Raw genomic sequence first — 115,343 nt, 5'->3', positions numbered from 1 at the left:
CGACCAGCCGAAGATCGCATGCAGGCCGCTGGCCATCAGCACCACGTCCACCACGTTGAACGCGATGAACGTGAACGCCGTGGCCAGCAACACCACCACCACGCCGCGATAGCCGAACTGCGCGCGCGACTGGACCATCTGCGGCAGGCCGAGATGCGCGCCCTGCGACGCGTGAAACGCCATGAACAGCGTGCCGAACAGAATGCCGAGCGTGCCCGACAGGATCGTCCAGCCCAGCGACAAGCCCATGCCCGGCCCGACGAAACCGATCGCGATCGTGAAGAACTGGAAGTTGCCGAGGAACCAGAACGGCCCCTGGTCGAGCACCCTGCCGTGCCGCTCGCTGTCGGGCACATAGTCGATCGAGCGCGTCTCGATCGTGGAGAAACGCGGTGCCTCGTGCGCTGCCGCGCTGCCGAGGTCCGCCGTGCCGGGATGTTCCATGGGGAATCCTTGTTCAGTTGTCCTGATGCCGGGTGGCGTTGAATGACGCTTTGACGGAACGGGTTCAGGCACTGCCGCCGGGCTGCGGCGCCGGCGACAGATGTTCATGCACGGCGAGCCAGCGCTGGCCGGCGCGCGCGAACACGATGGTTTCGCGTTCGTCGAGCGTGTCCTGCCCGGCATGGGTGCGCAGCGTGGTGCGCACCGCGTGCGTGAAGATCGCCACGCCGTCGCCGGCCAGTTGCACGGCGCGATCGCGCGATTCGCAGCCGAGCACCGCGAAGCCGTCGTCGCGCTCCCATTCGCGCCAGCGCGCCGCGTAGGCCTCGCGCGAACGCAGCGGCGCATCGACGTGATGGAACACGAAGCTGGCCTCGGGCGCGAACGCCGCGAAATAGGCCTCGCGATCGTGCCGGCCGAACGCGTCGATCAACGCATCGGCGGCGGCCATCACCTGTTGTTCGGTCGGATTCATCGGGGTGTTCCTGGTGGTATCGATGGATTGGCTGCGATCGTATTGAGTCAAAAAAACGTGACCTATATCAACGTTTCAATGTAGACATCGAGATCCATCGATGTATGCCGTCCGGCCATGCGCGATGCGGGCCGGCGCTGCCGTCCATCGGGGAATGCCCGCCCCCGACGCACCCGGCGAGGGCCTTGGCGAGGGCGGTTTGCATGGGTCGGCGTCGATGCATGGTGGGCCCGGGCCGGAACTGGCATGATGGCGGCACCCGACCGAGCCAGAAGACCGCCATGCCGATTGCATCGTTGTGTGTCGCCGCCGCCGAAACCGCCTGCAAATGTTGCGGCGGCACGAGCCGCCTGTGCGGCGTGCTCGATTTCTCGGTGGGCGGCGCGGACCGCTTCGCCGGCCGCAAGGTCGATCCCTATGCGGGCGTGCCCGTCTACTACCACCAGTGCGAACGCTGCCGCTTCGTGTTCACGCGCGCGTTCGACGCATGGACGCCCGACGATTTCGCCGCCCACATCTACAACGCCGATTACGTGCGGCAGGACCCCGATTGCACCGGCGCGCGGGCGCGCGGCAACGCCGCGATGATCGCGCAGCATTTCCCGGCGATGGCCGGCCAGCCCACGCTGGATTTCGGCTCGGGCTTCGGCCAGCTCGAACACGAACTGGCCGCGCGCGGCTTCGGCACGGTCGCGTCGTGGGACCCGTATCACGGCACGCCGCAGGCGCAGCCGGCCGACGGCGCCTATCGCAACATCCTCGCGTTCGAGGTGTTCGAGCATCATCCCGATCCGCATGCGCTCGTCGCCACGCTGCTGCGCTACCTCGACGACGACGGCGCGATTCTCGTCTCCACGCTGCTCGTGACCGACGCGCAAGTCGAAGCCGGCATCGCCGACTGGTGGTATTGCCTGCCGCGCAACGGGCATATCTCGCTGTTTTCGGCGCTGGCGCTGGGCACGCTGGCCGCTGCGCACGGGCTGAAAGTGGCGTCGTTCGACGACGGGCTGCATCTGTTGTATCGCCACGCGGTGCCGGGCTGGGCCGCGCATTGCTTCACGCCGGGGCAGACGGCCTGAAGGGGGTGAAGCCGACGGATGCGTGCGAACGGCACGGGCAACGTGAAGGCCACGCGAGCGCCGCCTACGGGCCAAACCAGGCCGCCTCCCACGTCTCGCTTGAGCCAGCACGCCGTGCCGCCCCACGCCTGCCCGTAGAATGTCGGGTTTCCCGCCCGCCGCGCCGTTGCCGCCCCACCCGCCATGACCTACACCCTCGCGGCCATCTGTACGAAGGAGATCGAGATCCGCAAGAGCCGCTTCATCGGCTATGCGATCCCGGTGGCCGATCGCGACGCCGCGATGGCCGAGCTGCAAGCGCTGCGCGACGCCCATGCCGGGGCCACGCATGTCTGCTGGGCCTTGCTCGCGGGCGGCCAGTCGGGCATGTCCGACGACGGCGAGCCGTCGGGCACGGCGGGCCGGCCGATCCTCGAAGTGCTGCGCCATCACGATCTCGACGGCGTGCTGGCCGCCGTGGTGCGCTACTACGGCGGCGTCAAGCTCGGCGCGGGCGGGCTGGTGCGCGCCTACACCGATGCGATCGCCGGCGCGCTGCTCGATGCGCAGCGCGTCGAGCGCATCGCCATGACGCGGCTCGCGATCGAGATCGGCTATCCGGATGAAGCGCGCGTGCGCCGCTGGATCGAGCAGGCCGGCTTCGAGCTGGTGGACAGCGCCTATGCGATGACGGTGCGGCTGGCGATCAAGCTGCCCGTGACCGAGGTGGCCGCGGCGCGCGACACGCTGTTCGACGCCACCCAGGGGCGCGCCGGGTTTCCCGCGTTCGAGTGAACCGAACGCCCGGCGCGGCGGCCGAAGCCTGCGGCTTCAGGCCAGGAACAGCCGATACGCCGGGTTCGCGGTTTCCTCGTGATACGGATAGCCGAGCGTGGCCAGGAAACGGTCGAACGCGTCATGATCGGCGGCCGGCACCTGCAATCCGACCAGGATCGAACTGGTGTCGGCGCCCTGATTGCGGTAATGGAACAGGCTGATGTTCCAGTTCGGCGCCATCGCCGACAGGAACTTCATCAACGCGCCCGGCCGCTCCGGGAATTCGAAGCGGAACAGCCGCTCGTCGTGCGCGAGCGGCGAGCGCCCGCCGACCATGTAGCGAATATGTTCCTTCGACAGATCGTCGCCGGTCAGGTCCGCCGTGCCGAAGCCGTGCGCCTCGAAGTTGGCGGCGATCTCGGCCGATTCGCCGCGGCGGCGCGTCTGCACCCCCACGAAGATATGCGCCGAGTGCGCGTCGGCGATCCGGTAGTTGAACTCGGTCACGCTGCGCTCGCCCACCAGCTCGCAAAAGCGCCGGAAGCTGCCGCGCTCCTCGGGAATCGCCACCGCAAACACCGCCTCGCGCGCCTCGCCCACTTCGGCGCGTTCGGCCACGAAGCGCATGCGATCGAAATTGACGTTGGCGCCCGAGGTGATCGCCACCAGCGTTTCGCCTTCGATGCCGGCTTGCTCGGCATAGCGCTTCGCGCCGGCCACCGACAGCGCGCCCGACGGCTCCAGCACGCTGCGGGTGTCCTGGAACACATCCTTGATCGCAGCGCACAGCGCGTCGGTATCCACGGTGATCACGTCGTCGAGCAAGGCCTGGCAGAGCCGGAAGGTTTCCTCGCCCACCAGCTTGACGGCCGTGCCGTCGGCGAACAGCCCGACCTCGGGCAGCGTCACGCGCTCGCCGGCGCGGATCGACTGCGCCATCGCGCACGAATCGGCGGCCTGCACGCCGATCACGCGGATCTCCGGGCGCACCGCCTTCACGTAGGCGGCCACGCCGGCCGCCAGGCCGCCGCCGCCGATCGGCACGAAGATCGCGTGGATCGGCCCCTGATGCTGGCGCAGCACTTCCATCGCGACGGTGCCCTGCCCGGCGATCACGTAAGGGTCGTCGAACGGATGGACGAACGTCAGGCCGCGCTCGGCCTGCACCTGCACGGCGTGCGCGTAGGCGTCGCTATACGATTCGCCGGCCTGGATCACCTCGACGGTCGCGCCGCCATGCGCGCGCACCGCGTCGACCTTGACCTGCGGCGTGGTGACCGGCACCACGATCACCGCCTTCACGCCGAGCCGGGCCGCCGAAAACGCCACGCCCTGCGCGTGATTGCCGGCCGAAGCCGTGATCACGCCGCGCTCGCGCGCCTCGGTCGACAGATGGGCCATGCGGTTGTAGGCGCCGCGCAGCTTGAACGAGAACACCGGCTGGTTGTCCTCGCGCTTGAGGAACACGCGGTTGCGCACGCGGGCGGACAACTGGCGGGCCGGTTCGAGCGCCGTTTCGATCGCCACGTCGTAAACGCGTGCGGTCAGGATCTTCTTCAGATAGGCATCGAGGCTCGACGTGATGTCGGCGGACGGGGGGGTGACGGTTTCCTGACGGCGACTGGACAGCGACAGCATCGAACGCTCCTGGCTTGGGGATGATCGTGCCCGGAGACGGAAACAAAAAACCCGCCTCGGGGGCGGGTTTCGTGACGGCTTCCTTGCGCGCGCTAACCCACCATTCGATGAATGGTGCGAATAATGTGCGCGATCGGGAAGGCGAGACGGGTCATGGAGCGAGAGCATCCGTGATGCCCGTGTGTTTGTCAACCCCGACACTCGACCCCAAGGCGAGCCGGTCTGGCCGCCCCGGGCGTGTCGGCCGGGATCAGTAGCGTTCCGGCACGATCATCGAATCCGGCACCGGGCGGCGCAGGTAATCCTCGTGGTGAACGCGCTCCGGCAGCAGCACCGGCGCGTGTTCGACCTCGTGATACGGCACCAGGCTCAACAGGTGGTCGATGCAGTTCAGGCGCGCGCGCTTCTTGTCGACGGCCTGCACCACCCACCACGGCGCCTCGGGAATATGCGTGCGCGACAGCATCTCTTCCTTGGCGGCCGTATAGGCTTCCCAGCGGCGACGGCTTTCGAGATCCATCGGGCTCAGTTTCCACTGCTTGAGCGGATCCTGGATGCGGGCCTCGAAGCGCGTTTCCTGCTCTTCGTCGGTGATCGAGAACCAATATTTGACGATCTGGATGCCACTGCGCACCAGCATCTTCTCGAACTCGGGCACCGAGCGGAAGAATTCCTCGTACTCGTCATCGGTGCAGAAGTTCATCACCCGCTCGACGCCGGCGCGGTTGTACCAGCTGCGGTCGAACAGCACGATCTCGCCGCCGGCCGGCAGATGCGCGGTGTAGCGCTGGAAATACCACTGGGTGCGCTCGCGGTTGTTCGGCGCCGGCAGCGCGGCCACGCGGCACACGCGCGGGTTCAGGCGCTGCGTGATCCGCTTGATCGCGCCGCCCTTGCCGGCCGCGTCGCGGCCTTCGAAGATCACCACCAGGCGGTGGCCCGTGGCGACCACCCAGTCCTGCAGCTTGACGAGCTCGCCCTGCAGGCGGAACAGCTCGCGGAAGTACTGCTTGCGCGATTCGCGGCGTTCTGCCGAGAACATCGTGGCTTCATCGTCGAAACGGCGGTCGTCCAGCTCCATTTCGAGTTCTTCGTCGTAGGCGTCGACGAGGTCTTCTTCCAGGCGGCGCTGACGCGCTTCGGCGTCCAGTTCTTCGGTACGGGTGTCGGTCATCGTGCTGCCTCCTTGGTAAACCGTCAGATTCGGGCGTTCCCGATTATCTCAGCGCCGCATGTCAACTGCATTAACCGCGCGAACATCGGCTGGATGTCCGGCCCCTTTACCCGGCCCGCCGACATCGATTTTCCGTCGCCGCCCCTCCCCGGACGCGAACCGATTCTCTACACTGACGATTGCAGCGACGATGTGCGACCGGCTCGCCGGCCCGCGCCAGAAACAGAACCGGACCCGAGACACCTGCACACCGACGCCCGATGCGTACCCCCACCCCCCATTCGTCTTATTCGGCCGATGAGCCGTTCCGCGTGCCGCTCGCCCGGCCGGCGCGGGCCGCCGACATTCCCGCGTTCCTGCGTGACATCTGCCGGGGCCTGATCGACCGGCAGCGCGAAGACGAACTGCTGCCATGGGCCGATCAGGCGCTGGCGATCGACCCGTTCGCGGCCGAATTCGTCGAAATGCGCGTGCAGGCGCTGTCGCTGGCCGGACGCCATCGCGAGGCCGCCGAGATGCTGCGCCGCCATGCCGGCCTGCCCTGGCCGCGCGCCGGCTTCGACACGCGGCTCGGCCACGAACTGGCGATGGCGGGCGACCTGGAGGCCGGCATCCGTCATCTCGATCTGGGCATGCGCCACGCCACGACGGCCGGCAACACCGCCGCCGCCGCGCTCGCCGCGCACCGGCTCGGCGAGGCCTGGCTCAAGCTCGGCGAGCCGCGCGGCTTCGCCGGCTGGCTGCGCCGCAACGACGACCCCGTGTCGAGCGGCAGCTATCGCACCGATCTGCCGATGTGGAACGGCGGGGACGTGTCGGGACGGCGCGTGCTGATCACGCACCAGCTCGGCTTCGGCGATCAACTGCTGATGCTGGCCGCCGCGCGCGACTGGCTGCATGCCGGCGCGCGGCTGATGATCACCTGCGATACGCCGCTACTGCCGCTGCTGCGTGCCTCGCTGCCCGATTGCCGGGTGGTGGATGCGCCGCGCCCGGTGGGGGCGGGCGAACCGCTACCGGAAGCGCTGCGGCGCGAGATCGCGGTGTTCGCGCCGGACCTGCACGCGAGCCTGCTGCATCTGCCGCTGCTCGACGCCACGCGCGCCCGGCCGCGCGGCCGTTTCGAGCCGTACCTGCGGGTGCCGACCGACCGCGCGCGCGCCGCCACGCTGTGGGCGCGCCGGATACGCGCCGCCGCGCCGGGCCGCAAGCTGGTGGGCCTGTGCTACGACTGCTCGCACCGGCACCGCCCCGAACTCGGCAGCGCGGCGCGGTGCTGGGCCGCGCGCCGCAGCCTGCCGCGCGAGGCCGTCGAGCGGCTGATCGCGCATCCGGCGCTGGCCTCGCACGTGCTGTTCGTGAGCCTGCATCATCCGAGCGGCGAGGCCCTGGCCGGCGGCCTGCCGCGCGGAATGCGCCACTACGCGCCCGATATCGAGGGCTTCGACGACACCGCCGCCTGCATCCGCGAACTCGATGCGGTGATCGCCGTCGATTCGTCGGTCGCGAACCTGGCCGCGCTGCTCGGCGCGACCACCTGCGTGCCGGTCAATCGGTCGGGCGATTGGCGCTGGGGGAACGCGGGCACTGTGTCGCCGTGGCTGCCGGGCGTTACGGTGCTGCGTCAGAGGGATAGTGGGGATTGGCAGCCGGTGCTGGAGGGGCTGGTCGGGTGGCTGGAGAGCGTGGTGCTCGGCGGGGAAGCCGGGGCGTCGGTGGTTTGAACGGCGGCGTGAACGCGCACGGCGGACGCCGCGCCGGGTGCTGCGCGGCTTCAGGTTCAGTTGACGCGTGGATTTCTGCTTGGGCAATGCGTGGCTTGACGCTCGGATGATGCCCGGCTTCCTGCTCACGCAATTCGCGGCATCTCGTTCAAGCAGTGCGCCGCTTCCCGCTCATTCGATGCGCGGCTTCCCGTCATGCGGCCCGAGCGGCCGTTCGGGCCAATCGATCCAGCGGTCGTCGCGCGCTGCTTCGTGCGCGGCGTTCAACGGATAGCGAATCCGGTTCTCGTCCTTCGGCGTCTCCCCGACCACGATCAAGCGCACCTCGTCCTGCGTGTTGTTCAGGAACGTGTGGCAAATGCCGGTGCCGGCCGGAAACGCCACCGCGTCGCCGGGCGCGAGCCGGTGCAGATGGCCGTCGATCCAGACGTCGGGCGTGCCCTCGATCACGTACGCAAACTCCTCCTCGGCGCTCTCGGCGTGCGGATAGGACGTGCGCCGGCCCGGCAGCAGCCGCACATGATGAATGCCGAGGCGCGTCAGCCCGAGCTTGCGCGCGAGCGGCGCGCCGAGGCCCATCGATTCGGGGTCGCCGGGGTAATGCCCGGCCTCCTGCCCTTCGAGTTCGGTCCAGTGCTTGATGAAATCGGGGCGCGACATCGCGAGGCTCCTGTCAGGGTCGTGGGGAACGGGCATGACAGCATGCATGCGCCGCGCTGTCCACCCGCCCCTCGATCTACCCCACCCCTCAGCAGCGGGCGACCAGCACGGCCTTCGCGCCGTCGGCCGGCTCGAACGCCATCGCTTCATCGATCCGGTCGAACGTGAACGTCGCCCCGAGCCGCGTGCGCAGCGCCGGATCGTCGATCAGCCCTTCGAGCGCCGTCAGCGCGCGCACCAGCCGGGCGGGATCGCGCACCGTCGCGCTCTCGAAGTTGCTGAAGCGGCGGATCGTCAGGTCCTTCATCATCAGCAGCGCGGTGGCGATCGAGAACGGCTCGGTGCGATCGAGAAAGCCATACGCGTAGATCGTCGAGCGTGGCGCCAGCGCCGGCGCGAGCGCACCGAGCAGCGCGCCGCCCACGCCGTCGAACACGGCCGTCGCGTTCAGCGAGGCCGCCAGCGGGCCGAGCGTGTCCGCCAGCGCCGGGCCGGCCGTCACCACGTGCGGCTCGCCCGCGCGACGCAGCGCCTCGGCCGACGCCGCGTTGCGCGCCACCAGGATCACGGGCAGCTTGCGGGCACGGGCCAGCACGCCGAGCGCGCGGCCCGTCGCCGAATTGCCGGCCGTCGCGATCACACCGGCGTGGCCGGCCTCGGCCATCTCCTCCAGAAAGGCGTAGGCCGTCATCACGTTGACCAGCGAGCCGCAGTAATCGCGCGCGTCGACGGTGTCGGGCAGGATCAGGCAGTTCGTGTACGGCACCTGGGCGCGCTCGCACCACAGGCCGACCGTCTCGGAGCTGCGGCCGAGCGAGCGGTAGATCGCCACCTGCCGGCCGAGATAGGCGGCCGGCACGTCCGCGCCGATCGCTGCGACCACACCCGCGCCCGACGCGCCCCACACGTCGTGCCGCACCGCGCTCAGCGCATTGCCGGCAGCCTGCGGCATGCGCAGGAACGTCCTGTCGCCGTGGTTGATCGCCGAGCCGGCCATCTCCACCAGCACATGGCCCGGCGCGGGCTGCGCCGGGGTGGGGATCTCGCGCACTGTCAGCGCCCGCTCGGGAGTCACGCAAATCGCTTGCATCGTTCAAGACCTCGCTTCGGTTGAGGGTGCGCGGCGCGGCCACGACACCCGGTGAGGCCGTACGTTAAGGCGTTTCATCGATTGCCGAAACGCGCGACTCGCACATATCATCGATTCCACTCTGGAATGAATCGACATCACGCTCATGGATCGTCTCGACGCAATACGGCTGTTCGTCCGGCTGGTCGAACGCGGCAGTTTTTCGGCGGTGGGCCGCGAGGAAGGCATCGGGCAGCCCGCCGTCAGCAAGCAGATCGCCGCGCTGGAGCGCCATCTCGGCGCGCAACTGCTGCAACGCACCTCGCGCCGCGTGGCGATCACCGAGGCCGGGCAGGCGTTCTACGACGCGGCGCGGCCGCTGGTGGACGATTTCGAGGCGGTCGAATCGTCGGTCGGCGTGCGCCAGCAATCGCCGCGCGGGCTGGTGCGCATCAACACCGCGCCCGCGCATGGCCGGCTCTGGATCACGCCGCGGCTGCCCGAGCTGTTCCGGCGCTATCCGGATGTGTCGGTGGAGTTGTCCGCGTCCGAGCGCAACGTCGATCTGGTTGGCCTGGGCATCGATCTGGCGATCCGCCACGGGCCGCTCGCCGATTCCTCGCTCAGCGCGCGCCGACTCGGCGAGACGCGCATGGTGCTGGCCGCCAGCGCCGATTACGTCGCCGCGCACGGCGCGCCGGCGCGGCTCGCGGAGCTCGACGCGCATCCGTGCATCGTGTTCGCGCGCGACCGCGAGCGCCGCCCGTGGCGGCTCAAGCAGGGCCGCGAATCGATCGCCTACCTGCCGCGCGGCTCGCTGCTGACGGGCGACGCCGAACACGTCCGCGCGGCCGTACTGCACGGCCTCGGCATCTCGCAGGCGCCGTACTGGCTGCTGGCCGACGAGATCTGCGCGGGGCGCGTGCGCGAATTGCTGCCGGCGCTCCAGCCCGATCCGCTGCCGATGCACGTGGTGCATGCGGCCGGACGGCGGGTGCCGATGCGGGTGCGTGTCGTGATCGATTTTCTGGTGGAGATTTTCTCGGAATCGGCGCCGTGATGAGGTGCCGCCAGGGCGATGGCCTAGCGATCGATCGAAGCCCGCTTCCTGGCGGAGATCGTCGCGAAACCGTCGCCGTAATCACGCATCGTGGCAATGGCCCGCCGATCGATTGAAGCCCGCGTTTCCAGGCAGTTTCCACATGCACACCGGCCCGCGCGCCCCACCTCGCCGCACTTGTTATCATCGCGGCTGATCACGCTGTGCGGAGCCTTCGCGATGGAACTCAAACACCTCGGCGCGTTCGTCGCGCTGGCCGACGAACTGCATTTCGGCCGCGCCGCCGAGCGGCTCTGCATCGTGCAGCCGGCGCTGAGCATGCAGATCAAGACGCTCGAAACCGGCCTCGGCGTGCGCCTGTTCGACCGCGACCGCCACAAGGTCGCGCTGACCGACGCGGGCCGCCTGTTCCTGCCGGAGGCGCGCGCCACGCTCGATCAGGCCGCGCGCGCGGCGCAGGTGGCGCGGCTGTCGGCGCACGGCGAGATCGGCACGCTGCGGCTCGGCTTCGTGTCGTCGGTGCTGCCGAAGCTGCTGCCCACCGTGATCCGCACCCTGCACGCGCGTTACCCGCGCATCGCGCTGGAACTCAAGGACATGCCCACGCCCGACCAGATCGCCGCGCTGCAAGGCGGCACGCTCGACTTCGGGCTCGGGCGGCTGCCGATCGCGGCCGGCGGCCTGCGCACGCGCGTGGTCATGGAGGAACCGTTCGTGGTGGCGGTGCCGGCCTCGCATCCGCTCGCGCGCCGCCGCGAGATCCAGCCGGCGCAGTTGCGCGGCCAGCCCGCGTTCGTGCTGGCGCGCCGCTACGCGCCGGGCCTGTTCGACGCGCTGCTGGTGGCGCTCGGCGCGCAGCAGGTCACGCTCGAGATCGCGCGCGAGCTCGGCGAATACACCACCATGCTCGCGCTGGTGGCAGCCGGGCTAGGCATCGGGCTGATCCCGGCCGAAGCGGCCTCGGCCGTGCCACCGAACGTGGTGGCTCGACCGCTGGCGCTGCCCGGACACCGCGCGCCGCTCGGGCTGATCTGGCGCGACGACGACAGCGCGCTCAAGCGCGTGTTCGTCGAGGTGGTGGAGGCCTGCGTGAACGGCGAGGCGGACGAGGCGAACTGAGCGCCGGCTCCGGTGCTCCGCGTGTTTACGCGCCGCCCCGATCTTTTTACGCGGTATTGATACGCGGCTCGCTACGCTGGGAGGGTCTTCCTACCCGATCGGGTTCCCATCCATCGCATGCGCCAAGCCAAGGCTGTCACACCGCTCCGTATCCTGTTTCCCACTCCGCGCGTCACGCGCGCCAGCGTCCGCATCTCGCTGACGCACGGCCACCGCGACGCGCAACTCGCGACGCTGCTGGCCTCCACGCTCGCGAGCCATATCGTCACCGTGCAACCGGCGCGGCGCGCGATCCACGTCACGCTCGGCACCGCCAGCCCCGACATGCCGGCCCTGCTCGACCTGCTGATGTCGTGCGTCGACGCGGCCACCATCGGCCCGATCGTGCACACCGCCACCGTGGAGGCCTGACATGTTCAAGGGCATCTGGGTGCCGCTCGTCACGCCGTTTCGCGACGGCCGCGTCGATACCGCGGCGCTGCGCACGCTGGCCGCGTCGTACCTCGACACCGGCATCGCCGGCTTTGTCGCGCTCGGCACCACGGCCGAGGCCGCGCTGCTCGACAGCGCCGAACGCGCCGCCGCGCTGGAAGCCATCGTCGAGGTCGCCGCTGGCCGGCTGCCGGTGTTCGTCGGCGTGGGCGGCCTCGACACGCGCGCGTTCCTCGCCGAGATCGACCAGCTCGAACGACATGCGATCGCCGGCTATCTGGTATCGCCGCCGGCGTATCTGTGCCCGAACCAGGCCGGCGTGCTCTGGCATTTCGAGCAGATCGCGCAGCACACGCGGCGGCCGGTGATGCTGTACGACGTGCCGCATCGCACCGGCGTGACGATCGAGCCTTCCACCGTGCGCCAATTGCTTCGTCATCCGAACCTGGCCGGCATCAAGGAATGCGTGCCCGCGCATTTCGGCGCGCTCGACGCGTTGCCGATCGAGCTGCTGTGCGGCACCGACAGCGCGTTCCTCGATTGCCTCGCCACCGGCGGTTCGGGCGGCGTGCTGGCCAGCGCGCATGTGTGCGCCGATCTGTTCGTCGAAGTGCAGCGGCTGCACGAGGCGGGACGCGTGACGGAAGCGCACAGCCTGTTCGACGCGATGCAGCCCGTCGTGCGGTTGCTGTTCGCCGCGCCGAACCCGTCCGCGATCAAGGCGATGCTGTCGCTCACGCACGGCATCTCGCCGGAGGTGCGCATGCCGATCACGCCGGCCTCGCCCCAACTGGTGGCGGAGTTGCGGCGCGTGCTGCCGATGCTGGAGCGCCTGCGGGCGGAATGGCTGGCCGCGCCGTGCCCGGCCGGCAGCCCGACGTAACGCGGGGACAAGAAAAACCGGCGCAGGCCGGATGCGGGATCGTCACCGCATCGGCCTGCGCCGGTCATGTCGGGCGCATTCAACGCTCGCAAGGCACTTGAGCACTGAACGCCTGTCACGCCCTCAGCGCCCTCAGCGCACGATACGCGTCACGCCACGCCCACGCGGATCGGCCGCCGCCTCCGGCGTCTTGCCGTCGACGCGGATCACCTGGATATCGCCGCTGAAATCCTGCCCCTTCAGCGTGTAGCCCTTCGCCTCGATCTGCTGCGCCAGTTCGCCCGTGATCGGGTGGTACGGCTCCCAGAAGATCGTGTTCGGCGGCAGCAACTGGTGATGGAAGCGGAACGCGCCCACCGCCTGCTTCAGCGGCATGCCGAAATCGTAGACGTTGGTGATCACCTGGAAGATCGAGGTGAAGATGCGCGAGCCGCCCGGCGTGCCGATCACCAGCGCCACCTTGCCGTCCCGGGTCAGGATCGTCGGCGACATCGACGACAGCGGCCGCTTCTTCGGCTCGATCGCGTTCGCGTCGCTGCCCACCACGCCGAACATGTTGGCCACGCCCGGCTTCGCGGAGAAGTCGTCCATCTCGTCGTTGAGCACGATGCCGGTGCCTTCCGCCACCACGCCCGAGCCGAAATAGCCGTTGATGGTGTACGTGTTCGACACCGCGTTGCCCCACTTGTCCACCACCGAGAAGTGCGTCGTTTCGGCCTTCTCCGGCATCGTGGTGCCGAGGCCCGGCTTCACGCTCTGCGTGTCCGACGGCGAAACCGGATTGACCTCGGCCGCGCGCTTGGCGATATAGGCGTCGTCGGTCAACTGCGCCACCGGCACCTTATAGAAATCGGGGTCGCCGAGGTATTGCGCGCGATCGGCGAACACGCGCTTCTCGATCTCGGCCACCAGGTGCACGTACTGCGCCGAATTGAGCGGCACGCCCTTGAAGTCGGCCGCGCGATCCTCCTTCATCTTCAGCAACTGCACCAGCCCCACCCCGCCCGAACTCGGCGGCGGCGCGGTGATCACGTGATAGCCGTTCCAGTTCGCCTCGACCGGCTGACGCCAGACCGCCTTGTACTGCGCGAGATCCTCGGCGGTGATGAGGCCGTCGCCGGGCTGCATCGCGGCGGCGATCTTCGCGGCCGTCGGCCCCTCGTAGAAGCCCTTCGCGCCCTGCGACGAGATGCGCTGCAACACGTTGGCCAGGTCGGGCTGCTTGAAGTTCGTGCCGGCCTTCATCGCGCCGAAGAACTTGTCGAAGTTGGTCTTGCCGTCGAATTCCTTGGAGGCGTCCGCGCCGCGCTGCGCGAGTTGCTCGTCCACCATGAAACCGTCCTTCGCGTAATGGATGGCGGGCGCGAGCACCTGCTGCCACTTGAGCTTGCCGAAGCGCTTCTGTGCTTCCCACATGCCCGACACGGTGCCCGGCACGCCCACCGCGCGCGGCCCGTACAGGCTCATGCCCTTGATGACGTTGCCGTCCTTATCGAGATACATGTCCTTGGTGGCGGCGAGCGGCGCGCTTTCGCGATAGTCGAGAAAGTACGGCTTGCCGTCGACGTAGAGCGTCATGAAACCGCCGCCGCCGATGTTGCCGGCCTCGGGATACGTGACCGCCAGCGTGAACGCGATCGCGACAGCGGCGTCCACCGCGTTGCCGCCTTCCTTGAAGATTTTCTCGGCGGCGTCGGCACTGTATTTGTCGGCGACCGCCACCGCCGATCCAGTTAGTTGCGCATGCAACGGTGTCTTGGCGAGCGCGGGGGCGGCGGGCATGAAGCCCGAAACGGCGACGCCGGCGCAAGCCGCGACGACGGAAATCCTGAAACGTTGGAACGTAACGTTCATTGCGCATCCCTCATGAGTGAATACAGGCGTGCTGGAAAAAGGCCGTCTCGCCGCTTATAGCATGTTCCAGAACTTGAAAAAAATGCTTGAGACACGATGGTGCAATGCAACTTTCCGTGCTGAATGCAGGGCTTTTGCGCGTTAGCGACCGTTAGATGCAATTCATGCGCGCAGAGAAATATTCCGCCGCAGATGATCCGCACGCGGTGCCGATCTGAGAAGATGGCGCCCCGGATTTTTTGCAGCGCACCTTCGCACGTTTCCCCGCATGGCTTCACATAACGCTCATCGTGCGACCGGCTGGGCAGCCGGTTTGATCGCCGCCGCGCTCGTCTGGCAGGCCGGCGCCGCCGGCGCATGGCACGCCGGCAGCTTCGCCGCCTTCCTCGGCGGCGTGGCCGGCGGCACCGCGCCCGACTGGCTCGAAGTGGCCTGGTGGACGCGCAAGCGGCGGCTCTGGATCAAACATCGGACGGCGACACATTGGGGCATCGGCTGGATCGCGCTGCTGTGGTTCGCCGATCGCGCCGTGGCCGCGCAGCATGCGTGGGCGCCGCCGCTGTTCGGCTTCGCGTGCGGCGGGCTCATGCATCTGCTCGCGGATTGGCCGAACCCGCTCGGCGTGCCGTGGATCCTGCAACGTCACTCGCTGAACTGGTGGAAAAGCGGCCGTTGCGACCTGATCGTGGTGACGGTCGCGTGGATCGGCGCGCTATGGCTTGCGCAGGCGGCGTGGCAGCGCGATGCGCTGCTCGAGCATTGGCTGCGGTGGTTGAGGATGGCTTGAGCGGCGGGTTGAAGCGCGAGGCGAGGCGTGAGAGCGGAATACGAACGCGGTTCGCGCCCGGCACGATCAAAACCTTTCGATGTTAGTGAACGCGCGGCGCGCGTTGAATCGGAAAGCGCCGATAGTCACCTACGAGAAATCGCAATCAGCGCGTCTGCGCCGCGACCTTCACGCCGAGCCCGATCAGCATCGAGCCGATCAGCTTGCCCTGCAGGCGGCGCAGCAGCGGCAGCCTGCCGAGCATGTGACGCAGCGGCCGCAGCGCGAACACCAGCATCGAGGTGTAGAGCGTGCCGAACACCGCGAACAGCACCCCCAACTCGACGAACTGGAAGAACGCATGCCCGTTCTCGGGATGCACGAACTGAGGCAGGAACGCGATGAAGAACAGCGCCGTCTTCGGGTTGAGCAATTCGGTCAGGATCGCCTGGCCGCACACGCGCACCGGCGACACATCCTGCTGCACCGGCGGCGCGCCATCGGCGGCCGGGGCCTGGGCCTGGGCCTGGGCGGCCAGCTTCGGCGCCGGCTCGCGCCACGAGCGCCAGCCCAGATAGAACAGATAAGCCGCGCCCACGTATTTCACGGCATTGAACGCGATCGAGGACGTCATCAGCAGCGCCGACAGCCCGGCCCCGGCCGCGAACGTATGGACGATGTCGCCGATCGCGCAGCCCACGCTCGCCATCACGCCGGCGCGCCAGCCGCCTTGCGCGGTGCGCGAGAGCACCATCAGCACGGCCGGCCCCGGCACCAGGAACAGTCCGAACATGATCACGATGAATGTGCCGAGCGTCGACAGGTCAATCACTTGCGCTTCCTTTCCATAAAGGGCCGTGCCCCAAACGGAACGGCCCCGCGCATTGCGCGCGAGGCCGAGATTGTACTGGGGCCGGGCCCAACGCGCAGGGCGTCACGTCCGGCAAGCCCTTGCCCCGTTCCCTGCTCGTTCGCTGCCCGGCCTTCGCGGCCGGTCAGACCGCCATTTCCGGCGGCGCCTGACGGAAGCCGCGCGTGAGCCAGCCCAAGTAAGCCAGGCCCAGCACGAACCAGATCGCCCCCAGCACCAGCGCCGATTTCTCGAGGCTCACGAGCAGCCAGATATCGGCGATCGCGCCGAGCGCCGGGAACAGCAGCCCGCCGATCGCGCCGAAGCGGCGCTGCTCGGGCGACAGCACGAAATACTGGCGCATCACGCACAGGTTGACCGAGGTGAACGCGAGGAACGCGCCGAAGTTGATGAACGAGGTGGAGGTGGCCACGTCGAGCTTCAACGCGATCAACCCGATCACGCCGGCGAACGCGATATTGAGCGCGGGCGTCTGGAAGCGCGGGTGGATGTAGCCGAAGATGCGGCGCGGCAGCACCTCGTCGCGGCCCATCGCGTAGAGCAGCCGGCCGACGCTGGCCTGCGCCGAGATGCCCGAGGCGAACTGCGCGAGGATCAGCCCGGCCAGGAACACCGACACGAAAATGTCGCCGCCCACCTTCTTGGCGATCTCGAACGCGGCCGAATCCGGGTCCTTGAACACCGCGCCCGGATGCGCCAGTTGCAGCGTGTAGGCCGCGATCACGAAGATCGCGCCGCCGATCAGCGCGATCAGCACGATGGCTCGCGGAATCGTCTTCTCGGGATTGACGGTTTCCTCGGTCAGCGTCGATACCGCGTCGAAGCCCAGATACGAATACGCGGCGATCGCGGCGCCGGCCATGGTGGCCGACAGCGGCACGTGCGCATTGAAGAACGGCTGCGCGGCGAGAATGCCGCCGGGGCCGGCGGCCGCCATCGCGTAGTGGCAGCACAGCGCCACGAACAGCGCGACGATTATCAGTTGCACCACCATCAGCACGATGTTGAAGCGGTTCGCCAGCTCGATGCCGAGGATGTTCAGGCCGCTCGTCAGCACGATGAACGCGACGATCCACACCCACGCCGGAATCGACGGAAACGCCGCGCCCAGATAGGCCGCGCCGATCAGCCAGATCACCATCGGCAGGAAGAAGTAATCGAGCAGCGTGGCCCAGCCGATCATGAAGCCGAGATGCGCGTTGAAGGTCTTGCGCGTGTACGTGTAGGCAGAGCCTGCCACCGGGAACAGGCGCGCGAGCTTGCCGTAGCTCAGGGCCGTGAACACGATCGCGATCAGCGCCAGCAGATAGGCCAGCGCGGCCGTGTCCTGGCTCGCGCCGGCCAGCACGCCGTAGGTGCCGTAGACGATCAGCGGCGCCATGTAGGCCAGGCCGAACAACAGCACGGACGGCAGGCCGAGCGTGCGCTTCAGGCGCGGCTCGTGGCCGTCGGGGCGCGACGGGGAGGATTGAGTCATGGTCGGTCTCCAGTGAGCGCGGCAACGCGCGCTCCTACGCAAAACACCAGGTTGCACGGGGCCGCACCGCGTGACGGCGCGCTGCGCAAGGCAGGCGACGTCGCCGCGGCGGCGGCATGGATCTACGGTCAGGCCAAGGTCAAGAAAGCGAACAACGGCCCGCCGGGCGGACGCCCGGCGGTGGACGGCTACGGCTCGCGCCGGCCCGCTCGCGCACGGCGGCGGGCCCGAGCGAACGGTCAGGCGGCAAGACGATCAGGCGGTGCGGCTGTCGAGCGGCAACGCAACAACAGCGAGGCAGCAACCCGGCACGAAGCAGCAGCGGAACGGCAACTTAAGCGGTAACTAAGCGGTAACCAAGCAGCAACCGAGCAGCGACGCAGCAGCAACACCAGCCACCACGAAGCGGCAGGCCGGTCATGAGCCGGCGCGCCACCTCCCCGCCCGGGTTCAGCGCGCGCGAATCACGCGGCCGCGCCCCGCGAACGGCTCGGCGTCCGGCGCGGGATCGTCGCGCAGGTCGAGCCGCACGCGCGCGTCGTGCAGATAGCTGTAGTGCTCCCGGCTCGCCGCGAGCAGCGCCGGGTCGAGCGTGGTGCACAGCACGGCATCCTCGCCGTGCAACTCGCTCAGGACATCGCCCGATGGCGCGATCAGCGCCGACTCGCCGGGGAAGCTCAGGTTGTCGTCGCCGCCGCCGATGCGGTTGACGAGCGCCGCGAACATCTGGTTTTCCATCGCGCGCGCCACGATCGCGCGGCGATGCACGGGGCCGAACGGATCCATGTTGCCGTTGGTCACGATCAGCAGATCGGCGCCGAGCGAGGCGATCGCGCGGGCCGTCTCGGGAAATTCGATGTCGTAGCAGATCAGCAGGCCAACCGTCAGGCCCTTGAATTCGCACACGGCAAAGCGCTCGCCCGGCTCGAACACGCCGACGTCGGACGCCCACAGGTGGGTCTTGCGGTAACGCAGCGCGATCTCGCCGGCGGCGTCGATCAGCACCGTGGTGTTGTAGAAGCGCTCGCCGTCGCGCTCGGCGAACCCCACCGCCACGCCCGTGCCGGCCGCGCGCGCGGCGTCGCGCACCGCACGCAGCGACGGGCCGTCGAGCGGCTCGGCCACGTCACGCACGTTCTCGCGCGTCGGAAAGCCGGTCAGCGTGGTTTCGGGAAACACGATCAGGTCGGTGCCGTCGCGCCGCGCGCCGATCACCTCGGTCACACGCGCCAGATTCGGTTCGACGTTGCCGTCGACCACCGGGATCTGCGCCAATTCGATTTGCATCTGCTTGCCTCCAGTATTGCGGGCCGATAGACTCGCGCTCGCATTGCGCCGCGGCCCGAGCCTGCGGCGTGGCGCTATTATCGGGACGTTATTTTTGTCCAGGAATTCCCCACCTGGGTTACCACGATCGGAGGACACATGGAGCTCGACTGGCGCGATCTCGCGTTCCATCACCACGTCGCGACGCTGATCGAAGCGATCGACAGCGCCGACTTCTGGACCCGCCTGAGCCGCGTGCTGCAACGCTTCGTGCCGTTCGACAGTTGGGTGGGGCTGCTGTTCGCGCGCGAGCGCGCCCCGCTGGTGTGCGCCGAATCGCCCACCCCCGACGGCACCGTGGATGTGATGTTCCAGAGCTACCTGGGCGCGCTGTACCAGCTCGATCCGTTCTATATCGCGGCCTGCGAGCGCCCCGCCTCGGGCCTCGTCACGCTCGAATCGGTCGCGCCGGACAACTTCCGGATGACCGATTATTACCAGCGCTACTTCAAGAGCAACATCATCGGCGACGAGGTGCAGTTCAACCATGCCGTCGACGAGAGCCACACGCTGATCTTCTCGCTCGGCGCGACGCGGCGTTACAGCGAGCGCGATCTCGCCGTGTTCGCGGTGGTGGCGCCGTGGGTGATCGCGCTGATGCGGCAGCGCCTGCCTTACGAAACCTTTACCGGCGGCAGCACGCGAGGCACGGCGCTCGAAGCCGATGCGGCGCTGCCGGCCGCGCCCGACGAGGCCAGCTATGCCGAGCATTTCGAGCGCGTGGTGCAGCAGCGCGGGCACACGCCGCTGACGGCGCGCGAGGTCGAGGTGGTGCGACTGAGCCTGAGCGGCTTCTCGACACGCGCGATTTCCGAGCGGCTGACGATCTCGTTCGAGACGGTGCGGGCGCACAAGAAGCACATCTACGCGAAGCTCGGCGTCAATTCGCAGTCGGAACTGTTCGCGCTGTTCTACGAGCCGGGGCGCTGACCTCGGCCGCCGGCCGCGCACGGGCATTGCGTTAGGCGGGAGCATCCCCATCTGGGCCGGTGTGGTCGGTGTGGTCGCGATGACGCCGCTCGTGCCAAGCACCCCGCGCCAGCCGATCCGGCCCCGTCGGGGCTCTGGCACACTGATCCTTTCCCTTCGGCCATCACTGCACCCTTAATGGGGCGCGTGCGCACCGCGCCCGCCCGAGCCATCGAGATGGACACCCGTACCCGCCGCCCCCGCCCCGGCAGCAACCCGCTCGACGCCTTTCATCCGGCCGTCGCCGCGTGGTTCGCGCGCCGCTTCGACGCGCCCACCGAGGCGCAGGCGCTTGCCTGGCCGCCGATCCAGGCCGGCCGCTCGACGCTGGTGGCCGCGCCGACCGGCTCGGGCAAGACGCTGACCGCGTTCCTCTGCGCGATCGACGAGCTGGTGCGCGACGCGCTCGCGCACGACGGCACGCTGCCCGACGCCACGCTGGTGGTGTACGTCTCGCCGCTGAAGGCGCTGTCGAACGACATCCGCACCAACCTCGACGCGCCGCTGGCCGGCATCGGCGAGGAACTCGCGCGGCTCGGCCTGCCGGTGCCCGAGATCCGCACCGCCGTGCGAACCGGCGACACCACGCAGGCCGAGCGCAACGCGCTGCGCAAGCGTGCCGCGCACATCCTCGTGACCACGCCGGAATCGCTGTACGTGCTGCTGTCGTCGGAATCGGGGCGGCGCATGCTGTCGACGGTGCGCACCACCATCGTCGACGAGATCCACGCGCTGGCCGGCAACAAGCGCGGCAGCCATCTGGCGCTGTCGCTCGCGCGGCTCGATGCGCTGGCCGGGCGGGCGCTGCCGCGCATCGGGCTGTCGGCCACGCAGAAGCCGATCGACCGGGTGGCGCGATTCCTGGTGGGCACGACGCATGCGGCGAATACGGGCGATACGCAGGATGACGAAGCAAACGGCGCGGCCGCGCCGGCCTGCACGATCGTCGATGTCGGCCACGTGCGCGAGCGCGATCTCGCGCTCGAACTGCCGCCCGTGCCGCTCGACGCAGTGATGTCGAACGACGTGTGGGAGCGCGTGTACGACCGCATCGCCGAACTCGCCGCCACGCACCGCACCACGCTCGTGTTCGTCAACACGCGCCGGCTGGCCGAGCGGCTCGCGCGCCATCTCGGCGACCGGCTCGGCAACGACGCGATCGCCGCACATCACGGCAGCCTCGCCAAGGAAGCCCGTTTCGACGCCGAACAGCGCCTCAAGCACGGCAAGCTCAAGCTGCTGGTGGCCACCGCCTCGCTCGAACTCGGCATCGATATCGGCGACATCGACCTGGTCTGCCAGATCGGTTCGCCGCGCGGCATCGCGCCGTTCCTGCAACGCGTCGGCCGCTCCGGGCACCAGGTCGGCGGCACGCCGAAGGGCCGGCTGTTCCCGCTCTCGCGCGACGAGCTGGTGGAATGCGCGGCGCTGCTCGATTGCGTGGCGCGCGGCGAACTCGATCAACTGCGCGTGCCGCAGGCGCCGCTCGACGTGCTCGCGCAGCAGATCGTCGCCGAGGTGGCCTGCGCGGAATGGGACGAAACCGCGCTGTACCGCTGCTTCACGCAGGCCGCGCCCTACGCGGCGCTGCCGCGCGAACGCTTCGACGAGGTGCTGGCGATGCTGGCCGAAGGGTTTTCGAGCCGGCGCGGGCCGCGTCGCGCCTATGTGCATCGCGACCTGAGCACCGGCACGATACGCGCCCGGCGCGGCGCGCGGCTCACGGCCGTGACCTCGGGCGGCACGATCCCGGATACCGCCGATTACGCCGTGCTGCTCGAACCGCAGGCCACGCAGATCGGCACCGTCAACGAGGACTTCGCGATCGAGAGCCTGGCCGGCGACGTGTTCCAGCTCGGCAACCAGTCGTACCGGATCCTGCGCGTCGAGAACGGGCGCGTGCGGGTGGAGGACGCGCGCGGGCAGGCGCCGAACATCCCGTTCTGGCTCGGCGAGGCGCCGGGGCGCAGCGACGAACTGTCGGCCGGCGTCGCGCGGCTGCGCGCCACGATCGACGCGCTGCTCGAACAGGGCGAACTCGATCGCGCCGCGCCGGCCGCCTCGCGCGCGATCGGCGCGGCGCGAACGTCGGCGGCGGTGGCCGTGACGGCGCGGGTGGCGTCGGCGGCAGCCGTGTCGTCCAAGGGGGCCGCCTCGGCGCGGGTTACGCCGACGACTGCCGCGCAGGCCAAGGCGGCTGCCTCGGGACGGGCCATGCCCACGACTGCCGCGCCAGCCGAGGAGCCTGCCACGGAACCGGCCACGCCGATGGCCGCCACGCCAACCAAGGCGCCTGCCCCGGCGCGAACCATGCCCACGACTGCCACGCGGACCAAGGCGGCCCGCAAGCCGCCCGCGCAAGCACCGGAGCTGACCGCAGCCGTGTCGCCCGATGCTTCCACTCCGCCCGCATCCCCCCCCGCGTCCACCGAAGCCAGCCGCCTCGCCCCCGCCCTGACCTGGCTGACCGCCTCGCTCGGCCTCGCCCCCGAAGCAGCGCGGCAGATCGTCGACTATCTGGCGCGCGCCCGCGCGGCGCTCGGCGCGCTGCCGACCCAGCAGACGCTCGTGATGGAGCGCTTCTTCGACGAATCGGGCGGCACCCAGCTCGTGATCCACGCGCCGTTCGGCAACCGCATCAACCGCGCGTGGGGCCTCGCGCTGCGCAAGCGCTTCTGCCGCGCGTTCAACTTCGAGCTGCAGGCCGCCGCCACCGACGACGCGATCATCCTCTCGCTGTCGCTCGCGCACAGCTTCGTGCTCGACGAAGTCTGGCGCTACCTGCGCGCGGCCACCGCCGAGCACGTGCTGGTGCAGGCGCTGCTCGACGCGCCGCTGTTCGCGGTGCGCTGGCGCTGGAACGCCACCACCTCGCTCGGCCTGCCGCGCTACACGGGCGGCCGCCGCACCGCGCCGCAACTGCAGCGCATGAAGAGCGAGGACCTGCTCGCCACCGTGTTCCCCGATCAGGTGGCCTGCATCGAGAACATCGTCGGCGAGCGCGAAATCCCGAAGCACCCGCTGGTCGATCAGACGCTCGACGACTGCCTGCACGACGCGCTCGACACCGAAGGCTGGCTCGCGCTGCTGCGCCGCATCGAAGCCGGCGAGGTGACGCTGGTGGCGCGCGACCTGCCCGCGCCGTCGCCGCTGGCCGCCGAGATCCTCAACGCGAAGCCGTATGCGTTCCTCGACGACGCCCCGCTCGAAGAACGCCGCACGCAGGCCGTGCTGGCGCGCCGCTGGAGCGACCCCGAATCGGCCGACGATCTGGGCGCGCTCGACGCCGACGCGATCGCCGCCGTGCGCGAGGAAGCGTGGCCGCTGGTGCGCGACACCGACGAAGTGCACGACGCGCTGGTCAGCCTGGCCTGCGTCAGCGACGACGAAGCGCACGCGCACGACGGCTGGTTCGCGGCGCTCACCGAGCTGGCAGCGGCCAAGCGCGTGAGCGCATTGCAGCTGACCGATGCGCTAACGCTGTGGGTGCCGGCCGAACGGATCGCCTGCCTGCGCGCGTTGCATCCGCGCGCGCGCCTCGCCCCGCCGCTCGCCGCGCCGAAAGGCCGCGCCGCCGTGGACTGGACGCCCGAAGCCGCGCGCCTCGACGTGATCCGCGCGCGGCTGACCGGCTCCGGCCCGCTGCCGCTGACCGCCATCGCCGCGCCGCTCGGCCTGCCCGACGCCGAGGTGCAGGCCGCGCTGCTCGCGCTCGAAGCCGAGGGCTACGTCATGCGTGGCCGCTTCACGCCCGGCGCGAGCGTCGAGGAATGGTGCGAGCGGCATCTGCTCGCGCGCATTCATCGCTACACGGTCAAGCGTCTGCGCCGCGAGATCGAGCCGGTCGAGCGCGCCGATTTCATGCGCTTCCTGCTGCACTGGCAGCACGCGAGCGCCGACACGCGCGGCCAGGGCCGCGACGCACTGACCGCCGTGGTCGAGCAACTCGAAGGCTTCGAGGCGGCGGCCGGCGCGTGGGAAGACGAACTGCTGCCGGCGCGCGTGAGCGATTACACGACGGGCGGCATCGACGAACTGTGCCGTTCGGGCCGCATCGTCTGGACCCGCATCGCGCCGCCCGCGCGGCCGGCCGGCGCGGCCGCCAAGAGCGGCGGCGGCCCGGTGAAGACCACGCCGATCGTGCTGCTGCCGCGCCGCCATGTCGGCGTCTGGCAATCGCTGCACGAGGGTGCCGCCCCGGCGCTGTCGGCGCGCGCCACGCGCGTGCACGACGCGCTGGCTGCGCATGGCGCGATGTTCTTCGAGGAATTGGTGGACGACACGCGCCTGCTGCCCGTCGAACTCGAACAGGCGCTCGGCGAGCTGGTGGCGGCCGGCCGCGTCAACGCCGACAGCTTCGCCGGCCTGCGCGCGCTGCTGCGCCCGGCCGTCAAGCGCAGCGCGTTCTACAGCCCGCGCACACGGCGCGGCGGCGCGTTGATCGGCGGCATGGACGACGCCGGGCGCTGGTCGCTGGTGCGGCGGCCGGTGCGCGTCGAGATGGCGGGAGAAAGTGAAAGCGACAGCAACGGCTCGGACGGCAAACGCGACACGCTCGAACATCTGGCCTGGACACTGCTGCGCCGCTACGGCGTGGTGTTCTGGCGGCTGCTCGAACGCGAGGCCGCATGGCTGCCGCCGTGGCGCGAACTGTTGCGCGTTTATCAGCGGCTGGAGGCGCGCGGCGAGATTCGCGGCGGCCGTTTCGTGGCGGGGCTGGCCGGCGAGCAATTCGCGTTGCCGGAAGCGATTCCGGTGCTGCGCGAGATTCGCCGCCAGCCGGCCGACGGCCAGTGGATCGCCGTCAGCGGCGCCGATCCGCTGAACCTGGCCGGCACGCTGCTGCCGGGCCGCAAGGTGCCGGCGCTGGCCGGCAACCGCGTGCTGCTGCGCGACGGCGTGGCCGTGGCCGCGCTGATCGGCGGCGAGTTCGTGTATGAGGATGCACTGCCGCCCGACGAACGCGAGACGGCGCGCGTGAAGCTGGCGCGGCGGCGCTGACACGCGCCGCCGAAGCTCACGACAGCTTCGGCTTCAGGCCAGCGCAGGCGCACCAAGGCGCGTCGCGACGCCATACGACGGCGCCAGCGCCTGCCCGCCATTGCCGCCGGTCAGGCGAAACACCGACACCGCCTCCGACAGCACCGCCGACTGCTCGTCCAGCGACTGTGCCGCCGCGGCGGCCTGCTCGACGAGCGCGGCGTTCTGCTGCGTGACCTCGTCCATCTGCGTGACGGCCTGATTGATCTGCTCGATGCCGCGCGACTGCTCGTCGGAGGCCGCCGAGATTTCCGCGACGATGTCCGACACGCGGCGGATCGCCTCGCGCACGCGGCCCATTTTGTCGCTGACCTCGTTGGCCTGCCCCGCGCCGCCCTCGATCAGCGTGACCGACGAGGCGATCAGCTCCTTGATCTCCTTGGCAGCCGCCGCCGAACGCTGCGCCAGCGTGCGCACTTCCGACGCCACCACGGCGAAGCCGCGCCCCTGCTCGCCGGCACGCGCCGCTTCCACCGCGGCGTTCAGCGCCAGGATGTTGGTCTGGAACGCGATGCCCTCGATGGTGCCGGTGATCTCCGAAATCTTGCCCGAGCTGCCGCTGATCTTGAGGATCGTGTCGACCATCTCGCGCATCGCCTGGTTGTTGTCGTCGGCCAGGTTCGTCGCGTTGGTGGCGAGGCCGTTGGCCTGACGCGCGTTCTCGGCGTTCTGCTTCACCGTCTCGGTCAGTTGCGTCATGCTCGACGCCGTTTCTTCCAGCGAGGCGGCCTGCTCCTCGGTGCGCGCCGACAGGTCGAGGTTGCCGGTGGCGATTTCCTTGGCCGCGAGCGAGACCGAGCCGGTGCTCGCCTGAATGCGGCGCACGGTTTGCGACAGTTGCCCGTCCATTGCCTTCAGCGCATGCATGAGGTCGCCGAATTCACCGCGATAGTGGCTGTCGATACGCGCTTCGAGGCGACCGTCGGCGATCGTGTTGGCCACCGCGATCGCGCTCTCGAGCGGGCGCATGATGGCGCGCAGCAGGTAGACCGATGCGCCGGCCGCCACCAGCATGCCCACGATCACGAGCGCGATCGCGATGGTCAGCGCGGTGCGCGCGCTGTCGCCGCTGTCGGTCGTCATTTGCCGCGCCTGCCGGTCGTTCAGCACGATATCGGCCTTGATCTGGTCGAGCATCGCGTCGGCGGAGGCGTTTTCCGCGTCGATGATCTGCCCCGCCGCGTCGTAGTTGCCGGCGGCGAGCGCCGACAGGATCTGCTGCGTGGACTGATGCAACTGCGGCATGGCCGCGTTGATCTTGTCGGCGATCTCGTGCTCCTCCGGCGACGTGATCGCGCCCGGGTAGTAGCCCGGCCACTGCTTGTCGAGCTGTTCGAGCGAGCGGCGGATCGAGTCGATCCCCGCGCGGGTGCGCTCGTCGGAGTGCACCACCTGCAAGGTCCGCATCAGGCGGCGGATGTCGAGCACCTCGCCGCGCACCGCGCCGAGAATCCGAACCGGTTGCACCACGGTGGTGTATTCGTCGCTGACCGTCTGCCTGAGGTGCGAAATGGTTAGCGATCCGAAGATCCCGACCAGCGCGATGATCAACACGCAGGCCGTCATGGCCATCACGATTTTGAAACGAACGGTGTGATGCATGCGGCTCAAGATGCGGTTCTCCAGTTCTGTCGCCCCGCAATGCGACCGGTGTCGATGCGGCGTCGGTATCCGTCGACACAGTGTCGGACACCAGCCCGCGATTACGGCCCGCCGCGATCCAACTTTAGCTTTTTCGGTATTTTTCTTTCTTAAACAGGAATGAATACCGGAATACAGGTAAGCATTCAGAAATCTTCTGACGAATGACGCAAATGGCCCGCCCGGCGTGCAATCTGCCCAGGCGGGCCGGTTCGCCGCGCGGCATGCGATTACACCGTGCATGCCGATTTCTTTCAGCGTTTCCGCAAAACGCGCGCAGGCGCTTTACGCTCAACCGCGCCAGGCGGAACAGCGAATCACCGAACAGAAGTTGCCGGCGTGGAAATGCGGCTCCTTGTCGGCGATCACGTCGGCCTTGACGTTGCCGAAGGTCGTGTCCGGCTTGTGGCGGATGCCGTCGTAAAACGCCTGGATGATGTCTTCCTTGAAATGCGGCGTGCGCGGGTGCGCATGCGTGACCGCGTCGCGTTCGTGATCGCTGTATTGCTTGTAGGTCAGGCCGAGCACATCCATCTCCACGCCGGCCGTGACCAGCGCGACCACCGGGTGCATGTGCTGCGGAATGCCGGGCGTGGTGTGCAGCGCGATGGCGGTCCAGACCAGATCGATGTCGTGCTGCGCGATGCCGCGCTGGCGCAGGAAATCGCGCGCGGCGTTCGCGCCGTCCACCTCGAAGCGCTCGTGCGCGCTGCTGTGCGACGGCACCAGGCCGACATCGTGGAACATCGCGCCCGCGTAGAGCAGTTCCGGGTCGAACTTCAGGCCGCGGTCGCGCCCGGCCAGCGCGCCGAAGTAATAGACGCGGCTCGAATGATGAAACAGCAAGGGACTTTCGGTGTCCCGAACAAATTCCGTTATGTCGCGGGCCAATTGGCTGTCGGGCACGCTGATGCCGCCGATGTCGATCATGATGTTCTCCGTGTGTGGGCTTCGGAGACCATTCTCCCGCGTGCTAGTATTGTCTTCAATCGGCGTGACACGCCACTTTCTGCCAAATCGCGCGGGAAGCGGCCACCGCCTTCAGCGGGAGTTTCCATGAGCAAGACCATCGCCATCCTGGCCGTGCCGGGCGTGCAGTTGCTGGACGTCAGCGGGCCGCTCGACGTGTTCGCGCAGGCCAACCTGGAAGCGGGCCGCGCGGCTTACCAGTTGCAGGTGCTGGCCTGCGAGCCGGGGCATCTGGTCAGCTCGTCGGGCGCGCGGCTGGTGCCCGACGCGGTGGTCGGCGACGCCCTGCCCGATCCGCACACGCTTCTGGTGGCCGGCGCGCCCGGCATCGCCACGCACGACGCGCCGGCCGTGTCCGGCGCCGTGCTGGCCTGGTTGCGCGGCGCGGCGAAGCGCTGCCGCCGGTTCGGCTCGGTGTGCACCGGCGCGCTGGTGCTGGCCGATGCCGGCCTGCTCGACGGCCGCCGCGTCACCACGCACTGGGCCGCCGTCGAGGCGCTGGCCGCGCGCTGCCCGGCCGCCGAGATCGAACCCGATGCGCTTTACGTGCGCGACGGCAAGCTGCGCACGGCGGCCGGCGTGACGGCCGGGCTGGACCTGGCGCTCGCGCTGGTCGAGGAGGATCTGGGCCGCGAGATCGCGATGCGCGTGGCCAATCAGTTGGTGATGTATTTCAAGCGCCCGGGCGGGCAATTGCAGTTCAGCCGCCACGGCGAGACGGCGCCGGCGGGCCGTTCGGTGCTGCAGGACGTGCAGCGCTGGGTGGCCGCGCAGCCGGGGCTCGATCACAGCGTGGGGAGCCTCGCGGAGCACGCGGGCCTGAGCCCGCGGCATTTCGCGCGGCTGTTTCATGCGGAGGTGGGGGTCACGCCGGCGGCGTGGGTGGAGATGGCGCGCGTGACGGCGGCGCGCGCGCTGATCGAGACGGCCGGCGACGCGCCCAAGCAGGTGGCCGCGAAATGCGGCTTCGCCAATGCCGATGTGCTGCGTCGTGCGTTCGTCAGGCACGTGGGCGTGACGCCGGCCGAGTATCGCAAGCGTTACCGGCGCGAGGCGGACTGAGAGGTCAGCCTCGCGGCGTCGGCGTTGGAATCAAGTCGCGCTGGTCCCGCGGCAGCGCCAGCGGCGTTGCCGCACCGGTTCGGCCGCCACCACTTCCGTCACGTTGCGCCACCAGCGTTCGCCGCGATGCGGCGCGGCCAGGTCGAGCCGCTCGCCCATGCGTGGCGTGGCGAGCGGAATGCCGCGCGCGGCCGCCAGGCCGAACACGCGCTCGAACGGGTCCTGCCAGCGGTGCATCGCCAGATCGAACGTGCCGTTGTGCACCGGCATCAGCCAGCGTCCGCCCAGATCCTGGTGCGCCTGCACCGTCTGCTCGGGCTGCATGTGCACGTACGGCCATTGCGCGTCGTAGGCGCCGGTTTCGAGCAGCGTCACGTCGAACGGGCCGTAACGTTCGCCGATCTCGCGGAAGCCGTCGAAATAGCCGGTGTCGCCGCTGAAGAACACCCGCAGGTCGCCGTCGATGATCGTCCACGAGGCCCACAGCGTGCTGTCGCTGTCGAACAGGCTACGGCCCGAAAAGTGCTGCGCCGGGGTAGCCGTGAACGCGATGCCGTGCAGCTCCGTGCCCTGCCACCAATCGAACTGGCGCACCTTGGCCGCGTCGACGCCCCACTCGATCAGGCGATCGCCCACGCCGAGCGGCGTCAGGAACACCTCGGTAGTGGCGGCCAGCGTCAGCACGGTGTCGCGGTCGAGGTGATCGTAGTGGTCGTGCGAGAGGATCACGCCGGCCAAGGGCGGCAGCTCGGCCAGCGCGATCGGCGGCGCGTGGAAGCGCTTCGGCCCCATGTTGCGGAACGGCGAGGCGCGTTCGGCGAACACCGGATCGGTCAGCCAGAACTGGCCGCGCAGCTTCAGCAGCATCGTGGAATGGCCGAGGCGGTAGAGGCTGCGGTCGGGCGCGGCGTCGAGCGCCTCGCGCGTGAGCGGATCCACCGGCAGCGTGCCGGCCGGCGCGGTGCCGCCCGGCTTGTTGACGAGCATGTTCCAGGCGATCGACACCATCTTGCCCATGCCCTCGGCCGGGCGCGGCCGCACGTTGCGGAAGCGCTCGCCGTCATGCTGCGGCGAGCCGGCCGACATTGCGCGGCCTCGGCGCGCGGCGGCGAAGCCCAGCGTGCGGCTGAACCATTGGGAGAGCGAAGTCATCGGGATCCGTCCGGAATCGAAAAGTAGACTCGCTAGTGTAGTTTGTTTCCGGGAAAAGTAAACCGGGCAGTGTAAAATTCGCCCATGGACTCCAATGCTTCCCCGACCCGCCTGACCGACCGCAAGCGCGCCGCCATCGTCGGCGCGGCGATCGACGAATTCCTGTCGGCCGGCTACGACGCCACCAGCATGGATCGCATCGCCGCCAGCGCGCAGGTGTCGAAGCGCACCGTCTACAACCACTTCCCGAGCAAGGAGGCGCTGTTCGCGGCGATCCTGCACCGGCTGTGGGATTCGACGCGCGCCGGCGACGCGCCCGTCTATCGCACCGACGCGCCGCTGCGCGGCCAGTTGATCGAACTGCTGATGCGCAAGCTGCGCCTGCTCAGCGACGACACGTTCCTGTCGCTGGTGCGCGTGGCGATCGCCGCCGCGATCCATTCGCCCGAACGGGCACGCGAGATGGTGTCGCGGCTCGGCGAGCGCGAGGAGGATCTCGGCGCGTGGATTCGCGCGGCCGCGGCCGACGGGCGCTTGAGCGTGGATGACCCGCGTTTCGCATCGGAGCAGTTGCAGGGGCTCGTGAAATCGTTCGCGTTCTGGCCGCAGGTGGCGATGGGCCAGCCGGCCGTCGCCGGCCCGCCGCAGCGCGTGCTGGCCGAATCGGCCGCCGACATGTTCCTGGCGCGCTACGCGCGGGGGGATGCCGGGCGGGATTGATGCGCGGCGTCGCGGTTCAGTGGGCCACGGCTTGTGGTGCGAGATGCGTGGCTTGTGGCTCGCGCTTTTCGGCTTTTCGGCTTTTCGGCTCGCGGCTCGCGGCTCGCGGCTCGCGGCTTGTAGTTCACGCCGCCCGCCCGCACAATCGCCGTCACGGCTCACCCGCTCACGGCCTTGCTCATGGTTGATCTGCATTCCTCGCGATTTGTCGGCGTGCTGCTGGCCGCCGGCCTAGGCACCCGTTTCGACCCTTCCGGACAGGACAGCAAGCTGCTCGCCGCCCTGCCCGACGGCACGCCCGTAGCGCTGGCCGCCGCGCGCCGGCTGCGCGCCGTGATTCCCGATGTGATCGCCGTGGTGCGCCCCGGCGCGGACGTGCTGGCCGAGCGGCTCGCGATCGTCGGTTGCCGCGTGCTGGTGGCCGGCGAGGCCGTGCAGGGCATGGGCGCGAGCCTGGCTGCCGCTGTACGCACCGAGCGTGACGCCGCCGGCTGGATCGTCGCGCTCGGTGACATGCCGTGGATCGCGCCCGCCTCGATCCGCGCCGTGGCCAGCGAGCTGGCCAGCGGCCGCGCCACCATTGCCGCGCCGTGGTTCGACGGCCAGCGCGGCCATCCGGTCGGCTTCGCGGCCGTGCATCGCGACGCGCTGGCCGCGCTCGACGGCGATGCCGGGGCACGCGCACTGCTGGTCGCGCACGAGGTGGCGCGGGTCGAGGTGGACGATCCCGGCGTGTTGCGCGACGTCGATACGCGCGACGACCTGGCCGCGCCGCCGGGCGCCTGACGCGTTCAGCAGACGCCGCTCAACCGAAACCGCGCCGGGCCGAGTCGACCAACCAGGCGTCGTGAACGCCCGCCCCCACCGCGTTCAGCGCTTGCCGCCCAGCGGAAACCGCGCCTCCGGCAAGCCGCGATACCCGGTCGCCGCGACAAACACCCCGCCCGCGTGCGGATCGTCGCGCAACGCCGCCGCATCGAGCCCTTCGCGCGCGCTCGTCACGTACAAGGTGTTCCAGCCCTCCCCCTCGTCGGGCCCCTCGCTCGCCCGCTCGGGCGCCGGCCCCAGCGACGGGCAGCTCGGCTGCGCGGTCGGCACCACGATGCGATCCGTCTCCACGCCGTTCTCGTCGTAGCGCACCACGCGCGCGCCGCCCCATTGCGCGTTCCACAGGCCGCCGGCCGCGTCGACGGTGGAGCCGTCCGGGCCGCCGGTCGGATCGGCCAGCGCCACGAACGGCCGCACGTTCGCCACCGGGCCGTCGGCGCGGTAGTCGCACACCATGATCTGGCGCGTGGGCGTGTCGCAGAAATACATGCGCGTGCCGTCCGGCGAGAACGCGATGCTGTTGGCGATCGCCGCCGGCGGCAGCGCGAGCCGTTCGAGCGAGCGGTCGGCGTTCAGGCGATAGAAGCCGGTGGACGCCTCCAGCGGCTCGTGCTCGTCCTTCATGCCGAACACGAGGTTGCCGGCGCGGTCGCAGCGGCCGTCGTTGATGCGCGAACGCTCGCCCGGCTCGACCTCGACCAGCCGCTCGAAACGGCCGCTGCGCAGGTCGAACAGCGCCAGATGCGTGGCCAGCCCCACCACCAGCACGTCCGGGTCGTCGCTCAGCGCGAAGCAGCCGAGCCGCTCGGGCATCGCCCAGCTTTCGGTGTCCTGCGCCGCGCCGGGGCGGTGACGCCACAGGCGCGCGCCTTCGATATCGGTCCAGTAGAACGCGTGCGTCAGCCCGCACCAGGTGGCGCATTCGCCGAGCACGTGGCGGCTGTCCGCCAGCAGCGTCGCGGCCGGCGCGCCGGCGGATCGGATCGGGTCGTTCGAGGCATTGAGGGCGTTCGGATCGGTCATCGGATGAGGTGAAATCTCGGATCGGAAATCGGAAAAAGGAAAACGCCGCGCGGCGGCGCGGCCGTTCCGCTCTGATACACGGTCCGGCCCGGAAACGCAAAACGGCGCGCGCGCGGCCCAGATAGTGAGCGGCCGCGGGCCATCCACCCACGCACCCACCCGTGCCGCGGCCGGCAACGCCGGACGATTCGCGCTAACCTGTCGGGCCTCACGCATTGACCGCAGGATTTCCGCCATGTCCCAACAAGCCCTGACCATCGATTTCGTCTCCGACGTCGCCTGCCCGTGGTGCGCGGTCGGCCTGTCCTCGCTGCTGCTCGCGCTGGAGCGCATCGGCGACGACGCCCGGGTGCAGATCCGCATGCATCCGTTCGAGCTGAACCCGGACATGAAGCCGGAAGGCGAATCGATCGTCGGCTATCTCGGCAAGAAATACGGCCGCACGCCCGAGCAGATCGCCGAATCGCAGGAGATGCTGCGCGAGCGCGGCGCGGCGGTGGGCTTCACGTTCGGCAAGCGCGAATATGTCTACAACACGTTCGACGCGCACCGCCTGCTGCACTGGGCCGGGCTCGAAGGCCGCCAACTGGAGCTGAAGCTCGCGCTGCTGCGCGCGTATCACGGCGAAGGCCAAGCCACCAACGATCCCGACGTGCTGGTGGCCGCCGCGCAATCGGCCGGGCTGGACGCCGAGCGCGCCCGCGCCGTGCTGGCCGGCGGCGACTACGCCGACGAGGTGCGCGCGGCCGAGCGCGAATCGCAATCGATCGGCATCACGTCGGTGCCGTCGATCATCTTCAACGAACGCTATCTGGTGACGGGCGGCCAGCCGGTCGAGGCGTTCGAAGGCGCGATCCGCCAGATCCTCGAGGAAAGCGCCAAGCCGGCCTGAACGCCGCCGGCCGTGCCGCACGCGCCGCACTGCGAGGCGTGCGTGGCACCATCGTTTCCGGTGCGGCTGGACCTTTTCAAAGAGCCAGGGCCTCTCTACAGTGAGCGGATTCTGCCACTCACTGCCCGGAGAAACGATGTCCGACCGCACCAACGAATACGGCCAACCGATCGGCGCTGCCGTCGAAGGCTGGACGCCCCGCCCGCTGCCCGCCGCCGTCACGCTCGAAGGCCGCTACTGCCGCCTGGAGCCGCTCGACGCGGCGCGCCACGCCGACGATCTCGCCGCCGCCTACCTGTCCGCCGACGACGGCCGCGACTGGACCTACCTGTTCGTCGGCCCGTTCGCCTCGGCCGCCGAATTCCGCCGCTACGCGGAAACCGCCGAACGCAGCACCGACCCGCGCCACTACGCCGTGATCGACCGCGCCAGCGGCCGCGCGGTCGGCACGCTGGCGCTGATGCGCCAGGACCCGGTGCACGGCGCGATCGAGGTGGGCAGCGTGACGTTCTCGCCGAAGCTCAAGCAAACACCGCTGTCCACCGAGGCGCAGTACCTGCTGATGGCCTACGTGTTCGACCAGCTCAACTACCGCCGCTACGAATGGAAGTGCGACAGCCTGAACGCGCCGTCGCGGCGCGCGGCCGAGCGGCTCGGCTTCGAATTCGAGGGGATTTTCCGGCAGGCGGTGGTCTACAAGGGACGTGCGCGCGATACGGCGTGGTACTCGATCGTCGATACGGAATGGCCGCGCTTGAAGCAGGCGTTCGCGGCGTGGCTCGCGCCGGAGAATTTCGATGAGCAGGGGCGGCAGAAGGTGGGGCTGGCGGGGTTGCGGGGGTGAGGCGGCAAACGACACGGGAATTGCGGGGAAAACGCATCCATATTTCTCAAATATGGAAACTTAGAGAGCCAACTTAAGATTCGATCTATAATTTCCATATTCGAGAAATATTTTGATCTCAAGCAACCGAGATCTCTTTGTTTTCATATATGGTTAATTATGGCCCGCCATCTTCCCAAACCTGTCGTCACCAGCCCGCTCGCGGCCGATCTGGTCGCGCTCGGCAACGTCGTGCGCAATCGACGCCGTGAGCAATCGATGCGCATCGACGATGCTGCCGCCTTGCTGGGTGTCTCCACGGCAATGCTGTCGCGAATGGAAAACGGCATTCCGGTCGGTTCCGACCGAATGTTCCGCGTACTCGACGGCCTCGGCCTGAATCTGTTCGCCATTCCGAAATCGGAAACGCCGAAAGTCTTCCACGCTCTGCAGCAGCACGACATCCCAGGCTCGTCAGCGGAAGGCGGGCACGCATGAGTCGCCAGCTCATCGTCGCGACGGATACCGGCATAGTCGGCCAACTCGAGTTCGAGTCGCACGACGAGCGCTTCCTGTTCCGGTACGACGACGCATGGCTGGCACGCGCCGACGCATTCCCGCTTTCCCCCACATTCCGCTCGGCCCCCACGCTCCGGCATCGGGCGTCATGCAACGCTTCCTGTCTAATCTTCTGCCGGAAGGGCGTGCGCTCGATGTCGCCTCGGTCGTCAATCAGATTTCGAAAGACAACGTATTCGGGCTGGTGCATGTGTTGGGCAGAGAGCCAGTCGGTGGCCTCGGTTTCCTGCCCGTTGCCGATGATGGCGCCGCACCGGTACAGAGTCGGGAAGCCGTGCGGCGCGCGATCCCTCATGCCGAACTGAGCGAGCGCATCCGCGATCGCGACACGATCCCGTTCCCGGTTTGGGACCGCAAGGTCCGGCTCTCGGTCGCGGGCTATCAGGACAAGCTGCAAGTGCTGATCGAGGGCGAACACATTGCGCTCGCCGATGGCGCACTGAGTTCCACCCATCTCCTCAAGCCGGAATCACGCAATATGTCGACGCCGCACATGGTGGCGAACGAGCATTTCTGCATGACGCTCGCCGCGCGGATGGGCCTGCCCGTGGCGCCCGTCTCGCTGTGGCGGATTCCGGAGCCGCTGCTGCTCGTCGAACGCTTCGATCGCAGCGTGATGCGCGATCCGACCACGGGCCTCGTGCATACCGTACGCCGTTTGCATGTGATCGATGCGTGCCAGGCACTCGACGCCCCCGTGTCCTATAAATACGAGCGCAATTTCGGCAACAACGAGAGTGTCGCCAATATCCGCGAAGGCGTGAGCTTTGCAACGTTGTTCCCGTTGGCGCGGCAATGCGAAGATCCGGCGCACGCGCGTGCCCTGCTCGTCCGGTGGGCGATGTTCCATCTGCTGATCGGCAACAGCGACGCGCATGGCAAGAATCTGTCGTTCTTCATGCGCCGCTCGGGGCTGGCGCCCGCGCCGTTCTACGACCTCGTATCGGTGAATGTCTATGGCGCCGGCGTCGAACAGGACATGGCCATGGGTTACGGCGACGCATTTCGCATCGATGACGTGACGGCGTTTGCACTCGCCGATTTCGCGCAGCGCACCGGCATCCCCGCGAGCTATCTGTCGCGCGACCTGCGGCGCATGGCCGACAGCGCGATGAACGCCGCCGCGGAACTGGCCGGCTCCGATATGTATATCGGCGAAGAGCGCATGCTCGTGCGGGAAATCGCCGGCTTCGTCACACGCCAGGCTCAACACCTGCAACACGTGGCGCCGATGATTCCCGCCGCGTTCAAGTCTCTGCTCTAACGCCCCCTCACCGCCCCGCCGCCCGCAACGCGAACTCGAACACCGCCCCGCCGCGCGGCTCGTCCACCAGCCGCGCCTCGCTGCCGTGCAGTTGCAGCATCCGCTGCACCAGCAGCAGCCCCAGCCCGCCGCGATGCGAATCGCCCGAGGCCACTTCCCACGACCCCACCGGCCGCCGGAACAGCGATTCGCGCAGCCCCGGCGGCACGCCCGGGCCGGTATCGCGCACCGTGACCACCACCGCGCCGTCGTGCGCCGCCAGCTCGACGGCCACATGCCCGCCCTCCGGCGTGTGCCGCAGCGCGTTGTCGAGCAGATTGGTCAGCACCCGCTCGATCATCCCGAAATCGGCATGCACGTTCGGCAGGCGCGGCTCGATCCGCGCGTCGAGCGTCACGTCGCGCGCCTTCGCGCCCAGCTCGAACTTGGCGAACACGTCCTGCACCAGATCGGCCAGCGAGCCGTCCTCCAGCGCCGGCTGCACGAGCCCCGATTCGAGCCGCGCCAATTCGAACAATGCGCGCGCCAGGCGCCCCACCTTGCCGCTCTGCGCCAGCGCGATCGCGAGGTAACGCTCGCGATCGGCCGCATCGAGCGTCGCGCCCTTCATGGCCAGCGCTTCCAGATAGCCGTGCAGCGAGGTCAGCGGCGTGCGCAGGTCGTGCGACAGGTTCGCGATCAGCTCGCGGCGCTGCTGGTCCTGCTGCTTCAGCTCGCGCCATTGCTCGCCGATCCGGTCGGACATCTGCGCGAACGCGGTTTCGAGCACGGCGATCTCGTCGCGCGCGCCGGCCACCGACACATGCGGCAGCGACGGCTGCGCGTCGGGCTCGCCGTTGGCGTCGAAGCGGCGGATCGCGTCGGTGAAACGGCGCAGCGGCCGCGTGATCAGCCCGAACGCGGTCAGCCCCGCCAGCAGCCCGAGCAGCGCCACCAGCGCGATCGACCACAGCGTGGTGCGCAGCACCGAGCTGGCCGCGACGCGCGCCGCCAGCTCGTCGTGCGCCTCGCCGAGCAGCACCACGTAGATATAGCCGGACGGCGGATGCCCCGGCATCTGCAGCGGCGCGGCGCTGAACACCTTGCGCGCGTCGAGGCTGCGCGGATCGTCGCCGAGGATCGGCAGCGGCTGGCCGTCGAGGAAGCGCTTGACCGGCGCGAGATCGACGCGCTCGCGCTTGACGCGGCCCGGCGGCGCGTCGTCGCCGCGAATCCGGCCGGCGTTGTCGAGCAGATACACCTCGACGCTCGGGTTCACGCCCATCAGTTGCCCGAACAGCTTGCGCACGGCGTCGGGCCGCAGCCCGTTGTCGTCCATCAGCGAGGCGCTCAGCGCGATATGCCCGGCCAGATCGTGCGAGAGCCGCTGCACGACTTCCTTCTCGTGCATGTCGCTGGCGCGGATCTGGATCCACGCGGACGCGCCGCAGCAGGCCAGCAGCAGCACCGAGAACACCACCGCGAGGCGTTGCGTGAGGGTCAGGCGGCGCATCAGGCGTCCTTGCCGTCGGCGCTGGGCGCCACGCCCGGCGCGACCAGCTTGTAGCCGCGCCCCCAGACGGTGAGGATTCGCGCCGGCTGGGCCGGGTCGGCTTCGATCTTGGCGCGCAGCCGGTTGATATGGGTGTTGACGGTGTGCTCGTAGCCCTCGTGCTGATACCCCCACACGGCGTTGAGCAGGTCGGTGCGCGAGAACGCCTTGCCGGGATGGCGCGCGAAGTGATACAGCAGGTCGAATTCGCGCGGGGTCAGGTCGATCGCGGTGCCGTCCACGGCGGCCTCGCGCGTGAGCGGATCGAGCGCCAGGCCGCCCACGTCCACCCGCCCGGCGTCGGGCCGCGCATCGCGCGACAGCGCCTCGACGCGCCGCAGCAGCGCCTTCACGCGCGCCACCAGTTCGAGCATCGAGAACGGCTTGGCGAGGTAATCGTCCGCGCCGAGTTCGAGGCCGAGGATGCGGTGCACCTCGCTCGAACGCGCGCTGATGATGATGATCGGCGTGTAGCGCTCCATCGCGCGGGCACGGCGGCAGATTTCGAGGCCGTCGACGCCCGGCAGCATCAGGTCGAGCACCAGCGCGTCCCAATGGCCCTGTTCGAGACGGCGCAGGCCGTCGTCGCCGTTGGCGCAGTGCACCACCTCGTAGCGCTCGTCGCGCAGGTGCAGCGCGAGCACGTTGGCGATGTCGGCATCGTCTTCGACGATCAGGATGCGTTTTTGTGGATCCATGGGCAGGGAAGTCGGGCAAGCCGCGCCGGGCGGGCACGGCGGATGCAGCATGAAAAGGCGGCGAACCGGCGCAGCGCGGATAAAACCGACGCAACCACGGCATCGGCCGCCGCCGCCGCGCCGCCGGCAGGACGATTCTCGCGCATCGGCGCGGCCGAGTCGTCACGGTTTCGTGAACATTCCGTCCACGGCCGCCGTCGCCGTCGCCGTCGCCGAATTATCACGAAAACTTTAACTTTCCGTGAGGACTTCGCGACCGTCCCGTCATTACGATGAGCGGCATGTCATCCCCCGTCCGACAGGAGTCCAACATGACCAGCCGCCGACGTTTCCTGCTGACCGGCGCCGCATTCGCCGGCGCCGTGGCCGCCCTCACGCGCAACGGCGTGTTCGCGCAACAACCGCCGAAGCTCGCCGCACCGGCCGAACTGACGCTTTCCGACGCCGAATGGCGCAAGCGCCTGACGCCCGCCCAGTATTCCGTGTTGCGCGAGGCGGGCACCGAACGCCCGTACAGCAACCCGCTCAACGACGAGCACCGCTCGGGCACGTTCTCGTGCGCCGGTTGCGCGCTGCCGGTGTTCTCGTCGGCCACCAAGTTCGACAGCCACACCGGCTGGCCGAGCTTCTGGTCGCCGCTCGACCACGCCGTGGTGACCGACACCGACACCTCGTTCGGCATGGTCCGCACCGAAGTGCACTGCCGCCGCTGCGCGGGCCACCTCGGCCACGTGTTCGACGACGGCCCGAAGCCCACCGGCCTGCGCTACTGCATGAACGGCACGGCGATGACGTTCCGCCCCTCGTCGGCCTGAGCGCCGCCCCTCCCCGAAGGACATTCCATCATGTTGCTCGTCATCCTCGCCTATCTCGGCGGCGTGCTCACGATCCTGAGCCCCTGCATCCTGCCGGTGCTGCCGTTCGTGTTCGCCCGCGCCGACAAGCCGTTCATGCGCAACGCGCTGCCGCTGCTGGCCGGCATGGCCGTGACATTCGCGGGCGTCGCGACGCTGGCCGCCGTGGGCGGCGGCTGGATCGCCCAGGCCAACGAGGCCGGTCGCTGGCTCGCCATCGCGCTGGTCGGCGTGTTCGGCCTGACGCTGCTGTTCCCGCGCCTGGCCGACCATCTGACCCGGCCGCTGGTGGCGCTCGGCAACCGCCTGACCGGCGTGGCCTCCACCGCCAACGACGGGCGCGGCAGCATCGGCGCGTCGCTGCTGCTCGGCGTGGCCACCGGCCTGCTGTGGGCGCCGTGCGCCGGCCCGATCCTCGGCCTGGTGCTGACCGGCGCGGCGTTGCGCGGCGCGAGCGTCGGCACCACGCTGCTGCTGGCCGCCTATGCGGCCGGCGCGGCCACCTCGCTGGCGGCCGCGCTGCTGATCGGCGGCAAGCTGTTCTCGGCGATGAAGCGCTCGCTCGGCGCGGGCGAATGGATTCGCCGCGGGCTCGGCGTGGCGATGCTCGGCGGCGTGGGCGCGATCGCGCTCGGCCTCGATACGGGCGTGCTGACGCAGGTGTCGACGGTCGCCACCGGCGGCCTCGAACAATCGCTGGTGGATCGGCTCGCACCGCGCAAGACGCCGGGGCAGACGCCCGGCGATGCGGGCGGGCCGGCGATGATGGCTTCGGGTGATGCGATGCGTGCGGCTGCCGGTGACGGCAATGGGCCTTCGATGATGGCTTCCGGCGACGCCATGCGTGCCGCGGCCGGCGCGAACAATAGCCCTTCGATGATGGCCTCCGGTGACGCCATGCGCGCCGCGGCCGGAGCAGGCAACGGCCCGTCGATGATGGCTTCCGGCGACGCCATGCGTGCCGCCGCGAACCACACCGCCCCCGACGCCAACCCCAACGCGATGATGTCGGCCGCCACGACCGCCGCCCGCCACGACGCGGCGATGTTGCGCGTCTCCGCGCCGGCGCTGCCGGTCGAGGGCGAGGCGCCGTCGCTGGCCGGCGCGACCCAGTGGCTCAACTCGCCGCCGCTGACCAACGCGTCGCTGCGCGGCAAGGTCGTGCTGGTCGATTTTTGGACCTACTCGTGCATCAACTGCCTGCGCACGCTGCCGTACGTCAAGGCCTGGGCGCGCAAGTACCAGAACGACGGGCTGGTGGTGATCGGCGTGCATGCGCCGGAATTCGCCTTCGAGCGCAATATCGACAACGTCAAGAAAGCCAGCCACGACCTCGGCGTGACCTACCCCGTGGCGATCGATAACGGCTATTCGATCTGGCGGGCGTTCAACAACGAATACTGGCCGGCGCACTACTTCATCGACGCGCAAGGCCGCGTGCGCTACCACCACTTCGGCGAAGGCGACTACGCGCAATCGGAACGCGCGATCCAGCAACTGCTGGTCGAGGCGGGCCACCCCGACGCGGCGCAGGTGCCGCTCGGCCTCGAAGGCGCCGCCGCCAGCGGCGCGCAGGCCGCCGCGGACAGCGCCGACATGCGTTCGCCGGAAACCTACGTGGGCTACGCACGCGCCGACAACTTCGTGTCGCCCGGCGGCCAGTTGCACGACCGCGAGCACGACTACGCCCCGCCCGCGCAGCCCGGCCTCGACGATTGGGGCCTGGCCGGCGCCTGGACGGTCGGCAACGAGCAGGCCACGCTCGCCAAGCCGGGCGGCCGGATCGTCTACCGCTTCCACGCCCGCGACCTGCACCTGGTGCTCGGCCCGGGCAAGAACGGCGCGCCGGTGCGCTTTCGCGTGACGGTCGACGGCACCGCGCCGGGCGCGTCGCACGGCGCCGACGTGGATGCCGACGGCGTCGGCGTGGTCAAGGGCCAGCGCCTGTATCAACTGATTCGCCAGACCGGCCCGGTCGCCGATCACACGTTCTCGATCGAATTCCTCGACCCGGGCGTGCAGGCCTTCGCCTTCACGTTCGGTTGAGCGCCGCACCGCTTTCCCATCCGCTACACGACGTTCGCCATTCGACATTGCAAGGAGTCCGCATCATGAAAACGACCCGCTCCGCCGCCGCGCCCCGCTCGCGGCTCCGACTGATCGCCCGCGTTGCCGGCAGCGTTGCCGCGGTCGGCGCGGTGGCCGCCGCCGCGTTCGGCTGGCAGCCGGCCGCGCTGGCCGACAGCGCCAAGCCGCTGCCCGCGCCGACGCTCGACGAGAAGCCCGCCGCCGGGCACACCGAAACCGCCGTGTTCTCGGGCGGCTGCTTCTGGGGTGTGCAGGGGGTGTTCGAGCACGTCGCCGGCGTCAAGCAGGTGGCCGCCGGTTATGCGGGCGGCGCGGCCGCCACCGCGCAGTACGAAACCGTCAGCGAGGGCGACACCGGCCATGCGGAATCGGTGCGGATCGTCTACGACCCGGCGCAGGTCAGCTACGGCCGGCTGCTGCAGATCTTCTTCTCGGTCGCGCACGATCCGACCGAGCTGAACCGCCAGGGCCCCGACACCGGCACGCAATACCGCTCGGCGATCTTCCCGGCCGACGCGCAGCAGCAGTCGATCGCCACCGCCTACATCGCGCAACTGACGAGCGCGCACACGTTCTCGTCGCCGATCGTCACGAAGATCGAGACGGGCAAGCAGTTCTATCCGGCCGAGGGCTATCACCAGGATTTCCTCGTCAACCATCCCGACTATCCGTACATCGTCGTCAACGATCTGCCGAAAGTGGCCGCGCTGAAATCGCAGTATCCGAAGTGGTATGTGACCGCGCCGGTGCTGTACGCGAAGAACGGCGGCGGCGCGTAAGCGCCGGAGGCGGTGCGATGCGCGGCGGCTCAAGCCGCGCGCATCGCGCCGGGGCTTATTGAGCGGCTGCCGCCGGTTGCTGCGACGCCAGCGCCGGCAACGCCGCCAGCATCGCGTCGCGCGCGCGGAACCCGGCCGGCGTGTCGTGCCCCGCATCGTCCTGGATCAGCCGTGCAAACACCACTTTTCGCGTGCCGAGCGTCGCCCAGCCGACGAACCAGCCGTAGGCGTGCGCGCGATCGAACCGGCCGTCGTCGCCGGGCGAACTCGTGCCGGTCTTGCCGTGCACGACCCAGCCGCCCGGCTGCGCGTCGATGCGCGTGATGCGCTCGGTCATGTCGAACGCCTGCGCGCTGACCGGCAACGTGCGATTGACGATGCCGCGCAGGAAGGCGACCTGCTCGACCGGCGAGATCCGCAGCGTGCCGGCATTCCACGCGCCACGCATGCCGCTGAATTCGCCGGGGCCGAGCGTCACGTCGGCGTTGCCGAAGCCGAGCCGCCGCGTGTATTGCGCGAAACGCGCCTGGCCGAGCGCCTCGGTGATCCGTTGCGAATACCAGAACACCGAATAGCGAATCCAGCGCTCGGGATCGGTCGGCTGCTGCCAGGCCGCGCCGCCCCAGTCCGGATAACCGGCGCGAAACGGCAACTGCGGCGCGTGCGCGTTCTTCAGCACACCGGCATCGAAGCCCATCAGGCTCAACGCGATCTTGAACGTCGAGGCGGGCGTGACGCGCGCCTGACATGCATCGCCCTGCTCGGCCAGCATGGCGCCGGTGGCGGCGTCGGCCACCAGCGTGCAGAGCGTGCGGGAATCGGTATGAGCCGGCGCCGGAAGCGGCGCGGCGGCGTGGGTGACGACAGCCGCTGCCGTCGCCGCGAGCATCGCGACGACGATCGCCGTGAAGCGGTGCGTCGCGAGCCGGGCCGGTACGTGCGCCGGCCGTGAGTTGTCCTGCATGCGTGCCCTCTCTCGTCTTCGTTATGGTTTGGCGCGCGGGCCGCGGCAGGACGTTCGATCGGGAGGGATGAGCGAGCTGCGGCGTTGGCGCGCCGCGTAGTGTGCCCGATGACGTCAGGTCAGAACAACACCGGCTGACGCGCGCTCGATTCGAGCGCGAGCAGCGCGGCCTTGCGATCCTTGCCGCCCGCGAAGCCGGTCAGGTCGCCCGAGGTGCCGATCACGCGATGGCACGGCGCGACGATCGACAGCGGGTTGCGCCCGTTCGCGGCGCCCACCGCGCGCGTGGCGCGATGGTTGCCGACCTGCACGGCGATGTCCCGATAGCTGCGCGTCTCGCCGAACGGGATCGTCAGCAGCGCGTTCCACACGCGCTTCTGGAATTCGGTGCCGTGGAAGGCGATGTCGAGATCGAACGCCGTGCGCCGGCCGGCGAAATATTCGTCGAGCTGGCGGGCCGTTTCGACCAGGACCGGATGCGCGTCGTCGTCGCGCAGCGCGCCGACCTTCACGCGCGTGGGCCGGTCGTTGTCCCAGAGGATCGCGATCAGCTTGCCGTCGCGCGCGACGAGCGTCAGCTCGCCCACCGGCGACGGGATGCGTTTACACACTTGCGACATCCTGTTTCTCCTGTCCCTGCTTATGCTGTCCAATGCGTGCCAGTGTAAAGGCAAGCCGTGCATCCCACCTGCCGATGCTTGCGGTCGAATTCGCGCCGACACGGCGCGCGCGCCCGAATACGACACGTCATCAGACCCTGCCATAATGGCCGGCCCCACGTTCCGCCCGCGCCTTGCGCGGCGCTTTCATCGCTTACACGAAGCACCGGACTCACCATGTCGCACGAACACGCTCCCCACGATCACGCCGTCGAACACGCCGCCCATGCGGGCGATCCGCTCTCGCGCTGGGTGGCGGTCTTCACGGCGATCCTCGCCGCGCTGGCCAGCCTGCTCCACTACGAGGAAGGCGTCCTGCAGACCCAGGCGCTGATGTACAAGAACAATGCCGTGCTGCTGCAAAGCAAGGCCAGCGATCAATGGAATCTCTATCAGGCTCAATCGAACAAGGGCCACCTGATGGAACTGGCCGCCGAGCTGGCCGGCCCCGAGAAGCAGGCGCGCTTCAAAGAGCAGATCGACAAGTACAACGCGCGCAAGAAGGACATCGCCGAGAAGGCCAAGGCGCTCGAGCAACAGGTCGAGGAAGCGAACCGCCAGTCGGAATCGAAGGAGCATCCGCAGCACCTGTTCGGGCAGGCGCTGGCGCTGATCAGCGCGGCGATCTCGCTGGCGGCCATCACCTCGCTGACGGGCAGCCGCCGGCTGTTCGTGGTGGTCGCGCTGGCGGGGCTGGCCGGGGTGGGCGTGTCGATCACGGCGTTTCTGCATATCTGAATTCGAGCGCCGCGGCGCGTTGAAACGGCCGGGAACGGCGGGCTTCGGCTCGGGGTTCCCGGCCGTTTGTCGTTGCGGCGGCCTCTCGTATTTGGACGGACCATAAAAATATATCTTTACGATCCATCCACGGGTTTCATCCATCGCTTCCTTCCCCCTCCTGACCGAATCACGCCGCTGCTCCGGTCTTCGCCGTGCGTTTTCGAGAAAAATAAAAATCAATAAAATCAATTAGCTTGTCGTTATTTAACGCGCATCAAAGGGAAAACCCGCCCCTCCCGCCCCTCGCCTCCTCAGCCATTCGCCATTAGGATGGCGTCTGGCCCACTGGTCCGGCCAATTTTTCGCCGGGCCGCAACCGGACACGAACAGGAGACACGATGAGACTCGAAGGCAAGGTAGCCGTCGTCACGGCGGCGGGCGCAGGCATCGGGCAGGCGGCGGTGCTCGCGCTGGCCCGCGAAGGTGCGCAGGTCTGGGCGACCGACGTGAAGCCGGAACTGCTGCGCGCGTTCGAAGGCGTCGCCAACGTGCACACCGCGCCGCTCGACGTGATGAACCGCGCCGCGATCGACGCGTTCTTCGGCGGCCTGCCGCGCACCGACGTGCTGTTCAACTGCGCCGGCTTCGTCCACAACGGCACCATCCTCGAAGCCAGCGATGACGACTGGGCGTTCGCCTTCGATCTGAACGTGCGCTCGATGTTCTGGACGATCCGCGCCGCGCTGCCGTCGATGCTCGAGAACGGCGGCGGCAGCATCGTCAACATGGCCAGCGTCGCGAGCAGCATCCGCGGGCTGCCGAACCGCTTCGTCTACGGCGCGTCGAAGGCGGCCGTGATCGGCCTGACCAAGGCCGTCGCCGCCGATTACGTGCTGCAGGGCGTGCGCTGCAACGCGATCTCGCCCGGCACCGTCGACACGCCGTCGCTCGCACAGCGCATCAACGCCTACGACGACCCGGTAGCCGCGCGCGCCGCGTTCGTCGCGCGCCAGCCGATGGGCCGCATCGCGCGCGCCGAGGAAATCGCGCCGATCGTCACGTTCCTCGCCAGCGACGACGCCGCGTTCGTCACCGGCCAGACCTATTCGGTCGACGGCGGCATGACCATCTGATCCGCCGTCTCCGTTTCAACGCTCAACCCTCGACCCGATTCATCAGGAGCCCTCACCCATGAAACTCGCCCGTTATGGCCAGCCCGGCAGCGAAAAGCCGGCCCTCGTCGATCAGGACGGCAAGCTGCGCGACCTGAGCGGCGTGATCGACGACATCACGCCCGCCACGCTCGACGAGGCGACGCTCGCCAAGCTGCGCGCGCTCGACATCGCCTCGCTGCCCGTCGTCGACGGCACGCCGCGCTACGGCTGCCCGGTCGCCAACATCGGCAAATTCCTGGCGATCGGCCTGAACTACTCGGATCACGCCGCCGAATCGAACATGCCGGTGCCGAAGGAGCCGATCGTGTTCACCAAGGCCACCTCGTGCATCCAGGGGCCGAACGATCCGGTCATGCTGCCGCGCGGCTCGGAAAAGACCGACTGGGAAGTCGAACTCGGCATCGTGATCGGCCGCACGGCGCGTTATGTCGAGCGCGATCAGGCGCTCGACTACGTGGCCGGCTACGTCACGATCAACGACGTCAGCGAGCGCGAATTCCAGCTCGAACGCGGCTCGCAGTGGGACAAGGGCAAGGGTTGCGACACGTTCGGCCCGATCGGCCCGTGGCTCGTGACGCGCGACGAAGTGCCGAACGTGCAGAACCTGGCGATGTGGCTCGAAGTGAACGGCGAGCGCGTGCAGAACGGCAATACCAGCACGATGATCTTCGACGCGGCCGAACTGGTCAGCCACCTGAGCCAGTTCATGACGCTGCTGCCCGGCGACGTGATCACCACCGGCACGCCGCCCGGCGTCGGCCTGGGCATGAAGCCGCCGCGCTTCCTGGCCGCCGGCGACGTCATGAAGCTCGGTATCGAAGGCCTCGGAGAACAGCAGCAGACGGTCGTGCCGTTCAAGCTGTAAGCGTTCAGCCGCACCTTCCGCCCGCGCCCGGCGGCGGCCTCGCAAGCACGCGGCCGCCGCCGGGCGTTGTCCTATACTGTGCGCCCCGCGCGCCGGTCCGCTCGCGGGCCGCTCACACCGCCCACTCCGCCCATGCCCTTCCAACCGATCGAAACGAAACGGCTCTACAGCCAGATCGCCGCGCAGATCACCGAGCTGATCGACGCCGGCGAATTCATCGTCGGCGAACGGCTGCCGGCCGAACGCGATCTGAGCGCGCGGCTCGGCGTGAGCCGCTCGTCGCTGCGCGAGGCGCTGATCGCGCTGGAGATCGAGGGCACGGTGGAAGTGCGCAGCGGCTCGGGGATCTTCGTCAAGCAGCGCGGCGGAGCCGCGGCGATCGCGGCGCAGGCTTCGGCTTCGGCGAATGCGGTGGCGAATGCGGCAGCGGCCGCCCATGCCGGATCAACCGCGCCCGCGCCGCGCATGCACGCGGTGTCGCCGTTCGACGTGATTCGCGCGCGCGCCTATCTGGAGCCGGAAATCGCCGTGCAGGCGGTGCGTCATGCGTCCGATGCGCAGATCGAAACCGTGCTCGGCTGGCTCGGCAAGCTGCGCGGCAGCAAGGTCGGCGATCCGCAACTGAACGAATACGACCGGCAGTTCCATCTGAGTTTGGCCGAGGCATCCGGCAACAGCGCCTATGTGGTGCTGCTCGACCAGTTGTGGATTCACCGCACCACCCCGCTCTACATGACGCTCGAACAGCACTTCTTCAGCGCGCAGTGGTGGGCGGAATCGATGGAAGAGCACGAGGAAATCTACGCCGCGCTCAACGAGCGCGACGTGCGCCGCATCAGCCTCGCGATGGGGCTGCACATGCAGCATGCGGAGCAGCGGCTGGCCGGCCAGTTCAAGTAGGCCGGCCGCCACCACGGGCGTGGCGCCCGTGGCGGGGTCAGGGCAAGTTCAGTGCGAGTGGCGCGGGTTGCCGCGCGTCTCGATCACCTTCAGGTACAGCGTCGCCGGCTCCAGGCAGCCGCCCGTCGACAACTGGCCGACCGTCTGGCGATACAGCTCCTGCCACGGCGTTTGCGCGGGCGGGATCTTGAACTCCGCTGTTTCGCGGCGGCGTGCCAGTTCGGCGTCGTCCACCAGCACATCGACCTTGCGCGAATTCAGATCGACGCGAATCCGGTCGCCCGTGCGCAGCAGCGACAGCCCGCCGCCCACCGCCGCTTCCGGCGACATGTTGAGGATCGACGGGCTCGCCGACGTGCCGCTCTGACGCCCGTCGCCCATCGTCGGCAGCGACGTGATGCCCTCGCGCACCAGCGACACCGGCGGCGCCATGTTGACCACTTCCGCGCTGCCCGGATAACCGACCGTGCCCGCGCCGCGAATCACCAGGATGCAGTGCTGATCGATTTCAAGCGCCGGATCGTTGATGCGCGCGTGGTAATCCTCGGGGCCGTCGAACACGATCGCGCGCGCCTCGAACGCGTTCTCCGAGCCGGGTTCGCTCAGGTAGGTCTGGCGGAACGCCTCGCCCACCACCGACATCTTCATGATCGCGCTGTCGAAGAAGTTGCCCGACAGCACGATGAAGCCCGCGCCGTGCTTGAGCGGTTCTTCCGTACTGCGAATCACGTCGCGATCGGAGGTGGCCGAGCGATCCGCGATCTCGCCGATCGTGCCGCCCGACACCGTCAGGCAATCGCGATGCACGAGGCCCGCCTTCGACAGTTCGTGGAACACCGCCGGCACGCCGCCCGCGCGGTGGAAGCTCTCGCCAAGATAGTCGCCGGCCGGCATGCAGTTGACGATCAGCGGCACCGCTTCGCCCAGGCGCTGCCAGTCGTCGAGCGACAGTTCGACGCCGATATGGCGCGCGATCGCGATCAGATGCGGCGGGCAGTTGCTCGATGCGCCGAGCGCCGACGCGATCACGATCGCGTTCTCGAACGCCGCCTTGGTCATGATCTGCGACGGGCGCACGTCCTCGCGCACCAGATCGACGATCCGCTTGCCCGTCGCATAGGCCATCTGACCGCGCTCGCGATAGGCCGCCGGAATGCTCGCGCAGCCCGGCAGCGACATGCCGAGCGCTTCGGCCAGGCTGTTCATCGACAGCGCCGTGCCCATCGTGTTGCAGTGGCCGATCGACGGCGACGAGGCCGTGGTCAGTTCCATGAAGCCTTCGTAATCGATCTCGCCCGTCGCCAGCAGGTTGCGCGCGTGCCAGATCACCGTGCCCGAGCCGACCCGCTTGCCCTGGTGCCAGCCGTCCAGCATCGGGCCGCCCGACAGCACGATGGCCGGCATGTCGACCGTGGCGGCGGCCATCAGGCAGGCCGGCGTGGTCTTGTCGCAGCCGGTGGTCAGCACCACGCCGTCGAGCGGGAAGCCGTGCAGCACTTCGACCAGGCCGAGATAGGCCAGATTGCGGTCGAGCGCGGCCGTGGGCCGGCGGCTCTGCTCGGCCAGCGGATGCACCGGGAATTCCATCGGGATGCCTCCCGCGTCGCGGATGCCGGCCTTGGTGCGCTCCGCCAGCGCGATGTGATGGCGGTTGCAGGGCGCGAGATCGCTGCCCGTCTGCGCGATGCCGATGATCGGGCGGCCCGACTGGATTTCCTCGCGCGTGAGGCCGTAGTTCATGAAGCGCTCGACGTAGAGCGCGGTCATGTCGGCATGCGAGGGATCGTCGAACCACTCCTGGCTGCGCAGGCGGCGGGGGGGATTGTGGGGCATCGCGTTCTCCTGTCTCGATCGTTGTGACCTCGCGGGGTGGGCGGCTCGCTGGGGGCTGGGCTTGCGGCTTGCCTGTGTTGAATCCCGGCGGGCGGCTGGGGCCGCTAGTGTCTCTTCTGGGGGGCGGTTACCAAGCCGAAAGGCGGTGGGTTGCCGGGGCTTGGTTATCGGTATCCATGAGTGATGGTAGCACGGGAAATGGGCGACGGAGTAGATAGGGGCGCTGCGTCGTTTCGATCGAAACGGCCGTTATTCGAAGCGGCTTCGGCGGCCAGTCGACGCGCGCCGAGGTGGTTCGTCGCCTTCGCTGCCCCTGACGGAAGGGAATTGCTGCGGACCCCTTAAAATTGCGGCGGAGAATCTGCATTGGACTGAAGCAGCACAAACAAAGTGGATCGAGCCGCCCCACGGCCGCGGACGACACAAGCAAAATGACCGTGTGCGCTCGACAAATGGATCGAGTCGCTTCCGCCAAACCCACACCGCCCATCCGCATGCCCCGCCCCATCCCCGACCTCCCCGCCCTGAAAGCCCACCTTCACGCGCTCTTCAACGACCCGACCATCGTCTTCACCGACTACGCCCACTACGGCGTCGTCTTCGACGTGCCCGGCAAGGCCAAGGATTGCAAGGCCGCGTTGCTGACGCGCACCGACCCGTCGCTCTGGGACGGCGAGGCCGGGCACTGGTTCTATCGCTGCGAAGCGGAAAACTGGCTGCTGACGCTGCGTTCCGTGCCGCACGCCGTATGGTGCATGGCCACCGTGATGTCCCTGCATGCGAAGCACCTCGAACAATTCGAAGTCAAGCCCGAGCGGCAAGCCGACATCGACGCCGACACCGCCCGCGTCGACAAGGCGCCGCGCGAACCGGAGTAACGCTCGCGCCGTCTGGCCAGGGCGGCGTGCGCCCCGCCGACAATCGCGGAATAAAACCCGCCGCTGCGCTGTTCTGGATGCATCGACCACCCTTGTCGAGCGCTGACCGGCTTCCGGTATCGAGCCGATACCGCACGGCGTTCGCGATTTCGAGGAGCATCCAGACAATGCCATTCGTTGCCACGCCGCCGCTCGATTACTACTACTTGCACGGCTACAAGATCATGAACCAGTTCTATCGGATCATGGCCGCGCAGCCTCAGTACAAATACATGGTCGATCAGGCGCTCACCAACGGGAATAACGTTGCGTTCAACAGCGTCATCACGAAAGTGCTGATGGATCTGAAAAAAGATCCCAAAGGCTGGGAGTTGATGAAAATCGACGAACAGATGATGACCGCCATCATGCAGGATGACGCCTCCGCCGATCACCGCGAGTTGATATCGGCACTCGGGCCGGGTCCGAACGTTCCCAGCGAACGTCAAATCATGCAGGACTACCGGCAGCAAGCGGCGACCCGCTTGTCCGATCTGGTCGATTTGCTGGAAGACACCAAAGGCGCGCTCCAGGCGAGGCCGCGGCCGACCGGTTCATGGGTGATCCGCGGCGACTCGGTGGGCATGCTCGACTACCTGAAAACGCAGGGCATCGCGTTTCCGGATGTCCCGACGCCGGCCGGTCAATGCTATCGATTCGACAAGGACTGGCGAACCAATCAATTCTTCTCGACGAGCAGCGGCGATGGGCTCGCGTCGGTTGCCGGTATCTCGCTCGTGTGGATCGTGCGGATCGATCCCGCGCGAACCCAGGGGCGGATCGGCGGCGCCTATAAGTCGGAGGACGAGGTGCTGTTTCCGTACGAGGTGCCGTTTCACCTGGAATGCGGCATCGACGTGGCGTCCGAAGGCGATATCGGCAAGCTGAATCTCGCGTCGTTCAGCCAGCCCGACAACCTGCGCACGAAGCTGCTGGCCGTTTATCGGGCAAATGCATCCAGGTGGAGTGGGAACAAGGCGCGGTTTCTGGTGGCGAGGGAGACGTCTTGAAAAAATCCCGGGGTCAACGCATCGCGTCAACCCCGGGCCTCACCCATCACGAGAGCGCGAATCCGCGCTCGATCTCAATCCCAATGCCGATGCCCGCGATGCCGCCCGTGGTGCCCGCGCCCGCCGCGCCGGTAATCGTCCTCATACGAATTCGACCGCGACACGTTCCCGCCCAGCGCGGCCCCCGCACCGCCGCCCAACGCTGCCCCCACCAAGCCCCCCGACCGGCCGCCCATCGCATTGCCCGCCGCCGTGCCCGCCCCACCGCCCAACGCGCCGCCCAGGATCGCGCCGGTACGCTCGCGGCGGCTCGACGTGATCGCCCCGCCCGCGCCGCCGCCCACCGCGCCACCGATCACGGAGCCGGTGCTGCCGCCCACCGCCCCGCCCAACGCCGCGCCGGCCACGCCGCCCAGCGCGCCGCCGAGCGCATTGTTCAGGTCGCCGCGCGCAAAGGCCGGCATCGAAGCGGCAACGCCGAGGGCCGCAACCGCGACGAGTTTGATCAGTGTGTTCGCCATCATGGACACCTTTTGTCAGTTGAAGTGTTGCGTGAACAGGGAATGGCACGAAGTCTAGCCAAAACATCGAAAGGTTTATGTAACCAGTCGATTGGTTGTCCGTAAGACCTGTAACCAAGCAATTCGGCGCACGCCCGGCGCTCAATTCCACTCCCCGCTCGCACCTCTGTAAAAACTACAGACATCGCCCGAACGCGCCCCATATCTGGCATTTCCTGCACGGTGCGAGCGATCCCGGCCAGCCACAGCCCCGGCCCACGGGCCTCCGGCAGCGGGCACGCCCGTTGCGCTCTCCAACGCGCAAGCGGCAACCGCCGCTGTCCACGCGCACCGGACGGTCCAATGGCTTCTGTTCCCGCATCCCCGTTTTCCCCGCATCTGTACTTCCTCGACGCGCGGCTGGTCGGCCCGCTCGACGCTTGGCCCGCCTGGTTCGAGCGCATCGCCTCGCTCGGTTTCGATCACGTGCTGATCGGCGCCTTCAGCGCGGCAGGCAGCGCCGGCCACCCGCGCGTGGTGGCCGATCACGACCGCCCCGCCGACTCGCTCGCCACGGACCTCGACACGGCCGGCGCGCTGGCCCGTCTGGCCGAACAGGCCCGCGAATTCGATCTGAAACTGATGCTCGACGTGACGGTGGACCGCGTCGCGGTGGAACATCCGCTGCGCAAGACCGCACCAACCTGGTACGTCGAGCGGCACCACGACGACGCCCGCATCGATCCGCGCACTGCCGCCTTCGAGCAGACGGTCGCCTACGCCGACGTGGCGCAGCCGGACGTGGCCGACGCGCTGGCCGGCTGGTGGCACGGCCGCTTCGCGACGCTGTCGGCGGCCGGCGTGGCCGGCTTCCTGATCGACGCGCCGCAACGCCTGCCGGCCGCCTGGTGGCGCACCTGGCTCGGCTCGCGCCACGGCGAACTGCACGACGTGCGCTGGCTGGCCGGCATCCCCGGCCATGCGCGCGAGGCGCTCGGCGCCTTCGAGGGCGCGGGCTTCGACGGCGTGTTCTCGTCGCTGCGCTGGTGGGACCTGCGCGCGCCCTGGCTGGTGGACGAACACGCGCTGCTGCGCCGGGTCGGCTCGCCGATCGCATTTCCCGACGCGTTCGACGGCCCGCGCCTCGCGCATGACCTGCGCGGCCTGCCGCCCGACGCCGTCGAGCGCGGCTACCGGCGCGCGCTGGAAACAGCCGCCGCGCTGGGCACGGGCTGGCTGGTGCCGATGGGCTTCGAGCGTGGCGTCGCCACGCCGTTGATGACGGCCCACCCCCAGCCGGCGGCGTTTCGCGAGGCGTTCGAGCACGCGCCGTTCGATTTGTCGGAGGCGCTCGCCGAAGCGAACCGCCGCCGCAGCGCCTCGCCGGTGTTCGCGTCGCGCGGCGAGCTGGCGGCACTGAGCGGCGCGGACGCGTCGGCCACGGTGCTGCTGCGCGGCGACGCGCCGTCGCTGGAGCGCGCCGACGACGCGCTGCTGATCGCGCTGAACCCCGAACTCGACGTCACCGCCTCGGTCGATCCGGCCTGTCTGGCCGGCGTGCCGGGCGCGTTCACGCGCTTCGCGCCGCTGTCGGCGGGCCGCCGCGCCAAGACCGCGCCGCTCGGCGCGCTCGCGCTGATGCCGGGCGACGTCACGCTGCTGCGCGCGGCGCGCGCGAAACCGGTCAAGCCGGGCAAGGACGCCAAGGCGGACGGCAAGACGGCGAACGCAGCAAGCGACGCCGGGGAAGAAGCCGACACCACCGCCAACACAAGCACCGCCGGCGAAGCCAACCGCCGCCGCGCCCGCTCGTCCGCCAACGCCGCCCTGTCCGCCGCGCTCGCCGCCGACCGCATCGCGATCGAGCGCGTCGAACCGAGCGTCGATGGCGGCCGCTTCGCGGCCAAGCGCGTGGTGGGCGAACAGGTGGAAGTGCGCGCGACGCTGATCGCGGACGGCCACGCGAAGCTCGGCGCGGCCGTGGCCTGGCGCGCGGCCGACGAAGCCGCCTGGCGCGAGGCCCCGCTCGCCCCGCTCGGCAACGACCGCTGGCGCGCCTGGATTCCGCTCGACCGGCTCGGTCGCCATCTGTTCCGGGTTCTCGCCTGGCGCGACGACTGGGGCTCGCTGGTGGTGGACATCGGCAAGAAGCACGCGGCCGGGCAGGACATCACGCTCGAATTGCAGGAAGTGCGCGCGCTGCTGGCCGGTGCGCTCGATGGGCTCGATGGAGTCGATACGGGCCGCAAGCGCGGCAAGAACGCCAAGCGCGACGGCGAGGCCCCCGCCAGCGCCAGCGACGCGGCCCTGGCCGACGCCCGCCGTCTCGCCAAGGAATTCGACGCGGCCGACGCGGCCGGCCAGCTCGCGCTGGTGCTGGCCGAGCCGTCGGCGGCGATCTACGCGGCGCTCGGCCGCCGCACCGCGCTGACGCAGGACCCGACCGTCTATCCGATCGAGGCCGAACGGCGCGCGGCGCGCTTCGGCAGCTGGTACGAGATGTTCCCGCGCTCGGCCTCGGACGACGTGAACCGTCACGGCACGTTCGAGGACGTCGCGCGCCATCTGCCGCGCATCCGCGAGATGGGCTTCGACGTGCTGTATTTCCCGCCGATCCATCCGATCGGCCTGACCGCGCGCAAGGGCCGCAACAACAGCCTGCGCGCCGGCCCCGAGGATGTGGGCAGCCCCTACGCGATCGGCTCGCCGATCGGCGGCCACGACGAGCTGCATCCGAGCCTCGGCACGCTCGGCGCATTCCGCACGCTGGTGGCGGCCGCGCATGAGCACGGCATCGAGATCGCGCTCGATTTCGCGGTGCAGTGCTCCCCCGACCACCCGTGGCTCGCGCGCCATCCGGGCTGGTTCGCCTGGCGGCCCGACGGCTCGCTGCGTTTCGCGGAGAACCCGCCGAAGCGCTATCAGGACATCGTCAACCCCGATTTCTACGCGCCGGACGCGATCCCCGAGCTGTGGACGGCGCTGCGCGACGTGATCCTGCACTGGGTGGACGCGGGCGTGAAGCTGTTCCGCGTCGACAACCCGCACACCAAGCCGCTGCCGTTCTGGGCCTGGATGATCGAGGAAGTGCGCACGCGCCATCCCGACGTGGTGTTCCTGTCCGAGGCGTTCACGCGCCCGGCGATGATGTACCGGCTCGCCAAGCTCGGTTTCTCGCAGTCCTACACGTATTTCACGTGGCGCGAGACCAAGCACGAGTTGCGCGAATACCTGACCGAACTGGCCGACGGCCCCGCGCGCGACTTCTTCCGCCCGAACTTCTTCGTCAATACGCCCGACATCAACCCGCACTATCTGCACCACGCGCCGCGCGCGCAATTCGTGATCCGCGCGGCGCTGGCCGCGCTGCTGTCGGGCGTGTGGGGCATGTACAGCGGCTTCGAGATCGGCGAATCGGCGCCGCTGGCCGACGGCGGCGAGGAATACCGCGACTCCGAAAAGTACGAACTGCGCGCGCGCGACTGGAAGCAGCCGGGCCACCTGAGCGCGGAAATCGCGCTGCTGAACCGCGTGCGGCGCAGCAACCCGGCGCTGCAGACCCACCTCGGAATCCGCTTCCTCGAGTCGCCCAACGATTCGGTGCTGGTGTTCCGCAAGGCCACGCCAACCGGTGACAACGTGATCGTGGCCGCCGTCAGCCTCGACCCGTGGGCACCGCAGGCCACCGATTTCATGCTCGACCGTTCGCTCTACGAAACGTGGGGCGTGGCCGAAGGTGCGGCGCTGCGCAGCGTCGATCTGGCCAGCGGCCACACCGGCCACTGGCACGGCACCCGCCAGTACGTGAACCTCGATCCGCACGCGCTGCCGTTCGCGATCTGGCGCATCGCGCCGGACGCCCCGCGCACGCGCGGCGCAACGCCGGGTCATGCCGGCGAGGGAGACCGCCGATGATCCGCGAAGACAAGCTCGACCCGCTGCAACGCGCCCCGTTCCAGACCACGGCCGGCGCGCCGCGTCGCACCCCGCGCCGCAGCGCCGCGCGCTTTTCCGATCGCGGCGCGCTGACCGGCGATCCGCTCTGGTACAAGGACGCGATCATCTACCAGGTGCACGTGAAGTCGTTCTTCGATTCGAACGACGACGGCATCGGCGATTTCCCGGGCCTGATCTCGAAGCTCGACTACATCGCCGCGCTCGGCGTGGACGCGCTGTGGCTGCTGCCGTTCTACCCGTCGCCGCGCCGCGACGACGGCTACGACATCGCCGATTACCGCAACGTCCACCCCGACTACGGCACGCTGGCCGACGTGCGCCGCTTCATCCGCGAGGCGCATGCGCGCGGCATCCGCGTCATCACCGAACTGGTGATCAACCACACCTCGGATCAGCACCCGTGGTTCCAGCGTGCGCGCCAGGCCAAGCCCGGCTCGGTGCATCGCGATTACTACATGTGGTCGGACACGGATACGAAATTCGCCGGCACGCGCATCATCTTCGTGGACACCGAACCGTCGAACTGGACGCACGACCCGGTGGCGGGCCAGTACTACTGGCACCGCTTCTATTCGCACCAGCCCGACCTGAACTTCGACAACCCGGCGGTGGTGCGCGAGGTGCTGCAGGTGATGCGCTTCTGGCTCGACCTCGGCATCGACGGGCTGCGGCTCGACGCGGTGCCGTACCTGGTCGCGCGCGAAGGCACCAGCAACGAGAACCTGCCCGAAACGCACGCAGTCCTGAAGAAGATCCGCGCCGCGATCGACGCCGAGTATCCGAACCGGATGCTGCTGGCGGAGGCCAACCAATGGCCCGAGGACGTTCAGGAGTACTTCGGCCACGAAGACGAATGCCACATGGCGTTCCACTTCCCGCTGATGCCGCGCATCTACATGTCGATCGCGAGCGAGGATCGCTTCCCGATCATCGACATCATGCGGCAGACACCCGAGCTCGCGCCGAGCAGCCAATGGGCGATCTTCCTGCGCAATCACGACGAACTGACGCTGGAGATGGTGACCGAGGACGAGCGCGACATGCTCTGGAACACCTACGCGAGCGAGCGCCGCGCGCGCCTGAACCTCGGCATCCGCCGCCGTCTCGCACCGCTGATGGAGCGCGACCGGCGTCGCATCGAGCTGATCAATTCGCTGCTGCTGTCGATGCCGGGCACCCCGGTGATCTACTACGGCGACGAACTGGGGATGGGCGACAACATCCACCTGGGCGACCGCGACGGCGTGCGCACGCCGATGCAGTGGTCGGCCGACCGCAACGGCGGCTTCTCGCGCGCCGACCCCGAGCAACTGGTGCTGCCGCCCGTGATGGGCGCGCTGTACGGGTTCGACGCGATCAACGTCGAGGCGCAATCGCGCGACCCGCATTCGCTGCTGAACTGGATGCGCCGCATCCTCGCCACGCGCCGCGCCACCCAGGTGTTCGGGCGCGGCACGCTGCGCTTCCTGCGCCCCGAGAACCGCAAGATCCTCGCCTATCTGCGCGAACTGCCCGACGCCACGCCGGTGCTGTGCGTGGCGAACCTGTCGCGCACGTCGCAGGCGGTCGAGATCGACCTGTCCGAGTTCGCGGGCAGCGTGCCGGTGGAGATGACCTCCGATTCGCCGTTTCCGGCGATCGGCGAGCTGCCTTACCTGCTGACGTTCCCGCCCTACGGCTTCCTGTGGTTCGCGCTGACGCCGCACGGCGCCGAGCCGGCGTGGCATCGCCCGCACGCCGAGCCGCTGCCCGAATACACCACGCTGGTGATGCGGCGCGGCGACGCGCACCCGGCCGCGCCGCTGCTGGCCTCGCTCGAAACCGAGGTGCTGCCGCACTGGCTGGCGCTGCGCCGCTGGTTCGCCTCGAAGGATCGCACGCTCGACGGCGCGCGCTTCGATTGCGTGACGCCGATCCCCGGCGAGGCGTTTCAGTACGCCGAAGTGGTGGCGCGCTCGGACGGCCGCGAGGAACGCTACGTGGTGCCGCTCGCCGCCGCCTGGGGCGATGAGACGCCGCATCCGCTGTTCATGCGGCTCGCGCTGGCGCGCGTGCGGCGCGGCCCGACGGTCGGCTACCTGACCGATGCGTTCGCGCTGCCCGGCTTCGCGCACGGCCTGCTGCGCAAGCTGGCCGAGCAGGCCAGCGTGCCGCTCACGGGCGGCGGCACGCTGAGGTTCCTGCCGGAGCCGTCGCTCGACGACTACCGGGCCACGCTGGGCGACGCCCCCGAGATTCGCTGGCTCGCGGCCGAGCAGAGCAACAGCTCGCTCGTGATCGGCGAGGCGCTGGTGCTGAAGCTGGTGCGGCGCGTGGCGGGCGGCATCCACCCCGAGGCCGAGATGAGCCGGCACCTGACGCGCGCCGGCTACCGCAACGCGCCGGCGCTGGTCGGCGAGGTGCAGCGGGTGGGCGAGGACGGCACGCCGCATACCGTGGCGATCGTGCAGGCCTTCGTCGAGAACCAGGGCGATGCGTGGGCCTACTCGCTCGACTTCGTCAAGCGCGCCGTGGGCGACCTCGCGCTGGCCGCGGCCGCCACCTCCGACAACGCCGACGACGCGCTGACCGACTCCGACGAATTCGATGCCTATGCCAATTTCGCCGGCGCGATCGGCACCCGGCTCGGCGAACTGCACGTGACGCTGGCCGAGCCGTGCGACGACCCGGACATCGCGCCCGAGCGCGCCACGCCGGCCCACGTCGAACGCTGGGCCGGCGACGCTTCGGCGATGGTCCGGCGCGCGCTCGACCTGCTCGCGCCGCGCCTCGACGAACTCGATCCGGCCGCGCGCGACGCCGCGCACACGCTGCTGGCCTCGCGCGACGCGCTGCTCGCGGCGCTGGCCGCGAGCGTGCCGCGCGACCTGGACGCGCTCTGCACGCGCATCCATGGCGACTTCCATCTCGGTCAGGTGCTCAACGTGAACGGCGACGCGATGCTGATCGATTTCGAGGGCGAACCGGCGCGCGCGCTGGACGCACGCCGCGCCAAGTCGCATCCGCTGCGCGACGTGGCCGGGCTGCTGCGCTCGCTGTCGTATGCGAGCGCGGCCGCGCAGTTCTCGATCGAGAAGTCGCCGCTGCCCACCGCCGACCTGAAGCGCACGCTGTTCGACCGCTTCGGGCAGGCCGCCGCCGACCGCTTCCTCGCCCAGTACCGGCGTGCGATCGAGGCGGCGGCCGAGCCGTTCGTCGCGCCCGACGCCGCGGACCGGCTGCTGATGCTGTTCCTGATCGAGAAGGCCGCCTACGAAATCGGCTACGAAGCCGCCAACCGGCCCGATTGGCTGCGCGTGCCGGTGCTCGGCCTGGCCGGGCTCGCCGCGCAACTGCTCGGCACGCCGCCCCCTTCTTCCACTTCCACCCCGCCCTCCCACGCGAAGGACGCCCCATGAGCGAGACGTTGTTCGACCCGGCCGATATCGATGCGTTGCTCGACGCACGCCACCCCGATCCGTTCGCCTGCCTCGGCCCACATCGCGTCGGCGACCGCCGGGTGGTGCGCGCGCTGCTGCCCGGCGCGCATCGCGTGCATGCCGTGGCGCGCGACGGCGGGCGCGTGCTCGGCGAACTCGAACGCGTCGCGCCGGCCGGCTGCTTCGCCGGCACGCTCGATTCCGACGACGCCTACCGGCTGTCGATCGACTGGATGACGGCCACGCAGGATATCGAGGATGCCTACGCATTCGGCCCGCTGCTCGACGAGTCGGCGCTCGCGCGCCTGGGCAACGGCGATCCGTTCGCCGTGCTCGACTGCCTCGGCGCACGGCCCGCCACCGTGGACGGCGTGCCCGGCGTGATATTCGCGCTGTGGGCGCCGAGCGCCGCGCGCGTGTCGGTGGTGGGCCAGTTCAATTCCTGGGACGGCCGCCGCCATCCGATGCGGCTGCGCCGCCCGTGGGGCATCTGGGAGCTGTTCGTGCCGCGCATCGGCGCGGGCGTGCGCTACAAGTACGAGCTGCGCTCGCACGACGGCCGCGTGATGCCGCTCAAGGCCGACCCCTGCGCGCGCGCCACCGAGACGCCGCCGCTGACCGCCTCGGTGGTGGCCGATCCGGCCGCGCTCACGCGCTTCGCCTGGACCGACGACGACTGGATGCGCCGCCGCGCCGAGACCGACGCGGTGCGCGCGCCGATGTCCGTGTACGAGGTGCACCCCGAATCGTGGCAGCGCATCGGCGATCCGCCGCGCTGCCCGACCTGGGACGAACTCGCCGACCGGCTGATCCCCTATGTGGCCGGCATGGGCTTCACGCACGTCGAACTGATGCCGGTGGCCGAATATCCGTTCGGCGGCTCGTGGGGCTATCAGGCGCTCTCGCCGTTCGCGCCGTCGGCGCGCTTCGGCCCGACCGAGGGCCTCTCGCGCTTCGTCGATCGCGCGCATGCGGCCGGCATCGGCGTGATCGTCGATTGGGTGGCCGCGCACTTCCCGACCGACCCGCACGGCCTCGGCCAGTTCGACGGCAGCGCACTCTACGAGCACGCCGACCCGCGCGAGGGCTTTCATCCCGACTGGAACACGCTGGTGTACAACCTCGGCCGCCGCGAGGTGAGCGGCTTCCTGATCGCGGCGGCGCTGGCCTTCGTGCGCGATCATCACGTGGACGGCCTGCGCGTGGACGCGGTGGCCTCGATGCTGTATCGCGACTATTCGCGCGCGTCGGGCCAGTGGATTCCGAACCGGCACGGCGGCCGCGAGAACCTCGAATCGATCGCCTTCCTGCGCCTGCTCAACGACACGCTGCACGGCCCCGACGCGCCGCCCGGCGTGCTGACCATCGCCGAGGAATCGACCGCTTGGCCCGGCGTCAGCGCCCCCACCGCAAACGGCGGCCTGGGCTTCGATTTCAAGTGGAACATGGGCTGGATGCACGACACGCTGGCCTATCTGCAGGAGGACCCGCTGCACCGCCGCCATCATCACGAGCGCATGACGTTCGGGCTGGTTTATGCGTTTTCCGAACGTTTCGTGCTGCCGCTTTCGCACGACGAGGTGGTGCACGGCAAGGGCTCGCTGGTCGGGAAGCTTCCCGGCGACGCGTGGCAGCGCTTCGCGACGCTGCGCGCCTATTACGCCTTCATGTGGGCGCATCCCGGCAAGAAGCTGCTGTTCATGGGCGGCGAATTCGCGCAACCCGGCGAGTTCGCGCACGACGGCCAGCCGCCCTGGGAGCTGCTCGACGCGCCCCCGCACCGCGGCGTGCAGCGCCTGGTGCGCGACCTGAACCGGCTCGCCGCCGGCGAACCCGCGCTGTATCGGCTCGACAGCCAGCCCGAGGGCTTCGGCTGGCTGATCGGCGACGACGCGGCCAACAGTGTGTACGCGTTCGTGCGCCGCGACGACAGCGGGCGGCTGCTGGTGGCCGTGTGCAACTTCACGCCGGTGCCGCGCGACGACTATCGCATCGGGCTGCCGGCCGGCGGGCGATGGTCCGAACTCCTCAATACCGACAGCGCCGCGTACGGGGGCACCAATCGCGGCAACGGCGGCGCCGTGCAGGCGGAGGAGATCCCCTCGCATGGCGAACGATGGTCCGCGCAGTTGCGCCTGCCGCCGCTCGCGACGATCTGGCTGCGGCCCGACTGATGCGCGGGAGCGCCGGGTATCGATGCATTCACAACGAACTTAACGACATCAAAAAGGATTCCGCATCATGCGCGCTGCAACCCCCGACCGGCTGGAGCCGGGCAAGCCCTATCCGCTCGGCGCCAAATGGAATGGCCTCGGCATCAACTTCGCGGTATTTTCGGCCCACGCCACACGCATCCAGCTGTGCCTGTTCGACCCCACCGGCCGCAAGGAAATCGCGCGGCTCGACCTGCCCGAATGCACCGATGAAATCTGGCACGGCTATCTGCCCGACGCGCATCCGGGCACGGTGTACGCGTTTCGCGCCGACGGCCCCTATCAGCCGCAACACGGCCATCGATTCAATTCCACCAAGCTGCTGCTCGATCCGTACGCGCGCAAGCTGATCGGCCAGGTGCGCTGGTCCGATGCGCTGTTCGGCTATCGGCTGCATTCGAACCGCGCCGATCTGTCGATCGATCGCCGCGATTCCGCGCCGGCCATGCCGAAATGCGTGGTGGTGGACGAAACGTTCGACTGGCAGGACGACCGCCGCCCCGAGGTGCCGTGGTCGAACACGGTGATCTACGAAACCCACGTGCGCGGCGTGTCGATGCGGCGCGACCGGCTGCGCCCGCCCTCGCGCGGCACCTTCGCGGCGCTGGCCTCGCCCGAGTTCATCGACCACCTGCTCAAGATCGGCGTGACCACCATCGAACTGCTGCCGGTGCATGCGTTCCTGAACAGCCGCGAGCTGATCAACGGCGGGCTGCGCAACTACTGGGGCTACGACACGCTGTCGTATTTCGCGCCCGAGCCGTCGTACCTGTCGACACGGCGGCTCGACGAGATGCGCATCGCGATCCGCCAATTGCACGCGGCCGGCATCGAAGTGCTGCTCGATGTGGTTTACAACCACACCTGCGAGGGCAACCAGCTCGGCCCCACGCTGTCGTGGCGCGGCCTCGACAACGCCAGCTACTACCGGCTGCAACCGAACGATCCGCGCTATCACATCGACGAAACCGGCTGCGGCAACACGCTGAATCTCTCGCACCCGCGCGTGCTGCAGATGGTGATGGATTCGCTGCGCTGGTGGAGCACCTCGTTCAATATCGACGGCTTCCGCTTCGACCTCGGCGTCACGCTCGGCCGCGAGCCGGACGGCTATGACCGCGGCTCGGGCTTCTTCGACGCGCTGTGCCAGGACCCGGTGCTCGCCACCCGCAAGCTGATTTCCGAGCCGTGGGACATCGGCCCCGGCGGCTATCAGCTCGGCAATCATCCGGCCGGCTTCGGCGAATGGAACGACCGCTTCCGCGACACCGTGCGCCGCTTCTGGCGCGGCGATGCCGGCATGCGGCCCGAGCTGGCCGCACGGCTGGCCGGCTCGGCCGACCTGTTCAACCACCAGAAGCGCCGGCCCTGGGCCTCGGTCAACTTCATCGCCGCGCACGACGGCTTCCCGCTGGCCGACATGGTCGCCTATGCCTCGAAGCACAACGAAGCGAACGGCGAGGACAACCGCGACGGCCGCGACGACAACTGCAGCGCGAACTGGGGCGCGGAAGGCCCCACCGACGACGCCGGCATCAACGAGGTGCGCGCGCGCGTGTCGCGCTCGCTGCTGGTCACGCTGTTCGCCGCGCTCGGCACGCCGATGCTGCTCGGCGGCGACGAGTTCGGCCGCACCCAGCAGGGCAACAACAACGCCTATTGCCAGGACAACGAACTGTCGTGGTTCGACTGGGAGCAGGCCAACGGCGAGGCCGGCCGGCAGTTGTCGGCGTTCGTCGGACGGCTTGCCGCGCTGCGCCGCGAGCATCCGCTGCTGTCGGGCGCGCGCTATCCGGACGGCGACCACGAGGTCGCGCCGGGCCTGCGCGAGATCGACTGGTTCGACGAGCGTGGCGAGAGCCTGTCGGTGCCCGCCTGGGAGGACGGCGAACGCCGCGCCCTGACCATGCGCCGCGTCGGCCCCGACGGCAGCGGCGAAACCGAGGTGCTGCTGCTGATGCTGAACGGCTCCTCGCAGCCGCTGGTGTTCGTGCCGCCCGCGCCGGGCCTCGCCTACCTCGTGCTGGCCGACAGCGGCCGGCCCGACGCCGAGCCGGCCGTGCTGCCCGCCGAAGGGATCGAACTGGCCGCGCACGCGGCCGTGATCGCCGCCGCGCGGCTTGGTGCTGCGCAAACCGAAGCGGTCGATCCGGCGCATGCGGACGCCACCGGCGATGCGCTGCCCGAGGATGCCGACGACGAGCCGGAACCCGTCGCGGCCGAGCCGATGCCGCAAACCGACGACGACGCCGAGCCCGAACCGGTCGCGCATCGTCAAGCCCCCCGAACCGATCACGCAGGCCCGCAGGCCGACGCTCACGCCGACGCGCCGCTCGCCACCGAACCGGCCAGCGCCGGGCGTTAGCACGCCGCCCCCGTTCCCGAGGATTCGACCATGACCGACTCCCTGATTTATCCCGCCGCCCGTCACGCCTATCCGGCCTCGTTCGGCGCCTGCTGCATCGACCCGCGCCGCACCCACTTCCGGCTCTGGGCGCCCGCCTGCCGAACCGTCGAGGTCGAACTCGACGACGGCGAGCGCCAGGCCAGCGTCGCGATGACGGCCCGCGAAGACGGCTGGTTCGACACCACCGCGCCGTTCGGCCCCGGCACGCGCTACCGCTACCGGCTCGACGGCGGCGATGCGGTGCCCGATCCGGCCTCGCGCTTCCAGCCCGACGGCGTGCACGGCCCGAGCGAGGTGATCGACCCGGCCACCTACCGCTGGATGCACGACGACTGGCGCGGCCGGCCGTGGAGCGACACGGTGCTTTACGAGCTGCATGTCGGCGCGCTCGGCGGCTATCGCGGCGTCGAGCGCCGGCTCGGCGAACTGGCCGCGCTCGGCGTGACCGCCATCGAGCTGATGCCGCTGTCGTCGTTCCCCGGCATGCGCAACTGGGGCTACGACGGCGTGCTGCCGTTCGCGCCCGCCGCCGCGTACGGCCGCCCCGACGAGCTGAAGGCGCTGATCGACGCCGCGCACGGCCTCGGCCTGCAGGTGTTCCTCGACGTCGTGTACAACCACTTCGGCCCCGACGGCAACTGGCTCGCGCGCTACGCGCCCGGCTTCTTCCGCGAAGGCAGCCACACCGCGTGGGGGCCGGCGATCGATTTCTCGCGCGCCGAAGTGGGCCGCTTCTTCATCGACAACGCGCTGTACTGGCTGGAGGAATTCCGCATCGACGGGCTGCGTCTCGACGCCGTGCATGCGATCGACGACGACGCCTGGCTCGGCGAACTGGCCGCGCGTGTGCGCGCCTACGCGAACGGCGACCGGCACATCCATCTGGTGCTGGAAAACGAGCGCAACAGCGCGCGGCTGCTGGCCGACGCCGGCTTCGACGCGCAGTGGAACGACGATTTCCACAACAGCCTGCACGTGCTGCTGACCGGCGAGCGCGACGGCTACTACCGCGCCTACGCCGACGCGCCGCTGCAGCGCTTCGCGCGCACGCTGGCGGAAGGCTTCGCGTACCAGGGCGAGCCTTCGCCGTTGCACGACGGCCGGCCGCGCGGCGAGCCGAGCGCGCACCTGCCGCCCACCGCGTTCGTCGCGTTCCTGCAGAACCACGACCAGATCGGCAACCGCGCGTTCGGCGAGCGGCTGCGCGCGCTGGTCAACGACGACGCGCTGCGCGCCGCCACCGCGCTGACGCTGCTCGCGCCTTCGGTGCCGATGCTGTTCATGGGCGAGGAAACCGGCTCGACGCAGCCGTTCCAGTTCTTTACCGATTACACAGGCGAGCTGGCCGACGCTGTGCGCGAGGGCCGCCGACGCGAATTCGCCGCGTTCCCGGCGTTCGCCAGCGCCGAGCATCGCGACCGGATTCCCGATCCGAACGATCCCGCCACGTTCGCGCGCTCGTCGCTGGACGACACCGCCACCGCCACCGCCGACGACGAAAGCGACGACGCGCGAACCTGGCGCGCGTTCTATCGCGGCGCGCTGGCCGTGCGCACCGGCTTCGTGATGCCGCATCTGCCCGGCACGCGTTCCGAGGGCGTGAGCCTGCTGGCGCGCGACGGGCAGCAAGCGGCACCTGCACCGGCCGATCCGGCCGCCTATCCCGATCGCTCGCGCCTGCCGCTCGACGATCCCGAGCACGACAACGACCGGCAGGAAGCCACGACCGTTGCGGCCGCAACCAACGCGATGCAGAACCGCAACGGCAACGGCGGTGACGAGACCCCGCCACGCGCACTGATCGCGCGCTGGCGGCTCGGCAACGGCGCGGCCCTCGCGATCGCGCTCAATCTCGACGACGCCGCGATCGCGCTGCCCGCCGCGCCGCCCGGCAAGATCGTGTTCGAAACGCCGCCGCGCGTGCGCGACGCGCTCGGCAGCGGGCAGCTCGGCGCGCATGCCTGCATCGCCTGGCTCGACATGCCGGCCGGCGCCCGCCGCGAGGGAGCAGGACGATGAGCACCCCGAACGGAAAATCCGCTGCCTCGCTCGACGCGCTCGCGCGCGCCGCCGGGCTGGAGCCGGACTGGATCGATGCGGGCGACGCCCCGCAACGGGTTGGCGACGAGGCCCTCGCCGTGCTGCTCGATGCGCTCGGCGTGCCGTGCGCGACGCAGGCCGACCGCGAATGGAGCGCGGCGGCGCTGGCCGCGCCGGCCGTGCCGCCGCCGTTGCTGACGGCCGACGCGGGGCAGCCCGTGCCGTGGCCTGCCGCTGCGGGCCACAGCGGCCACGGCTACGTGTTGACGCTCGAAAGCGGCGAACGGATCGGCGGCACGCTGATCGCGGATGCTATCGGCCGCGGTGCGCTGCTGCCCGCCATCGACGTGCCCGGCTATCACACCGTCGAAACCGATTTCGCGAGCCTGACGCTGGCCGTCGCGCCCGCGCGCGGCTGGCGCATCGACGACGCCGCGCAGGCCGCCGGCCGCGCGCGCCCGTTCGGCCTGGCCGCGCAGCTTTACGGCCTGCGCCGCGACGGCGACCTCGGCATCGGCGACACCACGGCGCTGGCGGCGCTCGCCACCGCCGCCGGCCGGCATGGCGCCGATGCGCTCGCGATCAGCCCGACCCACGCCGGCTTCCCGGCGCAGCCCGAGCGAGACAGCCCGTATTCGCCGTCGTCGCGGCGCTGGCACAACCTCGCGTATCTCGATCCCGACGACGTGGCCGGCCCCGAGGCGACGCGCGCCGCGCTCGCCGAAACCGGCCTCGCCGGCCTGGCCGCCGAGTTGAGCGCCGCGCCGCTGGTGGATTGGCCGCGCGCGATGCATCTGAAGCTGCGCGTGCTGCGTGTGCTGTACGAGCGCTGGCGTGCGCATCCGTCGTCCGATACGCGGGCGTTCGCGTCGTTCGTCTCCAGCGGCGGCACCTCGCTGTACGGGCAGGCCTGTTTCGATGCGTTGCAGGCGCATGCGATCGACGAACGGCTCGGCTCCGACTGGCGGCGCTGGCCCGCCGAACTGCACGGCCCCGACGCGCCCGCCGTGCGCGCGTTCGCCGCCGCGCACGGCGACGACATCGCGTTCTTCTCGTTCGCGCAATGGCTGGCCTCGCGCGGGCTGGACGGCGCACAGCGCGCCGCGCGGGCCGCCGGCATGTCGATCGGCACCATCGCCGATCTGGCCGTGGGCTGTGCGCCCGACGGCGCCGACGCCTGGGCCGCGCCCGGCACGCTGCTGGCCAACGCCTCGATCGGCGCGCCGCCCGATTTGTTCAATACCCATGGGCAGGCCTGGGGCGTCACCACCTGGACGCCGGCCGCGCTGCGCGCGAACGGCTTCGCGCCGTTCATCGCGTTGCTGCGCGCCGCGTTCGCGCATGCGGGCGGCGTGCGCATCGATCACGTGCTCGGCTTCCAGCGGCTGTGGATCGTGCGCGACGGCGCCTCGGCGCGCGATGGCGCCTATCTGCGCTATCCGCTCGACGACCTGCTGCGGCTCGTCGCGCTCGAATCGTCGCGGCACCGCGCGATCGCGATCGGCGAGGATCTCGGCACCGTGCCGGACGGGCTGCGCGATCAGCTTGCCGGGCGCGGCGTGGCCGGCATGCGCGTGCTGTGGTTCGAACGCGATGCAGGCGGCGCATTCCGGCCGCCCGAGCGCTGGGACCACGATGTGGCGGCGATGCCGTCCACCCACGATCTGCCGACGATCGCGGGCTGGTGGCGCGGCGTCGATCTCGCGTGGCGACGGCACGTCGCGGCGCGCGACCCTGTGGATAACGCCGCCGACGCAAGCCGGCATGACGCGAACGCGCTCGCCGGCGCACCTCGCGCCGACGATCCGCCCGACACCTGGCCACCCATGGAGCCCGCCGTGAATCATCGAGCCACGCCAGCCACGCCCGTCTCGCGCGACGCCAACGCTCAGGCATCCGAAGCACCGGCCGGCGAGCGCGACGCCGCCCTGCCCGCCGATCTCGCCGAGCGTGCCGCCGATCGCACGCATCTGTGGCACGCGTTGACCATCGCGGGCGTCACGACAGCGGCCACGCCGCCCGCGCCCGATGCGCCGCCAGTGGCCGCCGCGCTCGCCTTCGTCGCACGCAGCGCCGCCTCGCTCGCGCTGATGCCGCTGGAGGATCTGCTCGCGCTGCCCGCGCAGCCGAACCTGCCCGGGCCGCCCGTCGGCCATCCGAACTGGCGGCGGCGCATGCCGCGCGACACCGCCCACCTGATCGACGACGCGGCCGGCGCCACGCTGGCCGCCGTCGCACTGGCACGACGCACCGGAGGAGCCGGCCGATGAGCGACACCCCGCACCACACCACCCCCGCCCCGGCGGGCCACCCGCGCGCCACGCTGCGCCTGCAACTGCACGCGGGCTTCACGTTCGACGATGCCGCCGCCTACGCGGAGGATTACGCGGCGCTCGGCGTCAGCCATCTGTACCTGTCGCCGATCACCCAGGCCGAGCCGGGCTCGATGCACGGCTACGACACCGTCGACTACGAACGCGTCAGCGAAGAACTCGGCGGCGAACACGGCTTCGTGCGGCTGGTCGGCGCACTGCGCCGGCACGGCCTCGGCGTCATCGTCGATTTCGTGCCGAACCACATGGGCGTGGGCGGTTCCTCGAACGGCTGGTGGAACGACGTGCTCGAATGGGGGCGGCGCAGCCGCTACGCGCAGCACTTCGACATCGACTGGCATCCGGCCGACCCGTCGCTGCAGGGGCGCGTGCTGCTGCCGTGCCTCGGCCGCCCCTACGGCGAGGCGCTCGCGGCCGGCGACATTGCATTGCAGTACGAACCAAACGACGGCCGCCTGCATATCGTCTGCCCCGGCCGCTCGCTGCCGGTCAATCTGGCCGCCTATCCCGACATCCTGCGCGCCGCGCATCGGCCCGAACTCGATACGCTGGCCGCGCGCTTCGCGCCGCTGGTCGAAGCCTCGCCCGGTGCGCCGCGCATCAGCCTCGCGTTCGAGGCGCTGCGCGAGCATGTGCACGCGCACGGCACGGGTGCGCTCGACGCCGCGCTGCGCCACTACGCGAGCGACACCGAAGCGGGCCGCGCGCGCCTGCACGCCGTGCTCGAACGGCAGGCGTACCGGCTCGCGTGGTGGCGCACCGCCAACGACGAGATCAACTGGCGGCGCTTCTTCGACATCGACACGCTGGCGGGCATGCGCGTGGAAGACGAGGCCGTGTTCGACGACGTGCACGCGCTGCTGTTCCGGCTCGTCGATGCGGGGCTGGTGGACGGGGTGCGCATCGATCACGTGGACGGCCTCGCCGACCCGCAAGGCTATTGCCGCCGCCTGCACGAACGGCTCGCCGCGCTGCGCCAGCCCACGCCGTACCTGGTGGTCGAGAAGATCCTCGCGCGCGGCGAAACGCTGCCCGCCGACTGGCTGACCGACGGCACCACCGGCTACGACTTCATGAACGACGTGGGCGCATTGCTGCACGACCCGGCCGGCGAGGCGCCGCTCGCGAAACTGTGGGCCGAGTTGTCGGGCAGCCCCGCCGATTTCACCCAGGAAGCGCTGACCGGCAAGCGCGAGGCCGTGCCGCGTCAGTTGGCCGTCGAGGCCGAGCGCGTGGCTGCGCTGCTGCACGAGATCGCGCGCGGCGATCTGCGCACGCGCGACGTGGCACGCGCGCCGCTGCATCGCGCCGTGGTCGAACTGGCCGTGCAGTTGCCCGTCTATCGGCTCTATCCGGCCGGTGGCGAGCGCGAGCACGACCGGCCGTTCGTCGAGGCCGCGTGGCGCGCCGCGCGCGAGGCCTTGCCACGCACGGATCGCGACGTGCTCGACCGCGTGCTCGGCTGGCTCGGCTGGCCCGAGATCGTCGGCATCCCTATCGAATCCGAATCTGAATCCGGCCTCGCGTCCGACCCGGCGCTCGCGCTGCGCGCGCAACTCGCGTTCGCACGGCTCAGCGCGCCGCTCGCCGCCAAGGGCGTGGAGGACACCGCGTGCTATCGCTACGGCCGGCTGCTGTCGCGCAACGAAGTGGGCGCGGACGCCGAGCGTTTCGCCCTCGCGCCCGACGCGTTCCACGCCAGCAACCTCGAACGCGCGCGGCTCACGCCCGCCACGCTGCTGGCCACCGCCACGCACGACCACAAGCGCGGCGAGGACGTGCGTGCGCGGCTCGCCGTGCTCAGCGAGATTCCGGCGTCGTGGCGCGCGGCCGTCGAGGCCTGGCAGGCGCGCAACGCCGGGCATCGACGCGCCCCACGCGCCGACGCGGCGCTCGCACCGGGCCGCGCCACCGAGGCGATGCTGTACCAGACGCTGGCCGGCTGCTGGCCGCCCGCGCTGGCGCCCGACGATGCCGAGGGCCTCGCCGCATTCGCCGATCGCATCGTCGGCTGGCAGACCAAGGCGCTGCGCGAGGCCAAGCGCGAGACCGGCTGGCTCGCGCCCGACGCCGACTACGAAGCGGCCTGCGAGGCGTTCGTGCGCGAAATCCTGACGCCGCGCGGCGACGACGATTTCGCGCATGCGCTGCACGCGTTCGTGGCGCGCATCGCGCCGGCCGGGGTCGTCAATGCGCTGCTGCAAACCACGCTGCGGATCGTCTCGCCCGGCGTGCCCGATCTCTATCAGGGCACCGATGCCTGGGATTTCAGCCTCGTCGATCCCGACAACCGCCGCGACGTCGCGTTCGCCGAGCGGCGCGCCACGCCCGTGGACGGCGAACTGGCCGGCTATCTGCGCACCTGGCCCGACGCGCGCATCAAGCGCGCGCTGGTCACGCGCCTGCTCGGCCTGCGCGCGCGGCACGCCGCCACGTTCGCGAGCGGCGCATACCTGCCGCTCGCGATCGAAGGCCCGGCGCAGGCGCACGCGATCGCGCTGATGCGGCGCGATGCCGATACCGCGATCCTGGTGGTGGGCGCGCGGCTCGCGCACGGCATGCTGGCCGCCGACGGCACCGGGCCGCGCATCGATCCGCGCCATTGGGGCGACACCGCCGTGGTGCTGCCCGACGACGCGCCGCACGCCTGGCGCGACGCGCTGACCGAGCGCGCGCCGCATGCCGCGCGCGGGCAGCGGCTGCGCCTGGCCGACCTGCTCGCCACGCTGCCGGTGGCCGCGCTGGTGGGCGAGGCATCGGGCGGCGCATCGGACAAGCCCTGAGCCGATCGGCGCACCGCGCGGCACGTCAATCGTCCGCGCGGGAAAGCGGCACAGTCGGTGCGCCGTTGACACCGATTTCTGGCCGGCCGCTAATAAGCGCTGGCGACGCGCCGGCCCGCATCATTCGCGGCCGGCGCCGCCCTCCCCACGATGATTCGCCGCGGCGCGCCGATGCAGCGCGCCGTCGTCCCGCACGCCACATTCCGCTTCGCCGCCGCGCGCCGTGCTCGCGCGGCGGCGTGGCGTTCCCTGTTCAGTTGTCCCAACGGAGCCAGCAGCGATGATTTCGAGCCGCGAAGAAGTGACCAGGATGATTCTGTCCGCCAAGGTGCGCAAGGGCATCAAGTGGACGCAGGCCGCCGAGGCCACCGGCCTGTCGAAGGAGTTCACCACGGCCGGCTGCCTCGGCCAGATGACGTTCGACAAGCCGCAGGCCGAGGCGCTCGGCAAGCTGTTCGAGCTGCCCGACGAGGCCGTGGCGTGGCTGCAGATCGTGCCGTACAAGGGCTCGCTGCCGTCCGCCGTGCCGACCGATCCGCTGATCTACCGCTGGTACGAGATCGTCAACGTGTACGGCACCACCATCAAGGAGCTGATCCACGAGGAATTCGGCGACGGCATCATGAGCGCGATCGATTTCTCGATGGATATCCAGCGCGAGAAGGACCCGAAGGGCGACCGCGTCAACGTCGTGCTGTCGGGCAAATTCCTGCCGTACAAGCAGTACTGAGCGCCCCTTCGCGCCGGGCGCCTCGTCGCCCGGCCCGCCTTCCCGCCTTACCGATTCATTTCAACTTCCGCCGATCGCCTTTCAATTCGCATTCATCGTGCATTGAACTCAGGCGAAATACCCCTATCGTCCTCTGCCGCGCCTTGACACCGGTTTCGCACACGGCGATCATGGCCGCGTTCGATTATCGAAACAGTGTTCGAATATCGAACTTATAACAAGAACAGGCTGGCCGGCCGACGCGCGTGAGCACACCGAACGCGCGACGTGGCCGACGCGACATCAACCCGCTGCGCCGAGGCATCCGCCTTGAGCACCTGGAGGAGCACCGCACCCTGTCCCGCTTGCGCCGCACCGGCTTGCCGTGCGCGCGGGCGGGCGCATCCGCATGCCGATCCTGGCGCCCCGGCCAGCCAGCAGACACCCCTGCTGCGCAACCGACTGACAGCATGCAAAGAGACCGTACCCTCGCCCACCCGCCCGCTCGCGAATCGCGCGGCGTGGTATCCGCCCTCGTCTACGTGTTCGAACGCGTCATGCCCGACCCGTTCGTGCTCTCGATCTGCCTGACCGCGTTGGTCGCCGTGCTCGCGTTCGTCATCGCGCCCAAGGGCGACGTGCCGACCGTGCTCGGCGCCTGGTATGAAGGCACGTTCGGCATCCTCGGCTTCGCGTTGCAGATGATCCTGATCCTCGCCACCGGCTATGCGATCGCCGAAGCGCCCGTGGTGCAGCGCGGCCTGCGCGCGATGGCCGCGCACGCCCAGACGCCGGCCCGCGCCGCGCTGCTGGTGTTTCCGGTGGTGGCCGTGGCGGCCTGGCTGAACTGGGGGCTCGGGCTGATCGTCGGCGCGATGCTGTCGCGCGAAATCGCGCGGCGCGTGCGTGTCGATTTCGCGTGGCTGGTGGCCGGCAGCTATTCGGCCTGGTCGATCTGCAACAGCGGGCTATCCAGCTCGATCGCGCTGTCGCAGGCTTCGCACGGCAACGCGCTGAACCTCGTCGAGAAGGCCACCGGCCAGGTCGTGCCGCTCGCCAGCACCGTGTTCGCGCCGTTCGTGTTCGTGCCGACCGTGCTGGTGGTGGTGGTGATGACGGCGATCTTCATCCGCATGCATCCGCGCGAGCAAGACGTGGTGCCGTTCGGCGAGGCCGCGGAAAGCGAAGCCGGCGGCAGCGTCAGCGACGATCCGCATGCGCGCGCGAGCGGCGGCACGCCGTCGTTCGCCACGCGGCTCGAACAGTCGATGCTCGGCACCGCGCTGCTGTTGCTGTTCGGCGTGGGCTTCCTGGTGATGGAATGGCGCGAGCACCGCTTCGATCTCGACATCAACACCACCATCCTGATCTTCCTGATGATCGGCCTCGCGCTGCAGCGCACGCCGATCGCCTACGCCAACGCGATCCGCCGCGCCGCGCGCCAGACCGGCTCGATGCTGCTGCAATACCCGGTGTACGGCGGGATCATGGGCATGATGAAGGGCACCGGGCTGGCCTCGATGATCGCCAAGGCGTTCGTGACGATCGCCACGCCGATGACGCTGCCGCTGTGGAGCTACCTCAGCTCGCTGATCATCACGCTGCTGGTGCCGAGCGCCGGCGGCCACTGGGCCGTGCAGGGGCCGTTCGTGCTGCCGGCCGCGCTGAGCCTGCACGCGTCGGTGCCGCGCACCGCGATGGGCGTGGCGATGGCCGAGAACGTGTCGAACATGCTGCAGCCGTTCTGGGCGGTGCCGATCGTCGCGATCGCGGGCATCCGGATTCAGCGGGTGATGGGGTATACGGCGGTGACGTTCGCGGTGTCGCTGGTGGTGTATGCGGTGGCGCTGTGGCTGGTGCCTTGATGGCTGGAAGCCCGCGGGAATCGAGGCGCCTGAGTGGGAAACGGGTGCCGAGATTCCGCCAGTTTACCGATCGCTGCTGCATGCTGGACGAAGACTGTGGCCCCGGCGACCTCACTGCAGTCGCGCCACGTTCTCGTCAATACGGCGCTGGATCGTGCGCAAGGTATCTCGAGTCATAACGAACCGGGACATGCTATCTGCGATGTCCGTGAACTGGCGGGCCACATCACAAATGCGGTCGATTATCGTAGCGCCCACTTCCTGGGGGACTTCGGCTTCTTCAGCCAGTCGAAGCATGTGCGCGCGGGAAATCTCCAATGCCTCTCCCATCACGTCCATCTGATGGTATCCACCCGGCCCCTCGCAGAAGGTCACGTCGTATGCCGGCGCCAATCTCCATTGCCCCTCCGGCGCCATGGTGTACGCGAAATTCTTGGGGTGATCGTCGCGATTGTTGAATGCAACGTTGAAGACGGCACGCTCGAAGGCTCTTCCCATCTCTCGCACATCGTTCGTGCACATCTGTGTCGCCCGCAAGAAGCTGACGTACTCCAACGACCCCGGCGTCCGATAATCGGCGCCCGTAAAAGCGGCAAGGCTTTGCATGGGCACCCGTAGTCCGTCGTGGCGATCAAAACGCTTGCTGGCGAATGCCGCCAGCCCGTTCGGCAAACTGAAGTACTGCGTGTCCGGCGTCTCGATGCCACATTTGCGCAGGCATTCCGCATAGACCATCTCGATGGCGCATACCTCGGGGTGTTCGTCTTTAGCGGGGAACTTGACCAGCCAGGCTTCGAAGCCCGGCGTGACGGCAGTGGTCAACCCGCCGGATTGGGGATCGCGGTAAACCAGGGCTTTAGGCCTTGCACCTTGAGGCGAGCCGCCCACCAACAGCAACGTCTGCAGGAACTCCCCCCCCTTTCCATGGAGTACATCCTGCACTTCGGCAGCCAGCTGTTCCAATGGGATATGGACGTCCGGTTCTCCTCCTCTGGGGGCCACGGGCTCGAACGTCATGGCCCCCATCGCGTTGCGGCCGATGTAGCCCAACCTTTCGAGGGCGCCAATCCGCGCCGTGGTGAGCCCACGGCTCCTGAACATACGATCCATCAGCAACATGCCCCACCCGTCCGGCAAGGCGTCATAAACAGGCCCTGGCAATTGCATCTGGTGGCTCGGGAAATCTCGCCGCAACTGAGGCCCCGCCAGAGGCAGCGTATACGAGGACAATTCCAGGCCTCTCCGCCTGGCTTCACTGCCGTACTCGAACACGATCAGCGGGCGACCGGTCAGCGCAGTCGTGGAGACCAGCGTCCCCCAATGCCATCGCTCACCCCAGCCCTCGTAGAAAACGTTGACCTCTTCAAGCATTGTCGAGCCTCTTTTTCTTCGTGCGGAGGCGATTGACGCTGTTTTCGTAACGCCGAATGTCCTCGATGCTGTCCAGCTTGGGTAGGAACAAGCCTTCGAGCTCCTTGACTCGGCCAAGAACCATCGCCACTCGAACCACGGCCTCGAAGCCGACATTGCGCCCGGCCTCCAGATTGGACACGGTGTTTGTTCCGATGCCGGCACGCCCGGCCAGATCAGCCTGTGTCATACCCAGAGCCAAACGCTCCGTTCGCAAGCGAGCACAGAGGCGCTTGACGACCTCGGCAGGCTTGTTGAGGCTTAAATCCAACGTAGTGTGCATCGACCTCTTCTCCGCAACCAGCATCCCGAAATGTGGAATTGACAGCAATTTTTCTCGTACATCGTAACTCCACAATTCCAAATACTATTGACTAAAAACCGCACATAATCCACATTATAATGGAATTAACTCTAGTTCCCTAGTGGAGCAGCCCCTATTCCTCCTCCCGACTCAACGTCAACCCCGCCGCCGGCAACGGCAACGCCGTCCGATACCGCACCTGCTTCAGCGCAAAGCTCGACCGAATATTCGACACGCCCGGAATCGTCGTCAGCCGGTCGATGATGAAGCGCTCCAGCCCGTGCATGCTCTGCACCACCACGCGCAGCAGATAATCGGCGTCGCCCGACATCAGATAGCACTCCATCACCTCGGGCCGCTGGTCGATCGCCAACTCGAAGCGGCGCAGCGCGTCCTCCTGCTGCTTCTCCAGGCTGACCTGGATGAACACGTTGAGCTTGAGACCAAGCGGCTCGGGATCGAGCAGCGTCACCTGCTGCTTGAACAAGCCGAGCTTTTCGAGCGCCTTCACGCGGTTGAAGCACGGCGTGGGCGACAGGTTCACGGCACGCGCCAGTTCGGCATTGGTGATGCGCGCGTTCTGCTGAAGCTGGTTCAGGATCGCGATATCGGTGCGATCGAGCCGGATCGAATCATTGGGCATGAATGTAACAATTCCTGGAATGAGCGAAATTCTGGAATATTTATACTGCACGCTAGCCAAAACGCAAGCCAATACAGACACACATTCCGCGATCGGCTCAGTACGCTTGTCGGATCGCCGCGTTCACCGCGCCGCGGCCCCACATGCAGCCTCCCCTTGCCGGAGCATCACCATGACCGACCTGTCGAACGGCGTGCCGTCGATTCTCGCCCTCCCCGCCCATCCGATCGACGACGACCCGGTCGAAACCGGCGAATGGCTTGCCGCGCTCGACGGCGTGGTCGAACATGCCGGCCCCGAGCGCGCGCATTACCTGCTCGACCGGCTCGCCGCGCAAGCCTCGGCGCAAGGGCTGGCCACCGGCCGCGTGCGCGCCACGCCGTACGCCAACACGATTCCCGTCGAGGCCCAGCCGCCGTACCCGGGCGACCTCGAAATCGAGGCGAAGCTGGCCGCCGCGCTGCGCTGGAATGCGCTGGCGATGGTGGTGCGCGCGAATCGCGCCTATGGCGAGCTGGGTGGCCATATCGCCAGCTACGCATCGGCGGCGGACCTGTTCGAAGTGGGTTTCAACCATTTCTTCCAGGCATCCGGCCCCGAACGCGACGCCGATCTCGTCTATTTCCAGCCGCACTCGGCGCCGGGCGTCTACGCGCGCGCGTTTCTCGAAGGCTTCCTCAGCGAAGCGCAGCTCGACCATTACCGCCGCGAAATCGCCGGCCCCGGTTTGTGCTCGTACCCGCACCCGTGGCTGATGCCCGATTTCTGGCAGTTCCCCACCGGCTCGATGGGGATCGGGCCGATCAACGCGATCTACCAGGCGCGCTTCATGCGCTACCTCCAGCATCGCCAACTGCTCGGCACCGAAGACCGCACGGTGTGGGGCTTCTTCGGCGATGGCGAGATGGACGAACCGGAATCGATCGGCGCGCTGTCGCTGGCCGCACGCGAGCAACTGGACAACCTCGTGTTCGTCATCAATTGCAATCTGCAACGGCTCGACGGCCCGGTGCGCGGCAACGGCCGCGTCATCGACGAGCTCGAAACGCTGTTCGCCGGCGCGGGCTGGAACGTCATCAAGGTGCTGTGGGGATCGGATTGGGACCCGCTGTTCGCGCGCGACCGCGACGGCGCGCTGTTGCGCGCGTTCGCCAACACGGTGGACGGCCAGTTCCAGACCTTCTCGGCCAACGACGGCGCCTACAACCGCGAGCACTTCTTCCAGCAGAACCCGCAGCTCGCCGCGCTGGCCGCGCACCTGAGCAACGACGACATCGACCGCCTGCGCCGCGGCGGCCACGACGTGCGCAAGCTGCACGCGGCCTACGCGAAGGCGCGCGCGCATCGCGGCCAGCCCACGGTGATCCTGGCCAAGACGATGAAGGGCTTCGGGATGGGCGCGATCGGCCAGGGCCGCATGACCACCCATCAGCAGAAGAAGCTCGACCTCGACGACCTGAAGGCGTTCCGCGACCGCTTCGCGCTGCCGCTGTCGGACGACGAGGTGGCCGACGTGAAGTTCTACCGCCCCGCCGCCGACAGCCCCGAGATGCGCTACCTGCACGCGCGCCGCCAGGCGCTCGGCGGCTACCTGCCGCGCCGCCGCCGCGAGGCCGGCACGCCGCTGGCGGTGCCGCCGCTGGCGGCGTGGGGGCAGTTCGCGCTCGACGCGGACGGCAAGACGATGTCCACCACCACCGCCGTGGTACGCATGCTCGGCGGCCTGTTGAAGGCGCCGTCGATCGGCGAACGGATCGTGCCGGTGGTGGCCGACGAGGCTCGCACGTTCGGCATGGCCAACCTGTTCCGCCAGGTCGGCATCTACTCGCCGCACGGCCAGCGCTATCAGCCCGAGGATCTCGGCTCGATGCTCTATTACCGCGAATCCACCAACGGGCAGATCCTGGAGGAAGGCATCTCGGAAGCGGGCGCGATCTCGTCGTGGATCGCGGCGGCCACGGCCTACAGCGTGCACGACCTGCCGATGCTGCCGTTCTACATCTACTACTCGATGTTCGGCTTCCAGCGCATCGGCGACCTGATCTGGGCCGCCGCCGACCAGCGTGCCCGCGGCTTCCTGATCGGCGCGACCTCGGGCAAGACCACGCTCGGCGGCGAAGGCCTTCAGCACCAGGACGGCACCAGCCACCTGGCCGCGTCGGCGATTCCGAACTGCCGCGCCTGGGACCCGGCCTTCGCCTACGAAGCCGCGCTGCTGATCGAGCACGGCATGCGCGAGATGGGCGAGCAGCAACGCGACGTGTTCTATTACCTGACGGTCACCAACGAAAATTACGCCCAGCCCTCGATGCCGGCCGGCGACGCGGTGCGCGAGGGCATCCTGCGCGGCCTGTATTCGTTGCAGCCGGAGCGGCACGCGTCGGCGCGCGTGCAGTTGCTCGGCTCGGGCGCGATCATGACCGAGGTGCTCGCGGCAGCCACGATGCTGGAAACCGATTGGGGCGTAGAGGCGCAAGTGTGGAGCGTGACGAGCTACACCGAGCTGCATCGCGAGGCGATCGCGGCCGAACGGGCGGAGCGGCTGGGGGAATCCGAGGATGAAGCGGAGGGAGAAGCCGGTCTGGAAACGGCGGTCGGTTCGGCACTGCGCGGCGCGCAAGGCCCTGTGATCGCAACCAGCGACTACGCACGGGCGTTGCCGGAATTGATCCGCGCGTTCGTGCCGGCGCAGTACGTGACGCTCGGCACCGACGGCTTCGGCCGCAGCGACACGCGACAGGCGCTGCGCGAGTTCTTCGAGGTCGACCGCGCTTCGATCGTGGTGGCGGCGCTGCATGCGCTGGCCGGCCAGGGTTCGGTCGATCGCGCGGTGGTGCGCGCGGCGCGGGAGCGTTACGGCAAGGACGGCCGCCGTGCGGCGTCGTGGCAGTCGTGACGAATGCACGGCGCGCGGCGAGGCGTCAACACCGCGCCGCCGCCGTGCAACGGTTCAGCGGGAGGCCGCCATGGCGGCCGCGGCCGCCGAGTCGTTCATCGCGAACCAGTCGCGCGCGGTCGTGACGATCACGGCCGGCGCGACCGAGCAGCTGCCGAACGCGCGCGACCCATCGGCGCGGTACCACAGTCTCGACACGATTTCGCGCGCATCGCGCATCGTGATTTCGGGAAAATTCTTCAACATGGCCCTTCTCTCTCGGTATCGATCCAGACGGCGCACACCGGCCTGCTGTCGGCAGAGGTCGCGGCGCAACGCCGAGCACAACGGTTTCGGTGCAAAAATGTGGCGGCTTCACGCCCCGTCGAGCACCCACTTGACGAGCCCGTGACGTCCCTTGAAGCCCAGCTTGGCGGCTGAACGCTTGATATAGGTTTCGATGGTGCTGGGCTTGACGCCGAGCTTCTCGGCCATCTCGCGAAACGTGCTGCCGCTCAACAGGCCGACGCACACCTCGATCTCGCGATCGGACAACACCACGGCAACGCTGGACAAGCGGCGCTCGAACTCGCTGCGCAACAGCGCCTGGCGGTTCGGGTCGGCGGCATGGCCATCGGCCGGCTCCGGCCGGGCACCCGCGGCAAAACGCCGGTGGGACGCGTGGATTTCGACGAGCGGCAACAGCATTTCGGCGCAGCTCTTCAAAAACGACATTTCCTGCAACGTGAAATCGTAGGCCTGATAGGGACGGTACAGCGAGATCACGAAGCGCCGGTTCGCCTTGCGCGAGACCAGGTGACATTGGAACCCACGCTCATGACGGCACGATGGCAATGCCTCACGCGTGTCGTCACGCAACTGCGGGGGATTCAGGTGAATCAGTTGGGTGTCCGAGGCATCGAGCACCTTGCGCGACAGCGGATCGTGCGCGGGATCGGCCTTCGGCATGACCGGGCGGATGTCCTGATCGTGCGAGGCGAAGGCGCCCAGCAGATGCACGTCGACGATTTCGCCGCGGCTCTCGTTGACCGACCAGGCGGTGATCTTGGTCGAGGCCAGCTCGACGGAACCGGCGAGCAGCGCGTGCAGGTTCGACGCGAAGCGCTCGGTGCCGGTGCTGGAGATGATTCTCCCTAGCTTGCCAAATAGCTCGACCAATTGGTTTTCCTCGGAATGTTCTGTTTATCCGGCTTGGGCCGCATGCGGCGCCGGTATTGCCCCGTTCGATCCCCTGCCTCGCCCCGCTCGCGCCGGACGCTTTGCATGCCGCACCGGTGTCGCGGCCGACGCCGATGCGGCATGCCCGGGCTGCTCCTCTCAAAGCAGCCGGCGATCATCGCCGTGCAGCGCGCGAAACCGGCCATGTTTTTGGCCTGGCGAACGCTGCCGGAAATTCTCAGAGTTGCGACTGTACTGGATTTTCGATGACGCCGCTGTTGCTCGCCAAAATACTTTTCGGATGCCTTCGCATCGGTCGCGGCAACGGCGGGAAAATTCGCGCAAAGCGAGGCGCAGCAATGAATGGCGGCGCGAAACTGCGATTGCAGCCGAGGCTTGAAAACCTGTCGAAACAGCCGGGCAAAACTGCGATCGCATGCCCGGCTCGCGACATCACGTCACGCCGGTTGCGCCTCGCGTTGGCGCTCGAGTTCGCGCACCAGCGGCAGCACGCGCTCGCCGAAATACACCACCTCCTCGTGGTAATGCAGGAAGCCGGCCAGCACGAGATCGACGCCGATCGCCTTCAACGCGACGATCCGCTCGGCGATCTGCTGCGGCGTGCCGATCAGGTTGGTGCGGAAGCCGTCGTTGTACTGCACGAGATCCGCGAACGTGGAGTTGGCCCACATGCCCTGCCCGTCGGGCGCGGCCTTGCCGGCCTGCTTGACCGCGTGGCCGAACGCGTTCACGGCGTCCACGTCGGCATGGCGCACGATCTCGTCGAGCACGGCGCGCGCTTCTTCCTCGGTATCGCGGGCGATCACGAACGCGTTGACGCCGAAGCGCACGCGCCGCCCCTGCTGCGCGGCGGCGGCGCTGATCTCGTCGATCTGCGCGCGGTGGCCGTCGAGCGTGTTGCCGTTCATGAAATACCAGTCGGACACGGCCGCCGCCATCTTGCGCGCGGCCGCCGAATTGCCGCCCTGGAAGATTTCCGGGTGCGGTTGTTGAAGCGGCTTCGGCTTCAGCGTGTAATCGTTGAAGCGGTAGAAATCGCCCTTGAACGTGAAGTTGTCCTCGGTCCACACGCCGCGCACGGCGCGGATGAATTCCTCGGAGCGGCGGTAGCGTTCGTCGTGTTCGAGCCACGGCTCGCCGAGCGCCGTGAATTCGCCCTTGAACCAGCCGCTGACCACGTTGATGGCGACGCGCCCGCCCGTCAGTTGATCGATGGTCGCCAGTTGCTTGGCGACCACGGCCGGGTGCCACGGCCCCGGCAGGATCGCAGCGATCACCTTGAGCCGCTCGGTGGCCGCCAGCAGCGCGTGGCTGATCGCCACCGATTCGTGCTGGTATTCGGCGCCGTAACCGGCCGTGAAGCGGATTTGCGACAGCGCGTAATCGAAGCCGTGACGCTCGGCGAGTTGCGCGAGCTTGCGGTTGTAATCGGCGTCCCAACTGGTGCGCTGCTCGATCTTGCTGACCACCAGGCCGCCGCTGACATTGGGCACCCAGTAGGCGAATTTCAGCGCTTCGGGCGGCTGGCTGATCGGCTCGTGACTCATCGACGGATTCCTCGCATGAAAGGACGGAACGGCCGGAGCAGGCGCCGGCCGGGCGTTCGACTCATGCTAGGTTTGCGGTTCGATGCGGACAACCAATCAATTCGACTATCGATTCCGCCTCGGCGGCATAGGCCTCAGTCGCGCCCCAGATCGGCGAGCGGGTGGGTATCGGGCGTCCACGGCGACGACAGGAAATGCCGCACGCGCTCGCCGCTCACCTCGGCCAGCGAGGCCGGCGACCAGCGCGGCCGGCGATCCTTGTCGACCAGATGCGCGCGCACGCCCTCGATGAAATCGCCTTCCTCGATCGCGCGCACGCCGATCTCCAGCTCCATGCGAAACGCTTCGGCCAGCGTCATCTGCCGCCCGCGCAGCAGCGCGTCGCGCGTCACCGCCAGCATGGTGGGCGAATGTCCGAGCAGCGCATCGAGCGTGGCCAGCAGCCATTGGCGGTATTCGCGGCCGGTTTCGTCGCGGTCGAGTTCCTGGCGCAGCGTCGCGACGATCCGCTCGACGCTGGAGCGGCGATCGAAGTGCCGCACGATCCACGGCAACTGGCCTTCGAGCGCGGCGTGCGGCACGACGTTGGCCGGCGGTTCGAACACCGCGCGCAACGCGCCGGGCAGATCGGCGCCGGTGAAATCGGCGCGTTCGAGCCGCTGCTCGAACGTATCGAGCCACGCGCCCGGCACGCACACGTCGGCCAGCCGCGCGGCCAGCGCATCGGCGCCCGACAGCGTCACGCCGGTCAGCCCGATGTAGAGCGCCAGTTCCACCGGCAGCGCCGACAGGAAATGCGTCGCGCCCACGTCGGGCACGAAGCCGATGCGCGTCTCGGGCATCGCGATCTTGCTGCGCTCGGTGGTGACGCGCAGCGCCGCGCCCTGCGCGAGCCCCATGCCGCCGCCCATGGTGATGCCGTCCATCAGCGCCACCAGCGGCTTGGGGAACGTGTGCAGCGCGTAATCGAGCCGGTATTCGTCGACGAAAAAGCCGATCCAGTCGCGCGAGCCGGCCTGGGCCTCGCGATAGAGCGCACGGACGTCGCCGCCTGCGCAAAAGCCCTTGCCGCCCGCGCCGCGCAGCACCACGGCGACGATCGCGTCGTCGCGGCGGCAGCGTTCGATCAGCACGGCCAGCTCGCGCACCATCGCGTGCGACAGCGCATTGAGCGCGGCCGGCCGGTCGAGCGTGACCACGGCGACGCGGTTGATCACGCGCATCGTCACTTCGGGCGGGGCGGCGGTGGCGGCGGCCGTGCGGCCGTCGGTGTCGTTCAATGCAGTCATCGGGATTCCTGTTTTTCCGGCATCTGGTAGAGGCGGATCACCGCCGAGAAATCGAGCCGGCCGTCGCCGCGGCTGCTCAGGGTCTGGTAAAGCTGCTGCGCGAGCGCGCCGAGATAGACGGGCTGGCGCACCTGCCGCGCCGCCTCGCCGGCGAGGCCGAGATCCTTCAGCATCAGGTCGGTGCCGAAGCCGCCGGTGTAGCCGCGCGAGGCCGGCGCCGTCTCGATCACGCCGGGGTACGGGTTGTAGGTGTCGGCGCTCCAGCAGCGGCCGGTGGAGGTGCCGAGGATACCGCCGAGCACCTTCGGATCGATGCCGAGCGCCGCGCCCAGCGCCATCGCCTCGGCCACACCGGCCATCGAGATGCCGAGCACGAGGTTGTTGCAGATCTTCGCCACCTGTCCCATGCCCACCGGCCCGCAATGCACGAGGTTGCGGCCCATCCCGCTCAGGATCGGCGAGACGTGCGCGAACGCCTCGGCGCTGCCGCCCACCATGAAGGTCAGCGTGCCGGCCGCCGCGCCGCCGGTGCCGCCCGACACCGGCGCATCGACGAAATGCCCGCCGCGCGCCTCGACCATCGCGCCGAACGCCTGTGCGCTGGCCGGATCGATGGTGCTCGAATCGATCACCGTGGCGCCCGGCGCGAGCCCGGCCAGCACGCCGTCGTCGGCCGTCAGCGCGGCGCGCACGTGCGCGGCGGCGGGCAGCATCGTGATCACGCAGGCCGCTTCGGCGGCTGCGTCGCGCGCCGACGCGGCCAGCGTCGCGCCGCCGTCGGCCACCAGCCGCAGCGCGTCGGCATTGAGGTCGAACGCCTGCACATCGTGGCCCGCCTTGACGAGATTCAGCGCCATCGGCGCGCCCATGTGGCCGAGTCCGACAAATCCGATCTTCATGATGCGTCTCCCGGTTGTTACGTCATCCTATATTTCCGGCTGCATGTCCGGCCGACTTCAGGCCGGGAAATCCTCTTCCCAGTATTCGTCGGGCATGCGCACCGCCGGATCGGCATCGCGCTCGATCTCGCGCCGTCGCAACTCCACGCGGCGGATCTTGCCGGAGATCGTCTTCGGCAACTCGGCGAACTGCAGGCGGCGGATGCGCTTGTACGGCGCCAGCTTCTCGCGCGAGAAGCGGAAGATCTCGCGCGCCAGCGCCTCGCCCGGCTCGTAGCCGGCGCGCAGCGTGATGAAGGTTTTCGGCACCGACAGCCGCAGCGGATCGGGGCTCGGCACCACGGCAGCCTCGCCGATCGCCGGATGCTCGATCAGCACGCTTTCGAGTTCGAACGGGCTCAGGCGATAGTCGGACGACTTGAACACGTCGTCGGCGCGGCCGATGTAGAGGTAGTAGCCGTCACTGCGGCGCAGCGCGATGTCGGAGGTGCGGTAAAAGCCGTCGCGCATCGCCTGCGCGGTCGCTTCGGCATGGTTCGCGTAGCCGCGCATCAGGCCGCCGGGCCGCTCGCCGTCGAGCGGCAGCGCCACCTCGCCCTCCTCGACCGGCGCGCCGTCGGGGTCGAGCAGCGTCACGCGATAGCCGGGCATCGGCCGCCCCATCGAGCCGGCCACCACCGGCTGGCCCGGCGAATTGCCGATCACGCAGGTGGTTTCGGTCTGGCCGTAGCCATCGCGGATCGTGATGCCCCAGGCGCGGCGCACGCGCTCGATGATCTCGGGATTGAGCGGCTCGCCCGCGCCGATGATCTCGCGCAGCTTCACCGCGTAATCGGCCAGCGGCTGCTGCACGAGCATGCGCCAGACGGTCGGCGGCGCGCACAGCGTGGTGATGTCGTAGCGCACCAGCGTATCGAGCGCCTGCTTCGGATCGAAGCGCGTGTAGTTGAACGCGAACACGCAGGCCTGCGCATTCCACGGCGCGAACAGGCAGCTCCATGCGTGCTTGGCCCAGCCCGGCGAGCTGATGTTCCAGTGGATGTCGCCGGGCTGCAGGCCGATCCAGTACATCGTCGAGAGGCTGCCGATCGGGTAGGTGCGATGCGTGTGCTCGACGAGCTTCGGCTTCGAGGTGGTGCCCGACGTGAAATACAGCAGCAGCGTGTCGTCGGCGTGGGTGGGTGCGTCGGGCATGAACTCGGCCGATGCGGCGTAGCCGTCGTCGTAACGCAGCCAGCCGTCGCGCGTGCCGCCCACCACGATCCGCGTCAGGTTCACGCCGGCCTCGTCGAACTTGGCCGCTTCGTCGGCATCGATCACGGCGTAGCGCGCTCCACCGATCGACACGCGGTCGCGGATATCGTCGGCGGACAGTTGCGTGGTGGCCGGCAGCACCACCGCCCCGAGCTTCATCGCCGCCAGCATGGTTTCCCACAACTCGACGCGGTTCGGCAGCATCAGCAGGATGCGGTCGCCGCGCCCCACGCCGATCGCGCGCAGGTGATTCGCAATCCTTGACGATTGTTCCGACATCCGTGCGAACGACACCGGCTCGCCCGTGCCCGTCGCTGCATCGACGATCCACAGCGCCGGTTGCGCATTGCCGCGCGCCATCGGGTCGAAATAGTCGAGCGCCCAGTTGAACGACTCGACGCTCGGCCAGCGAAACTCGCGATACGCCGTGTCGTAATCGGTGCGGTGCCTCAGCAGAAAATCGCGGGCGTCGAGGAATGCCTGTGCCGTCATCGTGTCGTCTCCTTCGGTCTCGCGCACGTTATCGTGCATCGTCGTGATTCGTGCGTGCCGCCTGCCGGCACGCGATGCTAGAGCTGCCGCGCGATCACCATGCGCTGCACTTCGCTGGTGCCTTCGTAGATCTGCGTGATGCGCGCGTCGCGATAATGGCGCTCCACGTCGTAGTCGGTCAGGTAGCCGTAACCGCCGTGAATCTGGATCGCGTCCGAGCATACCGCCTCGGCCATCTCGGAGGCGAACAGTTTGGCCTGCGAAGCTTCCGACAGGCACGGCAGGCCCTCGGTGCGCAACCGCGCCGCATGATGCACGAGCAGCCGCGCCGCGTTCAGTTGCGTGACCATGTTCGCGAGCTTCTCGGCGATCGCCTGATGCGCGGCAATCGGTTTGCCGAACTGGATGCGTTCCGACGCATAGCGGCGCGCCTTGTCGAACGCGGCGCGCGCGATGCCCACCGCCTGCGCCGCGATGCCGATGCGGCCGCCTTCGAGGTTCGCGAGCGCGATCTTCAGCCCCTCGCCGCGCGCGCCGAGCAGGTTCGCTTCGGGGATCGCGCAATGCGTCAGCGTGACCGGGCAGGTGTCCGACGCGCGAATGCCGAGCTTCTTCTCGGGCTTGCCGACCTGGAAGCCGGGCGTGTCGGTCGGCACGAGAAACGCCGACAGGCCGCGCTTGCCCAGGTCGGGATCGGTCATGGCAAAAACGATCGCCACGCCGGCGCGCGATGCGTTCGAGATGAATTGCTTGTTGCCGTCGAGCACCCATTGGCCGTCCTTCAACACGGCGCGCGTGCGCAGGTTGTTGGCCTCGGAGCCGGCCTGCGGCTCGGTCAGGCAGAACGAGCCGATCATCCGGCCCGACGCGAGCGGGCGCAGCCAGCGCTCGCGCTGTTCGTCGGTGCCGTAGCCGAGGATCGGGCCGCAGCAGACCGAGTTCTGCACGCTCATCAGCGTGGCGCACGACGCGCAGCCGGCCGCGATTTCCTCGACGGCCAGCGCGTAGGCCGTGTAATCGGTGTAGGCGCCATCCCATTCGGGTGGCACCACCATGCCGAGCAGGCCCAGTTCGCCCATCTGCGCGATCACGCGATCGGGCAGCGCGCCGTCGCGATCCCATTGCGCCGCGTTCGGGGCCAGCACTTCGGTGGAAAAATCGCGCACGCTGTCGCGAATCATGCGTTGATCTTCGGTGTAGAGCGCATCCATGGCGTGCCTTGTCTCGTGATCTGATGGGTCGCGCGCCGCGCGGATTGCGGTGCGGCGGCGCGCCGGTAAGGGCAGTGTAGGCAACCCACGGCGCGGTATCGATGCTCGCCGCACTCAATTACAATGATCGTTTTTGCCATACCGCGTTCGTGGCGGCCATAGCGTGCCGCCGCAGCGCGCCGCGCTCGCATGAAAACCAACGACAAGGGAACCGTTTCCGTCCGCCTCGTGGCCACCAGCCTCGCGCTGGCGCGCCGGCGCGGCGCCGATCCCGAGGCCTTGCTCGCGCAGGCCGGCATCGCGCCGGGCCTGCTCGGCGCGCCCGACGCCCACGTGGGTGCGCGCCAGTACGGCGCGCTCTGGAACGCGATCGCGCGCACGCTCGACGATGAATTCTTCGGACAGGATTCGCACCCGATGCGCAGCGGCGCGTTCGTGGCGATGAGCGAGGCCGCGCTCGGTGCGCGCACCGGCATGGGCGGGCTGTCGCGTGCGCTGAACATGATGCGCTGCGTGCTCGACGATCTGCATGCCGAACTGGAGGTGGATGCCACGCGCGTGCGGCTGCGCTTCGTGCATCGGGACGCCGAGGCACGGCCGCCCGCGTTCGTCTATGCGACGTTCTTCATCCTCGTCTACGGGCTGACCTGCTGGCTGATCGGGCGGCGCATTCCGGTGCTGACCGCATGCCTGCGCAGCCCCGCCCCCGAGGTGCCGCGCGATTACCGGCAAATATTCTGCGACGACCTGCGGTTCGATTCGCCCGACGCCTACGTCGATCTCGACCCGGCCTTCGCCACGCTGCCCGTGGTGCAAACGCCGCCTTCGCTGAAAACGTTCCTGCGCAATGCGCCGGGCAATTTCATCGTCAAGTACCGCAACCCCGATTCCTTGGCGAGCCGCGTGCGCGCCGTGCTGCGCGCCACCGCGCCGGCCGACTGGCCCGACGCGGCCAGCCTCGCCGCGCGCCTGCACGTGGCCGAGGCGACGCTGCGGCGCAAGCTGCGCCACGAGGGCGCGTCGTATCAGGAAATCAAGGATGCGCTGCGCTACGAGATCGCCTGCGTGGCGCTGGCCGACCCCACACTGACCGTTGCCGACGTGGCGACCGCCGCCGGCTTCGCGGAGCCGAGCGCGTTCTATCGGGCGTTTCGAGGATGGAGCGGATTGAGCCCGGCCGCGTATCGCGAGCGCGAACGGGATGCCGATGCGGGCGGGGCGGAATGAGGGAGGTTTACCGCGAACGCGGCGAGGAATAGCAAGCAGTCTTGAAGAAAACGCGGTTCGCGCCGCTGGACGACGCAAACCGCGCTACATGGGCACTCAAGTGCTGGCCGCCAGACGGGGGCCGCGTGCGACGCCCGATGGAGCAGGCTCCGGAGTTTGCGCCGTGGTGCCGACCCACGGGTCGATGCCCTGCTTCTGCACTTCCTCGAGAAACGACACGCGTGTGCGCCAATAATTGGCCTGCGTCTTCGCATCGATCACGCGCTGTTCGGCCGTGAACAATTCCATGCGTGCCGTCACGAGCATCGAAGCGGCGGATTTCTCGGGAGTGGGGGCGTGCCGCATTGCCCAACGACTGATCAAGTTCATCATGCTGACCTCCGTATCGACCGTTGAATTCGAACGGGAAGCCGGGCTGTGGTCACCCGGCGAATACCGGTAGTGCTTGTGGCCGAGCCTGAATTCCAGGTACGGCACCGTTTAACCCACCGCCCTATCGTAGTGTCCCAGCCCGATTAGCGCGATAGCACCTTGCAATCTTTTACATCCTGAACCCGTTTTTTACGGGGGTTTCAAACGAGGATTTCGCGCGCCACGCGTTGCACGGCAAGGCTTCGCTGCGAATTTAACCGCGCTCGACGGCGGCGTATGTGCGATACGGAGCATTTCGGCGGTGTGCCGCGATGTGCAATATGCACAATCGCGGTGCACCCTACCCGCCCACCGGCCAGCGATACCCCAGCAACGAGGCGCCGTCATAAGCCAGTTCCCGCACCCTCCCCAACTGATTGCCGCCGAACAACACGATCGCCTCGCCCTCATGGCGCAGATAGAAGCCGACATGCCCTTTCCAGCTTGCCGGATCGTCGCGCGTCAGCACCACGATGCAGCCATAGCGCGGCGTATCGAGCGGCCGCCCCCAGTCGAGCCACGAACGCGCGAGCGCCGAGCCGGTGCCGGCCAGGCCCGCGCGTGCGATGCACCAGTTCGCGAACGACGAGCACCACGACACCTTGTCGTCGTAGCCCACGAGATTCGTCACGCCGTTGTATTCGACGATGCGCGGGTGGCTGCTTCCCGGGCCATGACGCGTCACGCCGGCTTCGGCGAGCGCGATCGGCATCCACGGCGGCAGATCGGAATGGTTCATCGCATCGCCCCGCTGCCGGAATTCGCTTCATTTCGATATGGTTGCGTGCACAACGGATAGGCACGCGTTCGACGCCACGGCGCAAGCAATGAAATTGAAAGATTCGATGCCTCGGCAGACGATCCGCCGCTCGACAGAAAAGGCCGTTGCAATAATGCGGCGCATCGTTGCGGCAAGCCACGCATTCGCGTCGCGGCATGATGGTTGGGCATGAGCTCTCAGGTATTTTGGCGACGTATCGTATGACGCGCGTATCGCCGCGCAGGCGGGGCGGGCGCGCCGCCATCGTAACGCTCCCCGGCGCTCGCCCGCAACGGCAATAGGCGCGCGGCCGCACTGCGTTTACAATCGCGGCCGCCAAGCGCGCGGCGGCACTGCCCGCGCCGCCCCGAACACACGATACGTCGAGCACCGACACGACCACCGACCGGAGAAGCCACTTCATGGACTCGATCAAACGGTATTTCGGCTTCCAGGAAGCCGGAACCGACCTGCGCACGGAACTGCTCGCGGGCGTCACCACCTTCCTGACGATGGCGTACATCATCTTCGTGAACCCGGCGATCCTCGGCGATGCGGGCATGCCGAAGGAATCGGTGTTCGTCGCGACCTGCATCGTGGCCGCGCTCGCGTCGCTGATCATGGGCCTCTACGCGAACTACCCGGTGGCCTGCGCGCCGGGCATGGGCCTGAACGCCTACTTCGCCTACGCGGTCGTCAAAGGCATGGGCTTCACCTGGGAGGCGGCGCTCGGCGCGGTGTTCATCTCGGGCTGCCTGTTCCTGATCGTCACGTTGCTGCGCGTGCGCGAGGCCATCATCAACGGCATCCCGAAGACGCTGCGCGTGGCGATCACGGCCGGCATCGGCCTGTTCCTCGGCATCATCTCGCTGAAGACGGCGGGCGTGATCACCGGCAGCCCCGCCACGCTCGTCACGCTCGGCAATCTGCACGAACCCACCACGCTGCTCGCGATCGTCGGCTTCTTCGTGATCGTCACGCTCGACGCGCTGCGCGTGCGCGGCGCGATCCTGATCGGCATCGTCGCGGTCACCGTCCTGTCGTTCTTCTTCGGCGGCAATCAATTCCACGGCATCTTTTCCGCGCCGCCGTCGATCTCGCCAACACTATTCAAGCTCGACATCAAGGCCGCGCTGTCGACCGGCGTGATCAACGTGATCCTGGTGTTCTTCCTGGTCGAGTTGTTCGACGCCACCGGCACGCTGATGGGCGTGGCGAACCGCGCGGGCCTGCTCGTCAACGGCAAGATGCACCGCCTGAACAAGGCGCTGCTGGCCGACAGCACGGCGATCGTGGCGGGCTCCTTGCTCGGCACCTCGTCCACCACGGCCTATATCGAAAGCGCCTCGGGCGTGCAGGCGGGCGGGCGCACCGGCATGACGGCCGTGACGGTCGCCGTGCTGTTCCTGGCCTGCCTGTTCATCGCGCCGCTGGCCGGCGTGGTGCCCGCCTACGCCACCGCGCCGGCGCTGCTCTACGTGTCCTGCCTGATGCTGCGCGACATGGTGGACGTGCCCTGGGACGACGCCACCGAAGCCGTGCCGGCCGCGCTCACCGCGCTGCTGATGCCGTTCACCTACTCGATCGCGAACGGCGTGGCGTTCGGCTTCATCGCCTACGCCGGCCTCAAGCTGCTGACGGGCCGCGCGAAACAGGTCAAGCCGGTGGTCTGGATCATCGCCGTGGTGTTCCTGTTCCGCTACTTCTACCTGGGCGCGGATTGACGCGCACGGCAGCCGGCGGCATCGGCGTTTCGGAGCACTATGCCGGCGCGGGCGCAGGTCGATATACTGTGCGCCCCGGTTTCGATTCCCCGAGAGCCATGCGGCAGCTCACCTGTTCGATCGTTCTCCTGTTGGGCTGCGCATGCACGGCGTCGGCCGCGCTGGCCGCTGCTTCGGCCGATGGCGCGGTGGCGGCCTCGTTTTCGCAACTGGCCTCGGCCCCGGCCGCGCCCGCCTCGGGCCTGCTGCTCGATGCCGAAGCGCCCGCCCCGCACGGCCCCGTCTCCACGTATCTGATCCGCAAGTTCGGCGTCGCCAAGCAGAAGGCGCAGCAAATCTCCGACGCCGTCACGCTCGCCTCCGCCAAGTATTCGCTGCCGCCGGCCGTGCTGCTCGCGATCATCTCGATCGAGTCGCGCTTCCGGGAAAAGGCCAAGGGTGCGAACGGCGCGACCGGGCTCATGCAGGTCGTGCCGTCGGTACATCGCGGGCTGGTGCGCAATCAGGATCTGACCGAACCCACCACCAACATCAAGATCGGCTCGGCGATTCTCTACGGTTACATGCAGGGCGCGAACGGCGATCTCGACGTCGCGATGCGCCGCTACGGCGGCTCTCAGGCCTATGCGCAGAAAATTCGCGTGCGGGCCGCGGAATTCAATCGTGCGCTCGATACCGATGCGCAGCCCGACGCTCCCGCCTCGGAAGCGGAAACGCGACACGGCTTCTCCCGCGCACGGCCGTAAGCACCCCGCGCGGCACGACTATTCTCTCGCAATCCTGAATAACGAATGGCGATGAAGGCGAGCGCCGGTTTCCGGCCCCCGCCCGCTCGATCAGCGCAGGTTCGCCTCGTGGAAGCGCACGTAACCGCTGCGCAGCGTCACGCATTGCGCACGCGTATCGGCCAGCAGCCGGCGCGCGGCCGCTTCGATGCGCGGACGATGATTCGCGAAGGCGCCGAGCATGTCCTCGGAACGCGCCGAGGCCGCGCCGAAATGCGACTCCAGCGCCTCGGCGGTAATCTCGCAACATACCCGCTCGCCATCCACCATCGCCGCGAATAACAAAGTCAGTTCAGGCCCCGAGTATTCGGGGGCTTCGTTCGGGAAGAGGATCTGCATGGAGCGCCTTTGTCGTGACGAGAATGCAAAAGGCCGCGCACACCATTGCGGGCCGGGCGGCCGGGGCGAGCGCGGAACGGTCGGCAGGGTGGCGCGCGGCGGAAGGCGCGCAGGAGATCGAGCCGGTTGCCTTTCACTGTAGACGCTATGCGCGCACACGCAAGGACTGACGGGACAAACCCCGATGCCGCGCTGCCGGCATGTGCCACGCCCGCGGTTTTCAACAGCCGCTGACGAATTCACGCCCCCGTTCGCTATCGTTTTGCACTGCGCAACAAACCAGGCCACCCGTCCACCCCGAGCGCCGTGCAGCCGCGCTCGATCGGCTTGCCGCGCCGCCGCAGCGGCGAATCGCGGTCGCGCACGCCGGGTGGCGCTTGTATCATGGCGCGAGCGGCGTGCTGCACGGCGCCCATCGAACAAGGATCGGAGCGCCGCCGACGCTTCGCTGGAGACACGACATGCCGCAATCCTCCATGCTGCCCGCCACGGTCAGCCGACTCGACGTCATCGCGCAGGCGCACGCTCGCTCGGCCTCGATCGGCCTGCGCGCCGCCGACCGGCCCGACTACACGCCGCTGTCGGCGCACGCGCTGCGCGAGCTGATCGACGGCAGCCGCTCGCTTTACACGCTCGCGCGCCCGGTGATGGACGCGCTGCATGCCCAGATCGCCGATACCCAAAGCCTCGTACTCCTGACCGATCATGACGGCATGATCCTGCACAGCATCGGCGACGCCGATTTCGTCGCCAAGGCGAACCGCGTGGCGCTGCGCCCCGGCGCGTCGTGGGCCGAAACCGCGCGCGGCACCAATGCGATCGGCACCGCGCTGGCCTCGCGCCAGGCCGTGACCGTGCACGGCGACGAACATTTCCTGCGCGCCAATCATGTGCTGTCCTGCTCGTGCGCGCCGATCGTCGATCCGTTCGGCCGCTTGCTCGGCGCGCTCGACGTCAGCGGCGACCCGCGCGGCTTCGGCCCGCACACGCTCGCGCTGGTCAGGATGTCGGCACAACTGATCGAAAACCACCTGTTTTCCAGCACCTGCGACGCCGCGTTGCGCGTGCATTTCCACGCGCATGCCGAATTCGTCGATTCGCTGTTCGGCGGTCTCGCCGCGTTCGGCGCCGACGGCAACCTGCTCGCGGCCAACCGCAGCGCGCTGTTCCAGTTCGGTACATCGCTCGATGCGTTGCAGGAGCGAAGCTGCGATGAGTTGTTCGGTATCTCGTTCGCGCAACTGGCCGACCGGGCCGCACGCGATCCGGGCGCGACCGTCGCGCTGACACTGCAGACCGGCGTGCGCGTGCTGGCGCGCTGCGAGCAGGCACAGGCACGCCGCACCGGCGACCGAGTCGCCGCGCGCACGGCCTCCGTTGCCGTGCCGCCAACCTCCGAATCCGCAGTGAAACCGGCCGTGCCTGATGCCAACGCCGATGCCGACGCGATCACCCTCGCCGCGCTCGACACCGGCGACGCGCGCATGGCAGCGATCCTGCAACGTGTCGCGAAAATCCGCGGGCGCGACCTGCCCGTGCTGATCCTCGGCGAAACCGGTACCGGCAAGGAATGGCTGGCGCGCGCGCTGCACGACGACTCGCCGCGCCGCGACGGCCCGTTCGTCGCCGTCAACTGCGCCGCGCTGCCCGATTCGCTGATCGAGGCCGAGCTGTTCGGCTATGAGGACGGCGCGTTCACCGGCGCGCGCCGGCGCGGCAGCCCCGGCCGCATCGTGCAGGCCGACGGCGGCACGCTGTTCCTCGACGAGATCGGCGACATGCCGCCGGCCCAGCAAGTGCGGCTGATGCGGGTGCTGCAGGAGCGTGCGGTGGTGCCGCTCGGCAGCGGCCGCGCCGTGCCGGTGGACGTACGGATCGTGTGTGCGACGCACCGCGACCTGCGCGCGATGATCGCCGACCAGCGCTTTCGCGACGATCTCTATTACCGCATCAACGGGCTGGCCGTCACGCTGCCGCCGCTCGCGCAGCGCACCGATCTGCCCGAACTGGTGCGGCGCGTGCTGGCCCGCCTCGCCCGCGCCGACGCCGTGCCGTCGCGCGTCTCGGACGCCGTGCTGGCCGCATTCGCGCGCTGCCGCTGGCCCGGCAACCTGCGGCAGATGACGAACGTGCTGCGCACGGCCGGCATGCTCGCCGACGATGCGCCCGAGATCGGCCTCGACCATCTGCCCGAGGATTTCTGGCTCGACTGCCCCGACGGCGCAGCCGAGTGGGCCACCTCGCCGGCCGCGTGCGCCTCCGCCACCACGCTCGACGCGCAGCAGGCCTCGCTGATCGACTGCACGCTCGCGCGCCATCAGGGCAACGTGTCCGCCGCCGCGCGCGAGCTGGGCCTTGCGCGCAATACCGTCTATCGGCATCTGCGGCGGCGGCGCGGCGACGCCTGACCCCCGGGGCAAGCCACGCCGCGCTTCGGGTATGCTGGCGGGCTCGCCTCCCGTTCGCCCGCCCCCGATGACCGAATCCGAACGCCCGTTCCGCGTCCGCGTCGAACCGCTCGGCGCGAGTTTCGACGCGCCCGGCTCGCTGTCGCTGCTCGAAGCCGCCGGCTTCGAGGGGCTGTCGCTGCCGCGCTCGTGCCGCAACGGCGTATGCCGAGCCTGCCTGTGCCGGATGGTCAGCGGCAGCGTGACGTACCGCGTCGAATGGCCCGGCGTGACGCGCGAGGAACGCGCGCAAGGCTGGATTCTGCCGTGCGTGGCGGTGGCCGCTTCGGATCTGGTGATCGAATACTCAGCCGATACGGACTTCTCCCCGCGTTAGCCCATGATTCGGGTTCCTGACGATTACGAGCCGGCTCGGCTCGCCTCCGCTCACGCCGCGTTCAACACCTTCATCGCCCAAGTCGCCTTATGGATTTCGACGTCATCGTGCTCGGCGCCGGCATCGTCGGCGTATCGGCCGCTCAACATCTGCAGGATCGCGGCCGGCGCGTCGCGCTGATCGACCGGCAGGCGCCGGGGCTCGGCACGAGCTTCGGCAATGCCGGGTTGATCGAGCGCTCGTCGGTCATGCCGTATGCGTTCCCGCGCAACCCGCTGGCGCTGATGCGTTACGCGACGAACCGCGCCACCGCGCTGTACTGGCATCCGCGCTCGCTGCCCGCTTACGCGCCGTGGCTGCTGCGTTTCTGGCACGAATCGGCGCCGGCCCGGCACGCCGCGGCCGCACGCGACATGCGTCCGCTGATCGAGCGCAGCGTCGACGAACACGACGCGTTGGCCGCGCGCAGCCCCGAAGCCGCCGCGCTGATTCGCGGCAGCGGCTGGCTCGAAGCGTTCCGCTCGCCGCACGCGCTCGACCATGGCATCGCGGAAGCCGCCGGCCTGGCGCGCACGCACGGCCTGCGCCACGTGGTGCTGGACGCCGCCGCGCTGCGTGCGCAGGAGCCGTCGCTGCGCGCGGGCTTCGCGGGCGCGATTCACTGGCTCGATCCGAAAGCCGTGTCGAATCCCGGCGCGCTGGTCGCGGCCTATGCCGGCTTGTTCGAACGAGAAGGCGGCCGGTTCCTGCTCGGCGATGCCGCCACGCTCGCGCGCATCGACGGCGGCTGGCGCATCACGACGGCCGACGGCGACACCACTGCGCGCGAGGTCGTGATCGCGCTCGGCCCCTGGTCGGACAGCGTATTCGCGCGTTTCGGCTACCGCATCCCGCTGCGCGACAAGCGCGGCTATCACATGCACTACGCACCGCCGTCGGACACGCCGCGCCTGTCCGCACCGGTTGTCGACATCGAACACGGCTACGTGATCGCGCCGATGCAGCGCGGCCTGCGGCTCACGACCGGCATCGAACTGGCGCGGCGCTCGCTGCCGCCCACCGGCATCCAGCTCGCCCGCGCCGAACGCCTCGCGCGCCCGGCGTTCGGCCTCGGCGAGCGGCTCGACGATGCGCCGTGGCTCGGCTTGCGTCCGTGCACGCCGGACATGCGGCCGGTGATCGGCGCGGCCCCGCATCATCCGGGCATGTGGTTCGCGTTCGGTCACAACCATCACGGCCTGACGCTCGGGCCGATCACGGGGCGGCTGCTCGCACAGGCCATCTGCGGAGAACGCCCGGATGTCGATCTCACGCCGTTCGATGCGGCCCGCTTCGCACGCTGAGCACGGAATTCGTGCACGCCATTCGAAAACCCATTCGGCCGTGCCGATTATCGGATCGAATGGCCCATTACCCGATCCTCAGAATTTCCTCAGGAATAGCCGTAAATCTGCAACGCAGTGTTTAAGGATTTATCTTATTCGGCATGCTCCGATCGGCGAAATCGCATTCCTCCGACATTTCTGACGAAATCGCCATGTTGGCGTCACGCTGCTATCGGCGTGCACCGTGCATCATGGCGTCTGTCCGGAGATGCACGGCACCCGGCGCGGCGAATTTGCCCGCGCGTTGCCGACGGTCCATGAGGAGCCCGAACAAGATGCGCAAGCCAGGAATGGTCGCCGCAGCGTGCGTGCTGCTAGCCTTCGCATCGTCCGCCCATGCGGCGGACGGCGCCTCGCAAGCCCCGTCGCAGCCCGTTTCCGCCGCAGCCAAGCCAGGCAGCGAGCAAAGCGGCGCCGAGCCATCCGGATACGGTGCACAGCCGCGCATGACGGCCGAAGCAGGAAAACGGGCGCAAGACCCGTTCACGATCAACGGCCGATCGATGTACGACGTGCACTGAACCGTCTCCAAGGGCGAGCCACCTCAGCACGGGATTCACCCCAGGCGTCTATGCGAGTAAGAAGCCTGCCGTGCCGCTCGTTCTTTTTTCCACCCCGGATCCCCTCCGGGGTTTTTTCTTTGTGCGCCCACAAACCTGCCGATCGATTGTTTCTAAATTGGCAAAATGTAATTCGATCCAGACAGGATGTTTTTTCTTGCCGAGGGCGCTTACATTTAGCCCCAGATTCTCATTGGAAACCGCTACGGAATCGACAAAACGCAGTTGCAAATACTGCCTAGGCCGATACCGCACGAGCTTTAGGAAACGGCAAATGAAGTCTTCCAAATCGATGCCCCTGCGCGATCCCGCCGACGTTCACGTCGAAATTCTCGAACAATCGGACACGTTGCTGGTCGTTCGTTGGGTCGAACCCGGCCGCTGCCACTACGGCGAACAGCGCTGGCGCCGCCGCTTCGCGCAACGCACGGGCACGTGCGCACTGTCACGCGAAGTGATCCAGCGCGGCGACGAAGTGTTTCGTCCTGCCGAGCGTCCGGCGCCTGCGAATGCGGGCGCCATGATCTCCGCCTCGCAGGTGCTCGGCCTGCACAGCGGCAAGTAAGGCCGAAACATCGCGCCGCGATACATTCGCGGCGTTTTCTTTTTGTGCTCGCCAGTCGGCGGCGCACGATGCTTAGGTGTGCCTGCTTGTTATGTGCGTGGCCGCACCGAGCACTTCAAATCCCCCTCCCTGCTTTTTCCTACGCGCGCACGCGCGACCCGCACGCCGGCGCGCGATGCTTCGCATGGCTGTGCGGCCGCGATTTGCACCGCGCCGCCACGACGCTTCCATCGTTGCGATCCACACATTCATCAGACCATTTCCGCCCCGCGATTTTATCGATTTAAGCAACGATCTATGATCAAAACCAGTATTTACCCTAGGTGATCCGAGGTCTACGATTCACATCAACCGCTGACGACAAAACGCCGCAAGCGGACATACCAGATAAAATTTCGGAGGTTGTATGAATAAGCTCATCGCCGCAGTTGTTGCCGCTACCGCCCTGACCGCTTCGGTTGCCGCATTCGCCCAAACCGCCCAGAACGGCCCTGTGACCCGCGCCGAAGTGCGTGCGCAACTGGTCCAGCTCGAGAAGGCCGGTTATCATCCGGGCGTCGCAAGCCCGTACTACCCGGAAGACATCCAGGCCGCGGAAGCCCGCGTGGCAGGCCCGGACACGAGCGGTTACGGTTCGCAGGCAGCCCCGGTGGTCCATTCGGGCAGCCCGGCGGCCACGGTTACGCCGGCTCACGATTCGATCTACTACGGTCACTAAGCAGCAAGCTCCGGGGTTGCCCGTACGGCAGCCTCGCTTCGGCAACGAGTCCGGCAACGGACTCGTCGCCGTTTTCAGGCCCCAAACCTCCGCCGTCCCGTCAGGGAAGGCTTAGCCCGGGCGCCTGGCGTCCGGGCCTTTTTTCGATCCTGGCGCAAGCTTGATCTGCCCACCGGACGATCGAAGCGGCCTGAATCTTTGTTGTTTACGTTGCAACAATCCGTTTCCTGGAACGTGACGGTGACGCGCCGCAATATCGGCTTCAAACCTGGCCTGCGCGCCCCGCTCCATGAAACACAGCAGTCCTGAACGGCCGCTCTCTTCCCGAGATCGGCCGTTTTTCTTTGGTGGACGAGAAAGGCAGCAGTGGCGTTCGCGAGCCGGGGTGCACTAAAAGAGCGCCTACTCGGATTTACGAATTGAAAGACATCCTTAGGTTTCCTATACTCCAAGCCGCATCCGACTCGTGCCAATGGACAGGATGCGACTCAACCTCGGTCCGATGCTGGTCCGAGGTATTTTTTTATGCGCTTTCGTGTGCGCTTGCGTCGACCACGTCGATGCCGGTCAGGAACGATTCGATGGCCGCCGCCAACGCCTCGGTGCACGTCGGCCGCGACAAGAAGCGCGCCGGCAAGCCGCCACCCTATTTCACTCGTTCGGAATCCGCATCGATCCGCTCGCGCAGAAATGCGCACACGGCACGATGCATGCGCGCCGCGCCGGGGCTGACATCGAGCGCGCGCCAGCAACCGTGCACCATGCCCTCGGCCAGCACGAAGCGCGCATTTCCTCCCGCCGCACGGATCGTCTCGACATACACACGCGCGTCGTCGCGCAGCGGATCGCGCTCCGCGCCGATCGCCAGCACCGGCGGCAAACCGTCGAAACGCCCGGCCAGCAACGGCACGGTGCCCGGCGGCGGCGAAACCGGCGCCGCCGCGGCCCCATCCGCCGATCCCCAGTACCACTGACGATAACTGCGCACATCGGCGAGCGTCAGCATCGGCGCATCGGCCTCGCTTTCTCGCGCCGGCAGTTGCGGCTCCAGCCCGAGCATCGGATAGACAAGCGCGACGCCCGCGATCCGCGCGCCGAACCACGCCGCCACGCTGGCCGCCAACGTGCCGCCGGCGCTGTCGCCGGCCAGCGCGATCGGCTGCCCGGCGGGAAGATCGAACGGCAGGCGGCCGTCGAGCGCCGCCTGGGTGACGGCGCGCACGTCGTCGTGCGCGGCCGGCGCGCCATGTTCGGGCGCCAGCCGGTAATCGACGGCGATCACGTCGACACCCGCATCGGCCGCCAGCCGCGCCGCAATCGATTGATGGCTGGCCAGCGAACCGAGCACGAAGCCGCCACCGTGAAAAAACAGCACCGCGCCGCGCGAAGCCTGCGCGAAGCGATAACGCCGCAACCCGATACGGTGCCCGGCCGGCGCGACGAACACGGCATCCTCCGTCATTACGCCGCTCGGCAACCGCGCCGGCGTCCAGCGCGCGGCGAAACGCTCGTAGCCGTCGCGCAGCGCCGCAACTGATACCGCGCGCGGATCGCCGCCATCACCGCCCTCGGCCGCCACCCGCGCGACGAACGCGGCAATTTCCGCTTCGAGCGCCATCGTCAGCGCGGCGCCGGCAGGCCGATCACGCGCCCGGCCCAGGCCGGCGCCGGCATCTCGCGCTGCAAGCCGTGCAGGTCGACAAGCCGCGCGTGCACGTCGGCATCGAACGGCGCGGATTTCGGCCCGCGCGTATCGATGTGCATCAACATCTGCTCGCTGGCCGACACCGCACCGTCCACGCCGTCCGCAAACATCTCCATATACAGATGGATGCGCTTCGCATCGACCGCCAGCACGCGTGCATCGACACGCACCGCCGTGCCGAGCTTGATCTCCTGCAGGTAGTTCACATGCGCTTCCAGCGTGTAGATCGAGCGCGAGCGCGCCTGCCGCGCCGCCGCGTCGAGGCCGATCCGATCGATCAGCGCATCGGTGGCGAAGCTGAAGATCAGCAGATAGAACGCATCGCGCAAATGCCCGTTGTAATCGACCCATTCCTCGCGCACCACGTCGCGGTGAATCGTCAGCGCGGTTTCGGTGGGCATCGTCAATCCTCGTAGCGCATGCCGTGACGCGCCTTCACGCGGGCGATCGCCTCGATCACCTCGCTAATGCAGTCGTCGCGATAGCGTTCGAGCGCCTGGATGCTGCGCTCGCCCTGCTGCTCGGTGGTGCCTTCCACCACGCGGTCGATCAGCTCGTCGGTCAACGTCGGCGCGACGAGCTTGGTCCACGGCAGTTCGAGCGCCGGCCCGAACTGCTTCATGAAGTGGCGCATGCCCGCGTCGCCGCCGGCCAGCGTGTAGGTCAGGAACGTGCCCATGAACGACCAGCGGATGCCCGCGCCGAAGCGGATCGCATCGTCGATCTCGCCCGTGGTGGCCACGCCTTCGTTGACCAGATGCAGCGCCTCGCGCCACAGCGCTTCGAGCAGGCGGTCGGCGATGAAGCCCGGCACTTCCTTGCGCACCTTGAGCGGACGCATGCCCAGCGACGCGTAGATGGCGATCGCCGCGTCCACCGCTTCGCTCGAAGTCCGCTCGCCGCCGAGCACTTCGACCAGCGGCAGCAGATAGACGGGGTTGAACGGATGGCCGACCACGCAGCGTTCCGGGTTGGTTGCGCGCGCATAGAAATCGGTAGGCAGCAGCCCCGAAGTGGACGACGCGATGATCGCGCCGGGCTTGGCCGCGCGGCTGATCTGCTCGTGCAGTTCGAGCTTCAGCGCCTCGCGCTCGGGCGCGCTTTCCTGGATGAAATCGGCGTCGGCCACGGCCGCCTCGATGGTCGGCACGAAGCGCAGCCGCTCGACCGACGCGCCCGGCTTCAGGCCGACGCGCTCCAGCGCGGGCCACGCGTTGGCGAGCTTGGCGCGCAGTTGCGCCTCGGCGCCGGGCGCCGGGTCCCACACGACCACGTCGAGCCCGTTCGCCAGCGCACGCGCCACCCAGCCGCCGCCGATCACGCCGGTGCCGATCGCGGCGAAGGTCTTGATGTCGGTGATCACAGTCATGAAACGTCCTTGGTTTTCCTGAATATCCGGCGAGGCGGCGCGCATGCCGCCTCACGCCATGTCATGTCACGCGAATTCGGCGATCGCGCGCCGTTCGAGCGGGCGTTGGCCGCGCGGCGGCAGGCCGAGCTTGACGCGCCCCTCGGCCGGCGTCAGCACGCGCGCGCCGAGCCGCTCGATGATTTCGCGCGCGCGCTGCACGAGCGAGCCGTTCGAGGCCGGCACGCCGCGATCGAGCCAGATGTTGTCTTCGAGCCCCACGCGCACATGGCCGCCCAGCAGCATCGCCTGCGCCACCATCGGCATCTGCATCCGGCCGATGCCGAAGCCGGCCCAGTGCGCGCCCGGCGGCATGTTGTCGACCATCGATTTCAGCGTGCCGGTGTCGGCCGGCGCGCCCCACGGAATGCCCATGCATAGCTGGAACAGCGGCGGCTCGTCGAGCAGGCCTTCCTTGAGCAACTGCTTGGCGAACCACAGGTGGCCGGTGTCGAAGATCTCCAGCTCGGGCTTCACGCCAAGCTGCTGGATTCGCTTCGCGCCGGCACGCAACTGGGCCGGCGTGGACACGTAGATGTAATCGCCGTCGCCGAAATTGAGCGTGCCGCAATCGAGCGTGCAGATCTCGGGCAGCAGTTCCTCCACATGCACGAGGCGCGTCAGGCCGCCGACCAGGTCGGTGCCCTGGCCGAACTGCATCGGCGCTTCGCCCGCGCCGATCTCCAGGTCCCCGCCCATGCCGGCCGTCAGGTTGATGATCACGTCGACGTCGGCCGAGCGAATGCGGTCCACCACCTCGCGGTAGAGGTTCGGATCGCGGCTGCCGCGCCCGGTTTGCGGATCGCGCACATGGCAGTGCGCGACGGTGGCGCCGGCCTTGGCGGCTTCGATCGCGGCCTCGGCGATCTGCTTCGGCGTGACCGGAATCGCCGGATGCTTGCCGACCGTATCGCCCGCGCCCGTCACGGCGCAGGTCACTATCACTTCGTGGTTCATTGCGTTTGCCTCGTTGCTTGCAGTGTAGGAGTGGCGCGCGGCGCGCCGGTCACAGGCCGAGCGCCGCCTTCACGGTCGCGAGACCGTCCTTGCCGTCGTAGCTCTTCACGCCCGCGAGCCAGCCGTCCAGCACCTGCGGGTGCTTGCGGATGTAATCCTTGGCCGAGTCGGCCGGGCGCGTCTTGTTCACCACGGCCAACATCAGTTGGTTCTCCATGTCGGTGGTGAAGCGCAGGTTCGACACGAGCCTGCCCGCGTTCGGGCAGCGCTCGGCATAGCCGTTCGAGGTCAGCGTGTAGACGCGCGCCTCGCCGTAGTTCGGGCCGAACGACGCGTCGCCGCCCGACAGGTAGTTCATCTGCAACTGGATGTTCATCGGGTGCGGTTCCCAGCCGAGGAACACCACCCATTTCTTGGCGCGCACCGCGCGCTCCACCGTCACCAGCATGCCGGCCTCGCTCGATTCGACCAGCTTGAAGCCGCCGAGCCCGTACTGGTTGGTGTCGATCATCTTCTGGATGGTCGCGTTCGCGCTGCTGCCCGGCTCGATGCCGTAGATCTTCCCGTCGAGTTCCTCGCGATGCTTGGCGATATCGTCGAAAGTCTTCAGGCCGGCCTGGAATTCGTAGGCCGGCACCGCGAGCGTGGCCTTCGCGCCCGACAGGTTCGGCGTGTCGAGCACCGTGATCGACTTCGCATCGAGGAACGGCTGGAGCTGCTTCTGCTGCACCGGCCACCAGTAGCCGAGCGACACGTCGATCTGTTTGGCCTTCAGGCCTGCGAACGAAATCGGCACCGACGAGATCGTGGTGCTGGGCTTGTAGCCGAGCGACTCGAACAACATGGAGGCGAGCGCCGTGGTGGACGTGATGTCGGTCCAGCCGATATCGGAGAACCGCACCGTGCGGCACGCGTCGGAATCCTGGGCAAACGACGGCAACGGCAACGCAGATGCCGCGGCCAATGCCGCAACCAGCGCGAGGGTCTTGCACGACTTCATGTTGGCTCCCTGTTCGGCGGTGTCTCGCAGGCGATTGATAGAGGAACGACGAGGCCTGCACCGTGGATGAAAAAATAACGGGCCATATTCGGCGCAAGGCGACCGGCCGCGACGTTTTGTTGACTGTCAGCGACCTTCAGTGGAAACCATGATGGCGAGAGCGCGCGCCCGCATGACGGGGCTCGGGAAGACGATCGCGCGGCGGCGGGCTTGACCCGATGCGGCGTGGCGCGAAATGACCGGGCAGCCGGCGCACGACGTTCGCAAGCGCGAACGTAAAAAAACCCGCCCGAAACGAATCGGGCGGGCAAATGGACTCACCCGAATCGACGAGTGAAGGCGTGCGCGGCAACCACCGCCAGCGTACTGCCGGCTTTCGGCCGTGGTTGCAGAACGCCCTCGCGCCGGCATCCGGCACACCGTGAGTCCGCTCGGAGGCGGGCCGGGCTGCGCCGGCCGCGAAACGCGTGTCGAACGTCAGGACTGCATCGCAAGCACGGCTTAGAAGCGCGTCAGCATGCCGACCGCGCCCATCACCTGATTGCCCGTGGTGGAGGCGCCGCCGGCGTTGTACAGCATCGCGACGTTCTTGTTGCCGGTGGCGTGCTGATACATCGCCTCGGCATACAGTTCGGTGCGCTTGGACAGCGCATAGCGCGCGATCGCGTTGACCTGATTCCACTTCGGATCGGCGCCATAGGCGGTCGCGCCGCTCAGGTGCGCATCGGTGTACGTGTAGGACAGGCCCGCGCGCAGGGCCGGCGTGAACTGAACCATCCCATTCACTTCGTAGTTGTCGAAGCGCGCGCCGCCGTTGTTCAGACCGAATGCGCCGGTGCCCTGGTATTGGGCGTGCGAATAGACGAAGCCGAGCGTGGCGGGGCCGAATGCGTAATTGATGCCGGCGGCCACGCTGCGCTGCACGTCCGAGGTCAGGCCGCCCTTCACTTCGGCCTGATCGACCGCGCCGGCCGTGTTGGCGAACGCGGCGCCGTTGCGCGTGCCCGAGCCGTTGGTCTGCAGGTAGCCGGCCGCGGCGGCGAGCGGGCCGTTGCTGTAGCTCGCACCAACGCTGTAGGCGCGGCTCGTTGCGAAGTTCGTGCTGTTGCTGAACGCGTACATGCCGCCGAACTTGAAGCCGCCGTAGTTGACGCTGGTGAACTTCGCCGCGTTGTTGAAGCGCACGCTGTGCTGCAGGTTGTCGTTGTCGTACGGGTGCGCGAAGCCCGAATCGCCGAACGTGCCGGCCGTGCCCGACAGCGGCGAAACGAAATCGACCACGTCGTCGTACTGGCGGCCGAGCGTCAGCGTGCCGAACGCATTGCTGCTCAGGCCCACGTAGGCCTGGCGGCCGAACATGCGGCCGTTTTGGCCAAGCTGGCCGTTGTTGACGTTGAAGCCGTTCTCGAGCACGAACACCGCCTTGAGGCCGCCGCCGAGATCTTCCGAGCCGCGCACGCCGAAGCGGCTGCCGCTGATGTTTCCGCTCGCGAACGCGACGCGGCCGCTGCCGCCCACGTTGTTGGTGTAGGCGATGCCGGCGTCGACGAGGCCGTACAACGTGACCGAGCTTTGAGCGTGGGCCGAGGCTGCTGCGAACGTCGTCACGCATGCGGCCGCGATGGAGATTTTTTTCACCTGAGACTCCGGTTCTGTAGAAACGCTGGGTTGAGACGCCGGCGAGTATAGAAACGGAGGCCCCGGAGAATGTGCGCGCGCAGCCGCAAGCTTCCTTCCGGAAATTGGAAGAATCCGATCATCAAACTGAAATATTCGGCGGCTGCGTGGGGCCGGCCGGCACCACCCGCCCTATTCGAGGACTGCGAACGATCGATACGCCGCCTTTTCGATTCGCGCACACTCGCCTCTATAATCGAGCGCGCCCCACACGACCCCACCGCCCGCCCATGCCGGAAACCTTTCATTTTCTGTTGCTACCCAGCTTCTCCGCGCTCGGTTGCATGTCGGCGATCGAGCCGCTGCGCGTCGCGAACCGCTTCCGCCCGGATCTCTATCGCTGGCAATTGCTGAGCATGGACGGTGCGCCGGTGGTCGCCAGCAACGGCGTGGCGCTGAACGCCGACGCGCCGTTCGGCGAGATCGGCCACACCAGCACCGTGTTCGTGATCGCGGGCTTCGAGCCGCTGGCGCGCTACACGCGCACGCTCGGCGATTGGCTGCGCCGCCAGCATCACGGCGGCGCGACGATCGGCGCGATCGATACCGGCAGCTTCGTGCTGGCCGAGGCGGGCCTGTTCGATCCCACCCACACGCTGACGCTGCACTGGGAAGCGCTGGCCGCATTCCGCGAGCGCTACCCGCGCCTGAACGCCACGCAGGAATTGTTCGAGACGGGCGACCGGCGCATCACCTGCGCGGGCGGCATCGCGTCGATCGACATGATGCTCGACCTGATCGGCCGCCGGCACGGCGCGGATCTGGCCGCCAGCATTTCGGAGCAGTTCGTGGTGGGCCGCATCCGCCAGCACTCGGATCGGCAACGGCTGGAAATCGCCGCGCGCTACGGCGTGCACAACCGCAAGCTGATCCAGGTGATCGGCGCGATGGAACGGCACACCGAAACGCCGCTGTCCTCGGATGCATTGGCGCAGGACGTCGGCATCACGCGGCGCCAGCTCGAACGCCTGTTCAGCGCGATCCTCGACGACACGCCGGCGCGCTTCTACATGCAGTTGCGGCTCGACCGCGCGCGCGAGCTGCTGCAGCAGACCGACATGACGATCACGGCGATCTGCGTGGCCTGCGGCTTCGAATCGCCGTCGCATTTCTCGCGCAGCTACCGCACGCGCTTCGGCGCCAGCCCGCGCGACGACCGGCAGGTGCAGCGTTAGCAGCCAGCGATCCACAGGATTCCGAACCGATGAAAGCCAACGGGCCGGCATGACGCGATTGGCGTCATGCCGGCCCGTTTCGTATTGCGACGTGTGCCGCGCGATCAGAACGAGTGGCGCATCCCGATCCGCACGTCGGCCTGCGTCTGCGTGGTGGACGGCGTGAAGCTGTAGCCGATCACCGCATTGACGCCGTTGGAGGCGCGCAGGTAGTCGCCCGACAGATACACGTCGGTGCGCTTGGACAGCAGGTAGTGCACGCCGGCCGAACCCTGGTTCCAGTGATGGCCCTCGAAGCGCGTGTGCTGATAGCCGCCGATCACGCTGAGGGCCGGCGTCAGTTGATACGTCGCGCCGCCTTCGTACACCTGCATGTGCGAGCTTTGGCCGAAGCCCTTGATGGTGGTGTACGTGAAGTTGCCGATCAGCGACACCTTGCCGATCGTGTAGCTCGCGCCGACGCCGAGCGTGCCCTGCTTGTCGATGTTCATCGGCGTGCTGGAGAACAGGTCGGTCACCGCGCCCGTGGCCGGATCGACGCTGACGGTCGGCCGGCCGAGGAACGTCTTGGTGCCGATCATCGCGTACGGGTCGAACGCATAGATGCCGTTCGGGTTGTTCAATTGCGTGTAGGCCACGCCGGTCGAGAAGTTGCCGTTCGCATAGCTGCCGCCCAGGCTGAACGCGCTGTTCTGGTGGAAGTTGCCCGACACGTTGCCGAACGAATACATGCCGCCCACCTTGAAGCCGCCGAACGTGTTCGACAGGAACTTGATCGCGTTCGGCAGGCGGTCGCCGTTGAAGCGGTCGAAGTCGCCCTGGTGGATCGCGTAGCCGCTGGCCCACGCCGACACGTTGGTCAGATAGACCATCTCCTCGGTCATGTCGAGCTGGTCGCCCAACGACAGCGTGCCCCAATCGTTCTGGAGTCCGACATAAGCCTGACGGCCGAACAGCGCGCCGCCGAAACCGAGCTGGCCATTGCTCAGATGGAAACCGCTTTCGAGCACGAACACCGCCTTCAGGCCGCCGCCGAGATCCTCGACGCCCTTGAAGCCGATCCGGTTGCCGTAGGACACGCCGTCGTCGAACTTGAAGACATGCGCGCCGCCCGAATTGCTCACGTAGGTGACACCGGCATCGAGAATGCCGTACAGCGTGACGCTGCTCTGCGCATGACTCGCGGACGACACGCCTGCCAGTGCCAGCGCGGCGGCGCCGGCTGCGGCAATTTTCTTTCTTTTAATCATTGTGGCAACCCCAAACCTGCATTCCTGTTGGAAGAATGACTCGCGCACGCACGAGCCCTACGTCTTGCATGAAACCGGGTATCGCTTGCGCGGCCATCGTGGTTGTTGTGAAGGTGCGGCCGCGTGAAGGAAAAAATACAAACCCAATTTATGGGCGACACGTCCATGAACGACCACAAATGGCCTGTCAGCGACCGCTGCTGATAAACCCTGAATGCGGCGGCCGCACCGGACGAGCGTCACCTCACAGGCCGAGCGCGCCCTTGGCGGCCGGCAACGCGGGCGCGCCGCTCGCGGTGGTCACGCCGTCGAGCCAGGTGCCGAGCAGGTCCGGATGGGCATGCAGCGCGCGCTTCGCGGCGTCGGCGGGCGAGAGCTTGTCGAGCAGCATCGAGGCGATCATCGCGTTCTCCAGGTCGACGTTGAACGTGATCTGCCTGAACAGGCGGCCGAGATTCGGGCACTGGTTCGCATAGCCGCTGCGCGACACGGTATTGACGGTCGCGCCGCCGTAGTCGGGGCCGAAGTAGGCATCGCCGCCCGACAGGTAGACCGGATGGAATTTGGTGTTCATCAGGTGCGGCTCCCAGGCCAGGAACACGATCCACTTGTGATCGCGTTCGGCGCGTTCCACCTGGGTCAGCATGCCCGTCTCGCTCGATTCGACCAGCGACCAGTTCGCACTGCCGAGCGCCTTGTCGGCGATCATCCGCTTGATGTTCTGGTTGGCCGGCGCACCCGGCTCGATGCCGTAGATGCGGCCTTCGAAGCGGTCGGCGTACTTGGCGAGATCGGCGAACGAGTGCACGCCGGCCGCGGCCACGTAGTCGGGCACCGCCAGCGTGAACTTGGCATGGGTCAGGTTCGCGTGCAGCACGTCGATCGATTTCTCGTCGACGAACGGCTTCACGAGCGGCCCTTGCGCCGGCATCCAGTTGCCGAGGAACACGTCCACCTGCCCTTTCTTGAGGCCCTGGAACGTGATCGGCACCGACAGGTTCGCGACGCGCGGGTGGTAGCCGAGCGCGTCGAGCACGGCGCCCGTCATGGCATTGGTGGCGTCGATGTCGGTCCAGCCCGGCGCGGCCATGCGCACGTCGCCGCACGACGCCGGATCGGCGGCCTGCGCCGCGCCGGCAAACGCGAGCGCGAGGCTCGCGGCGAGCAGGCTGCGCTGCAATGCGCGCGCCGGTCCTGCAATGCGAAGGGGTCGTTTCATTGCTTGTATTCCCGTGTGGATGGAAGGTGTGCCGGCGTTCAGCGTTGCGGGCGCGGGTAGCGCGCCATCGCTTCGAGCGTGTCGAGTTCGATGTGGTTGCGCATGTAGCGCTGGCTGGCGTCCTGCATCGGCTGCCAGTCCCACGACTGGATGCGGCCCTGCGTGGTGGCCGCGAAGTGGAAGCGGCGGCGGCGCTGGCTGGCCAGCACGTCGGCGTGGATCGCGTCGAGGTTCCAGCGTCGCGCCACCTCGGCGCGGAACGCCGCCACATGGTCACGCAGCGCCGGGTCGGCCGCGAGGTTGGTCAGTTCGTGCGGGTCGTCCTTCAAGTTGAACAACTGGTCGGGATCGACCGGCGTGTGGATGAATTTCCAGTCGCCGCGCCGGATCATCACGATCGGCGCGATCGCGCCTTCGGCCAGGAATTCGCCGATCGCCTCGTCGTGGCCGCCTGCGCCGCTCAGGTGCGGCACCAGGCTCTGGCCGTCGATCGCGTCGGGCCATTCGGCCGGCGCACCGCCGGTGGCGAACTCCACGAGCGTGGGCAGCAGGTCGAGATGCGAGACGGACGCCGACACGCGCGAGGCCGCGAACCTTCCCGGCGCATTGACGATCAACGGCACGCGGCAGCCGCCCTCGAAGAACGTCATCTTGTACCAGAGGCCGCGCTCGCCGAGCATGTCGCCGTGGTCCGCCGTCACGATCACGATCGTATCGTCGGCGAACCCGCAGGCTTCGAGCGTACTCATGACCGCGCCGAATTGCGCGTCGGCATAGCTGGTCGAGCCGTAATAGGCGCGGCGCGCGGCGCGGATCTGCGCCTCGCTGGGCGGCGTGCGGTCGATCTCGCTGACGCCGCGCAGCCGCCGCGAGTGCGGGTCGCTCTCGTCGAAGCCGAGCGTGACGGCCGGCATCGGCACGTCCTCGTCGCGGTAAAGGTCCCAATACTCGCGCGTGATTGCGTAGGGATCATGAGGATGCGTCAGCGACATGACCAGGCAGAACGGACGCGTGTCCGTGCCCATCTCCTTCTCGCGCGCCAGATCGTAGAGCTTCTGGCGCGTGGCGAACGTCACTTCGTCGTCGAAATCGAGCTGGTTGGTGCGCACGCACGGGCCGGCGTCGAGCACCGAGCTCATGTTGTGATACCAGCTCGGGCGGTCGGCCGGCTGGGTCCAGTCGGGCACCCAGCCGAAATCGGCCGGGTAGATATCGGTGGTCAGGCGCTCCTCGAAACCGTGCAGTTGATCCGGCCCGCAGAAGTGCATCTTGCCGGCCAGCGCCGTGCGGTAGCCGGCCGCGCGCAGGTAATGCGCGAACGTGAGCGTCTGGGCCGGCAGCTCGGCGGCGTTGTCGTAGGCGCCGATCGCGGCCGGCAGCTTGCCCGCCATGAACGAGAAGCGCGACGGTGCGCACAGCGGGCTCGCGCAGTAGGCGGACTCGAACACCACCCCGCCGGCGGCCAGCCGATCGATGGTCGGCGTGATCGCGCCACGGTGCCCGTAGGAGGACAGCGCGAACGGCGTCAGTTGATCAGCCATCAAGATAAGGATATTCGGCTTCGTGTTAAGCATTGCGAATTGACTGAATTAGAATCGACGGGATCGCGCCGCCGCCGGCAGCGTCGGGTAAGCCCTGAGCTTCGCCCCACTCGCCACGGCGCGGCGCGGCTGACTTCACTGTCGCCGGCCGGAATCGCGCGGGGAAGATGTCGAATGCTTATGGGCCATCAGAGGTGCTTATGTCAGACGGGCTTCCGGGGCGAGCCGAGCGCTTGCCGCCGATGCAGGCGCTGTCCGCGTTCGAATCCGCGGCGCGCCTCGCCAGCTTCACGGCAGCCGCGCGCGAGCTGGGCTCCACCCAGCCGGCCGTCAGCCAGCGCGTGGTGCAGTTGGAGGAAGCGCTCGGCACGCCGCTGTTCGACCGCGGCCATCGCGGCGTGACGCTGACCGAGGACGGCGAGCGGCTGTTCGAGGCGGTGCGCCAGAGCCTCGACACGCTGCGCTGCGCCACTGCCGACATTCGCGAGCGCCGCACGCGCGGCGCGCTGACGCTGGTGACCGATGTCGGGTTCGCGACCTACTGGCTGATGCCGCGCCTGTCGAAGCTGAAGGAGGAAATGCCCGATGTGGACGTGCGCGTGGTCACCGCCCAGCACGCCGATCTGCAACGCGATCACGCCGACGTGGCGATCCTGTTCGGCGACGGCGACTGGCCGTCGTGCACCTCCACGCGGCTGTTCGAGGAATCGGTCACGCCGGTGTGCTCGCCGGCCTTCCTGGCGAGCCACGGCCCGATCGCCGCGCCGGCCGATCTGCTGACGCGCCCGCTGCTGCACGTGCAGCCCACCCGCCCCGAGCGCTGGCTGGCGTGGCAGGGCTGGTTCGGCGCGCATGGCCTGATCGCGCCGCCCGAGCCGCACGGGCTGACGTTCAACAGTTATGCGCTGGTGGTGCACGCCGCGCTGATGAACCAGGGCATCGCGCTCGGCTGGTCGCCGCTCGTCGACCAGCTCGTGCAGGATGGGCAACTGGTGCGCTGCGTGGACGCCACCGTCGTCACCTCGCGCGGCTACTTCCTGGTGCGCCCGCCGTCGCGGCCCGAGGCGCCGGCCGTCGGCCGCTTCCGCCGCTGGCTGTTCGACCGCTGCCGCGAAGCCAACGCCGGCGAGCGCGCCGTGCTGGCCGCCGGCATCTGAGCCGCGGCCGGGGCCAGGCATTGCGCCCGCCCCCGTTTGGCGTTTCGATACCAGCGTCACGACGTTTCGATTCTATTCAGCGCGATATCGGACTGTTCTACTGGAGCCTGGCCGCAATCGAGCGGCCGCGTGCGGCGCACCGCGCCGCCGCCGATCCGAGGAAAGCATGTCCGGCTCCGAACGCAATTCCCGATTCCTGCTGACGCTGTCGTGCCCGAGCGCGGCTGGCCAGGTGGCCGCCGTGGTCGGCGTGCTCGACCGTCACCGTTGCTACGTCGACGAACTGACCGTGTTCGACGACGACCTGAGCGGCCGCTTCTTCGTGCGCTGCGTGTTCCATGCGAACGACGCCGCCGATACGCCCGACATCGAGGCGCTGCGCACCGAGTTCACACCGATCGCCGAGCGCTTCGACATGCAATGGGCGATCCACGACGCCAGCGCGCGCCCGAAGGTGCTGATCCTGGTGTCGAAGCTCGAACATTGCCTGGCGGATCTGCTGTTCCGCTGGAAGATGGGCGAACTGAAGATGGATATCGTCGGGATTGTTTCGAATCACCCCGATCTCGAACCGCTGGCCGCGCAGCATCACCTGCCGTTCCACCATTTCCCGATCACGCCGGACACCAAGCGCCAGCAGGAAGCGCAGTGGCTCGACCTGTTCGAATCGAGCGGCGCCGAGCTGGTGATCCTCGCGCGCTACATGCAGGTGCTGTCGCCCGAGGCGAGCGCGCAGCTCGCCAACCGCGCGATCAACATCCACCATTCGTTCCTGCCCGGCTTCAAGGGCGCGAAGCCCTATCACCAGGCGCATGCGCGCGGCGTCAAGCTGATCGGCGCGACCGCGCACTTCGTGACGGACGACCTCGACGAAGGCCCGATCATCGAGCAGGTGGTGGAGCGGGTCGATCACGCGTACCGGCCCGAGCAATTGCTGACGGTGGGGCGCGATACCGAGTGCATGACGCTGGCGCGGGCGGTGAAGGCATTCACCGAGCGCCGCGTGTTCCTGAACGGCGACCGGACGGTCGTGTTCAACTGAGGCGGCGCGGGGCGCCGCTCGACGGAATTTCCTTGGGTCTCTCTGACCTTCTCGACCCGATCGCAGCGATGCGATCGGGTATTGTTTCAAGCCGCTTCGGCTTACGGCATATCGTCAGGATTCCATATCACCTCACCCTCGGCGCTGCCGCTCTCCACTCGACGAACAGCGGCACCTCGGGCGCCGGATTTCCCCAAGCTCAGGGCGTGACGTCGATACGGCCGTACACGCCCGTGGTCGGCGTCGGGCCGGCCGCGTAGAACAGCGTGTTGGTCGGCTGGTTCGCGGCGTTATTGCCGAACGACATGCCCCAGATGCCGGCCTGCTTGAACGTCGAGCCGTCCGGGTTCGGCAGCGCGCCGATCAGCGCATTGGTGGTCGGATCGAACACGTCGATCGTGCCGTCGCCGAAGTTGCCCACCATCAGATCGTTGCTGGCCGAGCCGAAGTTCGACGGCGCGATCACCATGCCCCACGGCGAATTCAGCGTGCCGCCGGTGGCGATGCGCTTGACGAAGTTGCCGGCCGTGTCGAACGCATCCACCACGCCGTTGCCCGCGCCGTTCACCTGCGTCTTGCCGTTGCTGCCGAGCACGGCGTAGGACACGTAAACGTTGTTGCCGATCGCCGCGATGCCGAACGGCGAGAAGCCCGCCGGCAGGCTCGGATCGACGAACTTGCCGACCAGGATCTTGTTGAACGCGCGGTCGAACGTATCGACCTTCTTGTTATGGAAATCGGTGGCGTAGATCACGTTCGCACCGGCGTTCACGCCGATCGCGAGGCCCTTGTAGACCGCCCCGCCCGCGCCGTCGTCATAGGCGTTGACGGCCTGCGTCGGCAGCACCTTCGGCGACCACGCGGCGATCGTGCCCGCGTCGGTGGCCCACATGAACACGGCATTGGCGGCCGCGCCGCCGTTCGCGCTGATCTGGAAATCGGTGGCGGTCTTGTTGAACACGATGCCCGTCGGGCCGGCGGCCGTGCCGGCCGCGTTCGCCGGGATCGACACCACCAGCGATTGCGGCACGCCGTTGCCGTCGTACAGCGTCGAGAGATGCGTGTTGTTGTCCGACACCCACATCACGCCGGTCGGGTTGAACGCGATGCCCCAGCCGTTCTTCAGGTTCGGGTCGATATTGGCGGCCGTCGCGCTGCCGTCGGACACCAGCGTGGTGGCCTTGAACTGCGTCTTCAGCGCCGGGGGCGGCGGTGCGGTCACCGTCGGCGTGCTGTTGTCGTCTCCCCCACCGCATGCGGCGAGCGTGAAGGCCGTGACGGCGGCCAACGAGGCCATGGCTGCAATGCGCTTCAATTTCATTTTCTATTCCTTATCGAATGACACGGATGGAGTTCGACCGGGCGTACCTCGACCGAACCGGTATCTCGACGGCTCGACTCGGCTGAGTCGCGGTGTTCGCCTGCGTCGCCTTGAACACGTTCTCGTCGACCACATAACGCTGGGGCGAAGCGGCTTATTCCATCGAATTTCGAATCTTTTTCGTCCGGAATGCTTTCGATTCGGAAAGGAACAGGGAGATTTGAAAGGAAGCGTTGCGAATGCAACTGTAAGAAAAAGGGCCGCTGATCGGCGGCCCCGTGGTCCTGCGTTGTTCCGGCATCACCCCGCCGCGGCTACCTCATCGCCAGGCCAGGTGATACGAAATCGCCACGGTCAGCGCCGCCGCGATCAACGCCACGAACGGCAGCGCCTCGTATATCGGATGCCGCTTCGGCACGGCCAATTCCATGTCCTGCTGCATCTGCTTCGGGAAGCGCCCGCGATCCTGCCAGTAATGGCGATAGACGAACACCGGCACGATCAGCAGCATCGCGATGATGCCGTTGCGCAGCGTGCCCTCGCCCTGCAGGTTCGCCCCCGCACCCACATAGACGAGGTTCAGATACCCGCAGATCGACCCTGCCACCAGCAGCCAGGTCGGGCAGCGGAACGGCCGCTTCCAGTTGCCGCGATCCATGCGATGGATCCATCCCGACTGCAAATTCAGGAATACGAAGATCATGTAGCAGACGTTCGAGATCGACAGCACCGTCATGTAATCCGACATCATCAGCAACACCAGGTTGAAGCCGAGATCGGTCCACATCGCGCGCGTGGGCGCGCCGTGCTCGTTGACGTGCGAGAGATAGCGCGGCAGCCAGCCGTCGACGGAAGCCTGATACAGCGTGCGCGACGAACCCATCATCGAGGTCATCACGATCAGCAGGATCGACAGCATCAGCATCACCACGATCGCGTTCGCCACCCACACGCCGCCACCCACCATCTTCGCCATCGCGGCGGCCACGCCGGTGCCGTCGCCGATCTTCGGGTCGAGCATCGCGCTGGTGCCGAGCGCGCCCTGGAACGCGAGCGGCACCAGCGTCATCACCACCAGGCACAGCGCGCCGGACCAGAAGATCGCCTTGGCCGTGTCGCGAGCAGGATCGCGAAACTCGCGCGTGTAGCACACCGCCGTTTCGAATCCGTAGGAGGCCCAACCGGCCATGAACATCGCGCCGAGCGCCATCACCACGCCCTGCCCGTTCCAACTGCCGAACGTGGCAGCCGTGAGATGGCCGTTGGCGTCGTGACCGAGCGGCAGCAACGGCAACAAGTGCGACATCGGCACGTCGCCCGTCACGAACGGCACGATGCCGACGATCAGCAGCGGCGTGAGCGACGCGATGCCGAGGATGCGCTGGGTTTTCGCGGCGGCCGATGCGCCGCTGTGCTGCAGGCGGAACGTGATCAGCAGCAGGATCGCGGCGATCACGAACGTGGCGTTGATGCGCAACGTAAGGCCCGGTTTGATGAAGCCGAGATTGGCGACGGTGAACTGCCAGTGCTGGATCGCGGCGTCGGCCGGAAACAGCGACGTGAGCGCATAGCTGGCGGCAAGGCCGCAGCCGAGCGCGAGCATGGGCGACCAGGCGAGCCAGTTGCACCACACCGACACCGGGGCAATCATCTTGCTGTACCGCACCCAACCGATCGCGCCATACACCGACGCGCCGCCCGATTTATGTGGAAATAGCCCCGATATTTCCGCATAAGTCGCGCTCTGGAGCAGCCCCATCGTGATCGCGCCGATCCAGATGGCCCACGCCGGTTGGCCGATCGTGGCGCACACGCCGCCGATCGTGAAGAGCACCCCGGCCGGCACGCCGCTGGTCACCCAGAAAGCATCTTTCCAACTGAGGCCGCGATGCAGCGAACGGCCTTCCTGTTCGTGTGAGAGAGTCGTGTCGACCTCGTGCGTGCTGCGTGTTCGCAGCTCTGTCTGACCCATGCGGAACCTCCTCTCAAGAGCCGTCACAAGGGAAACAGTGTAACCAAACTTTCAAAAACCCCTTGCAACAAGCCATTTTTATCAAAAACAATGCCCGTCCAACCTGAGATCGGACGGGCATTTTTACTTCGCAGTCTTGACTACAAGCACTGCCTTACCGTTTTCAGGCGATTATTGCGCGCCGTCGGTCCAGCTCTTGACGCGGTCGCCGTGCTGCGAGATCCACTGCGTGGCCGCCGCATCCGGCTTCGCGCCGCCCTGGATCGCCAGCATCACCGAGTCGAGCTCGCCGGCCTTCCACTGGAACTTCTTCAGGAACGCCACCACCGGTTTGGCCTTGGTTTCGAGGCCCGGGTTCGCCACGCTGTCGACGTGCTCGGCTTCGCCGAACACCTTCTTCGGATCGTCGAGGAAGCGCAGGTCCCACTTCGCGAACATCCAGTGCGGCACCCAGCCCGTCACGATGATCGGCTTCTTGGCGTTTTCGGCGCGCGCCAGTTCGGCGGTCATGGCGCTGCCCGAGCTGGCCATCAGGGTGTACGACAGGCC

The 115,343-nt window shown here is 68.5% G+C and carries 94 protein-coding genes and 1 pseudogene (2 of these 95 only partly in view); 50 read left to right on the top strand and 45 right to left on the bottom strand.

Features of this window, described 5'->3' with window-relative positions; translation table 11 throughout:
• On the bottom strand, positions 1 to 444 hold the 5' end (the start) of the coding sequence (locus AB4850_RS04460; protein WP_414441395.1) for a purine-cytosine permease family protein. 1,014 nt of this gene lie to the left of the window's left edge; the window shows 444 of its 1,458 coding nt (coding positions 1-444); the start codon lies at positions 442 to 444; its stop codon lies off the left edge, out of view.
• Between the two features lie 64 nt (positions 445 to 508).
• A complete protein-coding gene (locus tag AB4850_RS04455; RefSeq protein ID WP_414441394.1) occupies positions 509 to 919 on the bottom strand; it encodes a YybH family protein in 411 nt (136 codons plus the stop codon).
• Positions 920 to 1,200: 281 nt separating this feature from the next.
• Between AB4850_RS04455 and AB4850_RS04450 the strand changes: the two genes are divergently transcribed.
• Positions 1,201 to 1,998: a class I SAM-dependent methyltransferase gene (locus tag AB4850_RS04450; protein ID WP_414441393.1), complete on the top strand. Its 798-nt coding sequence runs from the start codon at positions 1,201 to 1,203 to the stop codon at positions 1,996 to 1,998.
• Positions 1,999 to 2,181: 183 nt separating this feature from the next.
• The gene (locus tag AB4850_RS04445; protein WP_414441392.1) at positions 2,182 to 2,772 is read left to right on the top strand and encodes an IMPACT family protein; all 591 of its coding nucleotides are present in this window, start codon (positions 2,182 to 2,184) and stop codon (positions 2,770 to 2,772) included.
• Positions 2,773 to 2,808: 36 nt separating this feature from the next.
• Here the strand turns inward: AB4850_RS04445 and ilvA are convergent, their stop codons facing one another.
• A complete protein-coding gene (ilvA, locus tag AB4850_RS04440) occupies positions 2,809 to 4,338 on the bottom strand; it encodes a threonine ammonia-lyase, biosynthetic (protein WP_414441959.1) in 1,530 nt (509 codons plus the stop codon).
• A gap of 304 nt (positions 4,339 to 4,642) precedes the next feature.
• A complete protein-coding gene (gene ppk2, locus AB4850_RS04435; protein ID WP_414441391.1) occupies positions 4,643 to 5,566 on the bottom strand; it encodes a polyphosphate kinase 2 in 924 nt (307 codons plus the stop codon).
• A 260-nt stretch (positions 5,567 to 5,826) separates the two neighbouring features.
• Here ppk2 and AB4850_RS04430 point away from each other — a divergent pair, with 260 nt between their 5' ends.
• Complete coding sequence (locus AB4850_RS04430) at positions 5,827 to 7,290, top strand: hypothetical protein (protein WP_414441390.1); 1,464 nt, start codon at positions 5,827 to 5,829, stop codon at positions 7,288 to 7,290.
• 171 nt (positions 7,291 to 7,461) lie between these two features.
• On the opposite strand, the gene AB4850_RS04425 is transcribed toward AB4850_RS04430, so the two are convergent.
• The gene (locus tag AB4850_RS04425; RefSeq protein WP_414441389.1) at positions 7,462 to 7,950 is read right to left on the bottom strand and encodes a cupin domain-containing protein; all 489 of its coding nucleotides are present in this window, start codon (positions 7,948 to 7,950) and stop codon (positions 7,462 to 7,464) included.
• Positions 7,951 to 8,038: 88 nt separating this feature from the next.
• The gene (locus AB4850_RS04420; protein ID WP_414441388.1) at positions 8,039 to 9,040 is read right to left on the bottom strand and encodes an alcohol dehydrogenase catalytic domain-containing protein; all 1,002 of its coding nucleotides are present in this window, start codon (positions 9,038 to 9,040) and stop codon (positions 8,039 to 8,041) included.
• A 145-nt stretch (positions 9,041 to 9,185) separates the two neighbouring features.
• Here AB4850_RS04420 and AB4850_RS04415 point away from each other — a divergent pair, with 145 nt between their 5' ends.
• The 4 genes from AB4850_RS04415 (at position 9,186) to AB4850_RS04400 (ending at position 12,513) form a co-directional block, all read left to right on the top strand.
• Positions 9,186 to 10,079 carry a LysR family transcriptional regulator gene (locus tag AB4850_RS04415; protein WP_414441387.1) on the top strand — a complete coding sequence of 298 codons (894 nt, stop codon included), beginning with the start codon at positions 9,186 to 9,188 and terminating at the stop codon, positions 10,077 to 10,079.
• 219 nt (positions 10,080 to 10,298) lie between these two features.
• A complete protein-coding gene (locus AB4850_RS04410) occupies positions 10,299 to 11,198 on the top strand; it encodes a LysR family transcriptional regulator (protein ID WP_414441386.1) in 900 nt (299 codons plus the stop codon).
• 117 nt (positions 11,199 to 11,315) lie between these two features.
• Complete coding sequence (locus tag AB4850_RS04405) at positions 11,316 to 11,609, top strand: hypothetical protein (protein WP_414441385.1); 294 nt, start codon at positions 11,316 to 11,318, stop codon at positions 11,607 to 11,609.
• A 1-nt stretch (position 11,610) separates the two neighbouring features.
• Positions 11,611 to 12,513, top strand: a complete 903-nt coding sequence (locus AB4850_RS04400) for a 4-hydroxy-tetrahydrodipicolinate synthase family protein (RefSeq protein ID WP_414441384.1) — start codon at positions 11,611 to 11,613, stop codon at positions 12,511 to 12,513.
• A gap of 132 nt (positions 12,514 to 12,645) precedes the next feature.
• On the opposite strand, the gene ggt is transcribed toward AB4850_RS04400, so the two are convergent.
• Complete coding sequence (gene ggt / locus AB4850_RS04395) at positions 12,646 to 14,367, bottom strand: gamma-glutamyltransferase (RefSeq protein WP_414441383.1); 1,722 nt, start codon at positions 14,365 to 14,367, stop codon at positions 12,646 to 12,648.
• 268 nt (positions 14,368 to 14,635) lie between these two features.
• Between ggt and AB4850_RS04390 the strand changes: the two genes are divergently transcribed.
• Positions 14,636 to 15,154, top strand: coding sequence for a metal-dependent hydrolase (locus tag AB4850_RS04390; protein ID WP_414441382.1), 519 nt, complete (start codon positions 14,636 to 14,638; stop codon positions 15,152 to 15,154).
• A 145-nt stretch (positions 15,155 to 15,299) separates the two neighbouring features.
• Here AB4850_RS04390 and AB4850_RS04385 read toward each other — a convergent pair whose 3' ends face one another.
• From AB4850_RS04385 to AB4850_RS04375, 3 genes are all read right to left on the bottom strand, one after another.
• A complete protein-coding gene (locus AB4850_RS04385) occupies positions 15,300 to 15,965 on the bottom strand; it encodes a LysE family translocator (RefSeq protein ID WP_414441381.1) in 666 nt (221 codons plus the stop codon).
• 163 nt (positions 15,966 to 16,128) lie between these two features.
• Positions 16,129 to 17,481, bottom strand: a complete 1,353-nt coding sequence (locus tag AB4850_RS04380; RefSeq protein WP_414441380.1) for an APC family permease — start codon at positions 17,479 to 17,481, stop codon at positions 16,129 to 16,131.
• A gap of 450 nt (positions 17,482 to 17,931) precedes the next feature.
• Positions 17,932 to 18,768, bottom strand: a complete 837-nt coding sequence (locus AB4850_RS04375) for a carbon-nitrogen hydrolase family protein (protein ID WP_414441379.1) — start codon at positions 18,766 to 18,768, stop codon at positions 17,932 to 17,934.
• A gap of 138 nt (positions 18,769 to 18,906) precedes the next feature.
• Between AB4850_RS04375 and AB4850_RS04370 the strand changes: the two genes are divergently transcribed.
• Complete coding sequence (locus AB4850_RS04370; protein WP_414441378.1) at positions 18,907 to 19,737, top strand: response regulator transcription factor; 831 nt, start codon at positions 18,907 to 18,909, stop codon at positions 19,735 to 19,737.
• 216 nt (positions 19,738 to 19,953) lie between these two features.
• The gene (locus tag AB4850_RS04365; RefSeq protein ID WP_414441377.1) at positions 19,954 to 24,777 is read left to right on the top strand and encodes a DEAD/DEAH box helicase; all 4,824 of its coding nucleotides are present in this window, start codon (positions 19,954 to 19,956) and stop codon (positions 24,775 to 24,777) included.
• Between the two features lie 33 nt (positions 24,778 to 24,810).
• On the opposite strand, the gene AB4850_RS04360 is transcribed toward AB4850_RS04365, so the two are convergent.
• On the bottom strand, positions 24,811 to 26,427 hold the full coding sequence (locus AB4850_RS04360) for a methyl-accepting chemotaxis protein (RefSeq protein ID WP_414441376.1): 1,617 nt from the start codon (positions 26,425 to 26,427) through the stop codon (positions 24,811 to 24,813).
• A 321-nt stretch (positions 26,428 to 26,748) separates the two neighbouring features.
• The gene (locus AB4850_RS04355) at positions 26,749 to 27,387 is read right to left on the bottom strand and encodes an HD domain-containing protein (RefSeq protein ID WP_414441375.1); all 639 of its coding nucleotides are present in this window, start codon (positions 27,385 to 27,387) and stop codon (positions 26,749 to 26,751) included.
• Positions 27,388 to 27,513: 126 nt separating this feature from the next.
• Here AB4850_RS04355 and AB4850_RS04350 point away from each other — a divergent pair, with 126 nt between their 5' ends.
• Positions 27,514 to 28,488, top strand: coding sequence for a GlxA family transcriptional regulator (locus AB4850_RS04350; RefSeq protein WP_414441374.1), 975 nt, complete (start codon positions 27,514 to 27,516; stop codon positions 28,486 to 28,488).
• 30 nt (positions 28,489 to 28,518) lie between these two features.
• On the opposite strand, the gene AB4850_RS04345 is transcribed toward AB4850_RS04350, so the two are convergent.
• Positions 28,519 to 29,640, bottom strand: coding sequence for an MBL fold metallo-hydrolase (locus AB4850_RS04345; RefSeq protein WP_414441373.1), 1,122 nt, complete (start codon positions 29,638 to 29,640; stop codon positions 28,519 to 28,521).
• An 84-nt stretch (positions 29,641 to 29,724) separates the two neighbouring features.
• Here AB4850_RS04345 and AB4850_RS04340 point away from each other — a divergent pair, with 84 nt between their 5' ends.
• Both AB4850_RS04340 and AB4850_RS04335 read left to right on the top strand, forming a co-directional pair.
• On the top strand, positions 29,725 to 30,360 hold the full coding sequence (locus AB4850_RS04340) for a TetR/AcrR family transcriptional regulator (protein ID WP_414441372.1): 636 nt from the start codon (positions 29,725 to 29,727) through the stop codon (positions 30,358 to 30,360).
• A gap of 180 nt (positions 30,361 to 30,540) precedes the next feature.
• A complete protein-coding gene (locus AB4850_RS04335) occupies positions 30,541 to 31,146 on the top strand; it encodes a nucleotidyltransferase family protein (RefSeq protein ID WP_414441371.1) in 606 nt (201 codons plus the stop codon).
• An 84-nt stretch (positions 31,147 to 31,230) separates the two neighbouring features.
• Here AB4850_RS04335 and AB4850_RS04330 read toward each other — a convergent pair whose 3' ends face one another.
• Positions 31,231 to 32,211 (bottom strand): SMP-30/gluconolactonase/LRE family protein, encoded by a 981-nt coding sequence (locus AB4850_RS04330; protein WP_414441370.1) that lies wholly within the window; start codon positions 32,209 to 32,211, stop codon positions 31,231 to 31,233.
• Positions 32,212 to 32,446: 235 nt separating this feature from the next.
• Between AB4850_RS04330 and AB4850_RS04325 the strand changes: the two genes are divergently transcribed.
• From AB4850_RS04325 to AB4850_RS04305, 5 genes and pseudogenes are all read left to right on the top strand, one after another.
• Positions 32,447 to 33,103: a DsbA family oxidoreductase gene (locus AB4850_RS04325; protein WP_414441369.1), complete on the top strand. Its 657-nt coding sequence runs from the start codon at positions 32,447 to 32,449 to the stop codon at positions 33,101 to 33,103.
• A 136-nt stretch (positions 33,104 to 33,239) separates the two neighbouring features.
• On the top strand, positions 33,240 to 33,947 hold the full coding sequence (locus AB4850_RS04320) for a GNAT family N-acetyltransferase (protein WP_414441368.1): 708 nt from the start codon (positions 33,240 to 33,242) through the stop codon (positions 33,945 to 33,947).
• Between the two features lie 159 nt (positions 33,948 to 34,106).
• Complete coding sequence (locus tag AB4850_RS04315; protein WP_414441367.1) at positions 34,107 to 34,424, top strand: helix-turn-helix domain-containing protein; 318 nt, start codon at positions 34,107 to 34,109, stop codon at positions 34,422 to 34,424.
• Positions 34,421 to 34,668 (top strand): annotated as a pseudogene (locus AB4850_RS04310) (HipA N-terminal domain-containing protein); the annotation flags it as partial. The gene AB4850_RS04315 and the pseudogene AB4850_RS04310, both read left to right, overlap by 4 nt.
• Before the next feature lie 21 nt (positions 34,669 to 34,689).
• Positions 34,690 to 35,769 carry a HipA domain-containing protein gene (locus AB4850_RS04305; protein ID WP_414441958.1) on the top strand — a complete coding sequence of 360 codons (1,080 nt, stop codon included), beginning with the start codon at positions 34,690 to 34,692 and terminating at the stop codon, positions 35,767 to 35,769.
• 7 nt (positions 35,770 to 35,776) lie between these two features.
• On the opposite strand, the gene AB4850_RS04300 is transcribed toward AB4850_RS04305, so the two are convergent.
• Positions 35,777 to 37,261, bottom strand: a complete 1,485-nt coding sequence (locus AB4850_RS04300; protein ID WP_414441366.1) for an ATP-binding protein — start codon at positions 37,259 to 37,261, stop codon at positions 35,777 to 35,779.
• Positions 37,261 to 37,998 (bottom strand): response regulator transcription factor, encoded by a 738-nt coding sequence (locus tag AB4850_RS04295; protein WP_414441365.1) that lies wholly within the window; start codon positions 37,996 to 37,998, stop codon positions 37,261 to 37,263. Before AB4850_RS04295 ends, AB4850_RS04300 begins: the two co-directional genes overlap by 1 nt.
• 311 nt (positions 37,999 to 38,309) lie before the next feature.
• Here AB4850_RS04295 and msrB point away from each other — a divergent pair, with 311 nt between their 5' ends.
• The 3 genes from msrB to msrA all read left to right on the top strand — a co-directional run bounded on the left by msrB (position 38,310) and on the right by msrA (position 41,719).
• A complete protein-coding gene (gene msrB, locus AB4850_RS04290; protein ID WP_414441364.1) occupies positions 38,310 to 38,813 on the top strand; it encodes a peptide-methionine (R)-S-oxide reductase MsrB in 504 nt (167 codons plus the stop codon).
• 30 nt (positions 38,814 to 38,843) lie between these two features.
• Positions 38,844 to 40,898, top strand: a complete 2,055-nt coding sequence (locus AB4850_RS04285; RefSeq protein WP_414441363.1) for a cytochrome c biogenesis protein DipZ — start codon at positions 38,844 to 38,846, stop codon at positions 40,896 to 40,898.
• A 65-nt stretch (positions 40,899 to 40,963) separates the two neighbouring features.
• On the top strand, positions 40,964 to 41,719 hold the full coding sequence (msrA, locus tag AB4850_RS04280) for a peptide-methionine (S)-S-oxide reductase MsrA (protein WP_414441362.1): 756 nt from the start codon (positions 40,964 to 40,966) through the stop codon (positions 41,717 to 41,719).
• Positions 41,720 to 41,774: 55 nt separating this feature from the next.
• Here msrA and blaOXA read toward each other — a convergent pair whose 3' ends face one another.
• Together blaOXA and AB4850_RS04270 are read right to left on the bottom strand one after the other, a co-directional pair.
• Entirely contained in the window at positions 41,775 to 42,608 is an 834-nt protein-coding gene (blaOXA, locus tag AB4850_RS04275; protein WP_414441957.1) for a class D beta-lactamase, read from the bottom strand.
• A 194-nt stretch (positions 42,609 to 42,802) separates the two neighbouring features.
• On the bottom strand, positions 42,803 to 43,303 hold the full coding sequence (locus AB4850_RS04270; protein ID WP_414441361.1) for a methylated-DNA--[protein]-cysteine S-methyltransferase: 501 nt from the start codon (positions 43,301 to 43,303) through the stop codon (positions 42,803 to 42,805).
• Positions 43,304 to 43,519: 216 nt separating this feature from the next.
• Between AB4850_RS04270 and AB4850_RS04265 the strand changes: the two genes are divergently transcribed.
• The 4 genes from AB4850_RS04265 to AB4850_RS04250 all read left to right on the top strand — a co-directional run bounded on the left by AB4850_RS04265 (position 43,520) and on the right by AB4850_RS04250 (position 47,002).
• Positions 43,520 to 44,080 (top strand): DUF4337 domain-containing protein, encoded by a 561-nt coding sequence (locus AB4850_RS04265; protein WP_414441360.1) that lies wholly within the window; start codon positions 43,520 to 43,522, stop codon positions 44,078 to 44,080.
• A gap of 380 nt (positions 44,081 to 44,460) precedes the next feature.
• Complete coding sequence (locus tag AB4850_RS04260) at positions 44,461 to 45,195, top strand: SDR family oxidoreductase (protein WP_414441359.1); 735 nt, start codon at positions 44,461 to 44,463, stop codon at positions 45,193 to 45,195.
• 58 nt (positions 45,196 to 45,253) lie between these two features.
• On the top strand, positions 45,254 to 46,102 hold the full coding sequence (locus tag AB4850_RS04255) for a fumarylacetoacetate hydrolase family protein (protein WP_414441358.1): 849 nt from the start codon (positions 45,254 to 45,256) through the stop codon (positions 46,100 to 46,102).
• A 132-nt stretch (positions 46,103 to 46,234) separates the two neighbouring features.
• Positions 46,235 to 47,002, top strand: coding sequence for a FadR/GntR family transcriptional regulator (locus AB4850_RS04250; protein ID WP_414441357.1), 768 nt, complete (start codon positions 46,235 to 46,237; stop codon positions 47,000 to 47,002).
• 48 nt (positions 47,003 to 47,050) lie between these two features.
• On the opposite strand, the gene AB4850_RS04245 is transcribed toward AB4850_RS04250, so the two are convergent.
• Complete coding sequence (locus tag AB4850_RS04245) at positions 47,051 to 48,835, bottom strand: IlvD/Edd family dehydratase (protein WP_414441356.1); 1,785 nt, start codon at positions 48,833 to 48,835, stop codon at positions 47,051 to 47,053.
• A gap of 494 nt (positions 48,836 to 49,329) precedes the next feature.
• Here AB4850_RS04245 and AB4850_RS04240 point away from each other — a divergent pair, with 494 nt between their 5' ends.
• Together AB4850_RS04240 and AB4850_RS04235 are read left to right on the top strand one after the other, a co-directional pair.
• Positions 49,330 to 49,713: a hypothetical protein gene (locus AB4850_RS04240; RefSeq protein ID WP_414441355.1), complete on the top strand. Its 384-nt coding sequence runs from the start codon at positions 49,330 to 49,332 to the stop codon at positions 49,711 to 49,713.
• Positions 49,714 to 49,880: 167 nt separating this feature from the next.
• A complete protein-coding gene (locus tag AB4850_RS04235) occupies positions 49,881 to 50,762 on the top strand; it encodes a hypothetical protein (protein ID WP_414441354.1) in 882 nt (293 codons plus the stop codon).
• A 74-nt stretch (positions 50,763 to 50,836) separates the two neighbouring features.
• Here the strand turns inward: AB4850_RS04235 and AB4850_RS04230 are convergent, their stop codons facing one another.
• The gene (locus tag AB4850_RS04230) at positions 50,837 to 51,283 is read right to left on the bottom strand and encodes a hypothetical protein (RefSeq protein WP_414441956.1); all 447 of its coding nucleotides are present in this window, start codon (positions 51,281 to 51,283) and stop codon (positions 50,837 to 50,839) included.
• A 342-nt stretch (positions 51,284 to 51,625) separates the two neighbouring features.
• On the opposite strand from AB4850_RS04230, the gene AB4850_RS04225 reads away from it, so the two are divergent.
• The 9 genes from AB4850_RS04225 (at position 51,626) to AB4850_RS04185 (ending at position 72,988) form a co-directional block, all read left to right on the top strand.
• A complete protein-coding gene (locus tag AB4850_RS04225) occupies positions 51,626 to 55,177 on the top strand; it encodes a maltotransferase domain-containing protein (RefSeq protein WP_414441353.1) in 3,552 nt (1,183 codons plus the stop codon).
• Positions 55,174 to 58,617, top strand: a complete 3,444-nt coding sequence (gene treS / locus AB4850_RS04220; RefSeq protein ID WP_414441352.1) for a maltose alpha-D-glucosyltransferase — start codon at positions 55,174 to 55,176, stop codon at positions 58,615 to 58,617. Before AB4850_RS04225 ends, treS begins: the two co-directional genes overlap by 4 nt.
• On the top strand, positions 58,614 to 60,812 hold the full coding sequence (gene glgB, locus AB4850_RS04215) for a 1,4-alpha-glucan branching protein GlgB (protein ID WP_414441351.1): 2,199 nt from the start codon (positions 58,614 to 58,616) through the stop codon (positions 60,810 to 60,812). Before treS ends, glgB begins: the two co-directional genes overlap by 4 nt.
• A 67-nt stretch (positions 60,813 to 60,879) precedes the next feature.
• On the top strand, positions 60,880 to 63,216 hold the full coding sequence (glgX, locus tag AB4850_RS04210) for a glycogen debranching protein GlgX (RefSeq protein WP_414441350.1): 2,337 nt from the start codon (positions 60,880 to 60,882) through the stop codon (positions 63,214 to 63,216).
• A 30-nt stretch (positions 63,217 to 63,246) separates the two neighbouring features.
• Positions 63,247 to 65,277: a malto-oligosyltrehalose trehalohydrolase gene (gene treZ, locus AB4850_RS04205; RefSeq protein WP_414441349.1), complete on the top strand. Its 2,031-nt coding sequence runs from the start codon at positions 63,247 to 63,249 to the stop codon at positions 65,275 to 65,277.
• Positions 65,274 to 67,568, top strand: a complete 2,295-nt coding sequence (gene malQ, locus AB4850_RS04200; RefSeq protein WP_414441348.1) for a 4-alpha-glucanotransferase — start codon at positions 65,274 to 65,276, stop codon at positions 67,566 to 67,568. The genes treZ and malQ overlap by 4 nt, the downstream gene beginning before the upstream one ends.
• A complete protein-coding gene (treY, locus tag AB4850_RS04195; protein WP_414441347.1) occupies positions 67,565 to 70,414 on the top strand; it encodes a malto-oligosyltrehalose synthase in 2,850 nt (949 codons plus the stop codon). Before malQ ends, treY begins: the two co-directional genes overlap by 4 nt.
• Before the next feature lie 280 nt (positions 70,415 to 70,694).
• Positions 70,695 to 71,144 carry a cyanase gene (gene cynS, locus AB4850_RS04190; RefSeq protein WP_414441346.1) on the top strand — a complete coding sequence of 150 codons (450 nt, stop codon included), beginning with the start codon at positions 70,695 to 70,697 and terminating at the stop codon, positions 71,142 to 71,144.
• Between the two features lie 449 nt (positions 71,145 to 71,593).
• Positions 71,594 to 72,988: a TIGR00366 family protein gene (locus AB4850_RS04185; RefSeq protein ID WP_414441345.1), complete on the top strand. Its 1,395-nt coding sequence runs from the start codon at positions 71,594 to 71,596 to the stop codon at positions 72,986 to 72,988.
• Positions 72,989 to 73,099: 111 nt separating this feature from the next.
• Here AB4850_RS04185 and AB4850_RS04180 read toward each other — a convergent pair whose 3' ends face one another.
• From AB4850_RS04180 to AB4850_RS04170, 3 genes are all read right to left on the bottom strand, one after another.
• A complete protein-coding gene (locus AB4850_RS04180) occupies positions 73,100 to 74,359 on the bottom strand; it encodes a type II toxin-antitoxin system HipA family toxin (protein WP_414441344.1) in 1,260 nt (419 codons plus the stop codon).
• Positions 74,352 to 74,669, bottom strand: coding sequence for a helix-turn-helix domain-containing protein (locus AB4850_RS04175; protein WP_414441955.1), 318 nt, complete (start codon positions 74,667 to 74,669; stop codon positions 74,352 to 74,354). The genes AB4850_RS04180 and AB4850_RS04175 overlap by 8 nt, the downstream gene beginning before the upstream one ends.
• A 166-nt stretch (positions 74,670 to 74,835) precedes the next feature.
• On the bottom strand, positions 74,836 to 75,345 hold the full coding sequence (locus tag AB4850_RS04170) for an Lrp/AsnC family transcriptional regulator (protein ID WP_414441343.1): 510 nt from the start codon (positions 75,343 to 75,345) through the stop codon (positions 74,836 to 74,838).
• A 172-nt stretch (positions 75,346 to 75,517) separates the two neighbouring features.
• Between AB4850_RS04170 and mdeB the strand changes: the two genes are divergently transcribed.
• Entirely contained in the window at positions 75,518 to 78,241 is a 2,724-nt protein-coding gene (gene mdeB / locus AB4850_RS04165) for an alpha-ketoglutarate dehydrogenase (RefSeq protein WP_414441342.1), read from the top strand.
• Positions 78,242 to 78,295: 54 nt separating this feature from the next.
• Here the strand turns inward: mdeB and AB4850_RS04160 are convergent, their stop codons facing one another.
• From AB4850_RS04160 to AB4850_RS04130, 7 genes are all read right to left on the bottom strand, one after another.
• Entirely contained in the window at positions 78,296 to 78,487 is a 192-nt protein-coding gene (locus tag AB4850_RS04160; protein WP_414441341.1) for a hypothetical protein, read from the bottom strand.
• Positions 78,488 to 78,595: 108 nt separating this feature from the next.
• Positions 78,596 to 79,399, bottom strand: a complete 804-nt coding sequence (locus tag AB4850_RS04155) for a response regulator transcription factor (RefSeq protein WP_414441340.1) — start codon at positions 79,397 to 79,399, stop codon at positions 78,596 to 78,598.
• Positions 79,400 to 79,857: 458 nt separating this feature from the next.
• Positions 79,858 to 80,967 carry a dimethylsulfone monooxygenase SfnG gene (gene sfnG / locus AB4850_RS04150; RefSeq protein ID WP_414441339.1) on the bottom strand — a complete coding sequence of 370 codons (1,110 nt, stop codon included), beginning with the start codon at positions 80,965 to 80,967 and terminating at the stop codon, positions 79,858 to 79,860.
• Between the two features lie 134 nt (positions 80,968 to 81,101).
• A complete protein-coding gene (locus AB4850_RS04145; RefSeq protein WP_414441338.1) occupies positions 81,102 to 82,256 on the bottom strand; it encodes an enoyl-CoA hydratase/isomerase family protein in 1,155 nt (384 codons plus the stop codon).
• The gene (mmsB, locus tag AB4850_RS04140; RefSeq protein WP_414441337.1) at positions 82,253 to 83,155 is read right to left on the bottom strand and encodes a 3-hydroxyisobutyrate dehydrogenase; all 903 of its coding nucleotides are present in this window, start codon (positions 83,153 to 83,155) and stop codon (positions 82,253 to 82,255) included. The genes AB4850_RS04145 and mmsB overlap by 4 nt, the downstream gene beginning before the upstream one ends.
• A 57-nt stretch (positions 83,156 to 83,212) precedes the next feature.
• Positions 83,213 to 84,901, bottom strand: a complete 1,689-nt coding sequence (locus tag AB4850_RS04135; protein WP_414441336.1) for an AMP-binding protein — start codon at positions 84,899 to 84,901, stop codon at positions 83,213 to 83,215.
• Positions 84,902 to 84,978: 77 nt separating this feature from the next.
• A complete protein-coding gene (locus tag AB4850_RS04130; protein WP_414441335.1) occupies positions 84,979 to 86,112 on the bottom strand; it encodes an acyl-CoA dehydrogenase in 1,134 nt (377 codons plus the stop codon).
• Between the two features lie 189 nt (positions 86,113 to 86,301).
• On the opposite strand from AB4850_RS04130, the gene AB4850_RS04125 reads away from it, so the two are divergent.
• Positions 86,302 to 87,339, top strand: a complete 1,038-nt coding sequence (locus AB4850_RS04125) for an AraC family transcriptional regulator (protein ID WP_414441334.1) — start codon at positions 86,302 to 86,304, stop codon at positions 87,337 to 87,339.
• Positions 87,340 to 87,435: 96 nt separating this feature from the next.
• On the opposite strand, the gene AB4850_RS04120 is transcribed toward AB4850_RS04125, so the two are convergent.
• Positions 87,436 to 87,684: a hypothetical protein gene (locus tag AB4850_RS04120; RefSeq protein ID WP_414441954.1), complete on the bottom strand. Its 249-nt coding sequence runs from the start codon at positions 87,682 to 87,684 to the stop codon at positions 87,436 to 87,438.
• On the opposite strand from AB4850_RS04120, the gene AB4850_RS04115 reads away from it, so the two are divergent.
• Positions 87,626 to 87,781 (top strand): hypothetical protein, encoded by a 156-nt coding sequence (locus AB4850_RS04115; RefSeq protein ID WP_414442053.1) that lies wholly within the window; start codon positions 87,626 to 87,628, stop codon positions 87,779 to 87,781. The two genes, AB4850_RS04120 and AB4850_RS04115, sit on opposite strands and share 59 nt — an antisense overlap.
• 270 nt (positions 87,782 to 88,051) lie before the next feature.
• Here the strand turns inward: AB4850_RS04115 and AB4850_RS04110 are convergent, their stop codons facing one another.
• Positions 88,052 to 88,489: a TIGR02594 family protein gene (locus AB4850_RS04110; protein ID WP_414441333.1), complete on the bottom strand. Its 438-nt coding sequence runs from the start codon at positions 88,487 to 88,489 to the stop codon at positions 88,052 to 88,054.
• Between the two features lie 443 nt (positions 88,490 to 88,932).
• Here AB4850_RS04110 and AB4850_RS04105 point away from each other — a divergent pair, with 443 nt between their 5' ends.
• Both AB4850_RS04105 and AB4850_RS04100 read left to right on the top strand, forming a co-directional pair.
• Positions 88,933 to 90,234 (top strand): NCS2 family permease, encoded by a 1,302-nt coding sequence (locus AB4850_RS04105; protein ID WP_414441332.1) that lies wholly within the window; start codon positions 88,933 to 88,935, stop codon positions 90,232 to 90,234.
• Positions 90,235 to 90,332: 98 nt separating this feature from the next.
• Positions 90,333 to 90,980 (top strand): transglycosylase SLT domain-containing protein, encoded by a 648-nt coding sequence (locus AB4850_RS04100; RefSeq protein WP_414441331.1) that lies wholly within the window; start codon positions 90,333 to 90,335, stop codon positions 90,978 to 90,980.
• Between the two features lie 90 nt (positions 90,981 to 91,070).
• On the opposite strand, the gene AB4850_RS04095 is transcribed toward AB4850_RS04100, so the two are convergent.
• The gene (locus tag AB4850_RS04095) at positions 91,071 to 91,358 is read right to left on the bottom strand and encodes a DUF1488 domain-containing protein (protein ID WP_414441330.1); all 288 of its coding nucleotides are present in this window, start codon (positions 91,356 to 91,358) and stop codon (positions 91,071 to 91,073) included.
• Between the two features lie 461 nt (positions 91,359 to 91,819).
• Between AB4850_RS04095 and AB4850_RS04090 the strand changes: the two genes are divergently transcribed.
• The 6 genes from AB4850_RS04090 (at position 91,820) to AB4850_RS04065 (ending at position 97,370) form a co-directional block, all read left to right on the top strand.
• A complete protein-coding gene (locus AB4850_RS04090; protein WP_414441329.1) occupies positions 91,820 to 93,766 on the top strand; it encodes a sigma-54-dependent Fis family transcriptional regulator in 1,947 nt (648 codons plus the stop codon).
• Positions 93,767 to 93,833: 67 nt separating this feature from the next.
• Positions 93,834 to 94,142, top strand: a complete 309-nt coding sequence (locus AB4850_RS04085; protein ID WP_414441328.1) for a 2Fe-2S iron-sulfur cluster-binding protein — start codon at positions 93,834 to 93,836, stop codon at positions 94,140 to 94,142.
• Positions 94,143 to 94,231: 89 nt separating this feature from the next.
• Positions 94,232 to 95,485: an NAD(P)/FAD-dependent oxidoreductase gene (locus AB4850_RS04080; RefSeq protein WP_414441327.1), complete on the top strand. Its 1,254-nt coding sequence runs from the start codon at positions 94,232 to 94,234 to the stop codon at positions 95,483 to 95,485.
• A 317-nt stretch (positions 95,486 to 95,802) separates the two neighbouring features.
• Entirely contained in the window at positions 95,803 to 96,048 is a 246-nt protein-coding gene (locus AB4850_RS04075; protein WP_414441326.1) for a hypothetical protein, read from the top strand.
• A gap of 313 nt (positions 96,049 to 96,361) precedes the next feature.
• Positions 96,362 to 96,652 (top strand): DUF3331 domain-containing protein, encoded by a 291-nt coding sequence (locus AB4850_RS04070; RefSeq protein WP_414441325.1) that lies wholly within the window; start codon positions 96,362 to 96,364, stop codon positions 96,650 to 96,652.
• A gap of 406 nt (positions 96,653 to 97,058) precedes the next feature.
• Complete coding sequence (locus tag AB4850_RS04065) at positions 97,059 to 97,370, top strand: DUF4148 domain-containing protein (protein ID WP_414441324.1); 312 nt, start codon at positions 97,059 to 97,061, stop codon at positions 97,368 to 97,370.
• A gap of 646 nt (positions 97,371 to 98,016) precedes the next feature.
• Here the strand turns inward: AB4850_RS04065 and AB4850_RS04060 are convergent.
• From AB4850_RS04060 to AB4850_RS04035, 6 genes are all read right to left on the bottom strand, one after another.
• Positions 98,017 to 98,988, bottom strand: a complete 972-nt coding sequence (locus AB4850_RS04060) for an alpha/beta hydrolase (protein ID WP_414441323.1) — start codon at positions 98,986 to 98,988, stop codon at positions 98,017 to 98,019.
• A 2-nt stretch (positions 98,989 to 98,990) separates the two neighbouring features.
• Positions 98,991 to 99,476 carry a thioesterase family protein gene (locus tag AB4850_RS04055; protein WP_414441322.1) on the bottom strand — a complete coding sequence of 162 codons (486 nt, stop codon included), beginning with the start codon at positions 99,474 to 99,476 and terminating at the stop codon, positions 98,991 to 98,993.
• A gap of 2 nt (positions 99,477 to 99,478) precedes the next feature.
• Complete coding sequence (locus tag AB4850_RS04050) at positions 99,479 to 100,444, bottom strand: L-carnitine dehydrogenase (RefSeq protein ID WP_414441321.1); 966 nt, start codon at positions 100,442 to 100,444, stop codon at positions 99,479 to 99,481.
• Between the two features lie 66 nt (positions 100,445 to 100,510).
• Complete coding sequence (locus tag AB4850_RS04045) at positions 100,511 to 101,440, bottom strand: 3-keto-5-aminohexanoate cleavage protein (protein WP_414441320.1); 930 nt, start codon at positions 101,438 to 101,440, stop codon at positions 100,511 to 100,513.
• Positions 101,441 to 101,489: 49 nt separating this feature from the next.
• On the bottom strand, positions 101,490 to 102,440 hold the full coding sequence (locus AB4850_RS04040; RefSeq protein ID WP_414441319.1) for a choline ABC transporter substrate-binding protein: 951 nt from the start codon (positions 102,438 to 102,440) through the stop codon (positions 101,490 to 101,492).
• A gap of 501 nt (positions 102,441 to 102,941) precedes the next feature.
• Positions 102,942 to 104,078: a porin gene (locus tag AB4850_RS04035; RefSeq protein WP_414441318.1), complete on the bottom strand. Its 1,137-nt coding sequence runs from the start codon at positions 104,076 to 104,078 to the stop codon at positions 102,942 to 102,944.
• 269 nt (positions 104,079 to 104,347) lie between these two features.
• On the opposite strand from AB4850_RS04035, the gene AB4850_RS04030 reads away from it, so the two are divergent.
• The gene (locus AB4850_RS04030) at positions 104,348 to 105,292 is read left to right on the top strand and encodes a GlxA family transcriptional regulator (RefSeq protein WP_414441317.1); all 945 of its coding nucleotides are present in this window, start codon (positions 104,348 to 104,350) and stop codon (positions 105,290 to 105,292) included.
• A 104-nt stretch (positions 105,293 to 105,396) separates the two neighbouring features.
• On the opposite strand, the gene AB4850_RS04025 is transcribed toward AB4850_RS04030, so the two are convergent.
• From AB4850_RS04025 to betC, 3 genes are all read right to left on the bottom strand, one after another.
• A complete protein-coding gene (locus AB4850_RS04025) occupies positions 105,397 to 106,542 on the bottom strand; it encodes a porin (RefSeq protein ID WP_414441316.1) in 1,146 nt (381 codons plus the stop codon).
• 244 nt (positions 106,543 to 106,786) lie between these two features.
• Complete coding sequence (gene choX / locus AB4850_RS04020) at positions 106,787 to 107,761, bottom strand: choline ABC transporter substrate-binding protein (protein WP_414441315.1); 975 nt, start codon at positions 107,759 to 107,761, stop codon at positions 106,787 to 106,789.
• A gap of 38 nt (positions 107,762 to 107,799) precedes the next feature.
• Complete coding sequence (gene betC, locus AB4850_RS04015; protein WP_414441314.1) at positions 107,800 to 109,335, bottom strand: choline-sulfatase; 1,536 nt, start codon at positions 109,333 to 109,335, stop codon at positions 107,800 to 107,802.
• Positions 109,336 to 109,544: 209 nt separating this feature from the next.
• Here betC and AB4850_RS04010 point away from each other — a divergent pair, with 209 nt between their 5' ends.
• Both AB4850_RS04010 and purU read left to right on the top strand, forming a co-directional pair.
• Complete coding sequence (locus AB4850_RS04010) at positions 109,545 to 110,459, top strand: choline sulfate utilization transcriptional regulator (RefSeq protein ID WP_414441953.1); 915 nt, start codon at positions 109,545 to 109,547, stop codon at positions 110,457 to 110,459.
• 166 nt (positions 110,460 to 110,625) lie between these two features.
• Positions 110,626 to 111,501 carry a formyltetrahydrofolate deformylase gene (purU, locus tag AB4850_RS04005; protein WP_414441313.1) on the top strand — a complete coding sequence of 292 codons (876 nt, stop codon included), beginning with the start codon at positions 110,626 to 110,628 and terminating at the stop codon, positions 111,499 to 111,501.
• Positions 111,502 to 111,700: 199 nt separating this feature from the next.
• Here purU and AB4850_RS04000 read toward each other — a convergent pair whose 3' ends face one another.
• The 3 genes from AB4850_RS04000 to AB4850_RS03990 all read right to left on the bottom strand — a co-directional run.
• Positions 111,701 to 112,822, bottom strand: coding sequence for a TIGR03118 family protein (locus AB4850_RS04000; RefSeq protein WP_414441312.1), 1,122 nt, complete (start codon positions 112,820 to 112,822; stop codon positions 111,701 to 111,703).
• A gap of 319 nt (positions 112,823 to 113,141) precedes the next feature.
• The gene (locus AB4850_RS03995; RefSeq protein WP_414441311.1) at positions 113,142 to 114,794 is read right to left on the bottom strand and encodes an APC family permease; all 1,653 of its coding nucleotides are present in this window, start codon (positions 114,792 to 114,794) and stop codon (positions 113,142 to 113,144) included.
• 171 nt (positions 114,795 to 114,965) lie between these two features.
• A protein-coding gene (locus tag AB4850_RS03990) for a glycine betaine ABC transporter substrate-binding protein (protein ID WP_414441310.1) crosses the window boundary here: on the bottom strand, positions 114,966 to 115,343 show its 3' portion. 489 nt of this gene lie beyond the right edge of the window; the window shows 378 of its 867 coding nt (coding positions 490-867); its start codon lies beyond the right edge, outside the window; its stop codon occupies positions 114,966 to 114,968.

It is taken from the genome of Burkholderia sp. 22PA0106 (assembly GCF_047497155.1).
GTDB lineage: Bacteria > Pseudomonadota > Gammaproteobacteria > Burkholderiales > Burkholderiaceae > Burkholderia.
Note: the sequence above shows the minus strand (reverse complement) of the source record. Positions and strands in the feature narration are given on the sequence as shown.

Excerpts from the sequence above, each read along its gene's own strand:
- AB4850_RS04455 (WP_414441394.1), bottom strand. The coding sequence starts at position 919 with ATGAATCCGACCGAACAACAGGTGATGGCCGCCGCCGATGCGTTGATC.
- AB4850_RS04450 (WP_414441393.1), top strand. The coding sequence starts at position 1,201 with ATGCCGATTGCATCGTTGTGTGTCGCCGCCGCCGAAACCGCCTGCAAA.
- AB4850_RS04445 (WP_414441392.1), top strand. The coding sequence starts at position 2,182 with ATGACCTACACCCTCGCGGCCATCTGTACGAAGGAGATCGAGATCCGC.
- ppk2 (WP_414441391.1), bottom strand. The coding sequence starts at position 5,566 with ATGACCGACACCCGTACCGAAGAACTGGACGCCGAAGCGCGTCAGCGC.
- AB4850_RS04430 (WP_414441390.1), top strand. The coding sequence starts at position 5,827 with ATGCGTACCCCCACCCCCCATTCGTCTTATTCGGCCGATGAGCCGTTC.
- AB4850_RS04425 (WP_414441389.1), bottom strand. The coding sequence starts at position 7,950 with ATGTCGCGCCCCGATTTCATCAAGCACTGGACCGAACTCGAAGGGCAG.
- AB4850_RS04420 (WP_414441388.1), bottom strand. The coding sequence starts at position 9,040 with ATGCAAGCGATTTGCGTGACTCCCGAGCGGGCGCTGACAGTGCGCGAG.
- AB4850_RS04415 (WP_414441387.1), top strand. The coding sequence starts at position 9,186 with ATGGATCGTCTCGACGCAATACGGCTGTTCGTCCGGCTGGTCGAACGC.
- AB4850_RS04410 (WP_414441386.1), top strand. The coding sequence starts at position 10,299 with ATGGAACTCAAACACCTCGGCGCGTTCGTCGCGCTGGCCGACGAACTG.
- AB4850_RS04405 (WP_414441385.1), top strand. The coding sequence starts at position 11,316 with ATGCGCCAAGCCAAGGCTGTCACACCGCTCCGTATCCTGTTTCCCACT.
- AB4850_RS04400 (WP_414441384.1), top strand. The coding sequence starts at position 11,611 with ATGTTCAAGGGCATCTGGGTGCCGCTCGTCACGCCGTTTCGCGACGGC.
- ggt (WP_414441383.1), bottom strand. The coding sequence starts at position 14,367 with ATGAACGTTACGTTCCAACGTTTCAGGATTTCCGTCGTCGCGGCTTGC.
- AB4850_RS04390 (WP_414441382.1), top strand. The coding sequence starts at position 14,636 with ATGGCTTCACATAACGCTCATCGTGCGACCGGCTGGGCAGCCGGTTTG.
- AB4850_RS04380 (WP_414441380.1), bottom strand. The coding sequence starts at position 17,481 with ATGACTCAATCCTCCCCGTCGCGCCCCGACGGCCACGAGCCGCGCCTG.
- AB4850_RS04375 (WP_414441379.1), bottom strand. The coding sequence starts at position 18,768 with ATGCAAATCGAATTGGCGCAGATCCCGGTGGTCGACGGCAACGTCGAA.
- AB4850_RS04370 (WP_414441378.1), top strand. The coding sequence starts at position 18,907 with ATGGAGCTCGACTGGCGCGATCTCGCGTTCCATCACCACGTCGCGACG.
- AB4850_RS04365 (WP_414441377.1), top strand. The coding sequence starts at position 19,954 with ATGGACACCCGTACCCGCCGCCCCCGCCCCGGCAGCAACCCGCTCGAC.
- AB4850_RS04355 (WP_414441375.1), bottom strand. The coding sequence starts at position 27,387 with ATGATCGACATCGGCGGCATCAGCGTGCCCGACAGCCAATTGGCCCGC.
- AB4850_RS04350 (WP_414441374.1), top strand. The coding sequence starts at position 27,514 with ATGAGCAAGACCATCGCCATCCTGGCCGTGCCGGGCGTGCAGTTGCTG.
- AB4850_RS04345 (WP_414441373.1), bottom strand. The coding sequence starts at position 29,640 with ATGACTTCGCTCTCCCAATGGTTCAGCCGCACGCTGGGCTTCGCCGCC.
- AB4850_RS04340 (WP_414441372.1), top strand. The coding sequence starts at position 29,725 with ATGGACTCCAATGCTTCCCCGACCCGCCTGACCGACCGCAAGCGCGCC.
- AB4850_RS04335 (WP_414441371.1), top strand. The coding sequence starts at position 30,541 with ATGGTTGATCTGCATTCCTCGCGATTTGTCGGCGTGCTGCTGGCCGCC.
- AB4850_RS04330 (WP_414441370.1), bottom strand. The coding sequence starts at position 32,211 with ATGACCGATCCGAACGCCCTCAATGCCTCGAACGACCCGATCCGATCC.
- AB4850_RS04325 (WP_414441369.1), top strand. The coding sequence starts at position 32,447 with ATGTCCCAACAAGCCCTGACCATCGATTTCGTCTCCGACGTCGCCTGC.
- AB4850_RS04320 (WP_414441368.1), top strand. The coding sequence starts at position 33,240 with ATGTCCGACCGCACCAACGAATACGGCCAACCGATCGGCGCTGCCGTC.
- AB4850_RS04315 (WP_414441367.1), top strand. The coding sequence starts at position 34,107 with ATGGCCCGCCATCTTCCCAAACCTGTCGTCACCAGCCCGCTCGCGGCC.
- AB4850_RS04300 (WP_414441366.1), bottom strand. The coding sequence starts at position 37,261 with ATGCGCCGCCTGACCCTCACGCAACGCCTCGCGGTGGTGTTCTCGGTG.
- AB4850_RS04295 (WP_414441365.1), bottom strand. The coding sequence starts at position 37,998 with ATGGATCCACAAAAACGCATCCTGATCGTCGAAGACGATGCCGACATC.
- msrB (WP_414441364.1), top strand. The coding sequence starts at position 38,310 with ATGACCAGCCGCCGACGTTTCCTGCTGACCGGCGCCGCATTCGCCGGC.
- AB4850_RS04285 (WP_414441363.1), top strand. The coding sequence starts at position 38,844 with ATGTTGCTCGTCATCCTCGCCTATCTCGGCGGCGTGCTCACGATCCTG.
- msrA (WP_414441362.1), top strand. The coding sequence starts at position 40,964 with ATGAAAACGACCCGCTCCGCCGCCGCGCCCCGCTCGCGGCTCCGACTG.
- blaOXA (WP_414441957.1), bottom strand. The coding sequence starts at position 42,608 with ATGCTCGCGGCGACGGCAGCGGCTGTCGTCACCCACGCCGCCGCGCCG.
- AB4850_RS04270 (WP_414441361.1), bottom strand. The coding sequence starts at position 43,303 with ATGTCGCAAGTGTGTAAACGCATCCCGTCGCCGGTGGGCGAGCTGACG.
- AB4850_RS04265 (WP_414441360.1), top strand. The coding sequence starts at position 43,520 with ATGTCGCACGAACACGCTCCCCACGATCACGCCGTCGAACACGCCGCC.
- AB4850_RS04260 (WP_414441359.1), top strand. The coding sequence starts at position 44,461 with ATGAGACTCGAAGGCAAGGTAGCCGTCGTCACGGCGGCGGGCGCAGGC.
- AB4850_RS04255 (WP_414441358.1), top strand. The coding sequence starts at position 45,254 with ATGAAACTCGCCCGTTATGGCCAGCCCGGCAGCGAAAAGCCGGCCCTC.
- AB4850_RS04250 (WP_414441357.1), top strand. The coding sequence starts at position 46,235 with ATGCCCTTCCAACCGATCGAAACGAAACGGCTCTACAGCCAGATCGCC.
- AB4850_RS04245 (WP_414441356.1), bottom strand. The coding sequence starts at position 48,835 with ATGCCCCACAATCCCCCCCGCCGCCTGCGCAGCCAGGAGTGGTTCGAC.
- AB4850_RS04240 (WP_414441355.1), top strand. The coding sequence starts at position 49,330 with ATGCCCCGCCCCATCCCCGACCTCCCCGCCCTGAAAGCCCACCTTCAC.
- AB4850_RS04235 (WP_414441354.1), top strand. The coding sequence starts at position 49,881 with ATGCCATTCGTTGCCACGCCGCCGCTCGATTACTACTACTTGCACGGC.
- AB4850_RS04230 (WP_414441956.1), bottom strand. The coding sequence starts at position 51,283 with ATGGCGAACACACTGATCAAACTCGTCGCGGTTGCGGCCCTCGGCGTT.
- AB4850_RS04225 (WP_414441353.1), top strand. The coding sequence starts at position 51,626 with ATGGCTTCTGTTCCCGCATCCCCGTTTTCCCCGCATCTGTACTTCCTC.
- treS (WP_414441352.1), top strand. The coding sequence starts at position 55,174 with ATGATCCGCGAAGACAAGCTCGACCCGCTGCAACGCGCCCCGTTCCAG.
- glgB (WP_414441351.1), top strand. The coding sequence starts at position 58,614 with ATGAGCGAGACGTTGTTCGACCCGGCCGATATCGATGCGTTGCTCGAC.
- glgX (WP_414441350.1), top strand. The coding sequence starts at position 60,880 with ATGCGCGCTGCAACCCCCGACCGGCTGGAGCCGGGCAAGCCCTATCCG.
- treZ (WP_414441349.1), top strand. The coding sequence starts at position 63,247 with ATGACCGACTCCCTGATTTATCCCGCCGCCCGTCACGCCTATCCGGCC.
- malQ (WP_414441348.1), top strand. The coding sequence starts at position 65,274 with ATGAGCACCCCGAACGGAAAATCCGCTGCCTCGCTCGACGCGCTCGCG.
- treY (WP_414441347.1), top strand. The coding sequence starts at position 67,565 with ATGAGCGACACCCCGCACCACACCACCCCCGCCCCGGCGGGCCACCCG.
- cynS (WP_414441346.1), top strand. The coding sequence starts at position 70,695 with ATGATTTCGAGCCGCGAAGAAGTGACCAGGATGATTCTGTCCGCCAAG.
- AB4850_RS04185 (WP_414441345.1), top strand. The coding sequence starts at position 71,594 with ATGCAAAGAGACCGTACCCTCGCCCACCCGCCCGCTCGCGAATCGCGC.
- AB4850_RS04180 (WP_414441344.1), bottom strand. The coding sequence starts at position 74,359 with ATGCTTGAAGAGGTCAACGTTTTCTACGAGGGCTGGGGTGAGCGATGG.
- AB4850_RS04170 (WP_414441343.1), bottom strand. The coding sequence starts at position 75,345 with ATGCCCAATGATTCGATCCGGCTCGATCGCACCGATATCGCGATCCTG.
- mdeB (WP_414441342.1), top strand. The coding sequence starts at position 75,518 with ATGACCGACCTGTCGAACGGCGTGCCGTCGATTCTCGCCCTCCCCGCC.
- AB4850_RS04160 (WP_414441341.1), bottom strand. The coding sequence starts at position 78,487 with ATGTTGAAGAATTTTCCCGAAATCACGATGCGCGATGCGCGCGAAATC.
- sfnG (WP_414441339.1), bottom strand. The coding sequence starts at position 80,967 with ATGAGTCACGAGCCGATCAGCCAGCCGCCCGAAGCGCTGAAATTCGCC.
- AB4850_RS04145 (WP_414441338.1), bottom strand. The coding sequence starts at position 82,256 with ATGACTGCATTGAACGACACCGACGGCCGCACGGCCGCCGCCACCGCC.
- mmsB (WP_414441337.1), bottom strand. The coding sequence starts at position 83,155 with ATGAAGATCGGATTTGTCGGACTCGGCCACATGGGCGCGCCGATGGCG.
- AB4850_RS04135 (WP_414441336.1), bottom strand. The coding sequence starts at position 84,901 with ATGACGGCACAGGCATTCCTCGACGCCCGCGATTTTCTGCTGAGGCAC.
- AB4850_RS04130 (WP_414441335.1), bottom strand. The coding sequence starts at position 86,112 with ATGGATGCGCTCTACACCGAAGATCAACGCATGATTCGCGACAGCGTG.
- AB4850_RS04125 (WP_414441334.1), top strand. The coding sequence starts at position 86,302 with ATGAAAACCAACGACAAGGGAACCGTTTCCGTCCGCCTCGTGGCCACC.
- AB4850_RS04115 (WP_414442053.1), top strand. The coding sequence starts at position 87,626 with ATGCGTGCCGTCACGAGCATCGAAGCGGCGGATTTCTCGGGAGTGGGG.
- AB4850_RS04120 (WP_414441954.1), bottom strand. The coding sequence starts at position 87,684 with ATGCGGCACGCCCCCACTCCCGAGAAATCCGCCGCTTCGATGCTCGTG.
- AB4850_RS04110 (WP_414441333.1), bottom strand. The coding sequence starts at position 88,489 with ATGAACCATTCCGATCTGCCGCCGTGGATGCCGATCGCGCTCGCCGAA.
- AB4850_RS04105 (WP_414441332.1), top strand. The coding sequence starts at position 88,933 with ATGGACTCGATCAAACGGTATTTCGGCTTCCAGGAAGCCGGAACCGAC.
- AB4850_RS04100 (WP_414441331.1), top strand. The coding sequence starts at position 90,333 with ATGCGGCAGCTCACCTGTTCGATCGTTCTCCTGTTGGGCTGCGCATGC.
- AB4850_RS04095 (WP_414441330.1), bottom strand. The coding sequence starts at position 91,358 with ATGCAGATCCTCTTCCCGAACGAAGCCCCCGAATACTCGGGGCCTGAA.
- AB4850_RS04090 (WP_414441329.1), top strand. The coding sequence starts at position 91,820 with ATGCCGCAATCCTCCATGCTGCCCGCCACGGTCAGCCGACTCGACGTC.
- AB4850_RS04085 (WP_414441328.1), top strand. The coding sequence starts at position 93,834 with ATGACCGAATCCGAACGCCCGTTCCGCGTCCGCGTCGAACCGCTCGGC.
- AB4850_RS04080 (WP_414441327.1), top strand. The coding sequence starts at position 94,232 with ATGGATTTCGACGTCATCGTGCTCGGCGCCGGCATCGTCGGCGTATCG.
- AB4850_RS04075 (WP_414441326.1), top strand. The coding sequence starts at position 95,803 with ATGCGCAAGCCAGGAATGGTCGCCGCAGCGTGCGTGCTGCTAGCCTTC.
- AB4850_RS04070 (WP_414441325.1), top strand. The coding sequence starts at position 96,362 with ATGAAGTCTTCCAAATCGATGCCCCTGCGCGATCCCGCCGACGTTCAC.
- AB4850_RS04065 (WP_414441324.1), top strand. The coding sequence starts at position 97,059 with ATGAATAAGCTCATCGCCGCAGTTGTTGCCGCTACCGCCCTGACCGCT.
- AB4850_RS04060 (WP_414441323.1), bottom strand. The coding sequence starts at position 98,988 with ATGGCGCTCGAAGCGGAAATTGCCGCGTTCGTCGCGCGGGTGGCGGCC.
- AB4850_RS04055 (WP_414441322.1), bottom strand. The coding sequence starts at position 99,476 with ATGCCCACCGAAACCGCGCTGACGATTCACCGCGACGTGGTGCGCGAG.
- AB4850_RS04050 (WP_414441321.1), bottom strand. The coding sequence starts at position 100,444 with ATGACTGTGATCACCGACATCAAGACCTTCGCCGCGATCGGCACCGGC.
- AB4850_RS04045 (WP_414441320.1), bottom strand. The coding sequence starts at position 101,440 with ATGAACCACGAAGTGATAGTGACCTGCGCCGTGACGGGCGCGGGCGAT.
- AB4850_RS04040 (WP_414441319.1), bottom strand. The coding sequence starts at position 102,440 with ATGAAGTCGTGCAAGACCCTCGCGCTGGTTGCGGCATTGGCCGCGGCA.
- AB4850_RS04030 (WP_414441317.1), top strand. The coding sequence starts at position 104,348 with ATGCCGGAAACCTTTCATTTTCTGTTGCTACCCAGCTTCTCCGCGCTC.
- AB4850_RS04025 (WP_414441316.1), bottom strand. The coding sequence starts at position 106,542 with ATGATTAAAAGAAAGAAAATTGCCGCAGCCGGCGCCGCCGCGCTGGCA.
- choX (WP_414441315.1), bottom strand. The coding sequence starts at position 107,761 with ATGAAACGACCCCTTCGCATTGCAGGACCGGCGCGCGCATTGCAGCGC.
- betC (WP_414441314.1), bottom strand. The coding sequence starts at position 109,335 with ATGCTTAACACGAAGCCGAATATCCTTATCTTGATGGCTGATCAACTG.
- AB4850_RS04010 (WP_414441953.1), top strand. The coding sequence starts at position 109,545 with ATGCAGGCGCTGTCCGCGTTCGAATCCGCGGCGCGCCTCGCCAGCTTC.
- purU (WP_414441313.1), top strand. The coding sequence starts at position 110,626 with ATGTCCGGCTCCGAACGCAATTCCCGATTCCTGCTGACGCTGTCGTGC.
- AB4850_RS04000 (WP_414441312.1), bottom strand. The coding sequence starts at position 112,822 with ATGAAATTGAAGCGCATTGCAGCCATGGCCTCGTTGGCCGCCGTCACG.
- AB4850_RS03995 (WP_414441311.1), bottom strand. The coding sequence starts at position 114,794 with ATGGGTCAGACAGAGCTGCGAACACGCAGCACGCACGAGGTCGACACG.